The 115,343-nt window shown below is 43.2% G+C and carries 101 protein-coding genes, 1 tRNA gene and 1 pseudogene (2 of these 103 cut by a window edge); 59 read left to right on the top strand and 44 right to left on the bottom strand.

Annotation, left to right across the window (positions count from 1 at the left end; all coding sequences use genetic code 11):
• From recB to CYL31_RS14820, 5 genes are all read left to right on the top strand, one after another.
• A protein-coding gene (gene recB, locus CYL31_RS14840) for an exodeoxyribonuclease V subunit beta (RefSeq protein ID WP_212915965.1) crosses the window boundary here: on the top strand, positions 1 to 1,459 show its 3' end. Its footprint begins 2,255 nt before the window's first position; 1,459 of the gene's 3,714 nt are visible here — the last part of the coding sequence; the start codon falls outside the window, past its left edge; its stop codon occupies positions 1,457 to 1,459.
• A complete protein-coding gene (recD, locus tag CYL31_RS14835) occupies positions 1,446 to 3,380 on the top strand; it encodes an exodeoxyribonuclease V subunit alpha (RefSeq protein ID WP_212915964.1) in 1,935 nt (644 codons plus the stop codon). The genes recB and recD overlap by 14 nt, the downstream gene beginning before the upstream one ends.
• 177 nt (positions 3,381 to 3,557) lie before the next feature.
• Complete coding sequence (locus tag CYL31_RS14830) at positions 3,558 to 4,565, top strand: tryptophan--tRNA ligase (protein WP_212915963.1); 1,008 nt, start codon at positions 3,558 to 3,560, stop codon at positions 4,563 to 4,565.
• 11 nt (positions 4,566 to 4,576) lie between these two features.
• Positions 4,577 to 5,446: a Tim44 domain-containing protein gene (locus CYL31_RS14825; protein WP_212915962.1), complete on the top strand. Its 870-nt coding sequence runs from the start codon at positions 4,577 to 4,579 to the stop codon at positions 5,444 to 5,446.
• A 105-nt stretch (positions 5,447 to 5,551) separates the two neighbouring features.
• Positions 5,552 to 6,061: a chemotaxis protein CheW gene (locus tag CYL31_RS14820; RefSeq protein ID WP_249411601.1), complete on the top strand. Its 510-nt coding sequence runs from the start codon at positions 5,552 to 5,554 to the stop codon at positions 6,059 to 6,061.
• Between the two features lie 98 nt (positions 6,062 to 6,159).
• On the opposite strand, the gene CYL31_RS14815 is transcribed toward CYL31_RS14820, so the two are convergent.
• Complete coding sequence (locus tag CYL31_RS14815) at positions 6,160 to 7,458, bottom strand: inosine/guanosine kinase (RefSeq protein ID WP_212915961.1); 1,299 nt, start codon at positions 7,456 to 7,458, stop codon at positions 6,160 to 6,162.
• A gap of 87 nt (positions 7,459 to 7,545) precedes the next feature.
• Between CYL31_RS14815 and CYL31_RS14810 the strand changes: the two genes are divergently transcribed.
• The gene (locus tag CYL31_RS14810) at positions 7,546 to 8,307 is read left to right on the top strand and encodes a HesA/MoeB/ThiF family protein (RefSeq protein WP_212918919.1); all 762 of its coding nucleotides are present in this window, start codon (positions 7,546 to 7,548) and stop codon (positions 8,305 to 8,307) included.
• A gap of 154 nt (positions 8,308 to 8,461) precedes the next feature.
• Positions 8,462 to 9,427, top strand: coding sequence for a thioredoxin-disulfide reductase (trxB, locus tag CYL31_RS14805; protein WP_212915960.1), 966 nt, complete (start codon positions 8,462 to 8,464; stop codon positions 9,425 to 9,427).
• A gap of 75 nt (positions 9,428 to 9,502) precedes the next feature.
• On the opposite strand, the gene ppa is transcribed toward trxB, so the two are convergent.
• Positions 9,503 to 10,033: an inorganic diphosphatase gene (ppa, locus tag CYL31_RS14800; protein ID WP_072841202.1), complete on the bottom strand. Its 531-nt coding sequence runs from the start codon at positions 10,031 to 10,033 to the stop codon at positions 9,503 to 9,505.
• A gap of 208 nt (positions 10,034 to 10,241) precedes the next feature.
• On the opposite strand from ppa, the gene ihfB reads away from it, so the two are divergent.
• The 5 genes from ihfB to CYL31_RS14775 all read left to right on the top strand — a co-directional run bounded on the left by ihfB (position 10,242) and on the right by CYL31_RS14775 (position 13,361).
• Positions 10,242 to 10,550 (top strand): integration host factor subunit beta, encoded by a 309-nt coding sequence (ihfB, locus tag CYL31_RS14795; RefSeq protein ID WP_212915959.1) that lies wholly within the window; start codon positions 10,242 to 10,244, stop codon positions 10,548 to 10,550.
• A gap of 74 nt (positions 10,551 to 10,624) precedes the next feature.
• Entirely contained in the window at positions 10,625 to 10,948 is a 324-nt protein-coding gene (locus CYL31_RS14790; protein WP_212915958.1) for a LapA family protein, read from the top strand.
• Positions 10,949 to 10,953: 5 nt separating this feature from the next.
• Positions 10,954 to 12,132, top strand: a complete 1,179-nt coding sequence (gene lapB / locus CYL31_RS14785; RefSeq protein ID WP_212915957.1) for a lipopolysaccharide assembly protein LapB — start codon at positions 10,954 to 10,956, stop codon at positions 12,130 to 12,132.
• Positions 12,133 to 12,190: 58 nt separating this feature from the next.
• Positions 12,191 to 12,898 carry an orotidine-5'-phosphate decarboxylase gene (pyrF, locus tag CYL31_RS14780; protein ID WP_212915956.1) on the top strand — a complete coding sequence of 236 codons (708 nt, stop codon included), beginning with the start codon at positions 12,191 to 12,193 and terminating at the stop codon, positions 12,896 to 12,898.
• Positions 12,899 to 13,046: 148 nt separating this feature from the next.
• Positions 13,047 to 13,361: a ComEA family DNA-binding protein gene (locus CYL31_RS14775; protein ID WP_212915955.1), complete on the top strand. Its 315-nt coding sequence runs from the start codon at positions 13,047 to 13,049 to the stop codon at positions 13,359 to 13,361.
• Between the two features lie 45 nt (positions 13,362 to 13,406).
• On the opposite strand, the gene CYL31_RS14770 is transcribed toward CYL31_RS14775, so the two are convergent.
• Positions 13,407 to 15,131, bottom strand: a complete 1,725-nt coding sequence (locus CYL31_RS14770) for a SulP family inorganic anion transporter (RefSeq protein ID WP_212915954.1) — start codon at positions 15,129 to 15,131, stop codon at positions 13,407 to 13,409.
• A gap of 266 nt (positions 15,132 to 15,397) precedes the next feature.
• On the opposite strand from CYL31_RS14770, the gene uvrB reads away from it, so the two are divergent.
• The 3 genes from uvrB to CYL31_RS14755 all read left to right on the top strand — a co-directional run bounded on the left by uvrB (position 15,398) and on the right by CYL31_RS14755 (position 17,808).
• Complete coding sequence (gene uvrB / locus CYL31_RS14765) at positions 15,398 to 17,425, top strand: excinuclease ABC subunit UvrB (RefSeq protein ID WP_212915953.1); 2,028 nt, start codon at positions 15,398 to 15,400, stop codon at positions 17,423 to 17,425.
• 35 nt (positions 17,426 to 17,460) lie between these two features.
• Positions 17,461 to 17,649 (top strand): hypothetical protein, encoded by a 189-nt coding sequence (locus tag CYL31_RS14760; protein ID WP_048814087.1) that lies wholly within the window; start codon positions 17,461 to 17,463, stop codon positions 17,647 to 17,649.
• Between the two features lie 82 nt (positions 17,650 to 17,731).
• Positions 17,732 to 17,808 (top strand) — tRNA-Val (locus CYL31_RS14755).
• A 337-nt stretch (positions 17,809 to 18,145) separates the two neighbouring features.
• On the opposite strand, the pseudogene CYL31_RS14750 reads toward CYL31_RS14755, so the two are convergent.
• The 4 genes and pseudogenes from CYL31_RS14750 to CYL31_RS14735 form a co-directional block, all read right to left on the bottom strand.
• Positions 18,146 to 18,578, bottom strand: a pseudogene (locus tag CYL31_RS14750) (transposase); the annotation flags it as partial.
• Positions 18,560 to 18,718: a hypothetical protein gene (locus CYL31_RS14745; RefSeq protein WP_212915952.1), complete on the bottom strand. Its 159-nt coding sequence runs from the start codon at positions 18,716 to 18,718 to the stop codon at positions 18,560 to 18,562. The gene CYL31_RS14745 and the pseudogene CYL31_RS14750, both read right to left, overlap by 19 nt.
• A 15-nt stretch (positions 18,719 to 18,733) precedes the next feature.
• The gene (locus CYL31_RS14740) at positions 18,734 to 19,324 is read right to left on the bottom strand and encodes a GNAT family N-acetyltransferase (RefSeq protein ID WP_212915951.1); all 591 of its coding nucleotides are present in this window, start codon (positions 19,322 to 19,324) and stop codon (positions 18,734 to 18,736) included.
• Between the two features lie 35 nt (positions 19,325 to 19,359).
• Complete coding sequence (locus tag CYL31_RS14735) at positions 19,360 to 19,767, bottom strand: ketosteroid isomerase-related protein (protein WP_212915950.1); 408 nt, start codon at positions 19,765 to 19,767, stop codon at positions 19,360 to 19,362.
• A gap of 235 nt (positions 19,768 to 20,002) precedes the next feature.
• Between CYL31_RS14735 and CYL31_RS14730 the strand changes: the two genes are divergently transcribed.
• The 4 genes from CYL31_RS14730 to CYL31_RS14715 all read left to right on the top strand — a co-directional run bounded on the left by CYL31_RS14730 (position 20,003) and on the right by CYL31_RS14715 (position 26,120).
• Positions 20,003 to 20,914, top strand: a complete 912-nt coding sequence (locus CYL31_RS14730; protein ID WP_212915949.1) for a pirin family protein — start codon at positions 20,003 to 20,005, stop codon at positions 20,912 to 20,914.
• 314 nt (positions 20,915 to 21,228) lie between these two features.
• Positions 21,229 to 21,831: a TetR/AcrR family transcriptional regulator gene (locus CYL31_RS14725; protein WP_212915948.1), complete on the top strand. Its 603-nt coding sequence runs from the start codon at positions 21,229 to 21,231 to the stop codon at positions 21,829 to 21,831.
• Between the two features lie 88 nt (positions 21,832 to 21,919).
• On the top strand, positions 21,920 to 23,056 hold the full coding sequence (locus CYL31_RS14720) for an efflux RND transporter periplasmic adaptor subunit (RefSeq protein ID WP_212915947.1): 1,137 nt from the start codon (positions 21,920 to 21,922) through the stop codon (positions 23,054 to 23,056).
• Complete coding sequence (locus CYL31_RS14715; protein WP_212915946.1) at positions 23,049 to 26,120, top strand: efflux RND transporter permease subunit; 3,072 nt, start codon at positions 23,049 to 23,051, stop codon at positions 26,118 to 26,120. Before CYL31_RS14720 ends, CYL31_RS14715 begins: the two co-directional genes overlap by 8 nt.
• A gap of 222 nt (positions 26,121 to 26,342) precedes the next feature.
• On the opposite strand, the gene CYL31_RS14710 is transcribed toward CYL31_RS14715, so the two are convergent.
• Entirely contained in the window at positions 26,343 to 26,924 is a 582-nt protein-coding gene (locus tag CYL31_RS14710) for a TetR/AcrR family transcriptional regulator (protein WP_212915945.1), read from the bottom strand.
• A 240-nt stretch (positions 26,925 to 27,164) separates the two neighbouring features.
• Here CYL31_RS14710 and CYL31_RS14705 point away from each other — a divergent pair, with 240 nt between their 5' ends.
• Complete coding sequence (locus CYL31_RS14705) at positions 27,165 to 27,413, top strand: SDR family NAD(P)-dependent oxidoreductase (protein WP_212915944.1); 249 nt, start codon at positions 27,165 to 27,167, stop codon at positions 27,411 to 27,413.
• A 378-nt stretch (positions 27,414 to 27,791) separates the two neighbouring features.
• On the opposite strand, the gene CYL31_RS14700 is transcribed toward CYL31_RS14705, so the two are convergent.
• The gene (locus CYL31_RS14700) at positions 27,792 to 29,705 is read right to left on the bottom strand and encodes an FAD-binding monooxygenase (protein WP_212915943.1); all 1,914 of its coding nucleotides are present in this window, start codon (positions 29,703 to 29,705) and stop codon (positions 27,792 to 27,794) included.
• A 137-nt stretch (positions 29,706 to 29,842) separates the two neighbouring features.
• Between CYL31_RS14700 and CYL31_RS14695 the strand changes: the two genes are divergently transcribed.
• Positions 29,843 to 30,766 (top strand): LysR family transcriptional regulator, encoded by a 924-nt coding sequence (locus tag CYL31_RS14695; protein ID WP_212915942.1) that lies wholly within the window; start codon positions 29,843 to 29,845, stop codon positions 30,764 to 30,766.
• A 5-nt stretch (positions 30,767 to 30,771) separates the two neighbouring features.
• Here CYL31_RS14695 and CYL31_RS14690 read toward each other — a convergent pair whose 3' ends face one another.
• Positions 30,772 to 31,542 (bottom strand): M90 family metallopeptidase, encoded by a 771-nt coding sequence (locus tag CYL31_RS14690; protein ID WP_212915941.1) that lies wholly within the window; start codon positions 31,540 to 31,542, stop codon positions 30,772 to 30,774.
• A gap of 285 nt (positions 31,543 to 31,827) precedes the next feature.
• On the opposite strand from CYL31_RS14690, the gene CYL31_RS14685 reads away from it, so the two are divergent.
• Together CYL31_RS14685 and mdoH are read left to right on the top strand one after the other, a co-directional pair.
• Positions 31,828 to 33,432, top strand: a complete 1,605-nt coding sequence (locus CYL31_RS14685; protein ID WP_249411600.1) for a glucan biosynthesis protein G — start codon at positions 31,828 to 31,830, stop codon at positions 33,430 to 33,432.
• A gap of 2 nt (positions 33,433 to 33,434) precedes the next feature.
• Positions 33,435 to 35,585: a glucans biosynthesis glucosyltransferase MdoH gene (mdoH, locus tag CYL31_RS14680; protein WP_212915940.1), complete on the top strand. Its 2,151-nt coding sequence runs from the start codon at positions 33,435 to 33,437 to the stop codon at positions 35,583 to 35,585.
• Positions 35,586 to 35,744: 159 nt separating this feature from the next.
• Here mdoH and CYL31_RS14675 read toward each other — a convergent pair whose 3' ends face one another.
• On the bottom strand, positions 35,745 to 36,182 hold the full coding sequence (locus CYL31_RS14675) for a VF530 family protein (protein ID WP_212915939.1): 438 nt from the start codon (positions 36,180 to 36,182) through the stop codon (positions 35,745 to 35,747).
• Between the two features lie 147 nt (positions 36,183 to 36,329).
• Between CYL31_RS14675 and CYL31_RS14670 the strand changes: the two genes are divergently transcribed.
• Complete coding sequence (locus CYL31_RS14670; RefSeq protein ID WP_212915938.1) at positions 36,330 to 37,850, top strand: NAD(P)H-hydrate dehydratase; 1,521 nt, start codon at positions 36,330 to 36,332, stop codon at positions 37,848 to 37,850.
• A 104-nt stretch (positions 37,851 to 37,954) separates the two neighbouring features.
• Here CYL31_RS14670 and fdhA read toward each other — a convergent pair whose 3' ends face one another.
• Complete coding sequence (fdhA, locus tag CYL31_RS14665; RefSeq protein ID WP_212915937.1) at positions 37,955 to 39,148, bottom strand: formaldehyde dehydrogenase, glutathione-independent; 1,194 nt, start codon at positions 39,146 to 39,148, stop codon at positions 37,955 to 37,957.
• Positions 39,149 to 39,321: 173 nt separating this feature from the next.
• Complete coding sequence (locus CYL31_RS14660) at positions 39,322 to 40,203, bottom strand: LysR family transcriptional regulator (RefSeq protein WP_212915936.1); 882 nt, start codon at positions 40,201 to 40,203, stop codon at positions 39,322 to 39,324.
• A gap of 128 nt (positions 40,204 to 40,331) precedes the next feature.
• Here CYL31_RS14660 and CYL31_RS14655 point away from each other — a divergent pair, with 128 nt between their 5' ends.
• The 5 genes from CYL31_RS14655 to CYL31_RS14635 all read left to right on the top strand — a co-directional run bounded on the left by CYL31_RS14655 (position 40,332) and on the right by CYL31_RS14635 (position 45,777).
• Positions 40,332 to 41,036 carry a CoA transferase subunit A gene (locus CYL31_RS14655; RefSeq protein ID WP_212915935.1) on the top strand — a complete coding sequence of 235 codons (705 nt, stop codon included), beginning with the start codon at positions 40,332 to 40,334 and terminating at the stop codon, positions 41,034 to 41,036.
• A 27-nt stretch (positions 41,037 to 41,063) separates the two neighbouring features.
• Complete coding sequence (locus tag CYL31_RS14650) at positions 41,064 to 41,723, top strand: CoA transferase subunit B (RefSeq protein WP_212915934.1); 660 nt, start codon at positions 41,064 to 41,066, stop codon at positions 41,721 to 41,723.
• A gap of 69 nt (positions 41,724 to 41,792) precedes the next feature.
• Positions 41,793 to 42,968, top strand: a complete 1,176-nt coding sequence (locus tag CYL31_RS14645; RefSeq protein ID WP_212915933.1) for an acetyl-CoA C-acetyltransferase — start codon at positions 41,793 to 41,795, stop codon at positions 42,966 to 42,968.
• A gap of 134 nt (positions 42,969 to 43,102) precedes the next feature.
• Positions 43,103 to 44,476 carry a short-chain fatty acid transporter gene (locus tag CYL31_RS14640; protein WP_212915932.1) on the top strand — a complete coding sequence of 458 codons (1,374 nt, stop codon included), beginning with the start codon at positions 43,103 to 43,105 and terminating at the stop codon, positions 44,474 to 44,476.
• Positions 44,477 to 44,748: 272 nt separating this feature from the next.
• Entirely contained in the window at positions 44,749 to 45,777 is a 1,029-nt protein-coding gene (locus tag CYL31_RS14635) for a lipid A deacylase LpxR family protein (RefSeq protein WP_212915931.1), read from the top strand.
• Between the two features lie 85 nt (positions 45,778 to 45,862).
• Here CYL31_RS14635 and CYL31_RS14630 read toward each other — a convergent pair whose 3' ends face one another.
• The gene (locus tag CYL31_RS14630; protein ID WP_212915930.1) at positions 45,863 to 46,486 is read right to left on the bottom strand and encodes a DsbA family protein; all 624 of its coding nucleotides are present in this window, start codon (positions 46,484 to 46,486) and stop codon (positions 45,863 to 45,865) included.
• Positions 46,480 to 47,346, bottom strand: a complete 867-nt coding sequence (locus CYL31_RS14625) for an MBL fold metallo-hydrolase (RefSeq protein WP_212915929.1) — start codon at positions 47,344 to 47,346, stop codon at positions 46,480 to 46,482. The genes CYL31_RS14630 and CYL31_RS14625 overlap by 7 nt, the downstream gene beginning before the upstream one ends.
• A 122-nt stretch (positions 47,347 to 47,468) precedes the next feature.
• Here CYL31_RS14625 and CYL31_RS14620 point away from each other — a divergent pair, with 122 nt between their 5' ends.
• Entirely contained in the window at positions 47,469 to 48,368 is a 900-nt protein-coding gene (locus CYL31_RS14620) for a LysR family transcriptional regulator (RefSeq protein ID WP_212915928.1), read from the top strand.
• 266 nt (positions 48,369 to 48,634) lie between these two features.
• Here CYL31_RS14620 and CYL31_RS14615 read toward each other — a convergent pair whose 3' ends face one another.
• From CYL31_RS14615 to CYL31_RS14600, 4 genes are all read right to left on the bottom strand, one after another.
• On the bottom strand, positions 48,635 to 48,991 hold the full coding sequence (locus tag CYL31_RS14615) for a HepT-like ribonuclease domain-containing protein (protein WP_212915927.1): 357 nt from the start codon (positions 48,989 to 48,991) through the stop codon (positions 48,635 to 48,637).
• Complete coding sequence (locus CYL31_RS14610) at positions 48,984 to 49,274, bottom strand: nucleotidyltransferase family protein (protein WP_212915926.1); 291 nt, start codon at positions 49,272 to 49,274, stop codon at positions 48,984 to 48,986. The genes CYL31_RS14615 and CYL31_RS14610 overlap by 8 nt, the downstream gene beginning before the upstream one ends.
• A gap of 32 nt (positions 49,275 to 49,306) precedes the next feature.
• Positions 49,307 to 50,188 (bottom strand): inositol monophosphatase family protein, encoded by an 882-nt coding sequence (locus tag CYL31_RS14605; protein WP_212915925.1) that lies wholly within the window; start codon positions 50,186 to 50,188, stop codon positions 49,307 to 49,309.
• Positions 50,189 to 50,363: 175 nt separating this feature from the next.
• Positions 50,364 to 51,149 carry an SDR family oxidoreductase gene (locus tag CYL31_RS14600; protein ID WP_212915924.1) on the bottom strand — a complete coding sequence of 262 codons (786 nt, stop codon included), beginning with the start codon at positions 51,147 to 51,149 and terminating at the stop codon, positions 50,364 to 50,366.
• A 222-nt stretch (positions 51,150 to 51,371) separates the two neighbouring features.
• On the opposite strand from CYL31_RS14600, the gene CYL31_RS14595 reads away from it, so the two are divergent.
• The 7 genes from CYL31_RS14595 to CYL31_RS14565 all read left to right on the top strand — a co-directional run bounded on the left by CYL31_RS14595 (position 51,372) and on the right by CYL31_RS14565 (position 59,092).
• Complete coding sequence (locus CYL31_RS14595) at positions 51,372 to 52,322, top strand: ABC transporter permease (RefSeq protein WP_212915923.1); 951 nt, start codon at positions 51,372 to 51,374, stop codon at positions 52,320 to 52,322.
• A gap of 142 nt (positions 52,323 to 52,464) precedes the next feature.
• Positions 52,465 to 53,394 carry a substrate-binding domain-containing protein gene (locus tag CYL31_RS14590; RefSeq protein ID WP_212915922.1) on the top strand — a complete coding sequence of 310 codons (930 nt, stop codon included), beginning with the start codon at positions 52,465 to 52,467 and terminating at the stop codon, positions 53,392 to 53,394.
• Positions 53,395 to 53,420: 26 nt separating this feature from the next.
• Positions 53,421 to 54,917 (top strand): sugar ABC transporter ATP-binding protein, encoded by a 1,497-nt coding sequence (locus tag CYL31_RS14585; protein ID WP_212915921.1) that lies wholly within the window; start codon positions 53,421 to 53,423, stop codon positions 54,915 to 54,917.
• 49 nt (positions 54,918 to 54,966) lie between these two features.
• Positions 54,967 to 55,758, top strand: a complete 792-nt coding sequence (locus CYL31_RS14580; protein ID WP_212915920.1) for an SDR family oxidoreductase — start codon at positions 54,967 to 54,969, stop codon at positions 55,756 to 55,758.
• Between the two features lie 83 nt (positions 55,759 to 55,841).
• Positions 55,842 to 56,672, top strand: coding sequence for a transketolase (locus CYL31_RS14575; protein ID WP_212915919.1), 831 nt, complete (start codon positions 55,842 to 55,844; stop codon positions 56,670 to 56,672).
• Positions 56,665 to 57,621 carry a transketolase family protein gene (locus CYL31_RS14570; protein WP_212915918.1) on the top strand — a complete coding sequence of 319 codons (957 nt, stop codon included), beginning with the start codon at positions 56,665 to 56,667 and terminating at the stop codon, positions 57,619 to 57,621. The genes CYL31_RS14575 and CYL31_RS14570 overlap by 8 nt, the downstream gene beginning before the upstream one ends.
• Positions 57,614 to 59,092: an FGGY family carbohydrate kinase gene (locus CYL31_RS14565; protein WP_212915917.1), complete on the top strand. Its 1,479-nt coding sequence runs from the start codon at positions 57,614 to 57,616 to the stop codon at positions 59,090 to 59,092. The genes CYL31_RS14570 and CYL31_RS14565 overlap by 8 nt, the downstream gene beginning before the upstream one ends.
• Here CYL31_RS14565 and CYL31_RS14560 read toward each other — a convergent pair.
• Both CYL31_RS14560 and CYL31_RS14555 read right to left on the bottom strand, forming a co-directional pair.
• Positions 59,089 to 60,039 carry a sugar-binding transcriptional regulator gene (locus tag CYL31_RS14560; RefSeq protein ID WP_212915916.1) on the bottom strand — a complete coding sequence of 317 codons (951 nt, stop codon included), beginning with the start codon at positions 60,037 to 60,039 and terminating at the stop codon, positions 59,089 to 59,091. The two genes, CYL31_RS14565 and CYL31_RS14560, sit on opposite strands and share 4 nt — an antisense overlap.
• 141 nt (positions 60,040 to 60,180) lie before the next feature.
• Entirely contained in the window at positions 60,181 to 61,170 is a 990-nt protein-coding gene (locus tag CYL31_RS14555) for a 2-hydroxyacid dehydrogenase (protein WP_212915915.1), read from the bottom strand.
• A 293-nt stretch (positions 61,171 to 61,463) separates the two neighbouring features.
• Between CYL31_RS14555 and CYL31_RS14550 the strand changes: the two genes are divergently transcribed.
• A complete protein-coding gene (locus CYL31_RS14550; protein ID WP_212915914.1) occupies positions 61,464 to 65,741 on the top strand; it encodes a CHASE domain-containing protein in 4,278 nt (1,425 codons plus the stop codon).
• Positions 65,742 to 65,864: 123 nt separating this feature from the next.
• Here the strand turns inward: CYL31_RS14550 and CYL31_RS14545 are convergent, their stop codons facing one another.
• The 5 genes from CYL31_RS14545 to CYL31_RS14525 form a co-directional block, all read right to left on the bottom strand.
• On the bottom strand, positions 65,865 to 66,320 hold the full coding sequence (locus CYL31_RS14545; RefSeq protein WP_212915913.1) for a MarR family winged helix-turn-helix transcriptional regulator: 456 nt from the start codon (positions 66,318 to 66,320) through the stop codon (positions 65,865 to 65,867).
• A gap of 141 nt (positions 66,321 to 66,461) precedes the next feature.
• Entirely contained in the window at positions 66,462 to 67,781 is a 1,320-nt protein-coding gene (locus CYL31_RS14540; protein WP_212915912.1) for a TRAP transporter large permease, read from the bottom strand.
• A complete protein-coding gene (locus tag CYL31_RS14535; RefSeq protein WP_212915911.1) occupies positions 67,774 to 68,277 on the bottom strand; it encodes a TRAP transporter small permease in 504 nt (167 codons plus the stop codon). Before CYL31_RS14535 ends, CYL31_RS14540 begins: the two co-directional genes overlap by 8 nt.
• A 27-nt stretch (positions 68,278 to 68,304) precedes the next feature.
• Positions 68,305 to 69,342, bottom strand: coding sequence for a TRAP transporter substrate-binding protein (locus CYL31_RS14530; RefSeq protein ID WP_212915910.1), 1,038 nt, complete (start codon positions 69,340 to 69,342; stop codon positions 68,305 to 68,307).
• A gap of 321 nt (positions 69,343 to 69,663) precedes the next feature.
• A complete protein-coding gene (locus CYL31_RS14525; protein WP_212915909.1) occupies positions 69,664 to 70,698 on the bottom strand; it encodes a TRAP transporter substrate-binding protein in 1,035 nt (344 codons plus the stop codon).
• Positions 70,699 to 71,021: 323 nt separating this feature from the next.
• Here CYL31_RS14525 and CYL31_RS14520 point away from each other — a divergent pair, with 323 nt between their 5' ends.
• The 9 genes from CYL31_RS14520 to CYL31_RS14480 all read left to right on the top strand — a co-directional run bounded on the left by CYL31_RS14520 (position 71,022) and on the right by CYL31_RS14480 (position 81,478).
• On the top strand, positions 71,022 to 72,590 hold the full coding sequence (locus tag CYL31_RS14520; RefSeq protein WP_212915908.1) for an acyl CoA:acetate/3-ketoacid CoA transferase: 1,569 nt from the start codon (positions 71,022 to 71,024) through the stop codon (positions 72,588 to 72,590).
• 28 nt (positions 72,591 to 72,618) lie between these two features.
• On the top strand, positions 72,619 to 73,827 hold the full coding sequence (locus CYL31_RS14515; protein ID WP_212915907.1) for a thiolase family protein: 1,209 nt from the start codon (positions 72,619 to 72,621) through the stop codon (positions 73,825 to 73,827).
• Between the two features lie 20 nt (positions 73,828 to 73,847).
• On the top strand, positions 73,848 to 74,606 hold the full coding sequence (locus CYL31_RS14510) for a crotonase/enoyl-CoA hydratase family protein (protein WP_212915906.1): 759 nt from the start codon (positions 73,848 to 73,850) through the stop codon (positions 74,604 to 74,606).
• Positions 74,607 to 74,802: 196 nt separating this feature from the next.
• Positions 74,803 to 75,570 (top strand): 3-hydroxyacyl-CoA dehydrogenase, encoded by a 768-nt coding sequence (locus CYL31_RS14505; RefSeq protein ID WP_212915905.1) that lies wholly within the window; start codon positions 74,803 to 74,805, stop codon positions 75,568 to 75,570.
• A 13-nt stretch (positions 75,571 to 75,583) separates the two neighbouring features.
• Positions 75,584 to 77,347 (top strand): acyl-CoA dehydrogenase family protein, encoded by a 1,764-nt coding sequence (locus tag CYL31_RS14500; RefSeq protein ID WP_212915904.1) that lies wholly within the window; start codon positions 75,584 to 75,586, stop codon positions 77,345 to 77,347.
• Positions 77,348 to 77,482: 135 nt separating this feature from the next.
• Positions 77,483 to 79,348, top strand: coding sequence for a feruloyl-CoA synthase (locus CYL31_RS14495; protein ID WP_212915903.1), 1,866 nt, complete (start codon positions 77,483 to 77,485; stop codon positions 79,346 to 79,348).
• A gap of 11 nt (positions 79,349 to 79,359) precedes the next feature.
• A complete protein-coding gene (locus tag CYL31_RS14490; RefSeq protein ID WP_212915902.1) occupies positions 79,360 to 79,776 on the top strand; it encodes an acyl-CoA thioesterase in 417 nt (138 codons plus the stop codon).
• Between the two features lie 20 nt (positions 79,777 to 79,796).
• Positions 79,797 to 80,546: an electron transfer flavoprotein subunit beta/FixA family protein gene (locus CYL31_RS14485; protein ID WP_212915901.1), complete on the top strand. Its 750-nt coding sequence runs from the start codon at positions 79,797 to 79,799 to the stop codon at positions 80,544 to 80,546.
• Positions 80,546 to 81,478 (top strand): electron transfer flavoprotein subunit alpha/FixB family protein, encoded by a 933-nt coding sequence (locus CYL31_RS14480; protein WP_212915900.1) that lies wholly within the window; start codon positions 80,546 to 80,548, stop codon positions 81,476 to 81,478. Before CYL31_RS14485 ends, CYL31_RS14480 begins: the two co-directional genes overlap by 1 nt.
• A gap of 93 nt (positions 81,479 to 81,571) precedes the next feature.
• Here the strand turns inward: CYL31_RS14480 and CYL31_RS20850 are convergent, their stop codons facing one another.
• The gene (locus CYL31_RS20850) at positions 81,572 to 81,697 is read right to left on the bottom strand and encodes a hypothetical protein (RefSeq protein WP_283248036.1); all 126 of its coding nucleotides are present in this window, start codon (positions 81,695 to 81,697) and stop codon (positions 81,572 to 81,574) included.
• 301 nt (positions 81,698 to 81,998) lie between these two features.
• Here CYL31_RS20850 and CYL31_RS14475 point away from each other — a divergent pair, with 301 nt between their 5' ends.
• Positions 81,999 to 83,453, top strand: a complete 1,455-nt coding sequence (locus tag CYL31_RS14475; protein ID WP_212915899.1) for a TrkH family potassium uptake protein — start codon at positions 81,999 to 82,001, stop codon at positions 83,451 to 83,453.
• Positions 83,454 to 83,544: 91 nt separating this feature from the next.
• On the opposite strand, the gene CYL31_RS14470 is transcribed toward CYL31_RS14475, so the two are convergent.
• Both CYL31_RS14470 and fdhD read right to left on the bottom strand, forming a co-directional pair.
• The gene (locus CYL31_RS14470) at positions 83,545 to 85,872 is read right to left on the bottom strand and encodes an FdhF/YdeP family oxidoreductase (protein ID WP_212915898.1); all 2,328 of its coding nucleotides are present in this window, start codon (positions 85,870 to 85,872) and stop codon (positions 83,545 to 83,547) included.
• The gene (fdhD, locus tag CYL31_RS14465) at positions 85,865 to 86,743 is read right to left on the bottom strand and encodes a formate dehydrogenase accessory sulfurtransferase FdhD (RefSeq protein WP_212915897.1); all 879 of its coding nucleotides are present in this window, start codon (positions 86,741 to 86,743) and stop codon (positions 85,865 to 85,867) included. Before fdhD ends, CYL31_RS14470 begins: the two co-directional genes overlap by 8 nt.
• A gap of 423 nt (positions 86,744 to 87,166) precedes the next feature.
• On the opposite strand from fdhD, the gene CYL31_RS14460 reads away from it, so the two are divergent.
• Positions 87,167 to 88,615 carry a peptidoglycan DD-metalloendopeptidase family protein gene (locus tag CYL31_RS14460; protein WP_212915896.1) on the top strand — a complete coding sequence of 483 codons (1,449 nt, stop codon included), beginning with the start codon at positions 87,167 to 87,169 and terminating at the stop codon, positions 88,613 to 88,615.
• 115 nt (positions 88,616 to 88,730) lie between these two features.
• On the opposite strand, the gene CYL31_RS14455 is transcribed toward CYL31_RS14460, so the two are convergent.
• A complete protein-coding gene (locus tag CYL31_RS14455) occupies positions 88,731 to 90,854 on the bottom strand; it encodes a TRAP transporter permease (protein ID WP_212915895.1) in 2,124 nt (707 codons plus the stop codon).
• Between the two features lie 96 nt (positions 90,855 to 90,950).
• Positions 90,951 to 91,979, bottom strand: a complete 1,029-nt coding sequence (locus CYL31_RS14450; protein WP_212915894.1) for a TAXI family TRAP transporter solute-binding subunit — start codon at positions 91,977 to 91,979, stop codon at positions 90,951 to 90,953.
• Positions 91,980 to 92,261: 282 nt separating this feature from the next.
• Here CYL31_RS14450 and CYL31_RS14445 point away from each other — a divergent pair, with 282 nt between their 5' ends.
• The 4 genes from CYL31_RS14445 (at position 92,262) to CYL31_RS14430 (ending at position 96,477) form a co-directional block, all read left to right on the top strand.
• The gene (locus CYL31_RS14445) at positions 92,262 to 92,882 is read left to right on the top strand and encodes an HAD family hydrolase (protein WP_212915893.1); all 621 of its coding nucleotides are present in this window, start codon (positions 92,262 to 92,264) and stop codon (positions 92,880 to 92,882) included.
• An 87-nt stretch (positions 92,883 to 92,969) separates the two neighbouring features.
• Positions 92,970 to 93,722 carry a class I SAM-dependent methyltransferase gene (locus CYL31_RS14440; RefSeq protein ID WP_212915892.1) on the top strand — a complete coding sequence of 251 codons (753 nt, stop codon included), beginning with the start codon at positions 92,970 to 92,972 and terminating at the stop codon, positions 93,720 to 93,722.
• A 120-nt stretch (positions 93,723 to 93,842) separates the two neighbouring features.
• Positions 93,843 to 95,801, top strand: coding sequence for an acetate--CoA ligase (gene acs / locus CYL31_RS14435; protein WP_212915891.1), 1,959 nt, complete (start codon positions 93,843 to 93,845; stop codon positions 95,799 to 95,801).
• Between the two features lie 28 nt (positions 95,802 to 95,829).
• Positions 95,830 to 96,477: a LuxR C-terminal-related transcriptional regulator gene (locus tag CYL31_RS14430; protein WP_212915890.1), complete on the top strand. Its 648-nt coding sequence runs from the start codon at positions 95,830 to 95,832 to the stop codon at positions 96,475 to 96,477.
• Positions 96,478 to 96,479: 2 nt separating this feature from the next.
• Here CYL31_RS14430 and yidD read toward each other — a convergent pair whose 3' ends face one another.
• Positions 96,480 to 96,749: a membrane protein insertion efficiency factor YidD gene (gene yidD, locus CYL31_RS14425; protein WP_212915889.1), complete on the bottom strand. Its 270-nt coding sequence runs from the start codon at positions 96,747 to 96,749 to the stop codon at positions 96,480 to 96,482.
• A gap of 113 nt (positions 96,750 to 96,862) precedes the next feature.
• Between yidD and CYL31_RS14420 the strand changes: the two genes are divergently transcribed.
• Genes CYL31_RS14420 through CYL31_RS14410 form a run of 3 tightly spaced genes read left to right on the top strand, consistent with a single transcriptional unit; the run spans position 96,863 to position 100,706 of the window.
• Positions 96,863 to 97,729 carry a prephenate dehydratase gene (locus tag CYL31_RS14420; RefSeq protein ID WP_212915888.1) on the top strand — a complete coding sequence of 289 codons (867 nt, stop codon included), beginning with the start codon at positions 96,863 to 96,865 and terminating at the stop codon, positions 97,727 to 97,729.
• Positions 97,730 to 97,731: 2 nt separating this feature from the next.
• Positions 97,732 to 99,786 (top strand): TonB-dependent receptor plug domain-containing protein, encoded by a 2,055-nt coding sequence (locus CYL31_RS14415; protein WP_212915887.1) that lies wholly within the window; start codon positions 97,732 to 97,734, stop codon positions 99,784 to 99,786.
• Between the two features lie 17 nt (positions 99,787 to 99,803).
• Positions 99,804 to 100,706 carry a hypothetical protein gene (locus tag CYL31_RS14410; protein WP_249411599.1) on the top strand — a complete coding sequence of 301 codons (903 nt, stop codon included), beginning with the start codon at positions 99,804 to 99,806 and terminating at the stop codon, positions 100,704 to 100,706.
• A 3-nt stretch (positions 100,707 to 100,709) separates the two neighbouring features.
• Here CYL31_RS14410 and CYL31_RS14405 read toward each other — a convergent pair whose 3' ends face one another.
• Positions 100,710 to 101,471, bottom strand: a complete 762-nt coding sequence (locus tag CYL31_RS14405) for an alpha/beta fold hydrolase (RefSeq protein WP_212915886.1) — start codon at positions 101,469 to 101,471, stop codon at positions 100,710 to 100,712.
• A gap of 113 nt (positions 101,472 to 101,584) precedes the next feature.
• On the opposite strand from CYL31_RS14405, the gene CYL31_RS14400 reads away from it, so the two are divergent.
• Positions 101,585 to 102,190: a CDP-alcohol phosphatidyltransferase family protein gene (locus CYL31_RS14400; protein WP_212915885.1), complete on the top strand. Its 606-nt coding sequence runs from the start codon at positions 101,585 to 101,587 to the stop codon at positions 102,188 to 102,190.
• A 25-nt stretch (positions 102,191 to 102,215) separates the two neighbouring features.
• Here the strand turns inward: CYL31_RS14400 and yfaE are convergent, their stop codons facing one another.
• The 4 genes from yfaE to CYL31_RS14380 all read right to left on the bottom strand — a co-directional run bounded on the left by yfaE (position 102,216) and on the right by CYL31_RS14380 (position 107,083).
• Complete coding sequence (gene yfaE, locus CYL31_RS14395; protein ID WP_249411598.1) at positions 102,216 to 102,512, bottom strand: class I ribonucleotide reductase maintenance protein YfaE; 297 nt, start codon at positions 102,510 to 102,512, stop codon at positions 102,216 to 102,218.
• Positions 102,496 to 103,629 carry a class Ia ribonucleoside-diphosphate reductase subunit beta gene (nrdB, locus tag CYL31_RS14390; RefSeq protein WP_212915884.1) on the bottom strand — a complete coding sequence of 378 codons (1,134 nt, stop codon included), beginning with the start codon at positions 103,627 to 103,629 and terminating at the stop codon, positions 102,496 to 102,498. Before nrdB ends, yfaE begins: the two co-directional genes overlap by 17 nt.
• Positions 103,630 to 103,794: 165 nt before the next feature.
• A complete protein-coding gene (gene nrdA / locus CYL31_RS14385; RefSeq protein WP_212915883.1) occupies positions 103,795 to 106,059 on the bottom strand; it encodes a class 1a ribonucleoside-diphosphate reductase subunit alpha in 2,265 nt (754 codons plus the stop codon).
• A 298-nt stretch (positions 106,060 to 106,357) separates the two neighbouring features.
• Entirely contained in the window at positions 106,358 to 107,083 is a 726-nt protein-coding gene (locus CYL31_RS14380; RefSeq protein WP_212915882.1) for a heparan-alpha-glucosaminide N-acetyltransferase, read from the bottom strand.
• Between the two features lie 25 nt (positions 107,084 to 107,108).
• Here CYL31_RS14380 and CYL31_RS14375 point away from each other — a divergent pair, with 25 nt between their 5' ends.
• Positions 107,109 to 107,666 carry an alpha-ketoglutarate-dependent dioxygenase AlkB family protein gene (locus tag CYL31_RS14375; RefSeq protein ID WP_212915881.1) on the top strand — a complete coding sequence of 186 codons (558 nt, stop codon included), beginning with the start codon at positions 107,109 to 107,111 and terminating at the stop codon, positions 107,664 to 107,666.
• 47 nt (positions 107,667 to 107,713) lie between these two features.
• Here the strand turns inward: CYL31_RS14375 and pdxH are convergent, their stop codons facing one another.
• Genes pdxH through CYL31_RS14355 form a run of 4 tightly spaced genes read right to left on the bottom strand, consistent with a single transcriptional unit; the run spans position 107,714 to position 111,680 of the window.
• The gene (gene pdxH, locus CYL31_RS14370) at positions 107,714 to 108,355 is read right to left on the bottom strand and encodes a pyridoxamine 5'-phosphate oxidase (protein WP_212915880.1); all 642 of its coding nucleotides are present in this window, start codon (positions 108,353 to 108,355) and stop codon (positions 107,714 to 107,716) included.
• A 2-nt stretch (positions 108,356 to 108,357) separates the two neighbouring features.
• Positions 108,358 to 108,990, bottom strand: coding sequence for a 2-polyprenyl-3-methyl-6-methoxy-1,4-benzoquinone monooxygenase (gene coq7, locus CYL31_RS14365; protein WP_212915879.1), 633 nt, complete (start codon positions 108,988 to 108,990; stop codon positions 108,358 to 108,360).
• 14 nt (positions 108,991 to 109,004) lie between these two features.
• Positions 109,005 to 109,346 carry a histidine triad nucleotide-binding protein gene (locus CYL31_RS14360; RefSeq protein WP_212915878.1) on the bottom strand — a complete coding sequence of 114 codons (342 nt, stop codon included), beginning with the start codon at positions 109,344 to 109,346 and terminating at the stop codon, positions 109,005 to 109,007.
• A 39-nt stretch (positions 109,347 to 109,385) separates the two neighbouring features.
• Complete coding sequence (locus CYL31_RS14355) at positions 109,386 to 111,680, bottom strand: sensor histidine kinase (protein WP_212915877.1); 2,295 nt, start codon at positions 111,678 to 111,680, stop codon at positions 109,386 to 109,388.
• Between the two features lie 58 nt (positions 111,681 to 111,738).
• Between CYL31_RS14355 and CYL31_RS14350 the strand changes: the two genes are divergently transcribed.
• Positions 111,739 to 111,996, top strand: coding sequence for a hypothetical protein (locus tag CYL31_RS14350; RefSeq protein WP_212915876.1), 258 nt, complete (start codon positions 111,739 to 111,741; stop codon positions 111,994 to 111,996).
• 79 nt (positions 111,997 to 112,075) lie between these two features.
• Here the strand turns inward: CYL31_RS14350 and purD are convergent, their stop codons facing one another.
• From purD to fis, 3 genes are all read right to left on the bottom strand, one after another.
• Positions 112,076 to 113,362, bottom strand: coding sequence for a phosphoribosylamine--glycine ligase (purD, locus tag CYL31_RS14345; protein WP_212915875.1), 1,287 nt, complete (start codon positions 113,360 to 113,362; stop codon positions 112,076 to 112,078).
• A gap of 82 nt (positions 113,363 to 113,444) precedes the next feature.
• The gene (purH, locus tag CYL31_RS14340; RefSeq protein ID WP_212918916.1) at positions 113,445 to 115,022 is read right to left on the bottom strand and encodes a bifunctional phosphoribosylaminoimidazolecarboxamide formyltransferase/IMP cyclohydrolase; all 1,578 of its coding nucleotides are present in this window, start codon (positions 115,020 to 115,022) and stop codon (positions 113,445 to 113,447) included.
• 87 nt (positions 115,023 to 115,109) lie between these two features.
• Positions 115,110 to 115,343: the 3' portion of a DNA-binding transcriptional regulator Fis gene (gene fis / locus CYL31_RS14335; RefSeq protein ID WP_012070668.1), read on the bottom strand. Its footprint extends 45 nt past the window's final position; only the last 234 of its 279 coding nucleotides appear in the window; its start codon lies off the right edge, out of view; the stop codon is at positions 115,110 to 115,112.

Genomic DNA, 115,343 nt, shown 5'->3' with positions numbered 1-115,343 from the left:
AACCGATGCGGAATTGGTGCGGATTGTCACCATTCACAAAAGTAAGGGCTTGGAATACCCAATTGTCTATTTGCCCTTTGCCTTTACTCCATACAGAGATCAAGACAAATCGGCTTTATATCACGATGCGCAACAGCAGTTGTGGATCGCCATTGATCCTGATGAAGAGCAAACCGAGCTTCATAAAGAGGAATTGTACGCCGCAGAAATTCGCTTGGCTTATGTGGCGTTAACTCGCTCAAAAGAGGCGTGTTTTATTGGCACCATGGATGTAGGTAAAAGTGCCAATAAAACCCGTGGTGCTGTGTCAGATGTCCATCTTAGTGGGGTTGGCGCTTTGATTGGCGAAGGTGAGCCGCTGGAAGCTGGTGACTTGTATCCGAGTATCGAGCGCCTTTGCGAGCGCTATCAAGCAGGTCAAATGCAGCTGTTGGAATTGCCTGATGAGCCGCCGCGTTTACCTAGATTTAAAATGGCACAGGCAGAGTTGACAGATCCTAGTGTGCGACATTTTTCTGGTCGTATAGAGCGAGACTGGTGGGTGGGAAGTTATTCCTCGCTGGTGGTAGAAGACAAGGAGCATCACGATGAAAGCGTGCCTGGCTTAGATGAAGCGACACGCTTGCTGGACCCATTGGCGGAAGAAATCGATCTAAAAGACAGTCAAGAAGCGCCAGAGCAAAATCGCTTCACTTTCCCCAAAGGCGCCAAGCCTGGGACATTCTTGCATGACACCTTAGAAGGCAAAGCGCTACATGATGTGTCTGCTCATCCGAGCTTTAAGGATTTATTAAAAACCAGTCACCATAAATTAATGGCTGACTTTTACGAGCGCCAGGGCTTTGGTGAATGGCAAAGTGTATTGAGTGAATGGCTGCCAGATATCGTCAATACTGAGCTAATGACTGGAATGAGTTTAGGAAGTTTGGCGCCATCGGCTTGTCGCAAAGAGATGGAGTTTTTTATCCCTGTGACTGGCATGAACGCCTTGCAGCTGGATCGGATTTCTCGCGAGCATGATGAGGTGTCACGTGTTGCGCCCATGATTCAAGATCGTCCATTGAAAGGCATGCTAAAAGGTTTTATCGATTTGCTGTTCGAATATCAAGGCCGTTATTACGTGTTGGATTATAAGTCGAACTATTTAGGCGATGATTTTGCTGATTACGAACCTGAGAAATTGGTTCATGCCATTGCCGAGCACAGATATGATCTGCAATATCAACTTTATACCTTGGCTTTGCACCGTTTATTAAAGCAACGCTTGCCAAATTATGATTATGACAGGCATGTGGGTGGCGTGGTGTATTTGTTTCTTCGCGGTATGCAGCCAGAACAGCAAACAGGCGTATTCAAAAGCCGATTAAGCCTTGAACATCTAACCGCCCTAGACAAGCTGTTTAGCGGCGAAAGTGATAAGCCAAAAAATGACGGGGCGGTGCAATATGGACTTTTCTAATCAGTTAGGTTTGCTCGACTCTCTTGATGAAAAAGCGTGCGAAGAAAATCCATCTGCTACGACGTCCTTTAGTTTGTCTGCTTGGCAAGCTAAAGGGGTTTTACGAGCGATTGATCGTCAGTGGATTGAGCAGCTGGCGCAACATGCCAAAGAAGCCAATTCAGAGGTAAATAAGAGCGCTGTGCATATCGCCGGAGCTTTATGCAGCGCGTACCTTGGGGCTGGCCATATTTGTATCGATCTAGCGAATATTTGGCAAAGACCACCAGAAGGCATTGGTCTAGAAGAATTAAGAGCGGCATTGGAAAAGAGCGGTGTGAAGAGCGTGTCAGCTTGGTGCCAAGTCTTGCTGGCAAGTTGTCTGGTTTCGTCGGCAGACAGTGAGGTTGAACGCCCTATGGTGTTGGCTGGCTCACGTTTGTATTTGTATCGCTATTATCAATATGAACAACAGGTGCTGAATTATCTTAAAGGCCAATTTTCTGTGTCGCCTTTTGATGTCGATGCCGGTTTGTTAGCACAACTTTTTCCTAACCAATCCGATACGGTGGATTGGCAAAAAGTCGCCGTAGCCAACGCGGCGAGCTTGCCTTTTTCAGTGATCAGCGGCGGTCCAGGAACGGGAAAAACAACAACAGTAACTAGGTTATTGGCTTTGCTGGTGGCTCAGTCAATGGCGGAAGGCAAAGTACTGCGTATTGAACTTGCTGCGCCAACAGGAAAGGCGGCGGCGCGGCTGACGGAATCCATCTCAAAAGCCAAAGCGGCTTTGCCATTAAGTGACGACGTTAAGCTAGCCATTCCAGAGCAAGCCAGTACCTTGCATCGTTTACTGGGTAGTGAATTTGGACGCAGCCGTTTTAAGCATAACAAAGACAACCCTTTGCATTTGGATGTGTTGCTGGTGGACGAAGTGTCCATGGTGGATTTGCCAATGATGGCGAAGTTGATTGATGCCATGCCACCTCATGCTCGACTTATTTTATTAGGAGATAAAGATCAACTTGCCTCGGTTGAAGCGGGCAGTGTGCTCGGTGATTTATCTTACGGCATTGAAGAGGTTTACTTTCAACCTGAATGGGCAGAGCGACTGAGTAATCTTACTGGGGAAAATCTAGCCCCGTTTGGTAATCCATCGGCACCGCCAATTAGTCGAGCGCTTACTTTGCTGCGCACCAGTTATCGCTTTGATGCAAATAGTGGCATCGGACACTTAGCAAAAGCGATGAACGCTGGTGACAGCTCCGCCGTGTTGCGTTGCCTTGAGTCTAATTACGGTGATGTAGAGTGGCGAGCACCAGAAGAAGGGCAAACCAAAGCCGATATCGCGACATTGGCTAAAGGCTATGATGATTATTGGGAAGCGGTGCGTCAGAATCTAGATATTGCCAAGTTGTACGAAGTGTTTTCACGTTATCAGATTTTGACGGCGGTGCGTCAAGGTGAGTTTGGTGTCGAGAAGGTGAATGCTCAGCTGGAACAGTATTTTTATCAGCGAGGACGAGTAAAAGATCCCCATGTTTGGTATCCGGGAAAAGCGGTGATGCTGACGAGAAACGATGCGGCATTAGGCTTGTTTAACGGTGATATTGGCCTTTGTATGCCAGATGAGTTTCAGCGTCTTCGGGTATGGTTTATGCAACCTGATGGCTCTTTTACTGGCTTGCTGCCGAGTCGTTTGAGTGAGTTTGAAGTGGTCTTTGCGATGACGGTACATAAATCCCAAGGCTCTGAATTCGATCAGGTTGCCTTGTTATTGCCTATGACACCTTCGCCAGTATTAACCAAAGAGTTGCTTTATACAGGTATTACTCGGGCGAAAAAGTCATTTAGCTTATGGGGATCTAGCGGATTGATTCGGGCAGCGAGCAGCACGCGTATTCAGCGTTATTCTGGCCTTATTGGAGAGCTTTGGCATTGATATTGAAATATTTGGCTCCATTATTCCTAAAATGTTTAAAAAGCGAATAAAAGCGTAGGCTAAATAATCTTGTTGCGCGATTCTTGATGTGATTTTTTTATGTTAGGGTAAGCGGCATTTCAACACTGCAAAAATTTAAAATTTCGACATTATGTAAAGTAGGAAAGAGTAGCAACAATGGCAAAAGAAATTGTTTTAACCGGTGTTACCACCACAGGCACTCCACACCTAGGCAACTATGTGGGAGCAATTCGTCCTGCGATCGAAGCGAGCCGTCAAGAAAATACGGAATCTTACTTCTTTCTTGCGGACTATCATGCGTTGATCAAATGTCAGGATCCAGAACGCGTGAAACAGTCCCGTTTAGAAATCGCGGCGACCTGGCTAGCGTGTGGCTTAGATACTGATAAAGCAACTTTCTACCGTCAGTCTGATATTCCTGAAATTGCCGAATTGAATTGGTTACTGACTTGTGTAACTGCAAAAGGTTTGATGAACCGCGCCCATGCTTATAAAGGCGCTGTCGATGAAAATCTTGCGAACGGCCAAGACCCAGATTTTGGTATTACCATGGGCTTGTTTTGCTACCCAGTGTTAATGGCGGCGGATATTTTGGCGTTTAACGCGCATAAAGTGCCTGTTGGTCGTGATCAAATACAGCATATCGAAATGGCGCGAGACATTGCTGGTCGTTTTAATCATTTATTTGGTGAGCATTTTGTATTACCTGAAGCGGTTGTTGGCGAAGAAGGCTCGATTCTTAAAGGCTTAGATGGCCGTAAAATGAGTAAGAGTTACAACAATACGATTCCATTATTTGATACTGAGAAAAAGCTGCAAAAAGGTATTAATAAGATCAAAACAAACTTGCTAGAACCAGGTGAAGCGAAAGACCCAGATGATTCTACCGTGTTTGATATTTATAAAGCGTTCGCAACTCCAGAACAAACTGCCCAAATGCGTCAGAATTTTGCAGAGGGCATTGCATGGGGCGAAGCGAAGAAGGAACTTTTTGCTTTGGTTAATGGTCAACTATCTGAACCACGTGAAAAATACCTTGAGTTAATTGCTAATCCAACTCATGTAGAAGAAGTTTTACAGGCTGGGGCGGAAAAGGCACGAGCTCGTGCACGTGGAATGATTTCAGACTTACGCAATGCCGTTGGTTTGGTCAATTTTAAATAAAGGAGAGTTTTGTGAAAACAACAGTATTTGCCATGTTAATGGCGTTTGTTTTGGCAATCGGCGCTGGCGGTTATAGTGCGGATGTTCAGGCTAAAAAGTTTGGTGGCGGTAAAAGTTTTGGCAAAAGCTTTTCTGTTTCTAAACCGAAAAGCACTGCAGCTAATACAAGCAACACGACGAACGCTGCAGCTGGCGCTAAAAAGCCTGGATTTTTAGGCGGCTTAGGCGGTGGTTTGTTAGGTGGCTTGTTGGCTGGTGGTCTTTTTGCTGCCTTGTTAGGAAGTGGTGCTTTTGATGGCATTTCTTTCGGAGATATCTTGCTTTTTGCTGTGATTGGTTTCTTGATTTACAAGTTCTTTATCGCACCAAAACGCCGTGCTGCTCAGGCTCAAGCCAGTGGTGCCGGTGCGAATGGTATGTTCCGCGAAATGCCGAATTCAACTCGCGATAATGTTCAGCCTTCTCCAATGTCTGGTATGAGTGGCTTTGGTGCACAACCAGAGATCAAGCTTCCACCAGGATTTAATGAGCAGGCGTTTGTTGCTGAAGCAAAAAATCATTACATCACGCTGCAAAAAGCATGGGATGACAATAATTTTGATGAGATTCTAGATTATGTTAGTCCTGAGCTTTACAACATGTTGGTTGCAGAACGCGCGACTTATGGCGATGACAAGCCTCGTACCGAAGTTATCTCTTTGATGGCCGAGCTGGTTCGTGGTGAATATATTGGTTCAATCGCTTCTATCTCTTTGCAGTTTTCTGGCTGGATCAAAGAAGGTGATCAGACTTCCGATACCAATGAAATTTGGCATTTGGAAAAGAATATGTCTGATGCAAATGGAAATTGGACAATAGTTGGGATACAACAAGACAACTAATTGTTACTTAACTTTGCTCGTAGGCTCATCACAGTTTGTTTACACTAGACAAAGCTTGTGATGAGTTCTACATTACTCTTATTAAACTGAATATGGATGTGAGCCATGTCTGAATTAGCGCCTATTAAAGAAAATGGGAAAGCCTTAGCGGAATCGAAAAAAGGCGAGTTGTTACAGTATCTAACCTTTAAGCTGATTGACGAGACCTATGGTATTAACGTCATGCAGATTAAAGAAGTGCTACGTTATAGTGAAATCGCCCCGGTTCCAGGAGCGCCTTCTTATGTATTAGGCATTGTTAATTTACGTGGTAATGTCGTGACGGTAGTGGATACTCGAGTACGTTTTAGTTTGCCAGAGTGCACTATTACCGATGATACTCGAATTATTATTATCGAGCATGACGGCGAGCAAGTTGGTTTGCTTGTTGATGCAGTCCAAGAAGTATTCTATTTATACCAAGGTGAAATTGAGCAAAGTCCTAGCGTTGGTAACGATGAAGCATTGAAGTTCATTCAAGGTGTTTATCAGAAAGAAGAAGAGTTGGTTATTTTGCTTGAGCTTAACCGTATGTTTGAACGCAATGATGCACTTGGTATCGAAGCGATGAACTAAGCCAGTCGATTCTTTTCAGAACAAACATAAAAACCATGCCGTTGAGCATGGTTTTTTTATGTCTAAATATTGTGGTTTCTCGGGGAGGATCTTGAAGCTTATTTTTCCCAATAAGCTTCTTCAAGGCTGTCTTCTCTTTCTGGTAATCCTCTGGATAAGCGAGGCGCGTTTTGAGCAAGGATTTCATAACTCACGCGGTTAGAATATTTACAGATTTGAGCGAAAGAAGAATAGGCTAGAAATGGTGCCAAGTGCTTGCTGGAATTTGGAATCGCTTCTTTATGAAAATGATTCGCGGAAATATCATGCAGCAATGCTGATAGTGCGCCATCGCCAGCACCATTGGTATTGCGAATCTTTTCTGGCCCACCCATGTATGGGTCTATATGAGAAAATACTTTAACTGGCTGTTTGCAGGCTTCGCGCAACATCGGGCGGCTAAACTCCCAGCGATTGAAGTCGGCCAAGCTGCCTGATTTAATAGGGTTGGTGGTTTCGCGTTTTAGATCATCTTCCGTGTGACCGCATAAATACATGCCATCTGGGCCTGCTGTCAGCAATACAATATCGACATGGTCTAGGATGGCACTTGCAGCTTGCAATGGATCTGAGAAGCCAGTTAACGCTTCCGCTTCTAGTTCATTCATCGCCAGTACATTGACGTGTTTTTTAATGATTTCCAGCAATTCGTCTCTGTTTTCTTCTACTAGATGCTTGGTGCCTAATGTCAAAACAGTGGGGACTTGGTGATTGTGCGCATACTCTAAGGCTTTTAACATGGCAGGTTTAATGGGTTTGCCTTGATGGCGCAAGGGGTAGGCACATGTGACCAATGCTGCGCTGCCAGCGATGATGTCTTCAGGAATGTGGTCAACGTCTAACTCGTCCATGTCACCGGGAGCGATGGCGAATGTTCGTTCACCATCTGGTGTGATTAGGGTGATGCCGCGGCCAATATCACCAGGTACGCCTTGCAAGTGATTCATGTCGACTTTGCTGCTGGTATGGCAGATATAATGGTAAGCTGGTGACCCTAGCGTGATGTTGGCTGACATAACACCAAGTAGCACGGATTTATCATCGGCTAGCACAGAATAGTTGTGTATGGTATTGCCAATAGTGCCACCGGCAAAATGATCTGAAATGCTATTTTGTGCAGTTAATTCGCTGTAAATAGCGGAGGCTGTATCAGCATCGACAAGATTTGATAAGCCTTTTTGGATATTGAAGGTCTCTAAAAATTGATCAGACACATTGGCGACCACGTCGACAATGGTTTCATCCAAACCAACAATGTAAGTGTCTTTATCGGGACGAACTTCCGATGTCGGCAAAACGGGCTTGGGTTGGGAAACAGGAAAATAATGTTTAAGTTTGCGTTGACCGGGAAACTTCATATTGGTGCTCGTGGGTAAGAGAGTTAAGCGAGTTTAGCAAAGAATTGACCAGTCGGGCAGGATGATCAGCAAGAAAGTAAGGTGAAAATGAACGAATCAGAGTTAGATCGTTATAGTCGACAGTTATTATTGCCCAATTTTGATATTCAAGGGCAACTTAATCTTTTCCAAGTGAAGGTATTGGTTATTGGCTTGGGTGGATTGGGAAACATTGCTGCCACCTATTTGGCAACTTCCGGAGTGGGGCATCTGACGTTGGCGGATGGCGATCAATTAGAAAGCAGTAATTTACCTCGCCAAGTGCTTTATGATGAAAGTCAGATTGGTGTAAACAAGGTTGATGCAGCGGCGAAGCAAATTGCTCTCAAAAATCCAGCTATCAAAGTGGAGGTTATCGCGCAAAAATTATTGAGTGACTCTTTATTAAAAGCAGTTGAACAAGCAGATGTGGTGTTAGATTGCACGGATAACTTTACCGCTCGACAAGCCATTAATCGTGCTTGTCTATTATTGAAAAAACCATTAGTTAGTGCCGCTGCGATTCGTTGGGAAGGGCAGTTGGTAAGCTTTTTATATGATAAACAATCGACGCCTTGTTATGAGTGTTTGTATCCGTCTTTGTCGGACCAACAACTTAGTTGCAATGAAAGTGGCATCATAGCGCCAGTGGTTGGCTTGTTAGGCGTCTATCAGGCGCTCGAAGCTTTGAAGCTAGCAAGTGGCTGCGGAAAGGTTAAACATGGTGTCTTAAGGTTGTTTGATGGCTTTGAGGGGAGCTGGCGCGAGATGCGTTTAACGCAAGATCCCGAGTGCTCGGCTTGTGCACATGAAACAGGTATGATGGTTTAAACCAGATTGACGCTTGAAAACTCATAGATAGCCCCTATTTTAGTAATTAATATTTTTCTCTAAGAATTTCAGCAGATTTTCGTTAGAATTCACCACAGACTTTTTAGCCGGCCTTTTTTGTGTCAGGCAAGCATACATTTACAGGAGCAATAACATGAGCGATGTTAAACACGCTAAATTAATGATTTTAGGTTCTGGCCCTGCGGGTTATACCGCGGCTGTTTATGCGGCTCGTGCGAACCTTAATCCTGTGATGATTACAGGTATGCAAATGGGTGGTCAGCTGACCACAACTACTGAAGTTGATAACTGGCCGGGTGATGACCAAGGCGTACAAGGCCCAGAATTGATGGAGCGTATGCGTAAGCACGCCGAACGCTTTGAAACAGAAATTATTTTTGACCACGTTAACAAAGTCGATTTGAAAAACCGTCCATTCCGTTTGGAAGGCGACAGTGGTGTTTATACTTGTGATGCTTTGATAATTTCAACTGGTGCAAGTGCTCAGTATCTTGGTATGGAAAGTGAGACAAAGTATATGGGCCAAGGCGTGTCTGCTTGCGCAACATGTGATGGTTTCTTCTACCGTAACCAAGATGTTGCTGTAATCGGTGGTGGTAATACGGCTGTTGAAGAAGCGCTTTACCTTGCTAATATTGCTAAAACCGTTACCGTTATTCACCGTCGTGATAAATTCCGCTCTGAAAAAATTCTATCTGATAAATTGATGGAAAAAGCGAAAAACGGCAATGTGAAAATCGAATGGCACTCTGAACTAGATGAAGTGCTAGGTGATAGCGCTGGGGTAACTGGTGTTCGTATTAAAAACAGCCAAACTGGCGAGAAAAAAGAATTAGCCGTTGCAGGTTTGTTTGTTGCCATTGGTCACAAGCCAAATACTGATATCTTCCAAGGTCAGCTTGAAATGAAAGATGGCTATTTGAAAGTGCAATCTGGTACGCAAGGTAACGCGACTCAAACGAGCATTGAAGGTGTTTTTGCTGCGGGTGATGTGTCTGATCATATTTATCGCCAAGCAATCACATCCGCAGGTACAGGCTGTATGGCGGCGTTGGATGCAGAGCGTTATTTGGATGGTCTTGCCGGTGCAGATCTTTAATTATTAATATAAATAAAAAAAACCGATCCTAGGATCGGTTTTTTTTATGTCTTAAAGTAATTCGTTTAAAACGAATTACTGAGCGTTGTAAGCTTCGATGCCTTCAACGATGGCTTTTTTCGCTTCTTCTGCGTTTGCCCAACCTTCTACTTTTACCCACTTGCCTTTTTCAAGGGTTTTGTAGTTTTCGAAGAAGTGTTCGATTTGATCGCGTAGCAATTGTGGAATATCGTTCACGTCTTGGATATGACCGTATTCTTTGCTTAGTTTTTCGTGAGGAACGGCTACTAATTTAGCGTCCATACCCGCTTCGTCAGACATGTTCAATACGCCAACTGGACGGCAGCGGATGACAGAGCCAGGTACAACTGGGTAAGGTGTGATAACCAATACGTCAACTGGGTCACCGTCGTCAGCCAAAGTGTTGTTTACATAACCGTAGTTTGCTGGGTAAAACATAGGAGCTGTCATGAAGCGGTCAACAACAAGCGCATCCATGTCTTTATCAACTTCGTATTTTACTGGATTAGCTTGTGCTGGAATTTCGATGATAACGTTGATGTCATTTGGTGCATCTTTACCGGCAGGGATCTTGCTATAGCTCATTATTATTTCTTCCAATGTGTTAAATATGGCCGATATTATAAAAGCTAGAGTGCTTCTATGCTAGTTGTGGAACGCATCCATTCGTAATATTCTCTATTGCAGTAGAATAAAATGAGTAAAAACAGCTCTAAAACGCGTTAACTTATTGCTTTCTTTCTGAATTTAGCTAGTCTTACACTGTGATCAAATTATAGTCGCGAGGACAGTAATGACAAAATCTGAGCTGATAGAGCTGCTAATCGATCAGCAATCCCATTTACCGGTGAAAGATGTAGAGCAAGCAATCAAAGCAATGCTTGAACATATGTCTGATTCTTTGGCAAATGGTGAGCGCATAGAGATACGAGGCTTTGGTAGTTTTTCTCTGCATTATCGAGCACCTAGAATAGGACGAAACCCTAAAACTGGGGAGTCTGTTGAGTTGAGTGCGAAATATGTACCTCATTTTAAACCAGGTAAAGAGTTGAGAGAGTTAGTCAACTTACCTGAAGACGATGAGATAAACGAACTTAACTAATTTACGTCTTATGCCTCGAAATCTTTGAGCTATCACGGCATAATAACGCCATTCTATTTTTGGTAGGTTGTTTTATGCTTAAATGGCTGAAAAGAGTTACTTACACTGTACTCATTGTTTTTTTTCTCGCCGTGGGTGTGTTTTTTGCCATCCGTAATCCACAACTTATTCCTCTTGATCTTGTTTTTTGGCAAGGTCCCGAACTGAGTGTTGCTCTCTACATTATTTTATCTTTTACCGTAGGGGCTTGTGTGGCTCTTTTGGTAAGCTCTGTTGCGTATTTGCGCAGTGAACGCCAGATCAGGGTGTTGACTCGTAAATATGAAAAAGCACGAGATGAAGTGGATGCCTTGCGTAAAGCTTCTATTGCTAAAGAGCTTTCTGTTGGGAAGGAGTAATTGAGTTGACCGAAATTGGGTTGTTTTTGGTTCTTTTTGTCGCGCTCTTTGTTGGCTGGGCAATGGGGCGTAAAAATCCGACCAAGAAAAATAAACAGGCTAAGAAGAATATTCCGACGGATTATTTTCGTGGTCTGAATCATTTGCTTAACGATCAACATTCCGAGGCCATTGATGCCTTTGTTGATTCCTTAGAAGTCAATTCCGATACTTTCGATATTCATCTCACATTGGGTAATTTGTTTCGCAAAAAAGGCGAAATACAAAAAGCCATTAACATCCATCAAAACTTACTTGCTCGCCCTGAAATTTCGCAGCGTGAAATGCGTATGGTGCAATTAGAATTGGCCAGTGACTTTATGTCGGCAGGTTTGTTAGATAGAGCAGGGCGCTTGTTATTAAACATGGCATCCACTTCACGAAAAAGTGAATTTCAGCCAAAAATACTCGCTTTGCTTGTGGATCTTTATGAGTTTGAACAAAGCTGGGACAAAGCGATTCAAATTGGCTCTGAATTAATTAAAGAAGCACCGAGTAAAAAAGAGATTAAGCGTTTAGCGCATTTTCATTGTGAAATGGCGCAAGAGCTACAAAAGAAAGAGCAATGGAAGCAAGCCTTTCAACATTATAAAAATGCCTTAGATGTTGACTCTAGCTGTGTTCGAGCCAGTATTGGTGCTGCGGACGTATTAAATAGCCAGGGGCGTTATCGTGATGCGATCAAAGAACTAAAGCACGCTGCAGAACAAGACCCAGAATTCATTTCGATCATTATCCCTAAGCTAAAAGAATGTTACCAAAAAATATGGGGCAGTGGCGGGTACATTAAGTTTTTACAAGAACAGAATCAGAAAAAGCCTTCTACGGCGTTGATTATGGCACTTGTTCAGCATTACATGGAAACCGATAAAGATTACGCCGAAATGTTTTTGGTCGAGCAGCTTAGGCAGCACCCAACGATTAAAGGCTTCAAAGAGCTAATTAGTTTGCAGCTAGCGGATTCTCAAGGGTATAACCAGCAACATTTGGTGGTTCTATTTGAGCTTATTGATCAGCTGGTTCAAGCAAAGCACAAATATCAATGCCGCCAGTGTGGCTTTCCAGGCCATCAATTGCATTGGCAATGTCCAAGTTGTAAAAATTGGGGTGTGGTGAAACCGATTCATGGTTTGGAAGGCGAATAAAGCCACTGAGCATTCTGACATTTATAAACGATAGAAACTGAAAGAAAGAGGACACTGAATGAGCTGCCAATCCCCTATAGTGGTTGCCCTAGATTACCCAACCATGGCGCAATCTATTGAGATGGCGAAACGACTTGACCCTAAGCATTGTCGAGTGAAAGTCGGCAAAGAGCTATTTACAACAGCTGGTCCTGTGATTTTGGATGAACTGCATAATTTAGGTTTTGAGATTTTTCTTGATCTTAAATTCCATGATATTCCAAATACGGTCGCTAATGCGGTCAGTGTGGCTGCAAAAGCGGGTGTTTGGATGGTAAACGTGCATGCTACGGGCGGCCGTCGAATGATGGAAGCCTCTGCCAATGCGTTGCAGCAACTGACTGATAATAAAACATTGCTTATCGCTGTGACGGTACTGACTAGTATGGATCAAGCTGATCTTTTGGAAATTGGTATAGACTCAACGCCTGAGCAACATGTTAAACGTCTTGCGGCGTTGGCTAAATCTTCTGGAATGGATGGTGTCGTTTGTTCTGCTCAAGAATCCAGTATGCTGTCAGCTGATTTAGGGAAAGACTTTGTTCTAGTCACGCCGGGTATTCGTCCTACAGGTTCTGATCAAGGTGATCAGAAGCGAATTATGACGCCAGTCGAAGCAATGGCTGCAGGCAGTCATTACCTTGTAATGGGGCGTCCTATCACGCAGGCGAGTGATCCTATTGCTGTACTTACGCAGGTAAATGCTGATTTGGGCGTGATGATATAAAATGCTCATTTTGAGTCTTGAAGTCTGATTAAAAAGCTTTTACTCTAAAACCACTTATTTGCTTCAGCATTTGTTGATGCACTAAGTGGTTTTTTATTGGCATGATGCCATCTTTTATTTTTAAAAAGAATTTTAAAAGGATTTTTCTATGATGAATTTCAATCGTATTTTTCGTGCTTGTGTTTCTCGCTTACTTCTTATTGTTTCTCTGGCTTTTATGCCTTTCTCGCTTATCGCTGCAACGCCTTTGGATATAAATACCGCAACGGCTGCCCAGTTTTCCGCTGTGATGTCTGGTGTCGGTGAAAAAAAAGCCGAAGCGATCATTGCTTATCGAGAAGCGAATGGTCGTTTTGATTCCATTGATCAGTTATCGCAAGTTAAAGGTATTGGTGATGCGCTTTTAGCCCGCAACAGGGATTTACTTCAAGTCTCACCAACGGACGAAAGTTCAGAAAATTAGCTTAAATAAAATGCTTGATAAAGTTGTGCTGTTAAAACAAGCGGATTACACGTCCGCTTGTTTTGATGTTAAGGCTTTCATGGCTTGATGTTGGGTTAAAAAGACTTGCCCGCTCAGGTTTTCTATTAGGCTCGACCCCGTTAGTTTATCCATTACTGGGCCTTTGATTTCAGAAAAATGCAGCATGACCCCAGCGGATTTCAATCTATCATCAATGGTTTCTAAACTGTCTAATGCACTGGCATCTATCATGTTGACTGCATTGCACATGAGAATAAGATGTTTGATGTTTTTATGATTAGAGACCAGAGTTAATACATAATCCTCCAGCACTCTAGCGTTGGCAAAGAAGAGGTTTTCATCAATTCGAATGGTGACTATTTCTGGGTCGGTTTCGACTTCAAAACGCTTCACATTGCGAAAGTGTTCAGTTCCTGGAAGACGACCCACTACAGCAATATGGGGATGGCTTGTATGCCAAAGAAAGAACAATAGTGACAAGGAAACCCCAACGATTATGCCAGTCTCCATGCCAATAAATAGCACGACAAAGAAGGTGGCTAACGAGCCGATAGCTTCTTGTTTAGAGAAACGATACAGCCTTAAGAAGTCTTTAAAATCGATAAGCTGCAAAATAGAGATGGTAATGCTGCTTGCTAGTACCGATGTTGGAAGGTAATAAAAAAGCGGCGTGAAAAACAGCAAGGTTACCAGCATCAGTAGTCCGGTTAAAATCCCCGTCATTGGTGTTTTGGCGCCAGCACTGACATTGACCACCGACCTTGAAAAACCACCTGTTACTGGAAACGACCCACTGAATGCTGCGCCTAAGTTTGCCAATCCTAAACCGACAAGTTCTTGGTTTGGATTAATATCTTGTTTGCGTTTTGCGGCAAAAGATTGAGCAACAGAAACTGATCCAACAAAACCCACAATGCTGATTAGAAAAGCACCTGATAGCAAATCTATCATGGCATCTAAAGTGAATTTTCCGAAGGGTATAGTGGGTAAGTTATTGCTTATATCGCCAACGATTTTGATACCGAGTGAGTCTAGAGAAAACACAGCTACGCAGCTCGTGGTTGCAACGACAACGATGACAGGGCCTGCTTTGCCCAACATGCTAGCGATATTTTCCGTTAATCCAAGTTTACTTAGAGCAGGTGTTAAATAGCGTTTCAGTAGGATTAAAAGAACGATTGAAATTGTACTCAGAATAACCGTTGGTAAATTGATGTCACCGATATGCTGCAGCATACTTCGTGTTAGCTCGATAAGGTTATTGCCATGGGCTTGGACACCAATTAAATGTTTGAATTGCCCAACAGCAATTAAGATCGCAGAAGCACTTATGAAGCCAGAAATAACCGGATGACTTAGTAAGTTAGACAAAAAGCCCATTTTTAACAGGCTCATCAAAAGCAAAAACACACCGGATAGAAACGCCAACATCATGGCTATAGCGGCATAGTTTTCACTTCCTGGCAGTGCGAATGGCATAGCAATGGTCGCAGTCATCATTGAGGTGATAGCGACAGGGCCAACAGCAAGTGTGCGGCTAGTACCAAAAAGGGAGTATAAAATAGCAGGAACGATACCTGCGTAAAGACCAACCACGGCGGGTAATCCCGCAAGTAAAGCGTAGCCCATGCTTTGTGGGATCAATAAAATGGTAGCTATAAAACTTGCCAGCGCATCGGTTTGCATGTCTTCACGCGAATAGCCTTTGAGCCAAGCCATTGCAGGAAAGTATTTTTCCAATTTAGTCATTTAACTCACTTAAGTAATATTTTTAATAGAGGTTTGGTGATTATGACGCATTAAAACGTATACATGCTTTCTATGGATATTTTATTATAACCTTATTTCTTTATGTTATATGTGGTGGTGGAATTGGTAAAGCTGAATCTGGATAGTTTTCTTCTTTGAGGCAAATATTGCTGTGATCAAATTGTTACGAGTGATTGAAATACCAGACGGCCCTAGCAAAATTTGCTAATCTATTGAGTCGATTGTAAAGCTAAGGGAAAATATCCGTGTCGCAAGAGTTCCAGGTTGTTTCATCCTATTCACCCGCAGGCGATCAGCCTAAAGCCATTGAAAAACTTGTTCGTGGTGTCGAAGCGGGCTTGGCTCACCAAACATTACTTGGGGTAACAGGCTCAGGTAAAACATACACCATTGCCAATGTCATTTCACAAGTGAAGCGCCCAACTATCGTCATGGCGCACAACAAGACCTTGGCGGCACAGCTTTACGGCGAATTCAAAGAATTCTTCCCCAATAACGCCGTCGAATATTTTGTTTCTTACTACGATTATTACCAGCCGGAAGCGTATGTGGCTGCATCTGATACCTTTATTGAGAAAGACGCGTCAGTTAACGAACACATAGAGCAAATGCGACTGTCGGCGACTAAAGCCTTGTTAGAGCGGGAAGACGTTATTATCGTGGCGACTGTTTCGGCAATTTATGGCTTGGGTGACCCACAATCTTATTTAAAAATGATGCTGCATCTTGATCGTGGTGATCGCATTGATCAGCGTGATGTGTTGCGCCGTTTAGCCGAGCTGCAATACAGCCGCAACGACTTAGTATTAGAGCGCGGTAATTTCCGTGTTCGTGGCGATGTTATTGAAGTTTTTCCTGCTGACTCGGAAGACACGGCAATTCGTATCGAACTATTTGATGACGAAGTCGAAACCTTATCGATGATTGACCCATTAACTAACAAAACCATTCGCAAAGTTCCTCGCGTTACAATTTATCCGAAAACTCACTATGTAACACCAAAAGAAACCGTACAAGCGGCGATTGAACGCATTAAAGTGGAATTGGATCAGCGTCTTGAGCAACTTAAATCGCTTAACAAATTGGTGGAAATGCAACGCCTTGATCAGCGTACGCGATATGATTTAGAAATGATGCAGGAGCTGGGCTACTGCAACGGTATAGAAAACTACTCGCGTTACTTGTCTGGTCGTGAAGAGGGCTCACCACCGCCCACTTTATTCGATTACCTGCCAGCCAATGCTTTGCTCGTTATCGACGAATCTCATGTTACCGTGTCACAAATTGGTGCTATGTACAAAGGTGACAGGTCACGTAAAGAGAACCTAGTTGAATATGGCTTCCGTTTGCCTTCCGCTCTTGATAACCGCCCTATGCGATTTGAAGAGTGGGAACAGATTAAACCGCAAACTATTTTTGTCTCAGCTACACCAGGTAAATACGAAGAAGAACATCAAGATTGGGTGGTTGAGCAAATTGTCCGCCCTACAGGCTTGATAGACCCTATTCTGGAAGTTCGACCTGTTGCAACTCAGGTAGATGATTTGTTGTCTGAAATTAATCTTCGAACACCGATTGGCGAGCGTGTTTTGGTGACTACTTTAACCAAACGCATGGCAGAAGATTTAAGCGACTACCTGAGCGATCATGGTGTTCGAGTACGTTATTTGCATTCTGACATCGACACGGTAGAGCGAGTTGAGATCATTCGAGATTTACGTCTTGGCGAGTTTGATGTGTTAGTTGGTATTAACTTGCTGCGAGAAGGCTTGGATATTCCAGAAGTGAGCCTTGTGGCGATACTTGATGCCGATAAAGAAGGCTTCTTACGCTCGGAAAAATCGCTCATTCAAACCATCGGTCGTGCTGCTCGTAACGTTAATGGTAAAGCGATTTTGTACGCTGATCGTATTACAGGATCCATGGAGAGGGCGATCAGCGAAACGGATCGTCGCCGTGAAAAACAAAAAGCGTACAATGAAGAGCATGGCATCACGCCAGTCGGCATTACCAAATCCGTTGAAGACATCATGGAAGGGGCTTATAACCCAGGTGCGGGCAAACGTGGTAACAAAACTAAGAAAGTCGCTGAGACCGCAAAAGACTACCAGGTTGAAAGCATGGAAGACGTGGCTCAAGTGCGTAAAGCCATGATCCAACTGCAAAAAGAAATGATGCTAGCCTCAGAAGAGCTTAAATTCGAACTAGCGGCGGGTTATCGAGACCAAATTCGCCAGCTACAGAAAAAGTTAAAAGACGTTGGCGAATCATAATAACTCTTGGATTCAAAGTAAGAAAGGAGCCTTGAATGGCCATCACACTAAGGAACTACAACATAGTCCGCGTTATCGACAACGGTGTTATCGTCAACTGCACTGTGATCGAAATGTGTTACGACTACGCACTTGTACGATTTAAAGATAAAAAATACAAGGTACCTTACGGCTTAATTGACGAAGTGATCGGTCATGAACTGCTCGTTCCTGTCAGTGAATAATAGTTTTAAAACAAAGGCTTCAAAAAATATCAACGAGGGCTTGTCAAAAGCAAACCTCTGCGTATAATAGCCAACACTTTTTAGGACTATAGCTCAGTTGGTTAGAGCGCTACCTTGACATGGTAGAGGTCAGCAGTTCGAATCTGCTTAGTCCTACCAAATTACGAAGCCTCGACAGTTAGTGATCATTCAAAGCGTCGGGGCTTTTTTGTATCTGATTTTGGCCCATTCTTGGCCCATTTGTGTCCCGCTCTACTTAATGTTGGTAGAAATGGTGACCTTTACCCTATTTTTTCTAATGGTGTGATTAGTGAGAAACTGTAGTAATCTTTACAGTCATTAAGCAGTTGTTTTTATTAGGGATGTATTTGTGGCGGAAAAAGTACTTTTTTCATTCGAGCGAAAAAGCACGAGATGTCACTCATTCTAGTGTTTTTTTTATGCTTTTCGTCACTAAATGAGCTAATATGGCCTTATCTAGTGGGTTTTTAACGGACTACCTCCTTGCCGCTCGTATCATCTGATCGATCCTAAACACATTGGCTAAAGTAAATAGCATCGCCAGTTTGTTGTTATTCTTCTTAAGCCTCGATAGATCACTTTCCTAAAACCAAACTGACGCTTTATGATCCGGAATAGGTGCTCTACTTTTGCTCGAATGCTGGCTTTAATATATTCCGTTCGGATCGGTAGCTTGTTTATTCTCGGGTGCAGCTTGAGAAGACGTACTTTGCTTGGCATTTCCGCAATGAGCAAATCGGCTTTGATGTCTTTAAGTTTTGCTCGTTTTGGCGCGCCTCGATAACCTGAATCCGCTGATATAAAAGTCTCTTCACCATGAAGCAGATTTTCTGTCTCTGTGATGTCATGTACGTTAACTTTAAGCTGTGCGTGAGGCCAGTTCTAGCGTTTACGCCAATATGAGGCCGCTATATCCAGGGAATACCAGTAGCTTAGCCTCTTGTTGGGCGGCATTGGCGACCCAGCTTTCTAGTTTGTCGACAAATTCTTCCCATTGGGTGAAAAAGCCAATGTCATATTGTGCCGTCGCCAGTTTAAATACGCTCATATTCTGCCATCTTTCTCATACCAAGGGCTTCATCCAAAAGGTCATGGGTTTAAGGGATTCTTCTTGTTCGGCAATTTCTTTCCAACTGAAATGAGTCGCGAGCTCTGGGCGCTTTTCATAACCACGGTTACGCCAGAATTGATCCAGTGGTTGGTAATTGGCTGGACGAGCTGGGTGATCGTCTGGACGTTGTACGCCACAGAAGCAGGCGTATTTTATGCCTTCAAGGTTTTTAGCATGCTCTTCGCGATGATCGAAGAAGGCCACACCGGCACCTTGGCCGCGATACTCAGGTAAGAGAACCGATTCACCGCAATAGAAAATGTCATCAAGGTTGTAACCGGCTTTGATAAAGGGTTGTGTTACTTCGTCGGTTTCATAGCGTAGTGGCAAACCGGTTGAAGCCCCAACAATTTTATCGCCATCAAAAGCCAAGACGATCACACTGTTTGGCGCTTCAATGTAGGTTTTAAGGTAGCGCGCTTCGTACTGAGTGTCGCCATCATAAAGATAAGGAAAGTCACGAAAGACGCGCATACGCAGCTGGGCCAGTTCATCAATGTATTGATTTAAGGCGAAGCCAGATAAACGTTGGAATGTCAGCATAATCTACTCGTTTTGTATCGCGTCAGTAAGCTGGCTTAAGCCGATACTTGGGCGATCCAATCTTCTAGGTTGTAGTAGTTGGTGACGCGTGCGACTTTACCATCGCGAATGTCGAAGAAGGCGCCAGCTGGCAGTTGGTAGGTTTGGTCATTGGCTTCTGGTAAGCCTTCGTCGGTGGCGATGTATTCGCCTAACACAGTGAACTCAACCGCTGCACGATCGCCAGCAGGATTGGACATGATAACGATGTCGACAATGGTTTCTTTGTAGTTTGTGTTCATGCGCTCCATGAAGGCTGCAAAGGTATCTTTGCCTATTTCACGGTCGCCTTGGTTGATATCGTGAATGACATCGTCAGTTAGCAAAGACAAAAAGGTGTCCATGTCTTGAGCATTGAAAGCATTGTAATAGGTTTGCAGTAGTTCAACAGTTGTCTGGCTCATGGCAAAGGTTCCTAAACAAAAAAACAAAGGCTGAATGTTAATTATTTACGGAGCGTCAAGAAAGGTTTTTTTATTGGGTTGGCAAAAACAAGCAATTGCCTGTCGTCTGTGTAGGTTATTGCTAGTATGGAGCTGCTGAATCTTTAATTTTCTGATTAAAGGTTATGTTGAGGTGATAAAACTGATGGCTTAGAGTAATGTCTTATTGGAAAAATGACTGGAGCAGGTGGGCAGTATGAGCATAGATGTAGCGAATCTTGAATTAGAATGCGATACAGATAAAGGATGCGAGGCGATTGATATTATTATCAAGCCTCGGGGAAAAGACCTTGGTGAGTTCACTGTGCGGCGGACGTTGCCAACAGCGCAACGTAAAACCGTTGGTCCGTGGATTTTCTTTGATCATATGGGGCCAGCTAATTTTTCTGCGGGTTCTGGTATCAATGTTCGTCCACATCCACACATCAATTTGGCCACTGTGACCTACCTATTTGAAGGTGAAATTTTACACAGAGATTCAATTGGTAGTTATGCCACAATCACGCCAGGTGATATTAATCTCATGGTGGCTGGCAAAGGCATTACTCACTCGGAACGAGAGCGCCCTGAGGTGAAGAATGTTCCTCATACATTGCATGGTTTGCAGCTATGGCTGGCTTTACCCGAGAAAGATGAAGAAATCGAGCCAGCTTTTTATCATTATCCTTCGGCCAGTATTCCTGCCGTATCGGTCGATAATGTTTCTCTTAGAGTCCTAATGGGCACGGCTTATGGCGTAACCTCACCCGTAAAGACCTATGCCGAAACCTTGTATGTTGAAGCTCACATGCAAGACGGGCAACGTTTAACCTTACCGAATGCTGAAGAGCGCGCTATTTATGTAGCGAAAGGCAGCCTGAAAATTAAAGATACGCTAATACCTGAATTTGCCATGGTTATCCTATCAGCTGCTGATGATGTAGTTATTGACGCTACAGCGGATTCGAGAATCGCTTTAATTGGTGGGGAAAAAATTGGTAAGCGCTTTATTGAATGGAATTTTATCTCCAGTCGTAAAGAGCGTGTTGAGCAGGCAAAACGAGACTGGCAAGCTGGGGCGTTTCCAAAAGTCATTGGTGATGAAGATGAGTTTATCCCGTTGCCTTAGTGTGGGTTACGCCTGATCATTTTATGAGGAATGTTATGACGACTCATTTTGAAAAAGTTGTATAGCATTGGTTTTTAGTCCCTTTCCTGAATCATAAAAGGGCTCTGTTTGGTGATTTACATTGAAATGATAATGACTTAAATAAGATGTTTTGTTGCTGTAACTCGAAAGATAATTTATCTTCCGCTACCATCATGCTTCATTTGATAGCATTATTTGGAAATTAAGATAAGGCAATCTTACCCTTATTTGTATTTCTACATGGTGTTTTGATGCTATTTATTTTTGCTTAAGAGAACGTTTGGTGAAAAACTATGGATCACATACCTCAGCCTAAAGTGTCTGCTGAAAACAGTGTTAAAGACCAGATTATTCTTGCCGCTGACCAGCATTTTCGACTTTATGGCTATGAAAAAACCAGTGTGTCAGACATTGCAAAGAGCATTGGCATATCTAAAGCTTATGTCTATAAATTTTTCAAATCGAAACAAGCCATTGCCGAAGTTATTTGTAGCAGTTGCTTGCGCAACATTGAAATTGAAGTTGAAAAGGTTGTTGCTTTAAATTTGAGTGCAACAGAAACACTTGAAGGCGCATTAGCTGCTATTGCAAGATCAAGCCTTCGCCTCTTTTTCCAGGAACAAAAGCTTTATGATATCGCGGCCTTTGCAGCGGCTGAGAATTGGCAGTCTGCGATTGATTATAAGGCGAATATGTTGGCTTTTATAACTTCTATTATTAACACAGGTATAGAGTCAGGAGAGTTTAGTAAACAGGTAGAAATAGAAGACAGTACCGAAGTGATTTTTCTTATTTTACGACCTTACTACGATCCGCAGTTACTTCAATACAATATGGATAAAGCTGAAAGTGATGTGTCTCAGATATCTAAGGTTATTCTTAAATTCTTAAGCTAATCTAAAAAATACCTTCATAGTGACCGTTGACTAAGTTGGTCACCAGTATAATAATGGCTTCTTCATCTATTCGAAGAGGCTATTATGTATGTTCTCGTTTCCACGTAGGCTTGCCCCGTTTACTGTAGTGCTTGCCACTTCCCTTATGTTGACTGCCTGTAATGAAGAATCTGTACCGGATCCGAGATTGCAGGCACCCTTAGTCCGTGTTACCTATCCTCAAAAAGTAGAACAAGAGACGCGTACTTTTACCGGTATCGTTGCGGCACGAGTGCAGAGTGATGCTGGTTTTCGAGTACAAGGCAAGGTCTTGGAGCGATTCGTTAGCGCAGGCCAAACTGTGGTGAAAGGTCAGCCTCTCATGCGAGTGGATCCTATTGATTTAACTCTGCAAGCAAAAGCTCAAAAAGAAGCCGTTGCAGCTGCAAAAGCACGAGCACAACAGGCTCAGAGTGATGAAAAACGCTACCGAGAAATACTTAAGAAAGGATTGATTTCAGCGTCTGTTTACGCAAGCTATAAAGCTGCTTCAGATGTCGCTAAGGCAGAATTAAGCGCAGCTCAGTCACAAGCAGATGTCGCTTTTAACGCTTCTAAATACAGTACGCTCATAGCAGACTCAGATGGCGTGGTAATGGACACTTTTGCTGAACCAGGTCAAGTTGTCGCTCCAGGGCAAGCGGTGGTTCGTATAGCACATGCAGGTCAAAGAGAAGCGATAATCTACCTTCCTGAAACGTTAAGACCAGAATTAGGGTCAACAGGTAGAGCAACTCTTTATAACCCAAATGGTGAGCAAGCATTTGTTTCTGCGACATTACGACAGCTTTCTGATGTGGCCGATAGTATTACTCGAACATTTGAAGCACGTTATGTGTTGAGTGGTGCGTTAGCTAATGCACCACTTGGTGTCACTGTGAAAGTTGAATTGCCTAATACTCGCCAGCCTAATGACACTAGCTTTAATTTACCGATTGGAGCCCTGTACGATAATGGTAAAGACACAGGCATTTGGGTTATTGAAAATACTCAGCAATCTCCTCAAGTTGCATGGCGATCTGTTGATGTGCAACGTATTAGTGCTGAGACGGTAAATATATCCGCTAATATTAAATCTACAGATCAGGTTGTTGCTCTTGGGGCTCACCTTTTAAGTGACAATGAGACGGTAAGAATTAGTAATGGGCAACTGTCTTCAGTAAAGGATGGTAACGTTAATGAGTAAGTTTAACCTTTCAGCTTTAGCGGTACGAGAGCAGTCCGTTACTTTCTTTTTGATTCTTCTAATCTCCATTGCTGGGGTGATTGCTTTTCTAGGTCTTGGTCGCGCTGAAGATCCTCCTTTTACCGTCAAAACAATGACCATTGTGAGTATGTGGCCAGGCGCTACCGCTCAGGAAATGGAGGAGCAGGTTGCTGATAAAATAGAAAAACGCATGCAAGAGCTGCGTTGGTATGATTATACCAGTACTTTTACTCGTCCAGGTCTTGCTTTTACCACTGTTCAGTTGAAGGATAGTACGCCGCCCGCAGATGTTCAGGAGCAGTTTTATCAGGCTCGTAAAAAAGTAGGTGATGAAACCAGTAATTTGCCATCAGGTGTTATTGGGCCCTTTGTGAATGATGAATATGCAGATGTTACCTTTGCTCTTTATGCCTTGAAAGCACAAGGAGAGCCGCATCGTAAATTAGTCCGTGATGCGGAAGAGTTACGTCAGCGTTTGTTGCATATCGAGGGTGTCAAAAAGGTAAACATCATTGGAGAGCAGGCAGAACGAATTTTTGTGTCGTTCTCACATGATAGGTTGGCGACTTTAGGGGTTTCTGCACAAGATATTTTTTCTTCTCTTAATAATCAAAACTTGTTAACGCCAGCTGGTTCTATTGATACCAAAGGGCCGCAAGTTTTTATTAGATTAGATGGAGCGCTCGATACTCTAGATAAGATCCGAAATACCCCAATAGTCGCCCAAGGTCGAACACTCAAATTATCTGATGTTGCGAGTGTTACTCGAGGTTATGAAGACCCCGCGACTTTCTTCGTTCGTAACAATGGCGAGCCCTCGCTTTTACTTGGCATTATAATGCGAGACGGATGGAATGGATTGGATCTAGGGGAAGCGCTTCAGGAAGAAGTGAAAGCGATTAATGGTGAGTTGCCTCTTGGTATGACGCTGTCAAATGTGACAGATCAATCGGTAAATATTAGCGCTTCGATTGATGAGTTTATGATCAAGTTTTTCGTCGCTCTGTTGGTCGTGATGCTAGTTTGTTTTGTTAGTATGGGCTGGCGAGTCGGTATTGTGGTTGCCGCTGCTGTACCTCTTACATTGGCGTTTGTGTTTGTCGTCATGGCGGCAACGGATAAAAACTTTGATCGAATTACGCTTGGCTCCCTCATATTGGCCCTTGGTTTGCTGGTGGATGATGCCATAATTGCCATCGAAATGATGGTGGTAAAAATGGAAGAGGGCTATAGTCGTGCACAGGCTTCTGCTTATGCATGGAGTCACACTGCAGCGCCTATGCTATCGGGAACATTAGTTACGGCCGTTGGCTTTATGCCAAATGGATTTGCCCGTTCAACAGCTGGTGAATACACCAGTAATATGTTTTGGATCGTGGGTATTTCTCTTATTGTATCTTGGCTTGTTGCTGTGATTTTTACGCCTTATCTAGGTGTAAAGTTATTGCCTAATATCGCTAAAGTTGAAGGTGGTCATGCGGCTATCTATGATACGAAAAACTATAATCGATTCCGCCAAGTTCTAACCTCTGTAATCAGTAAAAAGTGGTTGGTAGCTGTTGTCGTTGTTCTACTTTTTGGTACGGCGGTAGCTGGTATGGGGGTAGTGAAAAAACAATTCTTCCCAACATCTGATCGTCCTGAAGTCTTGGTTGAAGTTCAGATGCCTTATGGTTCTTCAATTAAGCAGACCAGTGGATCTACGAAACTAGTTGAAGAGTGGTTGCTTAAACAACCAGAAGCAAAAGTCGTAACATCATATATTGGTCAAGGCGCACCGCGTTTTTACTTGGCTATGTCTCCTGAATTGCCAGATCCTTCCTTTGCTAAGATTGTTGTATTGACTAGCAATCAGGATGAGCGAGAAGCCTTGAAAAATAGGTTACGAGAAGTGGTTGCGAATGGTTTGGCTCCTGAGGCTAGAGTTAGGGTATCGCAATTGGTTTTCGGGCCATATTCTCCTTTCCCTGTAGCTTTCCGAGTTAGTGGTCCAGATATAGATGTGTTGCGTTCTATTTCTTCTCAGGTAAAAGATGTCATGAATGACAGTCCAATGATGCGAACAGTTAATACGGACTGGGGAACGAGAATTCCGACCATGCATTTCAAGCTTGAGCAAGATCGATTGCAGGCACTAGGATTAACAACGAGTAGTGTGTCTCAACAATTACAATTCCTATTGTCGGGTATTCCGATCACCGAAATACGAGAAGATATTCGTACTGTACAAGTGATGGCTCGTGCCGCCGGTGATATTCGCTTAGATCCTAGCAAGATTCAGGATTTTACTCTGATTAATGCATCCGGTAGTCCAATTCCGTTATCGCAAGTGGGCTCTGTTGAGATACGTGAGGAAGAACCTATCCAACGAAGACGTGATCGTGTTCCAACCATGACTGTACAAGGTGATATACAGGATGACCTTCAACCACCAGATGTATCATCGCATATTTACAAGCAGCTAGAGCCAATTATAGCTACGTTGCCATCAGGTTATAAAATAGTGATGGCGGGAAATATTGAAGAATCAGGGAAAGCAACTAAAGCGCTACTTCCTTTATTCCCAATAATGATTGCACTTACTTTGTTGATTATCATGTTTCAAGTCCGCTCGATTCCATCAATGATCATGGTGTTTGCAACCAGCCCACTTGGATTGATTGGTGTTGTGCCTACTTTGTTGGCCTTCCAACAGCCATTTGGTATCAATGCTTTGGTTGGTCTTATCGCACTGTCCGGTATATTGATGCGAAATACATTAATATTGATTGGTCAAATTGAGCAAAACTTGGAAGATGGGCTGGATAGTTTTAATGCCGTTATTGAGGCGACGGTACAGAGGGCTAGGCCCGTATTATTAACCGCTTTGGCGGCAATTCTAGCCTTTATTCCATTAACTCACTCAGTCTTTTGGGGGACGTTAGCTTATACCCTGATAGGTGGAACATTGGCTGGAACGGTTTTGACTTTGGTCTTCCTTCCTGCCATGTATGCGATTTGGTTTAAGGTAAAACCTGTTAAGTCAGTGGCGCATGTAGAGTAATCTACCTTCCTTAACGCCCATTACCGTCTTGTCATTTCTTCTATATTTGAAGTGTCGGCAAGAAGGTAATGGGCGTTTTTTATTCATATGAAGAATTATTTTCTATAACTATTAACTCGCTGTGCTATCAACCTGCATGGCGATTTTTTTAGGTTGTAGGCCTTATTAATTTAATATGATGTATATCATTTTTTAGTGAAAAATAAAGCATTTATGCATGCTTTATTTGTTTTCAAGTAAGCTTTTTAGTGATGCTTTTACGATAGCATCAGCTAATTTTGGGTCATCCACGGCTCTGGCGATAGTGAGTGTTCCAATCATGGTTGCCACTATCGATAATGCTCGCTCATGGGCTTCTGGTTTTCCCCAATCGTCAGTTTGACGTGCTACTAGGTCAACCATTTCTTTTACGCGCTGTGTTATTACATGGCGAATATCATCTGATTGGCGGCTTGTTTCTGAGCCAAGTGCGCCAATAACGCAACCTGTCTCACAGGAATTAATGTGAGAGGATGACAAATAGGTTTCTAAAAGTTTGGTTAGCGATTCTTGCGGTGGTACCGATGAAACGCTATCCGCTAAAACAGCGAGAACATCCGTCCCTGCTTTGCTAGCAGCCTCTACTAGCATGGCTTCTCTTGAAGGAAAATGCGCATAGAACCCGCCATGGGTCAGACCTGCTTCTTTCATTATGTCTGCAACACTGACGCCGTCGTATCCATTTCGCCGTATCGCTTTTGAAGCCGCTAAGACGATGCGTTCGTGTGTGGCTTCTTTCTTATGATTTGGCTTAGTTTTCTTCATAGTTTCCCCTAGTTTTATGTCGATTATCATAATTGATAAATGTTTAAAACGCCACATCATGTCTAACCTTGAGTCGTGACACGGATTGGTTATTTTAATTTATTCAGTAATCTCAATTGGTTAGAGTCTTTTAACGGATTATTGATAAAAAGCTTCGTTTTTTGCGATAGACAATGTTGGAGTTATAAAATATGATAATCGTAATATTTTTTAACTAAAACTAAGATAAAGGTGTTAAACATGAATATTGAAAATGCGGTTGTTTTGATTACTGGCTCAAACAGAGGGCTTGGTCTTGTATTTGCTCAAGAGGCCCTGAAGCGTGGTGCAAAAAAAGTCTATGCGGCAGCGCGAAACCCAGAAACGGTGACTCTTGAGGGGGTTGTTCCTGTAAAGCTGGATGTAAACAGTCCAGAAGATATTGCTAGAGTTGTGAAAGAGTGTGGTGATGTGACTTTGCTCATTAACAACGCATGTCTCTTTAGTTGAGCCCTCTTTCACTAGAACAAATCTTGATATAAGTGCACCTAGCACCGCCGATAAAATTTCAGCTTACGAACACGAGCTAAACCTTTCTTCGGCAGCAGTTGCAAAAAACGTAAAAAATGCTCCAGAACCTGATGGCGTCGCAAGCACAGTCATTGAAGCGGCTCTTGGTAAATGGAAAATGCGTCATACACCCGCAGGTGAAGCGTCTTTATTAAGAAAATTACGTCGCTTTATGCCGGCAGGCCCTGTTGATAAAAGTTTGCGCAAGGCATTTGGGTTAGGTTGATTCATTCGTTTAAATACTTTGATGTTTTTTTCATCTAGTTCATAAAGACAGGCAAAGGTCTCTTCGTCTGTCTTTGTTTCAAATGTTGATCGTTAAGTGCTTGGAATGAGCACGCTGTCAAAAAAGCGGATGATGCTTTTGTGATCATCGAGCGGCAGAACGTCTGCCACATATTGATCCGGCCGAACGATGATTATGCAGCCGTTTTTCTTGTCTATTCCTCGTTTGTCATAGAACGAGTTCTCTTCACAAAGAGCGCTGTAGACTTTTTCATAATCCTTTAACCCGTGGCAGCCTTTTGATGGCTGTAAAAGCGAATGAATATCGGCTACTTCTATTTCCCGATGAGGTACTTGGAAGACAGCTTGCACATTGATTATGGCATCGATATCTGCATCTTTTGGTGTAAAACGCTGGATAGGAGATGACGGGTTGTTTTGTAAAAACTCGCACAGGGCTTTAACTTTGCAAGTATCGCTCATAAAGCTTTGCTCTCCTGCAAAGGCGAGAATGTGCCAACGACCATCGGCTTTCATACTGTGACCAAGATGTACCGGTTTTGCATCAGCGTGGTGAGTTACTTTGGCAGAATGAAAACGCATACCAATGGTTTGTCCTGTTGCTAAACCTTGATGTTGTCCAGACGATACCAAGTCTGACTGCGGATAGTGAATGGCGGTACCAGCGGTGAAGCGACCAAATTGAACAAAGTATTGCTGAAAAGCGATTGGATCAACACCATCCGGATTGGTTGCAGATTTAGGTTTGGCGCTAAACATTTTCGAAAACTCGCGATCGAAATCGATTAATTGCTGAGCCACAGTTTGTCTTTCGAAAGAATAAGACTGCAGTAATTCTGAATTTGCTCTTCCTGTTAGTACATGGGCAAGTTTCCAGCCTAAATTCCATGTGTCATTAACCGAAGTATTCAGTCCTTGTCCCGCTTTTGGGCTGTGAGTGTGGCAAGCGTCACCAGCTAAAAATACATGAGGTAATCGACCATCTTCGGCGTCATCAAATGCGGTAGTAAGCCGTTGGCCGATTTCATACACGCTCCACCAAGCGATTTCTTTCACCTCGATGGTGTACGGATGCATGATGCGGTTTGCTGCAGCAATAAGGTAATCGGTTGTGATTGATTGCTTGCTGAGTCGTTCATTGTGTTTTAGTTTGTCCAGCTCTATATACAAGCGCACCATGTAACCGCCTTCGCGTGGAATGATCAGCATGTTGCCTTCATTACTGGAATGAATCGCTGATTTTAGGCGAATATCAGGAAAGTCGGTTACTGCCAATACATCCATAACGCCCCATCCTTGATTGATAGAGTCGCCGACCAATTCACGGCCAATGGATTTACGTACTGTGCTCCGAGCACCGTCACACCCAACCACGTATTTGGCTTTAACCGTCTCGATCACGCCAAGATGTTGAGAGTCTAAACGTTCAAACGTCAGTGTCACCGGGTAATCTGTGACTGTTGGATCGACTTCAAGATTGAGTAGTTGGCGGGAGTAATGGGGAACGACTTTCCCTGGCCCGTGGCGCATCACATCAAGAAAGGCGTCATGCACTCTGGCTTGGTTGATGATGACATGAGGCATTTCAGATAAGTCATCTTCCACGTCTTGAATTTTGCTACTGCGTGCAATTTGCTCTGGTTGTTCAGTATTAGGTTTCCAAAAAGCGGTTTCGTTTACCCAGTAGGCTTCTTGCTTAATTTGATCTGCGAAGTCATAGGCTTCAAACATTTCCATGGTACGACAAGCAATACCATCTGCTTGACCTACTAATAAACGATCGTCTTTTTGTTCGACAATACAGGTAGAAATAGAGGCAAATTTCGACAATTGAGCGGCGATATTGAGCCCTGCAGGACCACAACCCACAATCATTACATCGACTTCTGATGGTAGTGGATGTTTTAAAGGCGGAGCGATGACTCGATCTGCAGGATCGGTAATTTTAGGATCGCCTGGGTGAAAGCCTTGTTGATAAAATTGCATGGATTGTCCTCTTATTATTGTCTGTGGCTGGCTATTAGAAATTAAAATATTTGCTGTCTGGAATAGAAATGACTTTAATGTATTCAAGGTATAAGTAAAAATAGATTTTTATCTCAAGACTAATAGAAAACGCATAGATGAACCCTAACTTATTGAAGCAATTAGCCATTGTTGTGAAACAGGGCTCTCTTAGTCGAGCTTGCGAACAGCTGTATATAACTCAGCCAACATTGACACGTAGTATTCAGCAGTTGGAAATGAGAGTCGGTGCACCAGTGCTTATTCGAACGCGTTATGGCGTACAGCCTACCGAAATAGGTGCAAGATTAGCGCAAATTGGCGAAAGGATTTTGGCTGAAACAGAACAAGGCGAAGAGGTCATTCGACAGTTTCATAGCGGCTATCATAATGAATTTGTGATTGGTATTGATCCGCTTTGGGAATTTGCCACGGTAGAGCAAATGACCGCCTATTTTATGCAAGAAAAGCGTTATGTCTTTCACTTTAGGACGGGCTCCGCGGCCGCGCAGATTGAGTTATTACAAAAGGGTGAACTCGACTTTTTATTGGCGCCTGCGCACCTTACAGTTAAGCAGGGGGCGCTCGATAGACAGTTGTTGTTTCGAGATCGCTCCGGTGTTTTTGTTGGGAAAAAATCGGCTCTTAGAGGAGGGGATACCGTTATTTCTCAAGAGATTTTGGAGAAGCAACACTGGATAGCGGCAGGAGCAAATGCCGGCTTTCTTGATCGGCCTAGTGAGATTATCGGGCTCAAAGCTGCCAGCATGGCGTTTACGGGAAGTATTCGCTCTGTTTTACACCTTTTAAATACGTCCGAGGTATTGGTTCGTCTACCTGCTCGTTTAGCCTTAATGACTGGGGTGGTTGAAATTGATCAATTGATCAAGGTGCCAGGACCAAAAGGGCCAAGGCGAGACATCGCGCTTTGGTCAAGAGTGGATAATTTGGAGCGCCCTGAGTGCATGAAAGTTCATGAATTAATTCGTGGTTTTATGCAAACACTGGACGACACTGTATCGACATTTGAATTGGACCTGTGACCTAGTTAGGGCGCCGGTTGCTGACGATAAAATTGGCACAGTAGTCGGTAAACATCAGGCATCTCTTTTTTCATCATTTTAGGATCTTCAAAAAAAGTTTCGCTGCATACCGCGAAGAACTCGGCAGGATTAGTTAAAGCATATTCATCGAGCGGCAGGTGTTTATGATGCTGCCAATCCATTCGTAGGTGTTGGAATGATTCTGTGAATATGTCGTGCCATTCGCCAGGCTTCATGTCAGGGTGCATAGGCGGAGCGCCATTTGCGCCATCACGAAGCATATCTAATTTGTGTGCGAATTCATGAATGACTACATTACTGGCTTTGCCATGACGTGCATGAGCGCCCGTTTCAAGAATGGATTCCCACGATAGAATCAAGGGCCCTTTCTGCCATGCTTCGCCGCTTAGCCCTCGACCTTCAGCGTGTACGACACCATCTTCACTTTGATAAGGATGGTTGGTGATAAAGTCACCTTCGTACAAAATGATGGTTTTACAGTGGTCGTACCAATCTAAACCGAGGTGCAAAATAGGCACACACGCCATAGTGGCAAGTTTTAGGCACATGGCCTCGGTGAATTGAAAGTCGGCACCAGAAGTGACGCCTTTACGAGCAAGAAAATGAAAACTCATATTTCGAAGTTTATCGCGTTCGATGCCTTGGTAACGGCTCATAACGGGCCAATCAGCGATGGCGGATTCCCATTGCTCTACTGTAAATCCCATTGCTTTGATTTGTCTTTTTTCTAGCCAATCGTTAAGCTTTTTGAACATGGTATTTATCTCGGTTAAAGCAATAAATTCTTTCTATATTTTGTGTGATTTTAGTCGTGCAACAATATCATGTCTTCAATTATGATATGTACTAGAGAGTCATTTTAGCGACGATGGTGAGTGTGAAGTGTCCTTAAGCACAATCTCTCCTTAATTCTTATGAATTCCTCCGACTTTGTAGGCTTAATCTCTTACGAATTTACTTATATTATAAGTGTCAAATATATGACGTCATCCTTATTTCGGGGATTGGTTAAGTCCAATTAAGCAACGAGAGAGCTTCTTTTGAAATTATTTACTTCTTTATCTAACATGCGCGCCAATTCATTTTGGCTGATCAAGCATTCCTTAATAACATCCTTGTTAATTAATCTAGTAGGGCATGTGCAGGCAGAGGAATCCGATGTAAAAGTAGATTCTGTTCCAGTGACCGAAAACGTTCAACTAGAGCAGGAGTCAAAAGGGTATGCTTTTTCTAATCAAACTGTGATTGAGATGGCGAAAGAGTTAGCTAAATCCCCAATGAAGCCAGCTGAAAAAGCACCGCAAGCTTTGACCGATATGGATTACCCTACTTATCGACAAATTAACTTCCAGCAAAACCAAGCCGTTTGGGGAAAATCTCTAACAAAATTTTCAGTTCAGTTATTTGCTCCTGGTTTTATATTTAAAGATTTAGTGTCCATTGACGTTGTTGAAAATGGTCGTGCTTTTCCCTTGAATGTATCGTCGGATTCTTTTTCCACTCCGAACCCTGAGATTAGTAAATTGATATCTCAGGTTGGTAAGTACGCTGGATTACGCTTGCACTATCCTCTTAATAAAGCAGATATGAATGATGAGTTTGCAGTCTTTCAGGGCGCTAGTTACTTTCGTGCAATTTCAAAAGGTCAGTCTTATGGATTATCAGCGCGTGGCCTTGCGGTAGATGTGGCGCAGCCAAAGGGTGAAGAATTCCCTATGTTCAAACAGTTCTGGATTGAACGTCCATCATCAAGCCAAGATGCTATTGTTGTTCATGCCTTGTTAGACAGTAAAAGTGTGACAGGCGCGTACCGTTTTGGTATCTACCCAGGAAAACCAACCCGTATCGATGTAAAAGCGACATTGTTTCCAAGAATGGATTTGAAGAATGTCGGTATAGCACCTCTGACGTCGATGTTTATGTATGACGATATGCTCGATGTTTCTGATGTTCCTGATTACCGCACTGCTGTTCACGACTCTGATGGCTTACAGATTTTAACCGGTAAAGACGAAATGATCTGGCGACCTTTGAACAACCCTAAATCTCTACAAGTCAGTGCTTTTAGTGATGCTTCACCAAAAGGCTTTGGTTTGATTCAGCGTCATCGTAATTTTGAAGACTATCAAGATCTTGAGGCTAGTTACCATACTCGCCCCTCTGCTTGGATTAAACCAATGAATGATTGGGGAGCAGGGCACATAGAGCTAGTTGAGATTCCTTCAAATTCTGAAACAAATGATAATATTGTTGCGTATTGGCAGCCAAAAGAGGGTTTTAAGAAAGGTGAATCTTATACTTATCAATATTTGATGACTTGGTCTAACGATACACCGGTTTCTCTGGATTTGCCTCGTGTTGTTCGTAGTGCCAAAGGAGTGAAGCTATTCAAAACAAACCCAGAGGTGGTAATTGATTTCAATAAAATGCCAGATGTTAATATTGATGATTTGACCATTGATGCCAGCATAAGCAGAGGAAAAATACTCGAAAAGATAGCAGTGAAAAACCCTCATAATAATGGTGTGCGTGTTTACGTTTCTTTTGACCCGCAAGATGTGGATTTGGCTGAGCTAAGAGTTCAGCTTAAACAGGGAGAAACTGCAGTGGCTCCTACTTGGTTGTATCGTTGGACGAAGGAATAATTATGTTAAAGGATAGCGCTACAAAACTAGCATTGCCGCAAGCTGCGCCTTTGGATATGCCGCGTCATACTGTTGATGAAGAGTCTCAAGCTCGTAAGAAACGGCTGCAAAGTTTTGCTTTTACAACACTTTTTGCTCGCTTGTTTGTTTTGGTGGCTACTGCAGGATTGTCTTGGTACGGTGCCACTGAAATGTACAGTGTGCTAAATACCAATGCGATTGCTGGTCTACAGTGGGCTTTCTTGGTTTTATTTTGTATTAACTTTACATGGATTTCCTTTGCGTTCTCCCAAGCTACGTTAGGTTTTATTTTTAAGTTGTGGCCATTTGCGTTCGCTCGTAAAGAGCAAGATGTTGAAGGTGTCACTGCTATTTTATTGCCTGTTTATAATGAAGACCCTTTGCGTATTCGTGCCAATATTCAAGCCATGCATGAAGACTTGATGAAACAGGCTCCGGGTAAATTCGCATTCTTCATTCTAAGTGATACCAATAGAGCAGATGCGTGGATGGCTGAGGAACAGGCGTTTCGTCCTTTGCTAAATGACGACGCGGCAGCTTGCCCTATTTATTACCGTCGTCGTTACAATAATGCCGAACGTAAGGCGGGTAATATTGCTGAATGGGTGACTGGCTATGGTGCAGATTATGAATGCATGATTGTATTAGATGCCGACAGCCTTATGGGGGCAGATTGCTTGATTTCACTGACTCGTCGTATGGCGGCAGAACCAGGTTTGGGCTTGATTCAAACTTTGCCAACGATTATTCGTGCCAACACTTTATATAGTCGCATTCAGCAGTTCGCTAACCATTGTTTTGGCCCTATTTATGCGTCTGGCTTGGCGGCGTGGCACGGTTATTCTTCTAACTTCTGGGGACATAATGCCATTATTCGTACCAAAGCCTTTGCTGATGCTTGTGGTTTACCCGTATTAGAAGGTAAAGCACCTTTCGGTGGGCATGTGATGAGCCATGACTTTATGGAGGCAGCTTTATTACGCCGTGCGGGTTGGGGCGTACGTTTTGATACTGATTTGACCGCCTCTTATGAAGAAGCACCGCCATCACTAGTAGATGTCATTGTTCGAGATCGTCGTTGGTGTCAAGGTAACTTGCAGCACAAGGCGTTTGTCTTTGCCAAAGGGTTCCATTTCGCTACGCGTTTGCATTTAGTGTCAGGCATTATGTCTTATCTAAGTGCTGTTTTCTGGTTGATGTTGATTGTGGTTGGTTTTGCTTTGGCGGTTCAGGCGTACTTTGTTCGTCCAGAATATTTCGCCAATCCATCTTTATTTCCAACGTGGCCGGTATTTGATTTCGAAAAAGCACGTTCTTTGTTCATCTTATCCATGGCGTTGGTGTTAGCGCCAAAAGTCTATGGTTGGATGTCGGCTATGTTGAATTTTCGACGCTGCATGCAATTTGGCGGACCGATCTTACTGACATTGAGCACCTTAGTAGAGACAGTGCTGTCAGCTTTGTATGCGCCGATTCTGATGTTGTCTCAATTCCAAGTTGTTTATGATGTCTTTAAAGGCCGCGACAGTGGTTGGAAGCCTCAGTCTCGTGATGACGGCGCAACTTCGTGGAAAGTCGCTGCTCGCGCGCACTGTAGCCATACTTTATTGGGGTTAGGGTTGGCGAGTGGGGCGTTATTCTTAAGTATCGAATTGTTCTATTGGTCTTTGCCAATTAGTTTTGGCCTGATTTTGTCTATTCCATTATCGTGGATTAGCGGCGGTGCAAAGCGTGGCAATGTGATTCATTATTTAGGCCTTATGCGCGCACCAGAAGAAAAGCGTCCACATGCCATTATTAATATGCAAAGCCATTACGACGCAGCGCAAAGTGATTTGAATTTTGATTACGCTTCGTCTTCTCTGAAGCGTTTATCATCTGATGCAGCGTTATTCTATTGGCATCTTGCTCAAATGCCAGAAGACGAGCCTAATAAAGAGTTTTCTCGTGCTTGGATTTGTGCCGAATGGCAAATTATCAACAGCGAGAATATTCAAAGTCTGTTAGATCATCTAAATGAAAAAGAATGCCTAGCCATTTTGCAGCATCGAGAGCTTATGGCGGCAATGGAGAAATACTTGCCTGAAAATGAACGTGCGAGTAAGCAGGCTGAAGCGATGGTATTAGCTTAGTTTTAGTATGCGGCACAGCGAGAAACAAAAGTATGCTTTTCGTTGTGCTTAAGTTGATCAAGTCATAAAACTGATGTTATGAAAAATTGCAAAAAAGGGAATTCACTTAACGGGAATTCCCTTTTTCTTTTAGCTGTCTTATTTATTCTGGGGGCAGGTTTAGTATCTGGAGTTTCCTCCCCGTTCACCATAAGGCTTGCTGTTACGGAAGTGCTTTGTCTTACCATGTTCAGCGGCTTTCAGCGCCTGCTTCTCGCGAACGCGTTCTGCGTCTTCCATACTTAGCTCTGCTGGCTTACGAGGTGTTTGGCCTTCTGGGATAATGCGTTTTCGTGGTGGGAGTTCGAATTGCTCAGAGGACACTCGTGGTAGGTTTTTAAACTTATAAAGGTAGAAGATTTCCACTTTCTCCCGTGCCCAGTCAGTTTTCTTGAGAAACTTCATACTGGATTCAATACTGGGGTTTGTCTTGAAGCAGTTGATATTTAGGTAGGCATAAAGAATCTCAAAACCATAGTGATCAACTATCTGGGTGAGAAGTTCTTGTAATCCCAGACCGTGTAGAGGATTGTTTGTGTAGTTGATCTCATCGTTCATAAAAGTGTCCGGTAATAAGTCGAAATATTGAAAAGCGCTCTGAATGGGTCATCATACCTGCGATGCATTGAAAGTAAACGAGATCTGATCACATAGCTGTTAATATTAGTTGGTATTATGAGTTTAGTTATTAAGAGGTAGAAAGTAATGGTGCACATTAAGCAACCTCAATTACTTCTCACAGCAAGCGAGATGGGTATGGCGGATAAAGCCGCTGTGGTGGCAGGAGTTCCTGCTATGGATTTGATGGCCGCAGCTGGAAAGGCTGTCGCCGATGCTGTACTTAATCGTTGGTCTAAATGTTCTGTACTAGTGCTTTGTGGGCCTGGGAATAATGGCGGTGATGGTTTTGTTGTCGCTCAGTTACTACGATCCGTTGGCTGGCCCGTGCGGTTGGCTTTTATGGGTTCTGTTGAAAAATTCTCGCCTGAAGCCAAGCATTTTTATCAGGCTTGGCAAGGTGAAGTTGAAGAGTATTCGATTGATCTACTAGAGCAAACCGATTTGGTTATCGACGCTATGTTTGGTGCGGGTTTGATTCGCCCTTTAGAAGGCAAGGCTCGCGACATGGTTGATGCCATGATTGAGCGTGAGATACCAATTTGTGCGGTGGATGTTCCTAGTGGCGTTGATGGCACTACAGGCGCTGCGTTTGGCAAGGTTGCTGCTGCAGAGTTAACCGTGACTTTCTTTCGTAAAAAGCCGGGGCATTTATTGTTTCCCGGTCGAGGCTTGTGTGGTGAGATTGTCGTTGCTGATATTGGTATTCCTGTCACTGTGCTGGGTGAGTTAAAGCTGCAAACTTGGGAAAATAGCCCTGAGCTTTGGTATCGAAATTATCCTTGGCCACGATTAGATGGACACAAGTTTCATCGCGGACATGCGTTGGTGTTTGGCGGTGAAAATATTACGGGGGCGAGCCGTTTAACCGCTCGTGGTGCTATGCGAATGGGCGCGGGTTTGGTCACCTTAGCTGTGCCGATAAAAGCATGGGCTGTGTATGCCACTGCGATGACTAGTGTGATGGTGGCTAAGTTAGAGCAGAGCCAAGAAGCGGAAGATTTTGAAGAATTGTTATTAGATCCGCGTCATAATGCTATTGCAGTGGGGCCGGGTGCTGGTTTGGCTGGCTTTGAAAGCATTCGTACGCGAAAAATTGTTATGACGGCACTTGCTACCAATCGTGCAACAGTATTGGATGCCGACGCACTTAGTGCCTTCGCCAATGATCCGCAAGTGCTTTTTGACGCCATTACTGGTCCTTGTGTAATGACGCCTCATGAAGGGGAATTTGCTCGGTTATTTCTTGATGTTAATAAAAGCCACTCTGACGACAAGCTAACGCGTGCTCGACTTGCTGCCAAACAAAGTGGCGCTGTCGTGGTATTAAAAGGCGCTGATACAGTGATTGCCTCTCATGATGGTCGAGCGATTATTAATTCAAACGCTCCTGCAGATTTGGCAACCGGTGGATCAGGAGATGTATTGGCAGGCTTTATCGTTGGATTGCTTGCTCAAGGTGTTGAGCCTTTTTATGCCGCAGCGGCTGCGGTTTGGCTGCATGGTGAAGTCGGCAATGAGGTTGGAGCAGGGCTTATTGCCGAAGATTTACCAGACCATCTTCCGAAAGTGCTGGCGGCTTTTAAGAGGCAATACTTCAGCGCTTAAACATGATTTTTTAGATAAAGCAAAAAGGCCTTGTTTGCTCTCGTTATTTAAACGTTTGCGGGACAAGGCCTTTTTTAATCTAGCGTTCTAGATTGGTAGCTGAATTAGCTTACCATTTTATGAGGGTCGATAACGAATTTCTTCGCTGCGCCGCCATCGAAATCTGCATAACCTTGTGGTGCTTGGTCAAGTGAAATCATTTGTACGTTAACTGCTTTTGCAATGTCGATTTTATCAAACAAGATGGCTTGCATTAGAGCTCGATGGTATTTCATTACTGGACATTGACCAGTATGGAGTGAATGAGATTTCGCCCAACCTAGACCAAAGCGCATGCTTAGGCTGCCTTGTTTTGCTGCTTCATCAGTAGCACCTGGATCTTCTGTTACGTACAGACCTGGAATACCAATTTGTCCACCAGCGCGTGTCATTTGCATTGCAGAGTTCAATACGACAGCAGGGGATTCTTGGTGGTGGTTACAACCACAGGCATGAGCTTCGAAACCCACACAATCGACAAAAGCATCGACTTCGCGGTCACCAAGAATCGCTTCGATTTTATCTTGAATATCGCCTTCTTGAGTAAGATCGATAGTTTCACAGCCGAAAGAACGTGCTTGGTTAAGACGGTCTTCCACCATGTCACCGACAATGACACAGGCTGCACCAAGTAGGTGAGCAGATGCTGCAGCGGCTAAACCAACAGGGCCAGCGCCAGCTATGTAAACCGTAGAGCCTGGACCCACGCCAGCCGTGACACAGCCATGGAAGCCAGTTGGGAAAATATCAGACAGCAGCGTGAGGCTTTGGATTTTCTCACGAGCTTGGTCTGCATCGGGGAATTTAAGCAAGTTGAAATCGGCGTAAGGCACCATGACATAGTCAGCTTGACCGCCAACCCAGCCACCCATGTCCACGTAACCATAAGCCGCACCGGGGCGAGCAGGGTTCACGTTTAAACAAATGCCAGTTTTGCCTTCTTTACAATTACGGCAGCGACCGCAGGCAATGTTAAAAGGTACGGAAACTAAGTCGCCAACCTTGATGAACTCTACGTCGCGGCCACATTCGATGACTTCGCCGGTGATTTCATGACCGAGTACTAAGCCTTTTGGTGCGGTTGTTCGGCCACGTACCATGTGTTGATCACTGCCACAGATATTAGTGGTAACGACTTTTAGAATAACGCCATGATCACAACGGCGTTTGCCAATCGCGAGTTCAGGGAAGGGGATGGCTTCGACTTTGACAGTGCCATTACCTTGATAAATAACACCTCGGTTTGCGTAATTATGCATATAGACATCCTTTTTTGCAGTTGTTTTTGTTGTGTGCACGACTGGTTATTTTGTCACCAGTGAAAAAAAGAATAATCCTTTATGCGACATAAAAGCATGCTGAAAACGACTTAAATGCAATGGATTCTCATTGTTCCTTATTTTGTCCCTTATTTTGTCCTCTATTACGATTATTAAGCATACGTATTAATCAACACATCCAGCATGGCGGCAGCAGCGATGGAGAGATTAGATCTGGGTTGGCAAATCACGCCGACGCGTCGACGAATTTCGGGTTCTATTACTGGTCGGCAGATTGCGCCTTGTTCCATGGCTTGTTGTCGGCATAACGCAGGGACAACAGCGACGCCCATGCCCTCGCTAACCATGCGTCCCACGGTGGCAAGTTGGTGCGCATCAAAGGCGACGTTGAGTTCGATTCCAGCTTCTTGAAGTGTATTTTCTATCATAGTACGCACGCTGGAAGGGCGCTGTAAGGTGATGAAGTCGTATTTTAACAGGGCTTGCCAAGCAATCGTTTCTTGGGTTTCCAGTGGGTGATCTTTGGGTAAGATGGCGATGAATCTGTCTTCATAAAGGGGATGGAAAGACAAATCCACAAGGTTACTTGGTTCGAAAGAAATCCCCAGTTCTACTTGGTTATTACGGACCATTTCGACTACTACATCGGATAACACATCATCAATGGCGACCTGAATGCTCGGGTAGGATGCATGGTAATTACGAATCGCTTTTGGCAGCAATGACGCTGCAAACGACGGCATGGAAGCAATGGTTATTTTCCCCAATTGCAATGCAAAGCGTTGCTTCATTTCGTCTTCGGCGTTTTCCCATTGCGCTAACAATCGTCTGGCTAGTGGCACTAGGGCTTCGCCTTCTGGTGTTAAGGCTATATGGCGTGTTGTGCGAGTTAGTAACTTCCCTCCTAAATTATCTTCTAAACTTTTAATCGATAGGCTTAAAGCTGGCTGTGATAAATGCAGCTGAGTGGCGGCGCTGGCAAAGCTCATTGACTCGGCAACAGCGAGAAAAGCTTTCACTTGTTTGACGTTCATTTAAAAATACTTCTTTGTGATTATTGTTTTGAAAAACTTATTAATAAATAGAAAAAACAAATTTAATTAATTTATGTCCTTAGGTCAAACTGGCTGGAAGCTAAAAATAACAAATTAGGAGAAGAACTATGGCCGGTTTTGACAAAGTCGTCGCTTCTTATGAAGAGGCCATGATCGGGTTAGAAGATGATATGACGCTACTGGCTGGCGGTTTTGGCCTGTGTGGTATCCCTGAAAACCTGATTGCTGAAATCAAACGCAAAGGCACAAAAGGTTTAACTGTTGTGTCGAATAACTGCGGTGTGGATGGTTTTGGCTTGGGGATTCTGCTGGAAGACAAGCAAGTGCGCAAAATGGTGTCGTCTTATGTTGGCGAAAATGCCTTGTTCGAAAAGCAATTATTGAATGGTGAATTAGAAGTAGAACTCACCCCACAAGGCACGCTAGCGGAAAAAATGCGCGCTGGTGGCGCGGGTATTCCCGCTTTTTACACCGCTACTGGCGTGGGTACGCCTGTCGCGGAAGGCAAGGAAACCAAAGAATTTAATGGCCGTGAATACCTGTTGGAAGAAGCCATCGTTGGTGACTTCGCCATCGTTAAAGGCTGGAAAGCTGACAGATACGGAAATGTCATTTATCGCCACACCGCACAGAACTTCAATCCTTTGGCCGCAACCGCTGGCAAAATCACCGTAGTAGAAGTCGAAGAGATCGTTGAAGTCGGCGAGCTTGACCCCGCACAAATTCATACCCCAGGCATTTATGTGGATCGAGTGGTGCTCGGTACATTTGAAAAGCGCATCGAAAAAAGAACCGTTAAGGCAGCAGAATAAAATAATAGAATAAAAAAGAGGTTTCTTATGTCACTTACTAGAGAGCAAATGGCCCAACGTGTTGCCCAAGAATTACAAGACGGTTTTTACGTCAATCTTGGTATTGGTATTCCTACCTTGGTTGCCAATTATGTACCGAAAAATATGGATGTCATGCTGCAATCGGAAAATGGCTTGCTTGGTATGGGCGAGTTTCCTACCGAAGAAACCATTGATGCAGATCTGATTAACGCCGGTAAACAAACGGTTACCACTGTGAAAGGCGCGTCGATTTTTTCATCCGCTGAATCCTTCGCCATGATCCGTGGTGGTCATGTGGATTTGACCGTGTTGGGTGCTTTTGAAGTGGATGTAAATGGCAATATTGCTTCGTGGATGATTCCCAATAAGTTAATCAAGGGCATGGGCGGCGCGATGGATTTGGTCGCTGGCGCAGAGAATATTATCGTCACCATGACTCATGCTTCCAAAGACGGTGAATCAAAGCTGCTGTCTAATTGTTCTTTACCACTAACTGGCAAAGGTTGTATCAAAAAAGTCCTGACGGATTTAGCTTGGTTAGAAATTGAAGACGGCGCTTTTGTGTTAAAAGAAAGAGCGCCGGGGGTTTCAGTTGAAGAAATTATTGCAAAAACTCAAGGTAAACTCATTGTGCCCGATCATGTACCTGAAATGGCATTTTTATAGCAATAAACAATAGTAATAAAGAATAAATAATAGCAATGAACAATTAATAAAAACTATAGGAGCTGTCTTATGAAAGCCGTTATCGTTGCTGCTGCAAGAACACCTATCGGTGCTTTTAATGGCACTTTATCTTCGTTGAGTGCGGTGCAATTAGGTACTCAACTATTGTCAGGCATGTTAGCCAAACAACCCATTTTAAAAGATCACATTGAAGAAGTGATTTTAGGTCAAGTACTGACTGCCGGCTGCGGTCAAAACCCAGCTCGCCAAACAGCTATTCATGCAGGATTGCCAAAGCAGGTTTCTGCTATGACGATTAATAAAGTCTGTGGCTCTGGTTTAAAAGCTGTGCAACTCGCTGCGCAAGCTGTGTTGAACGGTGATGCCAGCATGGTGGTCGCTGGCGGACAGGAAAGCATGAGTCAAGCCGCTCATGTATTACCCAATAGCCGATCAGGCAAAAAAATGGGCAATTGGGAGCTGCTGGATTCCATGGTGACAGATGGTTTATGGGATGCGTTTAACGATTATCACATGGGCCAAACGGCCGAAAATATTGCTAACCGCTGGGATATTAGTCGCCAAGAGCAAGACGTATTTGCGGCAAACTCTCAACAAAAAGCTGTACGAGCGCAAGCGGCAGGGCATTTTGTTGAAGAGATCCTGCCCATTTCGGTTCCTCAGCGCAAAGGCGAGCCCGTTATTGTTGATACGGATGAGCAGATCCGGCCCGATACTACAACTGACTCTCTTGCCAAATTACGTCCCGCATTTGTCAAAGACGGTACTGTTACTGCTGGTAATGCATCGTCTTTGAACGATGGTGCTGCCATGGTGATAGTGACATCGGATGTTGAAGCCAAACGTTTGGGCTTGCCGATTTTAGCCGTCATTGAAGCGGCAAGCGGCGCGGGTGTTGATCCTGAAATCATGGGAACGGGTCCTATTGCCGCGACTCAAAAAGTACTCAAAAGAGCCAATTGGCAAGTGTCTGATTTGGATCTAATTGAAGCCAATGAAGCCTTTGCTGTGCAGTCACTTTGTGTCAATAAAGAACTTGGTTTGGATGCTAGTAAGGTAAACGTGAACGGCGGCGCATTGGCTCTTGGCCATCCTATTGGTGCTTCTGGTTGTCGAGTTCTGGTGACATTACTCCATGAAATGCAGCGTCAGGGTCTTAAAAAAGGTTTGGCCACTTTGTGTATTGGCGGCGGAATGGGCGTTGCTATGTTGGTTTCTCGTTAAAAGATTTTGCTAAAAAATATGTCATTAATAAGCGTAACAAAGTGATACAGCAGAAAGAGGGCCCTTAGTTAGTTTCTCTTTTTTGCTTTCGCTTTTCTCGTCCAATAAAAAATATAAAAAACAGGATAAAACTGATGAATACTCTCGAACAAAAACAAACAGGTTTACAAAAAGTAAGCCAATTCTTCGTTACCTTGTTACAGCGTTACCTTCCTGATCCTTTTATTTTCGCCATAGTCTTAACATTTGCTGTATTTTTATTGGTGATGCCGAGTACCGGACAAGGGCCAATGCAAGTGGTGAATGCGTGGGCTGGCGGCTTCTGGAATTTACTTAGTTTTTCGATGCAAATGGCAATGGTCGTAGTAACAGGGCATGCCATGGCAAGTGCGCCAGCATTTAAACGTAAACTGGCTATGTTGGCAGGCGTGGCAACGACGCCAGGCCAAGCCATTATTTTAGTCACGGTAATCAGTGCGATGGCGTGTTGGGTTAACTGGGGCTTCGGCTTAGTGGTGGGTGCTATTTTTGCCAAAGAAATTGCCACTCGTGTAAAAGGCGTTGATTATCGTTTATTGATTGCTTCTGCTTACAGTGGCTTTTTGTTCTGGCATGGTGGATTGTCGGGTTCTATCCCCTTGTCTATTGCGGGTGGTGCGAATATAGAAAAGGTTACAAATGGTGCTGTGATGGGGCCTATTCCAACCTCTGAGACAATTTTCTCAACGATGAATTTAACGATTCTGGCGGTGATGTTTATTACGATTCCATTATTGAATCGTTTGATGCATCCAGCACCGCAAGATACGGTTACAATTGACTCTGAATTATTAAAAGAGCAAGTCGTTGAGACCCCAAATAAAGCAGATATGAGTCCGGCAGAGCGTCTTGAAAACAGCCGTGTTTTGTCATTGCTTTTAGGCGCGATGGGCTTTGCTTATATTATTTATTACTTTGTAAATAATGGTTTTGCTCTGAACTTAAACGTCGTGAACTTTACCTTCTTGTTTTCAGCTGTTTTGCTTCATGGAACACCAAAAAGTTTGTTGAACTCTGTTTCTCAAGGAGCGCGTAACTGCTCTGGTATTCTGCTGCAATTCCCATTCTACGCAGGGATTATGGGGATGATGACAGCAACGGGAGATTCTGGTGCGTCGTTGGCTGGGGTGATTTCTCAGGCATTTGTTTCTATTTCTAATGAAACTACTTTCCCTTTATTCACCTTTTTGAGTGCTGGTATCGTTAACTTCTTTGTTCCTTCCGGCGGTGGCCAGTGGGCGGTGCAAGCGCCAATCATGATGCCTGCGGGTGCTGCGCTAGGCGTGGATGCTGCGAAAACGGCCATGGCTATTGCTTGGGGCGATGCATGGACAAACATGATTCAACCATTCTGGGCGTTACCTGCATTAGCTATTGCAGGGCTTGGCGCAAAAGATGTAATGGGTTATTGCTTGATGGCATTGATTGGATCAGGTGTGATTATTTCTCTTGGTTTTTTGATTTTTTAAGAGACCTCACTATTAGATGAGTTTGCCAATTTTTTATTTGGTATGAAGAAAAGCCACTGTCTAACACTGTTAGACAGTGGCTTTTATATTTTTACATAGCCTATTTTTTGATGATTTGTAAAAGTGCACAAAAATATCGTATTTATAGGGATTTCCTCACCAACAGCCCTTAAATGATTAAATTGTTATAGATGTAATTTAGTGCAGTTTTTGTCTTAAAATCTCTTTATAATTAGCCCCTTTTATATTTACAAAGCAGGAGCAGGTAAAAAATGGGCAGGTATAGAGGTACGGATTTTAATAATCAAAAAGGGCTTATGAGACTACGGAAGTATTTACTAGGCTTTGGTTTGATTTGTGTATTTCCTGCTTATGCAGATGTTAACTGGATGTCTGCAACGTTAGATAACGACTTTTTTGTTAATGAAGATAATGGCTATACGAATGGCATTTATGTTTCGTATTTTGAAGTTAACGATACCTCTGAATCCGTTCAATCACCTGCCTTTTGGGTTAAACCATTATTGTGGAGCCTGCCGAATCGAGACCTTAGTACTTCCATTAATATCTACAGTGGCGGCCAAACATTAACAACGCCATATGATATTGAAGAGAAAGTTCCTGCTGAGGGGACCTTTCCTTATTCTGCATTATTGAGTTTTACGAATACCTATATTGCGATAGCTTCTGATTATGCAGATAGAGTCAGTACCACTTTGGGGGTTGTTGGGCCTATTGCTATGGGTGAGCAAACACAAAAAGCTGTTCATCGAGTTATTAGTGCTAGAAATCCAAAAGGCTGGGATACACAGTTAGAGAATGAGGTTGTGTTTCAGTTCTCTCGTGGACGGACTTGGCGAACTTGGATCGCCGATTCCGGTAAAGTAGACTTTTTAACAGGTGTAGATAGCAGTGTTGGTACGTTACGAAGCGATATTAGTACTGGTTTCATGCTGCGTTATGGGCGAAATCTTGAGGATTCGTATGCTACCGTTTTATTGGCAGACTCCAGAACCTCTAACCCGATTGCTGTTAATAAGGGCTGGTTTGTTTTTGCTGGGGTTGAGTTTGCTTATACGTTTAATCAAATATTTACCGATGGTAATACCTTCCGTAACAGCCGATCCATAGACTACGAGCATGGTAATAATATGTTTTCCTCTGGTTTAACCTACTCTTGGGGGGATATGGCTTTAGCCTTTGCCATTAATTCACCTTTTACTTTTAATGGTGATAAAGATGATCGAGAGATGGACAAGTTTACTCGTTACGGTACAGTGACATTTTCATGGCAGATTTAGCCACGCCTAAACAATAGTCCACATAAAAAGCCTTCTATTTATTAGATTAAATAGAAGGCTTTTTGCATTACTCATGTAACGATTTCTAACCCGCTAATGTAGTCAGGTAAGCAGCCCATTCAGTCGGTTTGCCATAGTAAGAGCTATGAGGTAAACGGATTAGCTTGCCATCTTTTTCTATGATCAGTGTTGGAAAACCACTTACTTGCCATTGACTCATCAATGTGTGGCTATTTTGAATGGCTTTATGCATTTCTGGCTCAGAAGCCGCCATTTTTTCATTCCACTCTGATTCGGGCAAACCGATTGATGCCGCCATTTTTTGCAGGGCTGCAAATTCATGTAAGTGTTCGCCTTTTAGGTAATGCGCTTGCTGAATCGTTGTTAGCATTTTATGAGCATCTACTCCCATATTTTGTCCAACTAGAAATGCTCTTGTGGTCGAGTAAGAATCCACCACATAGTCATCATTTCCTGCGACTCTAGCGCGATAGGCATCACCAAATTGTACATTTGTCATCTGAGTGATTTGTCTATCAGCTTGCATAATATGTTGTCTAAAAGACGCTTCAATCGCGCGTTTAGGAATCATGCCCCCAGGATGATAGATGATTTCGAAATTTGGAGTTTGGGCCAAAATATCAATCAAAGGAGAGGCTGCATAGCACCAACCACACATTGGATCGAAGAAGTAATGAACTTTTACCATTTCATTTCACCTTTATGGACTTTTGCTGCGATGTTTAGGTTTAAAGCACCTTGAGCGTTAGGGTATTTCGTTGTCATTGTCTTAATTAATTCAGCACTGTCTTTGCTGTCTTTCTTCGCTTTTTGGAACGTTGTGATGTAGTTAAGAGAGAAGGTAATGTTATCTGCAGTCAACTCGGTACCTTGAGTCATGTGACCAGGAACAACCGTTGTTGGTTTCAGCGCAAGCATTTCTTGCAACTGTGCTTTCCAAGCAGCTTGAGTCTCATCAGACTGCGCATCCGCCATCCATAGATGCATATTACCGAATACCGCTACGTTACCCAAAATGGCTTTGTTTACAGGAATCCAAAGGTAAGGACGACTTGCCAAAACACCTTCAGTACCACGAATCTCAATAGTCTGACCATCAACAGTCAAAGTAGACTGAGTGTAAGCCTTAGGAACGATAGGATTAACTGGTGCGTTTGCACCCATTTGAGGTCCCCAAAAAGCCAATTTACCAGCCAGTTTTTGTTCAATTGCAGCTTTTACCGCAGGAGTCGTAATGATATCGGCTTTAGGGAAAATAGTGTGTAGAGTCTCGGCACCGAAGTAATAATCAGGGTCCGCTTGGCTAATAAAAATAGTTTTTAGCTCTTTATTGGAATCCAATACTTTTGCAGCAATGCGAAGAGCATCGGCTTTAGTAAAACCAGCATCAACGACCATGGCTTCGGTTTCGCCATAAACCAAAGTAGAGGTAACACCAAAGCTGCCAGGCGCTGCATTATATATATCTAGAGTTAACGGTTTAGTGTCTGCAGCAAAAGCAGAATGAGCGATAAGTGCAGAAGCCGCCAATATAATCAGTTTTTTCATCTTTCTCTCCAAAGAGTGATTGTTTAATTCATGTGGCCATAATAGAGAATTGACGTGCTCGGAAAAATACACAAAAATGAGCATGATTGTTTCTTATATCGTGCAAGTGGGTGAGTAGAATTATGGACAGAGTGATAGCCGCTAAAGTTTTTATCGATGTTGCCCAATCGCGGAGCTTTTCTCGCACCGCAGATCGTTTGAATATGTCACGACCAATGGTGACGCGGTATATAGAAGCGATGGAGGATTGGTTAAAGATTCGTTTGTTGCATCGCACAACACGAAAAATATCACTGACTAGTGCTGGTGAAGCCTGCTTAAAAGACGTCGAGCTTTGGTTGGAGCAAGCCGATAATATTATCTCCTTGGTGAATACCAGCGAGGAGTTGTCAGGTTTGATGCGAATCACCTCCAGCATGTCATTTGGATTTTCTCAACTGATGCCTGCCATTCAAGACTTCATGGATCAACATCCTAAAGTTCATATCGATATTGATTTAGAAGACAGCACCGCAGATTTAACCGAAAAAAGCATCGACCTTGCCATACGAATTGCCTCGAACCCAGATCCTTCTTTAATAGGTAAACCCATTGCTGTTTGTGAATCCGTATTGGTGGCGTCTCCGGCTTATCTTGAAAAAGTGCAACAAACGATAGGCAACATTACCCATCCACAAGACCTAATACACCATCAATGCTTGGGCTACAAAAATTTAGAACGTCATATTTGGCATCTATCCCAGCATGACCAATTTGAATCTGTTTCTTTGGATTGTCGTTTAAGCATCAATGAAGCAACGGCGCTTTTGCATGCTACATTGAATGGAATGGGTGTTTGTCTTCAGCCTACTTATTTAGCCAATCGCTACATTAACGACGGCAGCCTTTGCCATGTCCTGCCGGAATGGAAACCCAAAGACCTGATTATCTACGCGCTTTATTCGTCTCGAAAGCATTTATCACCCAATGTTCGCGCTTTAATCGATCATCTAGACAGCTACTTTGCTAAGCATCCTTGGTAATAATCTACCCAATAACCACGAAAGGATTCCGCAATTTGAATTTTTGAAGGGATTAGGAAGGGGGAAAATTGGTAAAAGCAGCTTAGAACGAGTCATTACCTGACTAAGTACGTGTTTCGTAAATACCCCCCCCTGATTCTCGAATCTGTTTTAACAAGGCTTGGTTGGTGAGGTTGTTTTCATCAACTAAGTCGATCATGTATGGGCTGTTTAAATCGTCTAATTCAATACGAAGAGTGGGGATGATGTCTGCTAGTGAGCGCTGTTTATCGAATTGTGTTCGCAGATATAATGCGAAGACCTGATAACAGAGCAGGGATTTCATCGACAATAATGCTCCAGAGAATATCATCCTCTACGCCTAAATAGCCGTGAATCAGACGGTTGCGTGTTGCCACTATCATTCTCCAAGGGATGTCACTGTTTTCAGAGCGAATAGTGTCAGGTATGTGCGTAGCAGCTTCGCCTATTAATTCAATATTTCTAAGCGTTGCATCGTACGTGAGGTGATGGCTGATAAAACTGGCTTGATCCATACCTTCTGTATAGGAAAGTACTTTCTCGGCAAAGCCGATCATATCGTTAATATAGAGTCGCCACTCTCTTTGTCCTGCTTCAAACATTGACTTTATCTCGCTCTACATAAGCTCGAAGTTCTGGTCTTAATGCTTTATCCGTCACTAAATCAACGGGGCAACCAAGCAAGTCTTCTAAATAAAATTGAACGCCAAAATAGCGTTTTGCCGTGGCGCGGCCATCAAAGGTGACTAACACATCAATATCGCTCTGTGGCGATGCAGTGTTGCGTGCAGTAGAACCAAACAAGGCTAGGTCGATAACGCCATAGCGCCTTGCTAATTCTTTTTTACTCTCTGCTAGTATTTGTAAAGCATGATGCTTATCCATACTTAACACCCATGTTGTTGTGTTGAAAGTAATTATAGCGTGAATTTAGTATTCAGCGACAAAAACCATTCCGCTAGCGCTTGCCATTGTTGTTCTGATTGAGCGGCGAGCATTTCGCCATCGAGCATGGTTGGGCTGTATTCTTGGCCGTCGAGTGTTCGGCAGATGCCGCCCGCTTCGGTGTGGACGAGTACGCCTGCGGCGTGATCCCAAGGAAGCATTTTGTAGGTCAAACTGAAGTTGAAGTGACCTAGGGCGATTTGTCGATACGCTGGGCAAGAGGGCAAGTTGTTGATGCGGACGAAGCGGCTTGCTTTGAGGGCGAAGTCTTGTTTTTTCTGACCTGTGTAAGAGTTTACCGACATGATGCCGAAAAGTTTGTCGAGGTTAAGCTCTGCGTCTGGGTGTATTTGCAAGGCCAACGGAGCTTGGGCGGGCGTTTGATGTTTGCCTTTTTCACTCATGGCGGTACGTTGGAAAAATGCACCTTCGCCTAGGTTGGCGTAAATCCAGTCGTCGTTTACTGGGTCGTACAGCAAGCCAAAACGTGTGACGCCTTTTACCACTACTGCGAGTATCAGGCCGAACTCGGGAGAACCATGAGCGTAGTTCCATGTGCCGTCGATAGGGTCGATGATGACGCAGGTGTCTGCTGTGGCTATTTTGTCTGTAGTGGATGGGTCTTCAGCGACGGCTTCCTCACCAACAATTTCCCAATCTGGAAAAGCGGCTTGAATTTCATCGGTAATGAATGCCTCGCTGGCTTTGTCGGCTAGGGTGACTAGGTCCGTTAAGCTGCTCTTGGTTTCTACATCTGCGGCGCTTAACTGGCGAAAGCTTGGCATGACGATCTCTTGGCCTGCTCTACGGACGATGCTGATCAGTCTTTCTTGAGTTGGTTTATCGAGGTTCATACGCCGCCATTCCTTTTATCTGACTTAGATGAGATGGGATTATACCTGATGAGTACGAGAATTAATGGTTACTTGGTTTAGTTTTGAATCGTTTTAATATATAAAAAAAGATCTATTGAATAATCATTAGATCTTTTTTATATAGTTATTGGCTGCTTTATATGTTGAGTGCTGGTTAAGACATGATAAGTCCGCCATCGACATTAATTGCTTGTCCTGTAATGTAAGCGGCGTCAGGACCCGCTAGGAAAGCTATTAGCCCTGCCACTTCCTTTACAGTGCCTGCACGTTTCATCGGGATGTTTTCTACCCAAGAGTCCATTAGTTCACCCGGTTTAAAATCACCCATTAGTTGGCCCCATACACGGTCATTGTAGTCCCACATATCGGTATGTATGATGCCAGGGCAGATAGAATTCACCGTAATGTTATCTGTTGCCACTTCTTTGGCTAAGCTTTGGGTTAGTCCGATGACGCCAAATTTGCTAGCAGCGTAATGAGGTGTATAGATAAAACCATCTCTTGCTTGACCTGAAGCTGTGTTGATTAGACGACCACCGTTACCTGCTTTTTTCATGTAGCTGATGGCTTCTTTACAGCAAAAAAACATGCCTTTGGTATTTACATCTAGAGTCATATCCCAGTCTTTTTCAGTGACATCTTCTAGCTTTGAAATACGAATGACTCCTGCATTTTGAATGGAAATGTCTATAGATCCCATTAATTCAAATGCTTGTTTATAAAAAGCTTTAATAGAGTTTACCGAGCTTACGTCGCATTCGAGAAAGCTGATAATTTGTTGCGGATAATCGATTTTTAGTTTTTCTACTGTTTGAGCGTAATCTTTGTCTATTGTGCCGACAACAACGTTGAATCCGTCGTGTAAAAAACGCTCAGTAATACCTAAACCTATTCCTTTGTTACCACCACATACGACAACATTTTTATATTTATTAGTCATAAAGCCACCTGCTACTACTAGTATTTTTTGTGTTTTGAATAAAAATCCACATTAGAATATTTAATCATTCCAGGTCAATAAGAAGTTGTTTTGTTGGTTCTGTTTTTTTTAATTGCTTGACAGCTTATCCGATGAATGACTAGTATGTATTGAATAATTAAACATACATGAATAAATATTCAATACAAATATAAAAACAAATAATTTATTGGAGTGATAGCTATGCTGCGTAGCCGAGTTGGTGCATCTTTCTTATTCGGTGGTTCTACAGGCCCATTAATTGGTCTGTTGCTACTCTGTTTTTTCCTCTCTTTTACGACTGAGTCGTTCTTTTCGTTACGAAATTTTGTCAACATTCTCGATCAAATAACGGTTCTAGGTATTCTTGCCGTTGGAATGACTTTTGTGATTTTAATTGGCGGGATTGATCTTTCTGTTGGTTCCATACTTGCCTTGTGCGGCATGATTATGGGCTATTTTGCTAAAGAGTTAGGTTGGTCGATGGAAGCAGCTATCGCGGTTGGCTTACTTGCTTCTGCTTTGGCTGGTCTTGTGTCTGGGTCGTTAATTGCTTTTTTCCGCGTTCCTGCGTTTATCGCTACCTTGGCGATGATGTCTGCTGCCCGAGGATTAGCCAATATGGTTAGTGATGGGCATCAAATTATTAGTTTTCCGGCTTGGTTTAATTTGATGGCAGTTATCCGTTACGGCGGTATTTTGACTATTACGGTTGGCATTATGCTCGCTGTGTTTGTTATTTGTTGGGCCTATCTTAAATTCACTTCGGGCGGACGTAGCCTATACGCTATTGGTGGTAACGCAGAAGTTGCCCGTCTTGCAGGTATTAAAGTGAAGCTACATACGGTCGGTGTTTATGTCTTTGCTGCGGTATTGTCTGGTGTGGCTGGAGTATTACTTGGCGCTAGGCTTGATTCTGTACAGCCTCAAGCAGGTGTTTCATATGAACTTGATGCTATCGCTGCTGTGGTTATTGGTGGCACTAGTTTGTCGGGCGGCACAGGCAGTTTAGTTGGCACCATTATTGGGGTTTTGATTATTGGTGTTCTGCGTAATGGGCTGAATCTTTTAGGCGTTTCTCCTTTCATGCAACAAGTGGTGATTGGTCTTGTTATTGCGTTAGCTGTCTCTATCGAGGCATTGAAAAAGAAATAAAAATGGATGCGTTGGTAATCAAATGAATGGATGTTAGATCGAAGTGTAAATCATCCGATGCTTTTATTGGATGATCTTAGAAGCCGCGGACAAGTGTTAAGCGGTATTTAATAAAAATAATAATCTAGGAGGGGAACCCCTTATGAAAACTAAAAAATTGTTATTAGCGTGCGCTGTTTCCGCTTCTCTTGTGTCCGCAGGTGCTGGCGCAGCAGAAGTCAAAAAAATAGGTTTGGCTGTGCCTAACCTGTCTGCTAATTACTTTATCCAGATTAAAGAATCTGTTGAAGAATATGCTGCGAAAAAGGGTATTAAGGTTATTACGGTTAATGCCAATGACGACAGCTCTACGCAGGTAAGCCAAGTTCAAGATTTGATGACTCAAAATATTGATGCTTTTTTGTATATTCCAGCTGGTGCTGCGGCGGCAACTGTTCCGCCTCGTTTAGCTCGTGCTGCTGGGATTCCAGTGGTGAATTTAGATCGTAATGCTGAAACTGAGCCTGGTGATACCTTTATCGCGGGTGAGGGGGTTAAATCTGCTTATGAGGTTTGTAATCACATTATTGGACTTGCAAATGGCAAGGGCGAAATGATTATGATCCATGGCCAAAAGGGGGTAACTCCAGAAGTTAACCGTACCAAAGGCTGTGAGCAAGCAATCGCTGAAAACCCAGGAGTAAAATTAGTCGCTAACCAATGGAGTGAGCGTTGGTCACAAGATGAAGGTTTTTCTATTACTCAAAATCTACTTCAGGCTTATCCAAAAGTTAATTTGATTTTTGGTCAAGCTGATGGTTTAGCAATGGGGGCCGCTAAGGCTGTGGCTGCTTCGGGTACAAAACAAAGAGTGTTTGTTGGCGGTTATGATGGTGATACTGGTGCATTGCTTGCTATCCAAAAAGGCGTGTTTGATGTAACTGCAACACAGAGTACACGTGCTATGGGGCGTTTAGCTGTAGATTCGGCAATCAAGCTTGCTGCTGGTGGCTCGGTACCAAAAGAGCAAATTATTGATGCAGTCTTAACGACGTCTGCAAACGTTGATGCATTTATTGTTGATCATCCGTAATCGTTAATTCTGGAGCTAACAAAATCATGACGACTGAACGAAAACCTATACTCACTCTGCGTCAAATTCGGAAAAGCTTTGGCCCGACAGAAGTGTTACACGGTATAGATCTTGAGGTTTACCCTGGAGAAGTCGTGGCGTTGTTGGGTGAAAACGGCGCTGGTAAGTCGACAACTTCCAATATCATTGCTGGTGGTTTTCACCAAAGCTCTGGGGAAATGACATGGATGGGTGAAACTTATTCGCCCAATAGTCCGCGAGAAGCAATCAATTCAGGCCTTGTACTTATCCATCAGGAGCTGCGACTACTGGAGCATCTATCTATTGCTGAAAATGTTTTTATCGGTCGTTGGCCGAGCAAAGGCGGTTTTGTTAGCCGTAGAGAGATGGAGCAGCGAGCACAAGCTCAGATAGAAAGACTTGGTCTGAACATTTCGGCATCCACTTTGGTGCGCGGTCTTTCAACCGCCAACCAGCAACTGATAGAAATAGCCAAAGCTCTTGCTCTTAACGCCAAGCTATTAATATTAGATGAGCCGACAGCAGCCCTTGGTGGAGCTGAGACTGAACTTTTGTTTAAACAAATTGAACGGTTAAAAGCTGATGGTGTTGGGATTATTTATATTTCTCATCGCTTGGAAGAGATACGTAAAGTGGCTGACCGTCTGGTGGTTATGCGTGATGGAAATACAGTAGAAAACTTTGATACTGGCGATGTTCCGATTCGAACCATTGTTGAAAGCATGGTAGGACGAGACCTCAACCAGATGTTTCCCGCCATTCCGGTACCGAAAGACGAGATATGTATAGAAGTTAAAAATTTGTCGTCACCAAATGGTACGTTTCACGATATTAATTTCTCGGTCAAAAAAGGCGAAATATTTGGTATTGCTGGTCTTATTGGTGCTGGTAGAACTGAAATGGTTCGTGCGATAACAGGCGCAGACCCAATAGCAGCGGGTCAAGTATTTTTGCATGGTAAGGACATTACGCCTAAGACCCCAACGAGTTCTATTGAGAATGGCGTGGTATTGGTGCCAGAGGATCGAAAGCTACAAGGGTTGGTACTCGATCACTCCATAGAAGACAACATCGCCTATGCGAATTTATCCACGATTTCCAAATTCGGCTTTATTCGTCCTGGTAGTATCAAAAAATACGCAGCAGCGGGTATAGCTCGTTTTGGTGTAAAGGGCAGCGGTGGGCAAAACGCAGGTGAAATGTCTGGTGGTAATCAGCAAAAAGTGATTCTGGCTAAATGGCTGGCAAAAGATCCTAAAGTAGTTGTCCTTGATGAACCCACCCGAGGCATTGATGTTGGTGCTCGATCCTCTATCTACGAAATCATCGTTGAATTAGCTAATAAAGGCATTGCTGTCATTGTGGTTAGTTCGGATCTTGAAGAAGTGTTGGGTATTTCCAATCGCATTATGGTCATGGCTGAAGGGAAAATGACGGGAATTTTGGACCGTGATAAGGCGAATAATGTCTCGGTAATGGAGTTAGCGACAGCCTTCGGATAGGTAGGGTTTGTCTATGATTGTAAATTTTAAATATCTTCAATAGGTAAATATGATGCTTGATTTCAATATAAATGCAGCCAAACTTTTTGATTTATCTGGACGAGTGGCTATGGTCACTGGAGCTGGAAGTGGAATAGGGCAATGCATTGCTCAGGCTTTGGCTAGTGCTGGTGCTAAGGTTACTTGTTTTGATTTGCGCGATGACGGCGGTTTAGCTGACACTGTGCAAAGCATTAAAAGCATGGGTGGTGACGCGATTTCTTATACTGGCGACGTGTGTGATTTTGAATCTTTACGATCGGCTGTTCAGTTGACAGAAGACACTTATGGCCGTCTTGATATTGCTGTGAATGCTGCTGGGATTGCTAATGCCAATCCTGCGTTAGATATGCAACCAGACCAATGGCAGCGAGTGATTGATATTAATCTGACTGGTATTTGGCATTCTTGTAAAGCTCAAGCTGAATTAATGGAAAAAAGCGGTGGAGGCTCAATTGTCAATATCGCTTCCATGTCTGGCGTGATTGTGAACCGTGGCTTGGAGCAGGCTCATTACAACACATCTAAAGCCGGCGTAATCCATCTAACAAAAAGCCTAGCAATGGAATGGGTCGATAAAAACATACGTGTTAACTCTATTAGTCCTGGTTACACCGCAACACCAATGAACACTCGACCAGAAATGATTCATCAAACTAAAGAATTTGAACGTCAAACGCCAATGGGAAGAATGGCAAGAGTTGATGAAATGGCAGGGCCTGCGATTTTCTTGTCTTCTGATGCGGCGTCATTTTGTACAGGTGTAGATTTATTGGTTGATGGTGGATTTGTCTGCTGGTAAATCAGCAGACTTTTTTTGACCAAGCAGAATAAATATTCAGGTGGGAAATTTAATTCATGCCACCTTATTTAACAGGAGGATATATGAATCCTTTTAAACTAGAAGTTGAGGAGCTTGAACGTAAAGCACGTTCAGTCCGAAGAAAGATCATTAAACTAAATGCGAACAGCCCAGCGGGCGGGCACACAGGGGCAGATTTGTCTCAGGTGGAAATTGTTACCGCTTTGTATTTTCGTATATTGAATTGTGCGCCAGATCGTTTAACTGATGATACTCGTGACATCTATATTCAGTCTAAAGGTCATGCTGTTGGTGGTTATTACTGCTGTCTTGCTGAGGCGGGTTATTTTCCTGAAGCATGGCTGCCAACGTATCAACATAATGACTCTCATTTGCCAGGTCATCCTGTTCGTCAGAAAACGCCAGGAGTGGAATTAAACACAGGTGCTTTGGGGCATGGTCTTCCTGTTGCAGTAGGGTTGGCTTTGGCTGCGAAACGTGATGCTAGCCCAAGAAAAGTGTATGTATTAACGGGAGATGGTGAATTAGCGGAGGGCAGTAACTGGGAAGCGGCTTTGGTGGCGGCTCACTATAAACTTGATAACCTTATTGTGATCAATGATAAGAATAACTTGCAGCTAGCAGGATCCACTGAATCGATTATGAAAACTGACCCGCTAGATAAAAAGTGGCAGGCGTTTGGTTTTAATGTCACTCAATGTGATGGCAATAATGTGGCCTCGGTTGTTGAGACTCTAGAAGGGCTTAAAGCAGAAGGTAAACCTAATGTGGTGATTGCCAATACGATAAAAGGTGCAGGGGTTTCTTTTATTGCCGGGCGTCCAGAATGGCATCATAGAGTGCCTAAAGGTGATGAAGTGGAACTTGCATTAAAGGAGTTAAGTGATGTCTAACAGTGAACATTTTGCCAATATTATGGTGCAGTGCTTTATCGATGCCGTTCAAAATGGTGTCGATCTCGTTCCTGTCGTTGCGGATTCAACTTCTACTGCAAAGATTAAACCTTTTGTAGATGCTTTTCCTGATCGCCTTGTTAATGTTGGGATTGCCGAGCAAGTATTAGTCGGTACCGCGGCAGGCTTGGCGCTGGCGGGAAAAGTTGCTGTAACTTGTAATGCCGCGCCTTTTTTAATTTCTCGTGCAAATGAACAGGTAAAAGTGGATGTTTGCTATAACAATACCAATGTAAAATTGTTTGGATTGAATTCAGGTGCTAGTTACGGACCTTTGGCGAGCACTCATCATTCAATAGATGACATTAGTGTGATGAGAGGATTTGGTAATATTAGAATTTTTGCACCTAGTTGCCCACGAGAATGTAAGCAAATCATTGATTATGTGATAGCAGAGGAAGGCCCCGCTTACATTCGTATGGATGGTAAAGCATTGCCTGAATTGCATGATGAAAATTATCAGTTTGTTGCTGGTGAACCGTCTTTGCTGCGCTCGGGAAAACAAGTCGTTATTTGTGCTTTGGGGTCTGTGGTTCACGAAGCCGTAGCCGCATCAGATATACTGAAAGAACAAGGAATTGACGTATCTGTGGTCAATGTGTCATCCATTCGTCCTCTTAATAAACAGGCTTTGGCTAAGATGCTTGGCGAGACGAAGCATATTATCAGTGTGGAAGAACATAATATTAACGGCGGACTGGGTAGCGTGGTTGCTGAAATTATGGCGGAGCAGGGCATTGTTGCTAAGTTAGTGCGTCTTGGTGTAGAAGATGGTGGTTATGCCGCCGCAGGAGACCGCCCTTATACTCGTAAAATGCTATCTATTGATAGTATGGGGATTGTTGCTGTGTGCAAACAGCTGTTGCAAAGCGAGACATTGAATGCGTAAGGTGATTTTAGCCATAGATGAAGGAACGACAAATGTTAAGTCGTTACTTTTGGATCCGCTCGGAAAAGTCATTGGTAAAGGTTCTGTCCCTTTGTCGATTAGTCATCCCTCAGTTGGGTTGGTTGAGCAGGATCCTCTTGAAATCATCGAAAAGATGAAAGAGTCTATTGCACTAGCAGTAGGCTCGATTGCTGAAAGTGTTCAAATTGAAGCGATTGCAATCAGTAATCAGCGGGAATCTGTTCTACTTTGGGAAAGAAGTACCGGCAGACCTTTGACTCCGGTTATCAGCTGGCAGTGCCGGCGTTCAGAGTCTCTTTGTGAGACCTTACGTCAAGATGATGTATTTAGTCGTTATGTACAACAATCGACAGGGTTAACCCTTGATCCGATGTTTCCCGCTACGAAAGTTTCCATGGCTCTGCAACAAATTCCTGACGGTCATATTCGAGCGGAAAAAGGAGATATTTGTATCGGCACTATTAATACTTGGATGGTTTGGAATTTGACCAATAACGTATTTGTGACCGATGCCTCTAATGCCTCTCGAACACAGCTTTATAATATTGGTAAGCAAGTTTGGGATGATACTATTTTAGAGCGATTAAGGATTCCTAATGCAGCCTTGCCTCCTGTTGTGGCTTCTTCTCATATCGTTGGTTTGACTCGTAAGTTTGGTGTGCTTCAACAAGGTATTCCTGTGGCATCTCAAATAGGCGACTCTCATGCTGCTTTATTTGGTCATGGCGGTTATAAAACGGGGGTTGTTAAAGCAACCTATGGGACAGGCAGTTCAGTGATGGCCGCGATGCCGAAACTACCGGATATTCGCGATGAGATCAGTACCACTATAGCATGGGACGATTCGATATTATTTTATGGTTTAGAGGGCAATATTACTCATACTGGCTCAGCGATAGATTGGACTAGACGCATGCTAGGCGTTGAAAATATGGACGCTATGTGTCAATTGGCTGCTCAGGCGGATATCGATCATTCTGTATTTTTTGTACCGGCCTTGTCTGGACTTGGTGCACCTTACTGGGATTTAGATGCGACTGGTATTTTTTGTGGGCTGAAAAGCGCAACGGAGCGGGCGGATCTTGCTCGAGCGGCTTTTGAGTCGGTACTCTTTCAGGTAGCAGATGTGTTTTATGTCATTGCCGAAGAATTACCAGAAGCAATAGAGTGTCTTTGCGTCGATGGTGGTCCAACATTGAATGATTGGTTGATGCAGGCCCAGGCAGATTTACTTGGCGTTCCTATTCGTAGAGGAGGTGTTGCTGAGGTCTCCGCGGTTGGTGCTGGTTATCTTGCTGGGCTTGCAATTGGCTGGTGGAATAATAAGGAAGCGCTCTCAGCATTTGAAAGTGATGGAACGCTATTTACTCCCAGACAAGGTAAATATGATTACTGGCAAAACCGCTACCATGGATGGGCATTGGCTGTTAAGAAATGTCGCTTAGGTTAACGTTTCAAAATTGCTTCAGCAGTGATTCTATCAGTGATTAGCACATCAATGTAGTTTCCAGATAAAGCGCCTTTTATGGCTTCTACTTTATCTAGGCCGCCCGCTAGAGCAACGACGAGTTCACATGATTCAAGTTGTTCTAGCGACATACCTATTACAGGGTCATCTTCAAGCTTAATAACCGGCTTACCTTCTTTATCGTAGTAATGTAGACAAATGTCGCCTACGGCACCTTTGCTAGCCAGTTCTTTTAATATCTTTGTATCGTAGTAGTTGCCAGAATTTCGTAGTAGGTTCGATGGTTCAAGCATGCCGATGCCGACAATGGCAAGGTTTACTTTATTAAACATTTCCACTACTTCTGATACTTCGTCTGTGCTGAGCAGTTTATTTTTGTCTTCTAGAGAATGCTCAATACTTTGTGCTGGCAGCATAAAGGCATCACAGGACAGAATATCCGCCATGTTTTGCGTTAGTATGGTTGCCTGAATATTTCCATTGTGTCCGACACCACCTAACACTTGAATAACGCCTTTTGCTTTTGCTTTGGTTGAGTGTAAGTGGTCGACCATGGAGCGAATGGTATCACTCCAAGAAGAGATACCAATTAGATCACCGTCTCGTAATGAAGTATCTAAATAATGGGCGGCTGAAGAGCCTATCACACGTTTGATCTGTGTATCACTGGGGTTATCTTCAATGTCGACGACAATTACGTTAGAGACGTTGAAACGCTGTTGAATTTGGGATTCTAAACCAATAAAAACAGAAGGCGGCTGAATAACACTGATTTTTACTATGCCTTCTTTGAGACATCGAGTAATCGCTCTAGACACTTGAGATTGTGATAGTCGTAGTGTTTTTGCAATGTCTGCTTGTTTTAAACCATCTTGGTAATAGAGTGTAGCTATTTTTAATAGTAGTCTTTTTTCATCAGCTTTTGACATTATCTCTTGGTCTCTCAACGGTCTTTTATTCTTGAGAACAATAATAAAGGTCGTACCATCAAAATACTATCTTTTCGCCTGTTTAGCGGCTGATAACAGCCACTATCACTACATAAGCGAATCAGGTCACACAATACTATTTTACGCCAGTTGCCTTGCACCGCTACTGTCACTTTGGTGGTGTAGTAAGTTGTCGATTGTGGTTTCTGCGATGTGGTTAAGGGCTTCTATGGTGAAGTAGCCTTGATGACCAGTCACGACGACGTTAGGGAAGGTGAGCATAAGCTGAAAAACACTGTCTTGAATAATGTGTGATGACATGTCTTCAAAGAAGATTTTGTTTTCTTGTTCGTATACATCTAAACCTAGATAACCGATTTTTCCGCTGTAAAGTGCGTCGATTGCTTCTTGGGCATGGACGAGTGCGCCACGGCTGGTGTTGATGATCATCACGCCGTCTTTCATTTTTGCTAGGCTGTCTTTGTTGATTAGGTGATGGGTTGAAGGGTTCAAGGGACAATGTAGGCTGATGATGTCACTTTTTTGGTAGATTTCATCGAGCGAAATGTATTGGCAGCCTTGATCGATAAGTTCTTGTGACGGATATAAGTCATAACACAAAACATGGCAGCCGAAGCCTTTCATAATGCGACAAAACGCTGCGCCAATTCGTCCTGTACCAATGCAGCCGACGGTTTTTCCTTCTAAGTTAAAGCCCATTAACCCTTCTAACGCAAAGTTGCCTTCTTTGACCCTGTGATAAGCACGATGTGTTTTTCGGTTTAATGTCATGATGAGTGCGACAGCATGTTCGGCGACAGAGGTTGGGCTGTAATCTGGAACGTGAAATACCTTGATTCCTTCTTTTTTGGCTGCATCCAGGTCGACGTTATTGAATCCTGCGCAGCGCAAGGCGATGGTTTTGACGCCTTGTTGCTTTAAACACTGAATGACTTCGGCATTAACATCGTCGTTGACAAAACAAGAGACGGCCTCGAAACCTTTTACTAAGCTGATGGTTTCCATACTTAGACGGCTTTCAAAGTAGCTCATGGATAAGTCTGTTACGTCGGCGAATGTAGATAGAGTTCTTTTGTCGTAAGGCTTGCAGGAGAAAACAGCGACTTTCATAAAACGTGATCCTGTCGTTTTGTTAGAAAATAGTATGTTAGTTATAGCTTAAAAAAGGCTGCTGATGTGTTTTTTATGGTCAATGTGTTGATTTAAGACAATGAGTTTATGTCAAAAGAAGAAAAAGTTTGTCTTATGTGAGGTGCGTAAAAAATTGTAATCTCGGTTAGTTTTTATCGCACATTATTAAGTTATAAGTTATTAATTCATCTACACTTAAGAATAAATTTTGCCACCCTAATTACGCCTTTTTAGGTGTTCATGCAGAATAAGATCTTTGCCAGGAGGCAAACGTGAATTGGATATCATCTGAAAATATACATAACCGTTGGGTGATGCTTACTTTACTGGTGGGGGTATTGATCACGTGCTTTGTTACTTATAACGTTCAGCACTCAAACGAAGAAAGAATTAAGCAGGCTGCTTACGATACATCGGTTAATTTAAAGCAGGAAGTTGCTTCAAGAATAGAGCTTTACCAGTATGGACTTCGCGGTGCGCGCGGTGCTGTACTTACGGCTGGTGAAAATACGATAACACGCGATATTTTTGAACAATATAGCCGATCGAGAGACGTTGATAATGAATTCGCGGGCGCTCGCGGTTTTGGTTTTATTCGCCGAGTCCCACAATCAGATGTAGATGTTTTCACCTCAAAGGCTCGTCAAGATGGTTGGCCGGACTTTTCCATTAAAATGCTTAACCCCAATTTCAATGAGCATTATGTTATTCAATACATCGAACCCGTAGAACGCAATCGTCAGGCTGTTGGGTTGGATATTGCTTCTGAGAAAAATCGTCGAGAAGCTGCGGCATCTTCTTTATACACAGGAGAGGTTCGCTTGACTGGGCCCATTACCTTAGTGCAAGCAACCGGAAAGCCTCAACAGTCTTTTTTAATTCTTATGCCTATTTATCGTGGCGGCGGCACACCTGAAACTCAGGCTGAACGAATCGAAAAGGGCTTTGGTTGGAGTTATGCGCCTTTATTAATGGAAGAGGTGTTGGCGGGATTAAATTATGACCCAACTAAATTCCATTATGAGATTTTTGATATTACGGACTTAGATGATCAAATTCTTTTCTACAATAGCGGTGAAATAAAAAATGATGATTATGAGCAAGTTCAAACAGCGCTAGTTTATGGTCGTCAATGGCAAAGTAAATTGCATGTTTCTCCAGCGTTTATTGCTGACTTGCATCTTCCTGATCCATTTGTTTTTTTAGTGGTTGGCTTGTTAATTAGTTTATTGAGTACGGGTTTAGTTGTAGTGGTTCGAGTGAACATGGTCCGTCAGCGTGAAGTGATGGCCCATCAGTCAAGAATCACGGCGTTAGTAGAAAGCTCTGCAGACGGCATTATTAGTAAAAGCCTAGATGGCGTTATTATTAGCTGGAATAAAGGGGCTGAGTCAATTTTCGGTTACACAAAGGAGGAGGTTATTGGGCAAAAAGTGCTTGATCTACTAGTCCCAAACTCGCTTCAAGATGAAGATAGAGCGATCTTTACGAGTGTCAAAGGCAAAAAAGAATCCATATCTATAGAGACTCGAAGAAAGACTAAAGCAGGCACAGAAGTCCCTGTCTCTTTGACCTTTTCGCCTATTTTTAATGACGATTATGGCATTATAGGTGTTTCTCAAAGTGTGCGTGACATTTCCGAACGGAAAAAAGCGGAAGCTAAAATTCGAGAGTTAAATGCGAATTTAGAGAATCAAGTTAAGGAGCGAACCGCCGAGCTAGTTGAGCTTAATTTGCTCTTAAATGATGTCCTTAATGCCTCTTCAGAAGTTTCAATTATTGCCACTGATACGAATGGCATTATTTCACTGTTTAATAATGGCGCTGAGAGAATGTTGGGGTATTCAGCTGAGGAAGTCGTCGGCCAGATAACACCAGTGAGGTTTCATGTCGAGTCTGAAATTGAGCTGCAACGAGCTGAGATATTTAAAACCACAGGAACGCATCTAGCTAACGATTTAGATGTCTTTATTTTTCGGGCTTTGCGTGACAACTATGATAGACAAGAATGGACTTATGTTAATAAGCATGGCATAGCTCACCCTGTCTCCTTGGTGGTTACGCCAATGAAAAATAGTGATCAAGAGGTGATTGGTTTTCTTGGTATAGCGATGGATATTTCTGAGCAAAAGAAAAGCCAACGTGAGCTTATTTATACCAGAGACCAATTGTTATTAGCCGCAGAGGTCGCTGAGCTTGGGATTTGGACTTGGGATATAGAAGATGACACTCTTGAGTGGAGTGATTCAATGTTCGAAATATACCATCTTCCTAAGTCTCAAAAACAAGAAGGCATTAAATACATAGACTGGTATAGCCGAGTTCATCCTGATGATAGGGCGATGGCTGAAGCCGCGTTGAAAGGGGCTATTGAAGGAATTATTGAATACAATTTAGTATTCCGAATCGTTTTACCGGATGAGAGTGTTCGTTTTATTTTTGCCAGAGCATCTTTACAAAAAAATGCTGAAGGCAAAATGACCAAAATAACAGGCATTAACCGTGATATTACTCAAGAGCGTGAGCTAGAAGATTGGCTTCGAAAAGCAAAAGACGAAGCCGATGCTGCTAGTGCAGCAAAGTCGAGCTTTCTAGCAAATATGAGTCATGAAATTCGTACACCGATGAACGCAATTCTTGGCATGCTGCATTTGGCAAAACGCACAGACCTGACACCGCAACAAAGTGATTACATTTCAAAAGCACAGATATCCGCTAAATCTTTATTGCGTTTAATTAATGATGTTTTAGATTTTTCTAAAGTCGATGCTGGAAAGCTAGAATTAGAGAGAGCGCCGTTTGAAGTCGAAGAGTTATTATGTGAACTCTCTACTGTTCTATCTGGAAGCTCCTTAGGAAAAGACGTAGAGCTGATTTTTGATATTGATAAAGACATTCCCGCTTATCTTATCGGCGACAAATTACGTCTGCTGCAAATATTGATTAATCTAGTTAGCAACGCTGTAAAATTCACCTTAGAAGGTAGTGTTGTTTTGGAAATCAGGCAGCAACTTGTTGACTCAGGAATATCTCGTTTAACTATTTCTGTAAAAGACACCGGTATTGGCATTGCTCAGGACCAGATAGACTCTATTTTTGACGTATTTTCTCAAGCAGAGTCCTCTACGGCGCGACGCTTCGGTGGCTCAGGTTTGGGATTAGTGATTTGTCGTCGCTTTGTGGAGCTAATGGGCGGCTCCTTACATGTCGATAGCGTATTGGGTAAAGGTAGCCGTTTTTACTTTACGGCGGATTTTCCTGTTGCAGATATCCAGATTGAAAAGCTACCTAATCAAACATCGGCAAAATCGCTGCGTATTTTAATTGTCGATACGAATGTGGCTACTCAAGTTATTTTTGCTCGCATGGCATTTAGTCTTGGCTGGATGAGTGAAAAAACAGAGTCACTGGAACACGCTATCCAATTAGTTCAAGAGGCTGCTATACAAAACAATGCCTACGATGTTGTCTTATTAGATACAAAAACATCCGATTTCAGCGGACAAAAAAGTATTGAGAGTATAAATGCGGTTACTTCTTCACCTGAAAATCAGCCGAAAATAATTTTGTTGGCCAGCATGATGAGCAATCAATTAGACAATGAGCTTGAGTCTGTCTCTGGCTATTTATTGAAGCCTGTTACTTTGAGCAAATTATCTGAAGCTGTTTATCAATCTCTCTCTGACGTGAAAATACCATTATTGATAGACAACAATAATGGTCATGAAGAAGGGCGTTTAGTTGGCGTGTCCTTGTTATTAGTAGAAGATAATGCTTTTAACCGACAGGTAGCGACAGAATTATTGATCGCCGAAGGGGCTAACGTCACAGTGGCCGAAAGCGGTTTAGAAGGTGTTGCTATGGTATTGAATCGAGAAGAAGAAAAGTTCGACTTGGTTCTGATGGACATGCAAATGCCCGACGTGGATGGCTTAGAAGCAACCAAGCAAATTCGTAAGGACGCGAGATTTACTTCACTTCCTATTATTGCCATGACAGCGAATGTTTCGGAAGCCGATCGTCAGGCTTGTTTTAATGCTGGTATGAATGATCATATTGGGAAGCCTTTAGACATAGATCAAATGGTTGCCAGCATTCTTAAATATACCCATAAGAGTGATTTGCTAGCGTCAGATCAGAAAGATGAGAGTTCTTCATCACAGAGTGTTGAATTGGCTGCAGAGCTCAGTGAATACGAATCCATAACGTCTATCTTGAGTCGATTTGGCGGCAGTGCAGATCTGTATAAGAGTGTTGTTGAAGGTTTTGCTCTGGAAGCAAATGATTTATTAGAAAAAATAAAAGAGGGTGCCAATGAGAAGGACAGTGTTAAAACACGGGAGAATCTTCACACCCTAAAAGGCGCAGCTCTGACAATGGGATTATTGAAATTTTCTAATCACTTATTTGCTTTTGAAAATGTATTAAAAACATCCGAAGATAGTACAGAGATTGAAGCGTGTTTAATTTCTATTAATACGGACGAACTGCTTATCGAGTTAGAAGAGGGGCTTGCTATCATCTTTGAGCAAATACAGCGACATATTTGATAGGTGTTAGAACATGAGTGTTAGAACATAGGTGTTTGCCAATCGATTTTAAGAGGCTGATCATTAGATGATTGGCCTCTTTTTTGTCATTGACTACTTAGATTTTGATTATTTAGACTTCAATTATTTAGATAAGGTGTCTAGCGTTTTTAATAGCCAATCTAATTCATTTTCGTCTTCTAAGCGTGCTGCCATGATTTGTTCATGTTCCATGACACGCTCGCTTATAGTGAGGAAAAATTTCTCGCCCTTTTTGGTCATAAATAAAGCATAAGAACGGCGATCATTGATGGCTGGACGGCGTTCAATAATGTCCATCTGTTCCAATTTGTCGACTGCGGCAACCATGGCTGATCTGTCATTACCAAGAGCTTGAGCGACGGCTGTTTGAGTTAAACCTGGATTACGTTCCACTATAGCAATAATTGCAAATAGACCTGGGCTGATACCGAGGTCAGAACAGACTTCAGAAAACTTGCTGAAAAAGTTCATTTGAGCGCGACGTAAGCGATAACCAAGTAGGCTATTAAGAATTCCAAAATCTACTGATTGGTCTGTTTTTTTTGTATCGTCAGCCATTAGAGTCTCATTTTTAATCGAATAGACGAGCATTGTAATATAAAAATGCTAATTTGGTGTAATGCTAAACTATTTTGATTTGTCTATAACTTAAAATAACCTAAAAGAGCTGGCTTGAATACCAGCTCTTTTGGTGTTTTATTAGCCAATTAGATGGACTAATCCGAGAGTAATACTCGGGAAGAGTATTAACAAGGCAACCCTGACAAAGTCAGAAATTAAGAAGGGGATAACGCCTTTAAAGCATTCTTTGAGCTTTAAAGAATCATCAAACGATTTAATAATGAATACGTTCATACCTACGGGGGGAGTAATTAACCCCACTTCAACAACGATCAAAGCTAATATGCCAAACCAAATACCCAAGTCTGCTTGTGGTATGCCGAAGTCCATTGCCATAATCATGGGGAAGTAGATCGGAATCGTCAGCAGAATCATCGCTAAGCTATCCAAGAAACAACCCATAACCAGATAGGTTAATAGCATGACAACTAAGATGGTATAAGGCGAAAGTCCAGAGTTTTGAATAAGCTCAACGCCTAAGTCTGGTAATCTTGAAAGTGCGATAAAGACACTAAAAAGATCCGCACCTAATACGATGAAAAAGATCATTGCAGAAGATACTGCGGTTTTCATCAAGCAGACTAGCAAACCATCAAGGCGCATTTTTCCGTGAGTGAATGCTAGGATTGCTGTCAAAATAACACCAACAGATGCAGCCTCTGTAGGCGTGAAAATCCCTAAATAGATACCGCCCAATACAATGAGAAAAATCCCTGTAATGTGCCAAACGTCTTTAGTTGATTTTATCTTTTGCGCAAAGGTGGTTTTTTCACCGCGTGGACCTGCTTCAGGGTATAAACGCACATAAATAGCAATCGCGAGAATATAACCACCTGCCGCTAAGAAGCCTGGAACAAAGGCCGCAATAAACATTTTAGAAATGTTTTGCTCGGTTAGTACCGCGAAGATGATTAGCACCATAGAAGGGGGAATCAAAATCCCTAATGTTCCGCCAGCGGCCAGAGCACCCGCAGCAAGACTACCAGAGTAATTGAGGCGCTTCATTTCAGGTAAGGCAACTTTACCCATGGTGGATGCCGTTGCCAGTGATGACCCGCAAATAGCGCCAAACGCCGCACAGCCAGCAATAGCAGCCATGGCAATACCGCCACGTTGGCGGCCGATCCATGTATTGCAGGTTCTAAACAGTTCAGCGGTAATGCCAGATCGGGTAGCGAGTTCACCCATTAATAAGAAGAGCGGCACAACCGATAAATCATAACTTGAAAATTTAGAAACAGGAGTTGTACCTAAATATTCTAATAAAGCGGGAAAACCACCAATCATCGAGTAACCAACCGCGCCACACACCAACATAGATAGCGCAATTGGAATGCGGATACTCATTAAAACTAAGAGTACCGCCATCATTAAAAATGCCAGTTCGATATTACTCATGATTACCTCCACGAAGCGTGGCGAGCAAGCGATATAGACCGCATAAGCCGCACAGTGTCATTGCAACGACACCAACAATAAAAGTCCACCAAGTGGGGAGTTCAAGCAGCATACTTTGTTCTAAATATTCTTTTGCTTCCATGCCACTTAGACTCATACGATAAGCAAAAGTAAAAGCAACAACCGTAAAGACGATGTCGCTAATAATTTCTAAAGTAAGCAAGGTGCTGGGTTTGCAGCCAGCAGTAAACAAATCAACAATGACGTGGCCTTTGCGTATATAGCAAGCAGGGAGAAAAAGAAATATGGCCATGCCTAAGCCCATTTCCGTGATTTCATAATCCCCTTCAATTGATTGACCTATCGTGGTTCGGCCGATAATGCTAGCGACGGTGACCGCCGCTACCACCAACATGATAAACCCACCTGTCAGTGCAAATATGTCCGAGAGGCGCCCTAGGAAAGAGCGCTGTAAGTCGGTAGTAAAACGTATCATGTTAAATCATCCTACGTGCGGTATGGCTTAAAATTTTTCGTATTTCTTGATAAGGTCTTTGGCTTCATCTAGTAGACGTTGTCCGTCATAACCATCATCATTCATTTCTTTTAGCCATTGCTCAGTGACAGGCGCAAGCTTAGCTTTCCAGCGATCGAATTCAGCGCCTTCAATAGAACTGAAAGTATTGCCGCGTTTTATAGCATCACCGCGAGCGCCCACTTCATAAGCATCGAAGGCATCCCCGATGAAGCCTGCTAGTGGAACACCAGAGTTGTTATCGATTACTTTTTTGAGATCCGCTGGAAGTTTTGCGTAAGCATCTTTGTTCATCGCGAAAATGAAGAATTGAGTGTAAAGACCACGATCCCCTTTGAACTCAGTATGATGTGGTGCTAATTCGTCAATTTTTAATGGTTTGACCACTTCGAAAGGTAGTGCTGCTACGTCAATAACACCTTTAGATAGGGCGCTTGGCATACTGGGTACCGGCATAAAGATAGTATTAGCACCGAGTAAACCGAATGCGTCAGCCATCATTTTGTTCGGCGCACGAACTTTGAGGCCGTTAACATCTTCAAGTGATTTAATGTCTTTATCTCGGGAATGAAGTGAGCCAGGAAAGTGAGTATGCATAGCAAGTAGGTGTACATCTTTTAGTTCATCTTGCATTTCTTTTTCAGCATATTCTTGTAATGCCATACTTGTGATACGAGCGCTTAGGGGCATAAAAGGTAATTCAAACACCGTGGCTTTTGGGAAGCGCCCCGGAGTATAGCCGCCGACCGTCCAAGTAATATCAACCACACCTTTACGAGTTTGATCGAAAAGTTGTGGTGGCTTACCACCTAGTTGCATCGCAGGATAAATATCAATTTTAATACGGCCATTGGATTCGGCTTCTACTTTCTCAGCCCAAGGCTGTAGAAAATTAGTGTGTGCATTAGACACAGGTGGAAGCATGTGATGGAGCTTGAAGGTGTATTCAGGTTCTGCAGCGATGGCATTGATGGATAGAATCGAGCCAGCGAGTAACGCCAAGCTTTGTAGTTTGAACTTTTTCATTTTTATCACCTTTATTTTTTTTATGTAGTGTTTTTATTTTATTAAATGACTTTATTTTAGAGAGTGAGTCCGATACGTCGATCATCGCTACACACAGAATCTCTTTGGTATTCACTCCTGACGGCCACTAAGAACTATCTCCTTTGTGACATAAATTGTTGTGCTTTTCAACAATCGAGTTTATAGAATTTTTAACCAAGGTATTCAAAAAAGTCATACGAAAAAATACTGTAAACTAAAATAGTTACGAATTTTAAAGTGTGCTTTTTGTTCTACTAAGCATGAGCGCAATTTAAATACCTAACGAAAGTACATTGCACTTTAAAGATCTTTATACTTTTCGATTAATGCTTTGGTTTTATCTAATAGACGTTGGCCATCGTAGCCATCTTTATTCATGTCTTTAACCCACTTATCCGCGATTGGAGCCATGGACTTTTCCCAGCGCTGATGTTCTGCACCTTCAATGTAATCAAAGGTATTGCCACGATCTACTGCAAATTTACGAGCAAATAATTCGTAGCTATCGAAAAGCTCACCAATGTGGCCAGCTAATGTAATACCTGAGTTATTGTCGATGACCTTTTGTAAGTCAGCGGGCATGCTTTCATATACTTTTTTATTCATCGAAAAAATAAAGGTATTTGTATATAAGCCGGTGCCTTTGAACTCAGTATGGTGGCCAACAAGTTCATGGATTTTCATTGGTAGAACCACTTCATATGGTAAGACTGCGACGTCTATAACACCTTTGGACAGTGAGCTTGGCATTTCTGTTACTGGTAAAAATACGGTATTAGCACCCACTAAATTGAAGGCTTCTGACATTGCTTTATTTGGCGCGCGAACTTTTAACCCCTGTAAGTCTTCAAGTGTTTTAATTCTTTTGTCGCGAGAGTGAAGAGAGCCGGGAGTATGGGTATGAACCGCCAATAAATGAACATCTTTTAGTTCATCTTGCATTTCTGTTTCAGCGTATTCTTGTAACGCCATACTGGTGATTTTTGCAGTATTCGGAATAAATGGTAATTCAAAAGACGTCATTTTAGGAAAACGACCAGGAGTGTAACCAGCAACAGTCCAAGAGATATCGACAATACCTTTGCGCGTTTGGTCAAAAAGCTGCGCGGGTTTACCGCCTAATTGCATAGCCGGATAAATATCAATATGAATACGGCCATTGGATTCTTTTTCTACTTTTTTTGCCCACGGCTCTAGAAAATTGCTATGAGCATTTGAGGCAGGTGGAAGCATGTGGTGTAGCTTGAGATTAAACTCAGGCTCTGCCGCTAAAGAAGTGATAGATAACATTGAGCTAGCAATTATCGCTAAGCCTGTTAGTTGGATTTTTTTCATTTTATTCACCTTTATTTTATTTTTATTAGAAGATCTCTAAAAGTGCTTTTTTATTTATAAAGAGGCATAAAGTTACTAAGAGCCTTTTCTGCCATGTCGAGTCAAGGTTTCTATGACTGCCATCGTTTTGTCACGACCCAAATCATAGTTTGTTTTTCACATACATTGTTGATTCTTTCAACATTTTGCCCATTGGATTTTTACTCATGGTATTCAAAAAAAGTAATGCCGATAAAAAATGTTTGTAAAAAAAATAGTTGTAATGTACAACATAATGAATCCCACCCAACTAAACAACTATAAAAGCGATGTGAGGGTACAAAATGAGCAAGGTTATTTCCCTAGCGCAAGCCGCTGATTTGATTCCTGATGGTGCCAATGTGGCTTGGTCCACCGTCGGTATGTCTTATTTTGCTGAGGCTGTTGCAAAAGCGGTTGAACAGCGTTTTAAAGAAACAGATCATCCGCAGCAATTAACTCTTATCCATGACTGTGGTTGTGGTGATGGTAAAGACGCTGGTATGTCGCATATGGCGCATCCTAATTTGGTGAAACGCTTGATCTCTGGTCACACAGGGCAAGCGCCCAAGATGGCGCAAATGATCACAGACAATGCGATTGAAGCCTATCTATTGCCACAAGGCGTGTTGACCACAATGTGGCGTCAAATTGCTGGTAATAAACCGGGTGTGATTACCAAAATTGGCATGGGAACCTATGTTGATCCTTTGATTAGTGGCGGTAAAGTAACGTCTTTAACCACGGAAGATTTGGTTAAACGCATCGAAATTGAAGATGAAGAATGGCTGCTTTATAAAAAATTCCCATTAGATGTCGTGGTTATTCGTGCGACAACCGCAGATGAAGACGGCAACTTATCGGTAGAAGAAGAAGCCATGCTAGCGGAAATTTTGCCAATGGCGCAAGCGGCTAAAAACAGCGGCGGCATTGTGATTGCACAAGTGAAATATATTGCTGAGCGCCACTCTATCCATCCAAAAGAAGTTAAAGTGCCTGGCGTATTGGTGGACTACATCACAGTCGCGCCTGCCGAAGATCACAAACAAACCATCACAACGACTTACAATCCGGGCTTAGCGGGTAATTCTCGTGTGCCACTAAATGCTTTACCTCCTATGGCATTCAGCGACCGCAAAGTCATTGCCCGTCGTGCAGCTATGGAGCTGAAAGCTAACGTCATGGTGAACCTTGGCATCGGTATGCCAGACGGTGTCGCCGCAATTGCCGCAGAAGAAAAAGTCTCCCATTTGTTTACTCTAACAACCGAGCTCGGCACTTACGGCGGTATTCCCGCGTCTGGTGGGGATTTTGGGGCTGCGTGGAATGCGGATGCGATTATTGAGCATGAAGCTCAGTTCGATTTTTATGACGGCGGCGGTTTGGATATTGCTTTCTTAGGGCTGGCTCAAGCGGATAAAAATGGCAATTTAAACGTCAGTAAGTTTGGCCCAAAAGTAGTTGGGCCTGGTGGTTTTATCAATATTTCCCAGAGTGCCAAGAAAGTGGTGTTCTGCGGTACCTTAGTGAACGGCGCGAAGCTTGGCTTTGAAAACGGCCAAATGAAAGTGTTGGAAGAAGGTAAGGTGCAGAAATTTGTCGAAGCCGTTGACCACATTACCTTTAGTGGTGCTGTTGCGAGAGGAAATCATCAGCCAGTCGTGTTTGTTACTGAGCGTTGTGTGTTGGAGCTACGTCAAGAAGGCATGGTGTTAACGGAAATTGCGCCCGGATTGGATTTGGAAAAAGACGTACTCAGTGCAATGGCTTTCCGCCCAATTATTGCTGATGACCTTAAAACCATGCCAGCAGCCATCTTTGCTGAGCAGTGGGGTGGTTTGGGCGACATCATGGCAGCGGCTAACCAAGAGTAAAAATAACAAGAATAAGCGAGGAAACCTTATGTCTATCAAGAATGTAGAAATTCCCTACGGCGCTTACTGGAGTACGCCGTTTACCAAATGGCAGGGCTCTTTGCAGCATTTGCATTCAATGAAGTTTGCAGCTCATGTTGCAAAGTCCGAATTGGCGAAACGTAATATCGATCCAAAGGTGTTCGATTCAGGCGTATTGGGCATGACGGTTAATCAGTATCAATCTTTTAACGGCGCACCTTGGCCTTTGTATGAAATTGGTGCGGTAAACACAGCAGGTCATGCGGTCAATCAGGTCTGTGCGACCAGTGCCCGTGGTTTGTTTGCAGCTGCATCAGAAATTGTCTGTGGCATGGCGAATATATCTCTCTTGATGACGGCAGATCGCTGTTCAAATGGCCCGCATATTTATTACCCAAATGCGAAAGGTCCAGCTGGAGCATCTGAAGACCAAGTAACTTATAACATGATGAACGATTGTGTTGGCGGCCATTCGATGATGCAAACGGGTGAAAACGTTGCCAAACGTTTTGATATTACTCGTGAAGAATTGGATTTAGTAACTTATAGACGTTATGAACAATATCAAGATGCTTTGAAAGACGATCAAGCTTTTCAAAAGCGTTATATGACGCTGCCTTTGTCTGTGCCAACGGCTAACTTCAAAAAAGAAGACACTGTAATTACTGGCGATGAAGGGGTTTTTCCAACGACGTTGGAAGGCCTTCAAAAACTTAAACCTGTTCAAGAAGGTGGCGTGATTACCTTTGGTAACCAAACTCATCCTGCTGATGGTAATGCCTCTGCGATTCTTTGTCGTTCTGAAGAAGTTGCTTCACTCACTTCTCGCCCTAAAATTAAAGTCGAAGTGCTAGGTTTTGGCCAAGCCCGAGATGACCTTGCTTACATGCCAGCTGCACCAATAGAAGCAGCGAAACGCGCCTTAGCGGTGGCGGGTATTGATATCAAACAAGTCTCCGCTATTAAAACGCACAACCCATTTGCGGTGAATGATGTGGCTTTGGCGAAAGCCATGGGCATCGATGTGATGACAATGAACAACTACGGCTGCTCGTTGATTTGGGGGCACCCTCAAGGACCAACCGGTATGCGCGCCATTATTGAGCTGATTGAAGAGCTGGTCATAAAAGGCGGCGGTTATGGTTTGTTTACAGGCTGCGCGGCAGGTGATACCGGTATGGCGGTGGTTATCAAGGTTTCAGATCGCTCATTATAAAATTTTAAAGGTAATCCAAGATGACATATCAATTTATTAATTATTCCGTAGAAAATGGCGTGGCGCATTTGCAGCTTAATCGCCCAGAAAAGAAAAATGCCATCAATGACAGCTTATGTCTTGAGATTGAGCATGTATTTTTGAATTTAACCGATGATGTCAATGTCATTGTGTTTTCAGGAAATGGCCCTGAGTTTTGCTCTGGTCTGGATTTGCAAGAGCATAAAGCCCGTGAGCCGTTTGAAGTGGTGAAGCATTCTAATATGTGGCATCGCGTGTTTGGCCATATTAGTGATTCTGGCATTCCGGTTGTGGCCGCTATGCATGGCGCGGTGATTGGCGGTGGTTTGGAATTGGCGATTTGTGCCCATGTTCGCGTCAGTGAAGAAAATACCTTTTACCGTCTGCCTGAGGGCAAGCATGGCATTTTCGTTGGCGGTGGTGCATCAGTAAATGTATCGAATGTGATTGGTGCCAGCCGCATGACAGAAATGATGCTGACAGGACGTGATGTAAGAGCCGAAGAAGGTTTGCGTATTGGCTTGGCGCATTATGTTGTTGGCAATGGTGAAGCCTTGGCAAAAGCCTTTGAAATCGCAGAAGGCATTGGCAAAAATTCGAAATACTCCAACTGGGCCATGACCACAGGTCTAAGCCGTATTAGCAATATGTCGGCACAAGATGGTCTGTACACTGAATCATTGATTTGTGGCATTACGCAAACCAGCGATGAAGTAAAAGCGCGTATTGATGCGTTTTTGAATCGTAAAAAAAGCTAAGAAGTTTTGCCTTTGGTAATGCATACCATGAGCCTTGGTATTCAGTTCTTAAAATAAAAAGTACTTGCGCCTGTTTCGCAAGCTCAACGCGTCAGCGTGAATCAAATACCAAGGTTCTTTTTATCAAAGAACAAGGAAAAGACTGAGTAAATCTGCCCTTTGTCATAAAAATAACAGCAAGATCAGGAGTATTTAGATGCAAATTCAAGACAAACATTTTGTGGTGACAGGTTCAGCTTCGGGCATTGGTGAAGCAGTGGCGCGTCGCCTTCATAGCTTGGGGGCGAAAGTCACTTTAGCGGATGTAAATGAAGAAGGTTTAGCGCGTGTGAAAGCCTCTTTAGGTGAGCGCGTACAAGGTTGCGTGACCGACATCGTTGATGAGAATTCGGTACAAAGTGCGATTGATCAAGCCGTTGAAGCCTTTGGTCCTATTAGTGGTTTAGTGAACTGCGCAGGTATTCCAGGCGCAGAGCGTATTGTCGGTCGTGAAGGGCCACACCGCTTGGCATCATTTCAGCGCGCGGTTTCGGTTAACTTAATTGGCACCTTTAACATGATTCGTTTGGTTGCAGACAAAATGCAGCACAACGAGCAAGAAGCCAATTTAGAACGTGGCGTAATTATTAATACAGCGTCTGTGGCGGCGTTTGATGGTCAAATTGGACAAGCGGGTTATGCCGCTTCTAAAGGTGGTGTGTGCGCCATGACTTTGCCAATTGCTCGTGAATTAGCTCGCTTTGGTATTCGAGTGATGACCATTGCTCCGGGGTTATTTAAAACGCCAATGATGGATGTTTTGCCGGAAGAAGTGCAAAAATCTTTGGGTGAATCTGTGCCATTTCCACCACGTCTTGGTGAGCCTGATGAATACGCGTCTTTGGCACAACACATCATCGAAAACGGCATGTTGAATGGCGAAGTGATTCGTCTTGACGGTGCGATTCGTATGGCCGCGAAGTAATTCGGAGTTGATGATGAACTATCAAGCTCCTTACAAAGATATGCAGTTGCTGGTGGCACAAGCCTATCAACAGCAAGGTCTGGCTGGTGTTGAATCGTTAGACGGTTTTGACCCTGAATTGGCCAATGCGGTGATGGAAGAAGCGGCGAAATTTGCTGCTGGAGTACTCGCACCCCTGAACCAAGTTGGTGATGTGCAAGGTTGTCGCTTTCGAGACGGGAAAGTGATTACAGCTGATGGCTGGAAAGAGGCGTATCAGCAATTTGCCGAATCTGGCTGGATCGGTTTGGCATTGCCTGAGGAGTTTGGTGGTCAAGGTCTGCCAAAATACATTGCCCAGCCTGTAAACGAAATGTGGCTGTCAGCGAATTTGGCCTTTGTGATGTTTCAAGCTTTAGCACAAGGCGGTTCAGAGATTTTATTGAATTTTGCCAACGAATCTATTCAAAGCCGTTATTTACCAAAAATAGTTAGCGGCGAATGGACCGTGGCGATGGCGCTAACTGAGCCTAATGCAGGATCGGATTTAGGCGCACTGAATACTAAGGCGATTCAACAAGCTGACAGCACTTATAAAATCAAAGGTCAGAAGATTTTCATTACCTATGGTGATCATGATCTTACCGACAATATTGCCCATCTAGTGCTTGCCAGAACGCCAGATGCGCCCGCTGGAAGCCGCGGTATTTCGTTATTTATCGTACCTAAATATCGTGTTGCTGATGATGGCGTATTAGGTGAGTTTAACGATGTCCGCTGCACTGGCATTGAACACAAAATGGGACTTCATGGTAGCCCAACTTGTTCTATTAGTTACGGCGATCAAGATGATTGTGTGGGGGAATTAGTTGGCGAATTGAATCAAGGCTTAATGGCCATGTTTGTTTTGATGAACGAAGCCCGTTTAAGTTGTGGTTTGCAAGGTGTTGCTTTGGGCGAACTTGGTTATCAGCGTGCATTGGAGTATGCCCAAGAGCGAACTCAAGGTACGAATAGTCAAGGCGAAAAAGTGGCCATTGTTGAACATGCCGATGTGAAACGTATGTTGTTAGAAATGCGTTCGGAAACCTTTGCATTACGTGCTTTGGGTTATCAGATTGCTGCGCAAATTGATGCGACCGAAGCGGCAGACAATCATGAAGGAACGAATCAATCAAAAAAAGCTCGAGTCGCTTTGCTTACGCCGATTTTTAAAGCCTTTGCGACTGAGCGTGCCAATGTGATGGCAGGCCAAGTGATTCAGGTGTTTGGCGGTATGGGCTTCGTAGAAGAAACCGGTGTTGCTCAAATTATGCGCGATGCTCGTGTCACCACCATATATGAAGGCACAACGGGCATTCAAGCCCGAGATTTGATGTTTAGAAAAATACGTGGTGACCAAGGTAAAGCATTAACTGAGTTATTAGCAGAAATAACTCAGTTGGCTCAGCCTTTTGGGGCTGACGATGTGTTTGCCTCTATGGCGACAGAAGCGCGGCTGGTGGTTACTAAAGTGACGTCATTACTGGATTCACACTTGCTGAATCTGAATGTCGATCATAACGGTTTACTGGCTGTGTCTGTGCCTTTCTTGGAGGCTATGGGCATTCTATGTTGCACATGGCAGATATTTAATGTGCTGGCTTATCAGCAAGCACAAGATAACACCGACGAGGCTTATATGGAGAATATTAGAGCCTTGACAGCATTCTATGGTGCTTATCGTTTGCCTTCTGCGATGGCGGCTTTGAAGGTCGTTGAAAATGCTGGTTTGGGTATCAGCGAATATGAATTTTGAAGCAGGCCGTTTAGGTCTGAAGTCGAGAAAACAATAACAATTCGGCAGTGGTGAATAAGCCACTTCCCTAGAACTCTAGCCATAAAAATAATCAAAATGTCCTCTAAGGGCAAAAGATGAGAGTGGGAGCAAAAAATGAACGGTGAATTTCATCCTATTAAGGTCGTAGCGCATCCTATCCACATTGAAAATCGTGAAGGCGGGGTGCAAATCATCAACAGCCAAAAGGCGTTAGACGACTATGCACGCTGCTGGACGGACCAGCTTGAATATTGGGCCGACAAGGTACCTGATCAATTGTTTGTCGCTGAACGTGACGCACAAGGTGAATGGCAGAAAGTCACCTATGCGCAAGCGGTCAGCCGAGTGCGTAAGATCGCCTCTTGGCTGTTGACTCAGCCTGTTTCAGTTGATCGCCCAATTGTCTTTCTCTGCGGCAACAGTTTGGAGCATTTAATGCTGGCGTTAGCGGGCATGTATGTTGGCATTGCCCATTCTCCGCTATCTCCCGCGTATTCTCTTATTGCGACAGACTATACAAAACTGCAGGGGATTTTTGATATTTTGACCCCCGGCATGATAGTGGTTGATGAATTGGCGCCTTATGAATCAGCTATTAAAGCTGTGTGCCACGATGATCAAGTCCCCGTGATGGTGTTGAAAGGGAATACCTTTGAAAACGCAGTAGCGTCAAAGATTGCTAATCCCGTTATCTCTTTTCAGTCTGCTTGGGATTACCCAGAATCTGCAGCGGTTGATGTTAAGAACGCTCAGGTCACTGGTGATACCATTGCGAAGATTTTGTTTACATCGGGTACCACAGGGATGCCAAAAGGGGTGATTAATACTCAGCGTATGATTTGCGCTAATCAGGTGATGATTCATCAGGTTATGCAGTTTTTGAAAGACCAGCCGCCTATTATGGTGGACTGGCTTCCTTGGAACCATACCTTTGGTGGTAATCATAATATAGGAATTGCCTTGTACAACGGCGGTAGTTTGTATCTTGATGATGGTAAACCGACAGAAAAACTGTTCGCTAAGACATTACAGAATTTAGCTGAGATTTCTCCAACTGTGTATTTCAACGTGCCAAAAGGCTTTGAACTGCTGGTTAAAAACTTAAAGGCAGATACCGAATTAGCCGAGAAGTTTTTTTCGCGATTGCAGTTTACTTTCTTTGCAGCTGCAGGCTTAGCTCAGCATATTTGGGATGATTTGGATGCGCTGGCGATTCAGTATACTGGCAAGAAAATCCCTATGGTCACAGGGCTAGGTTGTACCGAAACAGCGCCGTCAGCGACTTTCGCTTCTGTTGAAGAATCAACCTCTGGTGTTATTGGTGTTCCTGCGCCTGGTGTGTCTATCAAGCTTGTTCCAAACGAAGGTAAGTTGGAAGCGCGTGTGAAAGCTGAAACTGTGATGCCGGGTTACTGGCGTCAACCTGAGTTGACCGCAAAAGCCTTTGATGAGGAGGGCTATTATTGCTTAGGTGATGCTATTGCTTATCTGGATGAAAATGCGCCACAGCGTGGTTTTCGTTTTGACGGGCGTGTATCGGAAGACTTTAAACTCGATAGCGGCACTTGGGTGAGCGCTGGGACATTGCGTGCCAAGTTCATCAGTGCCTTTGCGCCATTTGTACAAGATGTTGTCTTGTGTGGTACGAACCGTGGCTACATCAGTGCATTGATCTTTCCTGATTGGGCTCATTGTCAGGCGATTCTTCCTCATGATTTGGTGGAGACGAACGAGCAAATCATTGCCCATTCCGCCGTTCGAGATGCTTTTAAGCAAAAATTGGTCGAGTTCGCGAGAAACAGTACTGGTAGCTCGACGGTCGTTCAACGAATTTTGTTACAAGCGATTCCGCCTAGTATTGATGCAAATGAAATTACTGATAAAGGTTCGTTGAATCAGCGTGCGGTGCAAGCTCATCGAGAAGACCAAATTGAGCTTTTGTATCAAGAGCCTCTTTCTGATTTGGTTATCAGTTTATAAGGAAGAGCATCATGTTTACCAATGAGCGCCAAATACAAATTGAGTGGGGGGACTGCGACCCCGCCGATATTGTTTTTTACCCGCGTTATTTTGCCTATTTTGATGCATCGACAGGGGCCTTGTTTGCGGCCATGGGTTATACGCTAAGACATATACGAGATGAACTACAGGCTGTTGGTTTTCCAATGGTAGATACTCGTTCGCAGTTTTTTAAACCTTCTAAGTTTGGCGATAAGGTGATTATCAAGAGTGAAATTACTGACGTTGGTCGTGCCAGCTTTGGGATTCGCCATCAGCTTTTTAATGGTGGTGACTTAGCTGTTGAGTGCACGGAAAAACGTGTCTGGGCCTGTCATAATGCAGAAGGTGTTCTTAAAGCCAAGCCAATCCCTGATGACATCAGAGCCAAAATGTTGAGTCACGGTTAAGAAAAAAGGTCAGTGAAAGAATGAAAATTTTAGTGGGTGTTAAACGAGTCATTGATTACAACGTCAAGGTTCGTGTTAAAGCAGATAATAGCAATGTGGATTTAACCAATGTCAAAATGGCAATGAATCCATTTTGCGAAATCGCTGTTGAAGAAGCGGTTCGCCTGAAAGAAGCTGGCGTGGCATCTGAAGTGATCGTAATGAGTGTCGGTACGACGCAAAGCCAAGAGCAACTTCGTAATGCCTTGGCGTTAGGCGCTGACCGTGCCGTTCTTGTTGAGAGCGAAGGAGAAGTAGAGCCTTTGAACGTTGCCAAGGCGTTTGCTGCTGTGGTTGAAAAAGAGCAGCCTGGGTTGGTTATTCTTGGTAAGCAGTCGATTGATTCTGATAACAATCAAATGGGACAGATGTTAGCTGCCTTGACTAAACGCCCACAGGGGACTTTTGCCTCTAAGTTAGTTATCGACGGTAATAAAGCGCTTGTTACTCGTGAAATCGATGGCGGGCTACGTACTGTTGCCCTGACATTACCTGCGATTGTCACGACGGATCTACGTCTTAATGAGCCTCGCTATGCCAAATTACCCGATATTATGAAGGCTAAACGTAAACCACTCGATACTTTATCCTTGGCAGACTTGAGCGTAACGCCAAAGGCTCATTACCGATTAGATAAAGTGGAAGCGCCTTCAACTCGTAGTGCGGGCATTAAAGTGGCGTCGGTGGATGAATTGATCAGTAAATTGAAAGATGAAGCGAAGGTGATCTAATGACGACTTTGTTAATTGCAGAACATAATTCCAGTACGCTTTCGTCTGCTACTTTATGCGCCTTGACGGCCGCTCAAGCCATTGGCAATGACATCCATGTGCTGGTGGTAGGTAAAAATGTTGAGTCCGTTGCCGATGAGGCGGCGAGTCTTTCTGGTGTTGCTAAGGTGCTCTGTGCCAATGCGGATGTTTATGAATATGCCTTGGCTGAGCCAATGGGGGATTTGGTCGTGCATTTAGCGGCAAACTATTCGCACATTATTGCGCCGTCCAATTCAGCGTCAAAAGACTTCATGCCAAGAGTGGCCGCTTTATTAGATGTTGGCCAAGTGTCTGATATTTGTGCTGTATTAAGTGCAGATCAATTTAAACGCCCGATCTATGCTGGCAATGCTATTGCAACGGTAACGGCTTTGGATGCTAAAAAAGTCATTACAGTACGGGCGTCTTCTTTTGATAAAAACGCTCAACAGAATGATCAGAAGTGTCCTGTTGAAACGGTCGATTTTGTGGCTGAGAGTGTTTTGTCTAGTTGGCAATCTGACGACATTACTGAGTCAGAAAGACCAGATCTTTCCAGTGCGAGCCGCATTGTGTCAGGTGGTCGTGGAGTCGGCAGTGGCGAGAACTTTGCCTTGGTTGAGGCGTTAGCCGATAAACTAGGCGCAGCGGTTGGTGCATCTCGTGCGGCAGTGGATGCGGGTTTTGTCTCGAATGATTTGCAAGTTGGTCAAACAGGTAAAATTGTGGCGCCGGATTTGTACATGGCATTTGGTATTTCTGGCGCTATTCAGCATTTGGCGGGTATGAAAGATTCCAAAGTCATTGTGGCAGTAAACAAAGATGAGGACGCGCCTATTTTCCAAGTAGCAGACTATGGCTTGGTAGGCGATCTTTTTACGATTATTCCTGAGATGGTGGGCAAACTCTAGAGGAGTATTGCCGAAAGTGAATATGACGGTCTAACATCGCTAGACCGTCAATAATAAATTTGGTGACTTTAACCGAGTCTTGGCTCGGTTTTTTTATTTACTTGAGTTAGTTTGAGAGCAAAGTTCAATGACACGTTTGCCGCTGATAAGCAAAAAGCAGCAAACCGTAGTTGCTAGCGCAGCAAGATGAAAGAAATCAACAAGTAACATGTTTTCCATAAAAATTTCCTTTTGTCTGTTGTTGCTCGAGATCTTTGTTCGTTGCATAGTGCAAGGTCTCGATTCATTGTTATTTTGTTTAATAAAAGCACAGGATGCGCAATTCGTCCATACTGTTTACAAAAATGTGTTTTTAAGCGTATTTTTTTGCGGTAATGAAAAGTTTTGAATTTGGCTGTATTGACTTATAGTGTGCGTCAGGATTCATTGCTTGCCTCTATCCTGTAGCTCTAGTGAACTATTTCCTCTATTTAAAGATTATTTATACCGTGCAGATTGTTTATAGGAGTCGTGACGACTCATGATTCGCCCATTATTGATTATGCGCTTGCTGACGATGCCGTGTTTATGGATGAGTGTGGTGCAGTTTGTATTCGGTGAGTTGTCCTTTATGTTCTTTAAGGACGATGTTGGGCGTGCTTTTGCGACGCCAGCCTTGATTACTTTTACCGTTTCTCTGATTATTTTACTGGGTTTTAAAAAACACCCTTTACCTTCAGTGAATACTCGTGAAGCTATGCTATTTGCTACCTTAACTTGGTTGGCTGTCGGTGTGTTGGGAGCCATTCCTATCATATCGATTACACATGTTTCCTTTACTGATGGTGTGTTTGAATCCATTAGCGCATTAACAACTACAGGTGCAACCGTGTTGTCTGGTTTAGATGATATGGCGCCGACTTTTTTGATGTATCGTCAGTTTTTGCAATGGATGGGTGGTCTTGGGGTGGTGATCTTTGTGGTGGCGATTCTTCCAATGCTCAACATCGGTGGCATGCGCTTGTTAAAGGCGGAAACACCTGGGCCGATTAAAGACGATAAGCTTTCTCCTCGCATGTCTAGTACGACCCATTATTTATGGATGGTGTATCTTGCTATTACGGGGTTGTGCGCATTGAGTTATTACTTTGCTGGCATGTCAGCGTTTGATGCTATTGGCCACAGTTTTACTACAGTATCGACTGGCGGATTTTCAACTCATGATGCCAGCATGGGCTATTTTAAAAGCCCGTTAATCTTGTGGATTTGTAATATTTTTATGGTGCTGGGCGCGGTCAATTTTGCTCTGCATTATCGTATTTATATTGCTCGCAGCATTAAGTTGTACTGGAAAGACGAAGAGACGCGTGGCTTTCTGAAGATCATTACGTTTGTGGCGTTGTTACTGGCTTTGTTTCTTTTCCAGACAGGTTCAGAGGACGGGCTTTGGGTTTCTATCACACAGTCTTTTTTTCATGTGATTTCATTTATTACCAGCACGGGATTTGCAGCAACGGACTTTGGTGCTTGGCCTGCTGTGACTTCGATCGTATTGATTTTTGTTGGTTATATTGGCGGTTGTGCGGGATCGACAGCGGGCGGTAATAAGGTCATTCGAAATATTATTTCGTTGAAGTCAATCTCTTTGGAATTAAAACGCTTAGTGCATCCAAATGGTGTCTTTGCGATGAAATTTCAGGGACGAACCATCAGTGCGGATGTACGTCATTCTGTGATGGGTTTTATGTGTCTTGCTGCTATGGTCACGGTTTTATTTACTGTATTGCTGATGATGACGGGTATGAGTTTTATGGCATCTTTGAGCGCGACGGCAGCTTGCTTGAATGTGCTTGGGCCGGGATTTGCTGAGCTGGGTAGTAACTTTTCTCCGCTAAGCGACACAGGTACTTGGTTGATGAGTTTTGCTATGATCTTGGGGCGTTTAGAATACTTTACTGTATTGGTGCTTTTCTTCCCAGTCATGTGGCGTCATTGATTAGTATTTGATCGTTTTGATAGATAGTAAGAGCAAAAAGGGCAAATATCTCAGCGATATTTGCCCTTTTTGGGTCTTGCCTAACGATAAACTAAAGCGTTGCTACAGCAATGCCGTTGCTTTCTTCTTCATATGCTTCTAGTTCTATCGCAATACTTTTTGAAGTTGGTGTATTGCTGAATTCCCCATGGCTGTCTAGCGGTACTAATGGGTTAGTCTCTGGGTAGTAAGCGGCAATGTTGCCTGCTGGAATACTATAAGGAACTAACTTGAAACCGCTAACTTTTCGCTCCACACCATCATCCCAAATTGAACGTAGTGTGACGCTTTGTCCTTCTTCAAAGCCGAGACGTTGTATATCCGCAGGGTTGATAAACACCACCTTACGTTCGCCTTTAATGCCACGGTATCGGTCGTTCATACCATAAATTGTGGTGTTGTATTGGTCATGCGAACGCAGGGTTTGCATGATGAGCGTTTTGTCTGACAGTAAATCTTGCGCACGCTTCGGCAGAATAGATTCAGGCAATACATGAGTATGGCAAATGGCTTTGCCGGCTGGTGTTTTCCAGTTTCTTTCGCGCGCGCTGTTGCCTAGGTAGAAGCCACCATCTTGTAAAATACGCTGGTTGAAGTCATTGAAGCCGGGGACAACGGCAGCAATGTGCTCACGAATTAGATCGTAATCGCTGACCACTTCGTTCCAATCAATAGGGAAGTTGCCTAGTGTCGCAGCGGCGATTCCTGCGACGATGGCTGGTTCAGACTTTTGCTCCTTGCTTAACGGTTCTAATACGCCACCAGAAGCATGAATCATGCTGAAAGAATCTTCTACCGTGACTTTTTGCTGACCTTTCGCTTGGTGGTCTATGTCGGTACGACCAAGACAAGGCAATATAATCGCCTCAGTGCCTGTAATAAGGTGAGAGCGGTTTAGTTTAGTACTGATCTGTACCGTGAGCTGACATTGTTTTAATGCCAGCTCTGTGGCTTGTGTATCTGGAGTCGCAGCGGCGAAGTTACCACCTAGAGCAATAAAGACGCCGACTTTGCCATCACGCATGGCTCGAATTGTGTCAACAACGGCCAAACCATGCTCTTGTGGTGGCGTGAAATTAAAGCGTTTTTCCAAGGCATCAAGGAAAGCCTGAGAAGGGCGTTCATTAATGCCCATGGTTCTATCGCCTTGCACATTACTGTGGCCGCGAACAGGACAAACCCCTGCGCCTGGTTTGCCCAAGTTGCCACGAAGCGCCATTAAGTTGACCATCTCATGAATGGTAGCAACCGAATGATGATGCTGAGTGATGCCCATTGCCCAGGTTAGAATAACGCTTTCCGCTTTGGCATAGACGTTGGCGGCGTGAGTGATGTCTTCTTTGCTTAGACCTGACTGAGTGACGATGTCTTGCCAAGATGTTTGTTTAACTTGTTCAAGGTAGGCATCTAAACCTTGAGTGTGTTCTTTGATGAAGTCATGATCAAAAACAGCTTTGCCTTGTTGTTGCGCTGCTTCTTCTAAATCGATAAGCACTTTGACCATGCCACGAACCACAGCCATATCTCCGCCGATTTTAGGGCAGAAGTAACCAGTATTAGTTGGCTTGGAGCCATTGGTGAGCATTTCAATTGGGCTTTGTGGGTTTTGGAAGCGTTCCAAACCACGCTCGTGTAGCGTATTGAAACTTAATAATTGTGCGCCTCGTTGTACCACTTCTTTTAGTGTTTCCAACATGCGAGGATGGTTTGTTCCTGGGTTTTGACCAAAAACAAAGACGGCATCAGCGTGTTCAAAATCGTCAATTTCAACCGTACCTTTGCCAATACCAATACTGCTAGTTAGGGCATAACCACTGGCTTCGTGGCACATGTTTGAGCAATCTGGAAAGTTGTTAGTGCCGTAAGCACGAGCAAAAAGCTGATACAAGAACGCAGCTTCATTACTTGCTCGTCCAGACGTATAAAAGGCGACATTATCTGGATTGGTTTGTTGTTTTAATGTATCGCCGATTTGCTTATAAGCCTGTTCCCAAGAAATGGCTTCGTAGTGGTCAGTTTCTCGGTTATAGCGCATGGGCTCAGTGAGGCGGCCTTGATATTCAAGGAAATAGTCGCTTTGAGTATTTAGCCAAGTCACACTGTGTTCTGCCATGAAAGCAGCGTCGACTTTTCGAGACGTGGCTTCCCAGTTAACCGCTTTCGCTCCGTTTTCGCAGAAACGGATTTTAGCTGGATCGTGTTTTTCACCCCAAGCGCAACCCGGGCAATCAAAGCCATGGGGCTGATTGGTTTTTAATAAGGTGTGAATATTGCGTACTGCGTTTTCACTTTTTAGCCAATGTTTTGTGGTGCTCTGCAATGCACCCCAGCCACCAGCAGGTCCTTTATATGGCGTGTAAAAGTCAGTTTTTTTACTCATCGTTTGTTCCTTTTTGCTGGGCTGAAGACGCGAATAGTCGTGGCGCGTCTTGCTTGGGTAAATGAATTAATGCTAATCCGTAATGCTGAGCTAGCTTGACGGCAAGTGTGCTTGGAGACGCTAAGTGGATCAGCCTAGAAAGTCCGACTCGTACAGCTTTCTGAACCAGTTCTGTGCTGCATCGACTCGACATCAAAACGCTGTAATTATGTAAGTTTATATCCTGTTGTAGCGCATAGCCAATTACCTTATCTAGGGCATTGTGTCGGCCTATGTCTTCCATACAAAAAATGGGTTCACCTTCGGGAGATATCAGTAAGGCAGCATGAACCGCTCCCGTTTTGTTGCCCAATATTTGGTATTCGGATAATTGTGATCTTAATGCGATTAAACTAGCTTCGTCTATTGCTTGGCTAGGCTGAAGCTTGGACAGTGTTGGAATAGCTTGAGTTAAGGATTCTACTCCGCATAAACCGCAGCCAGTCGCACCAAGGTGTGTTTGTCTTCTTTGTTTGAATTGAGAAAATCGACGTGGACTTAGCTCTAAATTGATCGCAACACTGTCTATGTCTGGTTGTGTTTTTGTGAGCTGAACCGTAATGTCTCGGATATCATTTATATGTTCAATAATGCCTTCGCTGCGAGCAAAACCAATCACAAAAGCTTCTAAATGCACTGGTGTTACCATCATGATGGCGTAAGAAATGTCATTGATACTGATGGCAAGCGGCATTTCTTCGACAAGTTCGGCCGATTCTAATGATTCCTGTTTGAGTCGAGTATCTGGCTGCATGATATCTTTTTGTAAGACATCACAGCGGCCAAATATTTGACGTCTGTGACTGGTAAAAGAAATAGGTGAATGCTGCATGATAGTTGGATCAGTTAATAAATAAGATGTGCTTATAGTACGGAGAGAGGCTAAAAGCGTCCAATGATTTTGCGCTAAGAAAGAGCATGAAAACGACATGAACTTTGAATAGATAGTGTTTGTTTAAAAAAGACGCAAGTAGGAGTGCCCCTTTCAGGGACTAAGTATTTATTTAGACCCTGAAATGCCGTATTCTACCTCGAAAAATTAAGCATCAAAAATCCTTTCCGTATTGGTTGTGTAAAACAATAGGTTAAAAGGGTATGGACTGTGATTATTTGCAGTTCAACAGTGGCAAGGAAAAAGCACATGCTACAAAGTGTGGTTCTGTTTTTGTCATAGATCGAGAACTTGTTCAACCTTGATGTTGGCATTTAGTTAAGTTCTCAGTGGACCACTTTTTGTTTTAATGAGTTTTTATTTATGCAGTTTATTAAACGCCTCTCGAACTGGGCTTTCTCTGGCCCGCGAGCTTGGTTATCCATTATCTTTGTTGTTTTTATCGTTTTGTTGTTTGTCTATAAGTCTCTTGTATCGCCAACAAATAATCTTAAAGAATATGTGTTACCTAGTACTGCTAAGAATGGTGCAGCGAAGAGCGGCACCGCTAACATTGCGGATCAGAAAAACGCGGAAAACCCTTCCGATAGCCTGAATACGGATGAAGATAATAACTACGACTCGCTGGTTACGACTAATCCTCTGCAAAACGTGGAGAAAGTCACTGCCGCTATTCCTCCTATTGAATACGTTATTAAGTCTGGAGATACCTTAGAGCGCATTTTTGCTCGTTTAGGTTTGTCCCGTGAATCCTTGTATGCGGTATTGGAAGCAGATCAAGAGTTCCTTGTGCTTGAGCCTTTGCAGCCCAATGATAAGTTTACTTTTAAATTGGATGAAAATGGCGACCTTGTGAAGATGACTCGCCGCATAGATATTAGTAAAAGTGTTTCTTATGTTCAGCATGATGGTGGAGGATTTAGTTATGAAGAAAATATTAAGCCCATCACTTACAAGCAAGAAGCCGTACACAGCAAGATAAAGGGCAACTTTTATCTATCAGCCAAAAAAGCTGGATTATCAGATACAAATATTTTAATTATTAACGATGTGCTAAAAGGCCGAGTGAATTTCCGTAAAGACCTTAGAGCAGGCGATGACTTTAATATTATTGTCAAAAAAGGCAGTATCGGTGATGTGAAGGTAGGTGAAGATCAACTAGAAGCGCTTGAAATAACAGTAAGAGGCCAGAAATACAGTGCTTTTTTACATTCAGACGGGCGCTTTTATGATCGTGATGGCAATAGCTTAACGCCTTCTTTGTTGCGCTGGCCGACTCGCAAGCAGTATCGAATTAGTTCACCTTTTAATGCCAATCGGTTACATCCTATTACGGGACGTCCAGCACCGCATAATGGTGTTGATTTAGCTACTCCTTCAGGAACAGAAGTTCTGGCGACAGGAGATGGTATTGTTACTCGTGTTGCCTCGCATAAATATGCAGGCAAATACGTTGTCATTGATTACACCGGTCCTTACAGTTCACGCTTTTTGCACTTGAGCAAAATATTGGTGAAAAAAGGCCAAAAGGTTAAACGTGGCCAAGTGATTGCTTTGTCAGGTAATACTGGCCGCACAACGGGTGCCCATTTGCATTATGAATTGCATATACGAGGTCGCCCAGTTAATCCTATGACGGCGGAAATTCCTACCACTCAATCCATTCCTAAGGGTGAGAAAAAAGAATACGCCAGTAATGTTAAACGCTGGGTAGGAATGATGGAAAGCGCTCAGGCTGCAGACTCAGCTAAAAATACAGGGGTTGAATCAGATTCAGAACCAGCGTCTGAATTGGATGCGGCTGTAAATTAACAGTTGTTTTTAGACTGACATATAAAATATAAAAAGGGCGCTTCTTCCAATGAAGAGACGCCCTTTTTTGTGTTTTTTTGCTTAGTAGTCTTTGTAGCTAAAGACCAAAGATTGATTACATGCTTTTCTTATAGGATTTGTTGCCCATAATGAACAGCGCTAAGAAAATCACTAGGCCAATACAATTAATCCAAAGCGGTAGATGTGGCCATAGCATCATCACAGAAGCGACTAACGCAATGAAGCGGGAAGCTATTGATAACTTATCTTCTAAGTAACCTTCCATCGCTCCAACTAACGCGTACATACCAAAGATGGCAAAGAAAGACAGACGTAATAATGTTTCCGAATCACCGCCAATTAACGGAGTGTAGGCCATTAATAGCGGAACGATATACAAACCTTTCGCCAGTTTCCACGCTGTTAAACCCGTTAGCATCGGCGGTGTTTTTGCAATGGCTGCCGCAGCGAAAGCGGTTAAGCATACTGGTGGAGTCACATTACTGTCTTGTGAAAGCCAAAAGATGATCATATGCGCTGTGACTAAAATCATTGCAACACTCTGAGCGCCTAGGGCTTGATCCATTAACATGCTTTTGAAGTCGTTAGGAACTTGTGCCAATAATGCTTGAGCCTGTTCCATTGGCATGCCTTGCGCTAAAGAAGCGATAGCTGAAGGGTCAACCAACATAAAAACAGCGCTTGCTGCTTCAGGTAAGCTGCCAGATGCCATCATGTCCAAGAGTTGGCTTTCTGCAATGAGATTGAATAGAGCGGGAGCCGATAGTGTTCCTAATACGATGTAAGACGCTGTTACTGGTAAGCCCATACCCAAAATTAAAGAGGCAATGGCGACTAAAACAATAGTAAAGAACAGGCTACCACCAGCCCAATTGGTAATTAACAATGAGAAGGTGTTGCCAACGCCAGTGGTACTAATGACGTTAACCACTAAACCTATACCAACCAACAGAACTGCGGTGGTAGACATGTTCTTCGCGCCTTGAGCCATAGCATCTAGAATTGCTGCTGGTCCCATCCTGTGTTTGCTAGATAAAAACGATGCGGCAATAACGGCCAAAATACTGATGCCCGCAGCGTATGTTGGTGTAAATCCTTGCACCAACAGCGTGACTAAAACACCAAGTGGCACAACATGATGCCAACCATCTTTGAGAACTTGTGAAATATTGACTGCATCATCGCTTTCTGTTGCGATAACCTTACTGCGTTTTGCTTCGACACGTACGAAGAAACCAACAGATAGGAAATACAACAAGGCAGGAATGGCCGCAACGCTGATGATGGTGACATACGATACTTGTGTATAGGACGCCATAATGAAAGCGCCGGCACCCATAACAGGCGGCATTAATTGCCCACCTGTAGACGCTGCAGCTTCTACACCAGCGGCAAAACGTGCAGGAAATCCCGCTCTGCGCATAAGAGGAATGGTGATAACACCCGTTGATACTGTGTTAGCAACGGAAGAGCCAGAAACCGAGCCCATTAGGCCTGAACCTAATACGGCTACAAAACCGGGCCCACCTATCATTTTGCTAGCAAGTGAGCGGGATAGATCAATAATAAAGTCACCCGCACCAGACTTAACTAAAAAGGCACCAAATAAAATAAACATGAAGACAAAGCTCCATGAGATTCTAGAGATAGAGCCGAACATACCATCGGTGCTAAAGAAACTGCGGTACAACAAGGTTTCAACACTCAGTCCTGGAAAGTTAAACATCCCACCGAGCCAGCTTCCCCAAAGTACAACGTAGGTTAGTGCAACGATAATGAGAAAGGGAATAAACCAACCACTGGTACGGCGAATCAGTTCAAGAGATAGTAAAACAGCGACGCTGGATACTATCCAATCCGAGGTATTGAAGGTTACACCTCTGGCGTAAAGAGCATCCTCAAAAAAAACGATGTACAGCACCATGCTAATTAGGGCGAGCACAATAGCGCTATCAAAAAACAGAGCAACTTTACTGTCTCGCCATTTAGGATTGGCTGGAATGAGTAAAGCACACAAAATACCGAAGCCTGCAAAATGAAACGCAGATACCCAGAGTTCTGGCAGAGTAGCTATGGTATTGATGTAAATGTGGGCAACAGCCAAGAAAATTGAAAGGGCAAACACAAAACGGTTTAGCCAAGGGCCAGAGCGGTGTTTGGTTTCAAAATCTTCAAGATTGATGTCTTGAGGCGCGGTTGGTTGCGATGAAGCAGTCATAGACAGGCTACCTTTATGTGTACAAAAAACGAATTGTGCAAAGACGCAAAGAGGGCGCCGTACTGATGTACGGCGCTAGAACACGAATGAATAATGTTATTTTGCGATCAGACGATCAGGTATGTTGATACCACGTTCACGGTAGTAACGAGCTGCACCTGGATGCAGTGGAACAGGAAGACCTGCAATGGCTTTTTCAATAGACATCACGGATGTTGCTTTATGGATAGCGCTTAAATAGGCCAAGTTTTCATAAAGTGACTTAGTTAGTTGATAAACATCTTCTTCTGATAAATCAGCACGTGTTGCAAGGAAGTTCGGCTGAGCGACTGTGTTGATGTCTTTGGTTTGACCTGGGTAAGTATTCGCTGGAATGACGTAACGGGTCCACAACTCATAGTTGCCGTTTGCTTCTTTGATTTGCTCGTCAGTGAAGTCTAATACTTTGACCTTGTCGCCCATAGAAGCATAAAGTCTAGTGACTGCGCTAACAGGAACGCCCGCTGGCGTATTCATGCCGTCAATGTTGCCATTCTGCATAGCGTCGGCACTTGCTCCATAGCCCATGTAAGCAAGAGCGAATTTATCTGGATCAATATTTAGGCCTTTAAGTTGCTGGCGACCTGAGCCTTCTGTTCCTGAGTTTTTTGTGCCGATTGAGAATTTATGGTTTGTTCCTTCAAGGCTTTTTAAATCCGACATTGTGCCTGTTTTAGTTAGATCTGTTTTTAGCACAAAATGCTCAACGTTTTGCCAAAGCATAGAAACGGAGCGCAATTCAGTTTGTTTGCCTGAGCTTTCAAATGGGCCTTCACCGTCCCAAGCCCATGCGCCGTAAAGTCCTTGTAGAATCGCGAATTGTGCTTGGTCTTCACGAAGCAGTTTGATGTTTTCGCCAGAACCCGCTGAGCTGATTGCTGAAACGGATAGGCCAAATTTAGGCTCTAGTTTTACTTTACTTAAGGTAGCAATAGCAACGCCAACAGGGTAATAGGTGCCTCCTGTTGATGCTGTTGCTAGGATGTAATTGCGATTATCTGCGGCAGATGCGCTTGATGCTGATAAAGCGATAGCAGCAGCTGTTGCGCTAGTAAGGATAGTTTTAGTAACAAAGCCCAATTTCATATTATTTTTCTCCTATTTATGGGGTTGGTTACATAATCTAAAGCGATTATCATGCCAAATATATAACTTATTGATATATATTGTTTTTATTTTAAGATTGGTGTTTTCTTACTTTTTTTATACACATATGCGCTATTTATTGCTTATGGTTGACGTTTCGCTATCGGCAATAAATTGCTCATCATGTAAGTGAGTAAAAACCAAGACTAACATGCTATTTTGTAGCATATCGTTTTATAGTATGAGCAAAATGTTGCCGATGGACTCGAGGTGAGAAAAATAATGACACAAGATCATAATATTCGTGTTGTATTGTTTGATTTGGGAAATGTCTTAGTGGATTTAGGCGATATTTCTGAAATGCATGCTATGTTGAATACGCAAGGTGAGGAATCTGAAGTTTGGTTGCAGTGGTTAAAATCACCGACAGTCGCTGCGTTTGACTCAGGTAAAATTACTTTTGATCAGTTTGCCGATCGCTTACTAAAAGAGGTTGGTAGTAATATAGATAAAGAAGCATTTAAAATGTCTTTTAAGGCGTGGCCAAGAGGTTTGTTTGCTGGTGCGCTTGAGTTAGTTGAGTCAGTGAAGCCTGAATATCATCGTGCTATCTTATCTAATACGAATGCCGCTCATTGGCCAAGGTTAATGGATGAAATGGCCTTGGCTGGTAAATTTCACAGTTATTACGCGTCACATTTAGTGGGGCACGTAAAACCAGATGAAGCGATTTATCATCATGTGATTCGTAATTTACAGGTTGCACCCGAGCAAATTCTGTTTATTGATGATAATCAGATCAATATTGATACGGCTAATGCGCTGGGTATGAAAGCATTTCGGGTTAAAGGAATAAAAGAAGCACGTCTTGTGCTTCATCAACATGGGGTGTTGTCCAGCTAGATTATTGGCTGATAACAGCAATAGAATTGCTTGAAGCCTTAAATTAAGCTGTTGAGGTATAAAATGCTATTTGGTCTAGGGGGCTCTATGCGTACTTTTGATGGGCAATCTTCTACTAGTTATTCACGGACTCGGCCTATGTATCCGGCTGAGCTTTATTATTGGCTATCCCAGCAAGTGCCTTCATCAAGTGTCGTGTGGGATTGTGCCTGTGGTACGGGGCAGGCTTCTGTTGACCTTGCTGCGTATTTTGATCGTGTAGAAGCGTCTGATATTAGTGAGTCTCAAGTGACCGCAGCGACGCCTCATCGCAAAGTAAACTATCAAGTTTTTCCTGCCGAAAAGACGCTTTACCCTGATCATTATTTTGATGTGGTGTGTGTAGCTCATGCGCTGCATTGGTTTAACCTAGAGGCTTTCTGGGCTGAACTTAAACGCGTATTAAAGCCGGGTGGAATGTTTGTTTGCTGGGGTTACAATTGGTTGCAAGTAGGGGAGGCTGAAGACAAGGCGATTGCTGAGTCAGTACTACCGCATCTGGAAACCTATTGGCCAGCAGAAAGTCGTTTATTATGGAATCAATATCGCGATATTAAATTTCCGTTTGAATTAATTGACGTTCCAGCATTTGAGCTGAGCTGTCATTGGTCGGTCACGCAAACGCTGGATTTCATTCGAACTTGGTCGGCGTCTCAATTGCGTATACAAGAATGTGGCGATGATTTTCTATTAGATGCATCACCTATTATCCGTGACGCATGGTCTGAGCCTGCGAAGAAACAAGAAATACATCTACCATTTTTTGTAAAAGCAGGGCGTTTTGCTGAGGCGAATAATTAGATGCTTAAATGAATAGTCTCAATAAGGCTTCCCAATAAGACTAAAGTGGAATAGATCGGGACGTCTAGCGGGTTATAGTAGTTCAGCATCCGAATAACAAATTTAACAATGGAGCGGGTTATGAAGTCATTATATAGCGCAACCTCAAATGAGGCGGCAAAAAATGCCAATGTCAGTCAAGCAGAATTTGAAAAACGCTATCAAGAATCGATTGAAAACCCAGACGAATTTTGGGGTAAAGAAGGGAAGCGTTTAGATTGGTTTAAACCTTATACCAAGGTTAAAAACACCTCGTTCAAACGCGGTGAAGTCAACATTAAATGGTTTGAAGACGGTGAGCTGAATGTGGCTTATAACTGTATAGATCGTCACCTAGCCAGCTCAGCGGATAAAGTCGCTTATTATTGTGAAGGCGACAAAGAAAACGACGAGAAAGTCGCGATTACCTATCAAACATTGCATGATGAAGTCGGGCGTTTAGCCAATCTATTAAAACGTCAAGGCGTCCAAAAGGGCGACCGCGTTGCCATCTACATGCCGATGATTCCACAAGCTGTTTACGCTATGTTGGCCTGTGCTCGCATTGGTGCGATTCACTCTGTTATTTTTGGTGGCTTTTCTGCCCATGCTATCGCTGACCGTTTAAACGATTGTGAAGTGAAGCTTGTTATTACCGCAGACGAAGGTCGTCGTGCAGGCAACACTATTCCCCTTAAACACAATGTTGATATGGCGCTGAATAACAATGCTTGCCCATCGGTTGAAAGCGTTGTTGTTTATCGTTACACCAAAAAAGATGTGCCTTGGTTTGATGGGCGTGATTTGGATTGGGCGGTTGAAGTAGAGAATGAAAGTACTGAATGTCCAGCAGAACGAATGAATGCAGAAGACCCGCTTTTTATTCTTTATACTTCTGGTTCAACCGGTAAGCCAAAAGGTGTGGTGCACACAACAGGCGGATATTTAGTATACGCTTCGTTAACTCATGAATTGGTATTTGATCTCAAACCAGATGATATTTATTGGTGTGCGGCTGATGTAGGTTGGATTACTGGCCATAGCTATATGGTTTATGGGCCACTTGCTAATGGTGCGACGAGCATTTTATTTGAAGGTGTACCAACGTATCCGGATTCTGGTCGTATTGGCCGAGTTGTAGACAAATTTGGCGTGACTCTTTTGTACACTGCGCCAACGGCAATTCGTGCTTTGATGGCAAAAGGTGATGAAGCGACTCGTTCAAGTAAGCGTGATTCTCTACGAGTATTGGGGAGTGTTGGTGAGCCAATCAATCCAGAAGCTTGGTCTTGGTATTACAACGAAATTGGTAATGCTTCTTGTCCGATTGTTGATACATGGTGGCAAACAGAGACTGGTGGCATGATGATGACGCCGCGTATTGTTCAAGGTGATATCAAACCGGGTTCATGTACTGGTCCTTTATATGGTGTGCAGCCAGCTTTGGTTGATGCACAAGGTGTTTTGCAAGAAGAGCAGGGTGTTTTAGTAGAGGGCGGTTTGGTTATTACGGATTCTTGGCCTGGTCAGGCGCGAACAGTGTATGGTGATCATGAACGTTTCGAACAAACTTATTTTAGTACTTTCGAAGGCATGTATTTCACTGGTGACGGTGCTTCGCGAGATGCGGATGGTCATTATTGGATCACTGGACGTATGGATGATGTATTGAATGTATCGGGACATCGCCTAGGAACTGCTGAAATTGAAAGTGCACTGGTTGCTCACCCTTCTGTCGCTGAAGCGGCTATCGTGGGCTACCCTCATGATATTAAAGGGCAAGGCATTTATGTTTATGTTAGTGCCATTGCTGGTGTGATTCCAGATGAAGAGTTGACTAAGTCATTGAAGCAGTTTGTTCGACAAGAAATTGGGCCTATTGCTACACCAGATCTTATTCAGTGGGCCAGCAAAGGCTTACCGAAAACGCGATCAGGTAAAATCATGCGTCGTATTTTAAGAAAGATCGCCGCAAACGAACATGATCAATTAGGTGATACAAGTACATTAGCTGATCCAAGTGTGGTTGATGATTTAATCGAAAACCGTTTAAATGTGTAAAGGTTTACATATTTAAAAAGGATACACAGTGATTTCACTTGTTATCGCGGATGATCATCCCTTGTTCCGTAGTGCGCTATGTGGTGCATTACGGGCAGAGATTGAGGGTATTGTCATAGTCGAATCCCATGATTTGGATTCGACTTTGCAATGTTTAGAAAATGTAAGTGATCTGGATTTGCTGCTGTTGGATTTAAATATGCCCGGTAGTGGCGAATTGTATGGATTGATCCGAATTCGTAAGGACTTTCCTGATGTGCCTGTGGCAGTTATTTCCGGCAGTGAAGACAGTGTGATGGTTGCCAAGGTAATTGATGCTGGCGCTTTGGGCTTTATTCCTAAAACGAGTGAGCCTGCAACTTATGCCAAGGCGATTCATGCTATTTTGGCTGGAGACATTTGGCTACCTGAAGATCTTAGGCAAGCTGTTGCCAACCAACCTAAGCCTGATTTATCAATGCAGCATAAAGTGACAGAGCTGACACCTCAGCAATACAAGGTTCTTTGTTATTTGCATGAAGGTCTGCTAAATAAGCAAATAGCTTATGAGTTGTCTATTTCTGAAGCCACTGTGAAAGCGCATATAACGGCGATTTTTCGTAAGCTAGAAATTAATAACAGAACGCAAGCGGTATTGGTGGCAAGTGATTTGAAGTTACAGATGACCACAACGTAACATTACTTCTTTTCTTTTTTAATCTGATCTTTTTCTATTTTTTCGTTTTTACAGTGGCATGAGTCTGGAACTGGGTCCATGCCACCTTCGTGCCATGGATGACATTTAGACAACCTTTTTAAACCTAGATACACACCTTTAACAATCCCAAATCGCTCAATTGCTTGGATCATATAGTGAGAGCAGCTAGGATAAAAGCGACAGTTATTCCCTAGTAATGGACTAATTAAAAGTTGGTAGCCTTTTACCATTAATACGAACATTTTTTTCATGGGTGACTTTGTCTAGTAAGTAATAGGGTGAATATTTTGTTATGTCATTTTTGTGTAAATAGTAACGTCTATTTGTTACTGTAGCGGAAATATATCACAGAATTGATTCTACTATGCCAGATCAACATCTTACTCTTGATGCAATGCAGATTGTTGCTTATCAAGGCGAGCCCGGAGCCTACTCGCATCTTGCTTGCAAACACACCTTTCCTGATTGGACCAGCATTCACTGTGCGACCTTTGTTGATGCGTTACAAATGGTGGAGCGAGGTGATGCTTATTACGCCATGATTCCTGTTGAAAATTCAACGGCAGGGCGGGTTGAAGAAATTTATCGGGAACTAAAACGCACACAGTTGTATGTAGTGAAAGAGCATTTCGAACCAGTGAATCATTGTCTGATTGCCCGTCACTCGATGGCATTGGATCAAATTACACGAATTGGTAGTCACCCTCAGGCATTGGCGCAATGTGATGCCAATATCAAGGCGTTAGGGGCGAAAAGCCAAGCTATGTATGATACCGCTGGGGCCGCCAAGCATATTGCTGAATTTGATGAGCCTGGGTTGGCAGTGATCTCATCTGAATTGGCCGCAGAGCTTTATGGTCTAAATGTCCTGAAAACTTTTTTTAATGACACTGTAGGCAATACCACTCGCTTTTTGGTGTTTGCTCGTCAGCAAAAAATGCCAGTCTATGAAGACGATAAAACTTATATCACTTCTTTTATGTTTCGCGTACGAAATATCCCAGCAGCACTTTATAAAGCAATGGGTGGTTTTGCGACTCAGGGTATTAACATGCTGAAGTTAGAAAGTTATATGGTGAATGGTAATTTCACCGCGACTCAGTTTTATGTGGATGTTGAAGCACATTTTCAATCTTCCTCTATGCAGGCTGCACTTGAAGAATTGCGTTTTTTTTCAGAAGAGGTGCGCATATTAGGAACCTATTTGGCAGATGGGTATAGGTTGAAATAACAATGATGACTCGTTGGTTGTGTGTTGGTCTGTACCTGTCTTTTAGTATGAATGCATGGGCAGAAATGGAAGCTACTTTTTCGTCTTCTAATGATGGTCTTTCTGGTGATGGGTTTGTTAGTGGCAGCTTTTCAGATTTAGGTTCATACGATGGTTTTTTTGACCATATTCCTGTGGTGGTAACTCCGTCTAAAATGCCTCAACCTAGGGTGGATGTGTCGTCTACTTTGTCTGTATTAGACGGCGAATTTATTCGACGTATCAATATGCAGTATGTGGAAGACCTTTTGCAGTTTGTCCCCGGATTTTCAGTTGCACCCTATAAGTCATCCAGTCAAAAAGAAGCCTCTTATCACGGTACTCAGTTAGATCAATATCGTCGAATTCAGGTGTTGGTAAATGGTCGTTCTGTTTATAGTGTGGGGCTGGCACGTGTTGAATGGGCGACTTTACCACTAAGTATTGAAGATGTGGCTCGTGTGGAGATTAACCGCGGACCGAATGCTGCCAGTTATGGCATTAATTCTTATTTTGCCGTAGTGAATATTATCACTAGATCTCCGTTAGAAACTTTGGGGGATAGTATTACGGCTTATTCAGGCTCTCGTGGGGATTATCGTTTATATGGTCAGCATAGTGGGTTAAATGATGATTGGAGTTATCGGGCATCGGCTTCTACCAATAATGTGAGTGGCTTTGATAAGGATGCTGATGGTGATAAGCGTCATGATGGTCATCGTTCGACGATGGGGAATGTCTTTATCCAAAAGGAAACCTCAAACAGTTTTTTTGATTTAGACATTGGCGCGAGTAGTTTAAAAGATAAAGTAGAGCCGATGGAATATAGTCTAGGCTCTAATTTGGGCGGGGTGGATACTAATAAGCCTATGCGCTTGGTCGATCGTGAGCACATTAAGGCAAGTTATAGTAAGCAGGTTTCCTCTACCCATGAGCTGAAAATTCAGTATTACTATGATCAATCTGACTTAGACGAATACCACGAAGCACGGTTAAGTCGAGTTTTTTATAACTCTGCTTTTGGTGCAAGTGGAGGTTCAGATGATGTCGATGTTTCTTATTTAATAGACTTGTTAGAGACGAGACATGATATTGAGCTACAAAGCACGTGGGAAGCGTCTAAAAAACTGCGTTTAATTTCTGCGATAGGTTATCGTTGGGATGAAGCCGAATCCGAGAGTTTCTTGTCTGGTAAAGCGAGCGATGAGGTGTTTCGTCTTTCTTCGAATATGGAATATCTAGCGGGCGACCGTTGGGTGGTGAATGCCGGCGCCATGTTTGAACGTAGTCAAATGGGGGGGAAGTTTTTATCGCCTAAATTTGGTGTGACTTATAAATTATCTGAGCAAGAGTCTATTCGATTTAATACGTCAAAAGCGGTACGAACACCTGATTTGTCAGATCAATATTTCAAATGGCATTATGTACTGTCTAGCGGAGAAGAATCGTTTACGGCTTATGCAGACAAGGGGGAGGAAGAAGAAAAAATTACCTCCTATGAAGTAGGTTACTATCATTATTGGCCAAGTGAGGGGTTGTCACTGGATGTGAAGCTTTATCATGACGAAGTCCAAGATATGGTGCTAAGCCAGAAAAAATTTACCGCTTATCAAGCTGATGCTCCGGTAGAGGAGGGCGTGGTTGAGGATGTGAACATCAATGGCGTTGAGCTTGAACTTGATTGGCGCTTTCGGTCTGGCGCTATTACTCGTTTCACCTATGCTTATCAAGATACTCAAACAGACAATGCCAGCCTTAAAGAAGCCACAACGCCTGTAATGGTGTCTTTCTTCGGTAGTTTGCCGTTGACAGACCGCTGGACAGTGCAAAGCTATTATTGGTATGGGAAAGAGTTTGGTGGAAATGATTATGAACTTCTCAATGCTTGGTTCTCTTATCGATTGTCTTTGGGAGGCTACTCAAAAGCAACTATGGGTGTTGGAGCAGAAACGCGTTTGGATGATAACGCACTTGTCTCTAAGCACAATAATATGACGGAAGATACGTTTGCTTATGTTTTCACAAACATCACTTTCTAATGTGGATTAATAGAAAAGTGAAAAGGATTTTTACTATTGTTTTTATGTTGCTGGCATCTGTAAATGTGTCAGCAGCTATTTATGTTGTCCATGATATTGAAGAAAGTTCAGTACGTTCTCTGACATTCCAACTTTCCAAATTACTGCCTACGAAGACTCAATTGATTCCAGTGCGCCGTACTTTATTTTTACAAAACGTTTCTGTTATGAAAAGTGATGATGTACTGGTTACCGTAGGAGCAGAAAGTTTTCGTCAGGTTTGCTCGGCGGTATCGGAAGGGGCTGTTATGGCCGTTTTTATCGGTAAAGAGGAATATCTCAGGGTTCGTCCAAAATGCTCTGTTCCAAATAGTGCGGTGTTTTCTGGTGCGCCTTTGGCTAAGCGTTTGGCTTTGCTAGAGGCTGTTTGGTTTGATCGAAAGCCTTTGGCTGTGCTCTACAGCGATAATCTTTTAGTTGATGAGCAAGAGATGATAAATCAAGCTACACAGTATGGTTTTGAGTTTCAATTCATAAAAACAGAAATTGATCGTTTGTCTGTATTGAAGTCGGTTAATTTCGTCTTAGAAGATTCAATGGTGATTTTTTCATTGGTCGATACTGAACTATATAAAAATGGTATAGCGCAGGACATGCTGAAATTACTGTTTCATAAACAGAGAGTGATGATTGGGCCTTCTTTTGCTTTTGTACGCGCTGGCTCGTTGTTTGCTATCTATTCTGATACTGAGGCGAAGTTAGATATATTGGCTGACCGTATTGGTTTGTGGCAAACAAAAGGGGTACTGCTGGATGCTGCGTACCCCGATAAGCTGAGAGTGAGTTTTAATCCATATCTGATTAAATCACACGGTGTTGTATTGCCGTCTCCTTCTTACCTGAAAGACAAGTATGGTCTTTGTTCGGAAACATCCTGTTAGAGATTACTGCAAAAAACGCTTCACAAGACTTGTGAAAGGTAATGGTTTTTCTGCATGTAGCCAGTGTCCTGCACCCGATATAACCTTAAAGTTAGCGTTTGGAAAGAGTGTTGCAATCGCTTCTTGATGCTCTGCTACGATATAGTCTGAGTTTTTGCCTTTGATAAATAGCGTTGGAATATCTACCTTCGCCTCCATCTCTGGTTTTTTCAGAATAGTAGCGTAGCTATCGGCTATGTTGTTCACAGCAAGTTCTAGTTTGAAGCCCTGTTCGCTTCTAACTAGGTTTTTTAATAAGAACTGTCTGACCGCCAAGTTCGATTCGTATTGGGTTAATAATGCATCGGCTTCTTTTCTTGAGGAAGGCTGAGATTCATCAATTACCTTTAACCCTTCTAAGATACGAGTATGGCTAGGCTGATAATCGACAGGAGCGATGTCGACCACGATGAGCTTTTCAATTTGTCCTGTTGTTGCCATTGCCGCCATTTGCATGGCGACTTTCCCACCCATAGAATGGCCGAGTAGGTAGAAAGAGTCGATTTTATTAAGCGCTGTCCAGTCTAGTACGGCTCTTGCCATTTTAGGATAGCTGGTGTCTGGCATACTGTCGGATTTACCGTGATTGGGAAGATCGATACAGTGCACAGTAAAGTGTTCCGATAAGGACTGTGCAATTGAATGCCAGTTGTCAGCATTGCCAAATAAACCGTGTATGACAATAAGATTTGGGCCTGATGAACCATATTTTTTTGCGTGTATCATAGAAACCTTATTATTCTGCTGAGTAAACGGATGGTGTTAGCGAACACCAATATGTTTACATTGTATCAAGTCTTGGAAAGTCCCGTCCCTATAGAATTAAGGTAGTTGTTTGAATGTTAGATACATTTTTTATTAAAAGCCTGAAGCATCCTTTACGCTTAACAGCGTTGGTAATTGATAAGCTAGGTGTAAAAGCGAATTGGATTACCTTGTTGGGCTTTATTATCGGCATGATGGTGCTGCCAGCTTTATATTTTGGTAACACCTCTTTGGCTTTGATATTTGTGGTTATTAATAGAGTGATGGATGGCTTAGATGGTGCGGTGGCAAGAGTGCAAGGGCCAACGGATTTAGGCGGATATTTAGATATCACTTTGGATTTTATTTTTTATTCAGCGGTGATTTTTGGTTTTGCTTTGATGAATCCAGTAGACAATGCGTTAGCGGCGAGCTTTTTGATTTTTTCCTTTATGGGCACTAGTAGTAGTTTTTTGGCGTTTGCCATTATGGCAGAGAAGCGAAAAATAGAACGTTTAGAGTATGGTCGTAAATCTCTGTATTTTTTAGGCGGGTTAGCAGAAGGTACAGAAACCATTGTGTTTCTGATATTGATTTGTTTGTTCCCTAGTTACTTTGCCATCATGGCGTATGCTTTTGGGGTGATCTGTTGGATAACGACAGCAACCCGAATTTATGCAGGCTACCGTACGTTACATTAAAGCAGTGATAAGTCATTAAAAAAGATCAGTCGAAAAAAGCGATTTCGATGTCGCTTTTGACAATCGCGCAGCAAGCTAATAAATAACCGCTTTGTACCCATGCTAGAGGCTCAAATGGGTAAATGACATTTCCCCATAAGAGCTTGATTGAGCAAGAAGAGCAATACCCTTCACGACACTGATATTCAACGTGAATACCAGCTCGCTCAAGTTGTACTAGTAAAGGTTCATCCTCGGTAACGAGAATTTGCTTTTTCCCTAAAAGTACTCGATGCACTTGATCTTTTTTTTCAGGTACTTTTGGATTAGAGGTCGAAGTCATCGAAGTCTGAATCATCTAAGCTGTTGTCAGTTTGACCCACTAGGTAAGAGCTGATTTCTGCCTCTTGTGGGGCAACTTGAACATTGTCACTTACCAACCAAGCGTTAATCCAAGGAATTGGGTTGTGCTTAGTGGCAAAGCACGTATCAAGTCCAACAGCTTGCATACGCACGTTAGTAATGTATTCAACATACTGGCCTAGAATTTGCGCATTAAGGCCGATCATTGAGCCGTCTTTGAATAGGTATGTTGCCCATTCTTTTTCTTGCTCTGCCGCTTCAATGAATATTTGGCGAACTTCGTCTTGGCATTCTGCTGCGATGATTGCCATTTCTGGGTCATCTTTACCGGAAGCCATTAGGTTCAACATGTGTTGTGTACCAGTTAAGTGCAAAGCTTCATCGCGGGCGATCAGTTTGATGATTTTAGCGTTGCCTTCCATTAGCGTTCGCTCAGCAAAGGCGAAGCTACAAGCAAAACTCACATAGAAACGGATCGCTTCTAATACGTTGACAGACGCAATCGTTAGGTAAAGTGCCTTTTTTAGCTTAGGCATAGAAATTTCAATTGGCCCTTTGCCTGGAACCTCAAAGGTTCCCATCCCCATAGTGTTATACAAATTGACCATTTCGATTAGACGGTCATAGTAAATAGAAACACTATCAGCACGCTTGGTGATTTCTTCGTTGGTAACAATGTCATCAAAGATCTTAGTTGGGTCGTTAACAATGTTACGAATGATGTGTGTGTAAGAGCGGCTGTGAATGGTTTCACTGAAAGACCAAGTCTCAATCCAGGTTTCTAATTCAGGTAGAGAAACGATTGGTAATAGAGCAACGTTTGGCGAACGACCTTGCACACTATCTAGTAATGTTTGGTATTTTAGATTGCTCAAGAAGATGTGTTGTTCGTGTTCTTCTAATCGTTGGAAGTCTTTGCGATCTGTAGATAGGTCGACTTCTTCAGGGCGCCAAAAGAAAGATAATTGCTTTTCGATTAGTTTTTCAAAAATTGGATGCTTTTGCTGATCATAGCGAGCAACGTTGACATTTTCACCAAAGAACATAGGTTCTTTTGTACTATCGAAGTGCTTACGGTTGAAAGTCGAGTAACTCATGTTTCAGGGTATTCCTCAAAAGCGTAAGGCATGTTCAGTAAGAAGATGCCTTAGTTATTAATAGATTTTAGTATTTCGTTAAAGCGGTAAACGTAGCAGAGCCTCATTGATATGAGGCTCTGCTTGTCAGATCATGCAATAGATCTTTGTACGATGGCTGACTTGTTAGATTTTGCAAGCACCGCCGGCGCAATCATCCATGTCTTCTTGCTTGTCATCGGCACCATCACGAGTGTTGTGATAGTACAGTGTTTTCACGCCAAGTTTATAAGCGGTAAGTAGATCTTTCAAAATCACCTTCATTGGTACTTTTTGAGACTCAAACTTCTGTGGATCATAGTTGGTATTGGCAGAGATTGCTTGGTCGACAAACTTCTGCATGATACCCACTAATTGTAGGTAGCCATCGTTTGATGGAATGGTCCACAACAACTCATAGCTGTCTTTTAGGCGCTCAAACTCTGGAACGACTTGCTTCAAAATACCGTCTTTACTTGCTTTAACAGATACGAAACCACGAGGTGGTTCAATTCCGTTAGTTGCGTTGCTGATCTGAGAAGAGGTTTCAGATGGCATCAATGCAGTTAGTGTCGAGTTACGTAGACCATGAGTAACGATTTCTGTACGCAAGGTTTCCCAATCGTAGAACAATTCGTTAGAAACGATGTTGTCGATTTCTTTTTTGTAAGAATCGATTGGCAAGATGCCTTTAGAGTAAGTCGTTTCATTGAAGGCTAAGCATGGACCAAATTCTTTTGCTAACTTGTTAGAAGCTTTCAATAGGAAGTATTGAATTGCTTCAAATGTTTTGTGAGTTAGTTCGTTTGCACTGCCGTCAGAGTATTTAACGCCATTCTTCGCTAAGTAATAAGCGTAGTTAATAACGCCCACACCTAATGTACGACGTAGTTCCGTTGCACGTTGTGCTGCTGGAATCGGGTAGTTTTGGTAATCCAACAAGCTGTCCAAAGCGCGAACGATAAGCTCTGCTAACTCTTCTAGTTCATCTAGATTTTCAAGCGCACCTAGGTTGAATGCAGACAAAGTACAAAGCGCAATTTCGCCTTCTTTATCATCAATGCTATTCAGTGGCTTAGTTGGAAGCGCGATTTCTAAACACAAGTTACTTTGTTTAACTGGCGCAACTTTTGGATCGAACGGGCTGTGGGTATTGCAGTGATCCACGTTTTGTAGATATATACGACCAGTACTTGCACGCTCAGAAGCAAATAGAGTGAATAGTTCCGTTGCTTTGATTGTTTGCTTACGGATAGAAGCATCTTGCTCATACATGGTGTATAGGCGATCGAATTCTTCTTGGTCTGCAAAGAACGCATCGTATAAGCCTGGTACGTCAGAGGGGCTAAACAAAGTGATATTGCCGCCTTTGATCAATCGTTGGTACATCAAACGGTTAAATTGTACGCCGTAATCCAAATGACGAACGCGGTTTTCTTCTACACCACGGTTGTTTTTCAGTACCAATAGGCTTTCGACTTCTAAGTGCCAAATTGGGTAGAAAACGGTAGCTGCGCCACCACGAACACCACCTTGAGAGCAGCTTTTTACCGCTGTTTGGAAGTGTTTGTAGAATGGAATGCAGCCTGTGTGGAAGGCTTCACCACCACGGATAGGGCTACCTAGAGCACGAATTGCACCGGCGTTTACACCAATACCAGCGCGCTGGCTAACGTATTTAACGATAGCACTTGATGTGGCGTTGATAGAATCTAAAGAATCACCGCATTCAATCAATACACAGCTACTGAACTGACGAGTAGGTGTGCGAATACCGGACATAATAGGTGTTGGTAATGAAATTTTGAATTTAGATACTGCGTCATAGAAACGGCGAATTAGGTTTAAACGTTCTTTTTTGTCGTATTCGGCAAATAAACAAGCAGCGACAAGTATGTAGATAAACTGAGGGCTTTCATATATTGCACCGGTTACTCGGTTTTGTACCAAGTACTTACCTTCAAGCTGTTTCACCGCGGCATAAGAAAAGTCCATATCACGAGAGTGGTCAATAAATGTATTTAGCTCGTTAAAGTCTTCTTCTGTGTACTTTTCTAGCAACTGTGCGTCATAACGCTTTTGTTCAACAAGATTTTTTACGTGTTTGTAAAGGTGTGGTGGCTCGAAATCACCAAAGGCTTTTTTACGTAGGTGAAAGATAGCTAAACGAGCTGCTAAGTATTGGTAATCTGGTGTGTTTTCAGAAATTAGATCGGCTGCAGACTTGATCAGTGTTTCATGGATGTCTGTAGTACGAATACCCTCAAAGAACTGAATTCGTGCTTTTAGTTCTACTTGGGAAACAGAAACATTGTCTAACCCTTCGGCAGCCCATGCGATGACTTTATGAATCTTTTCTAGGTTGATGTTTTCTGTCGTCCCGTTACGTTTAGTAACTGTGAGAGTGCTCATGCAATGACTTCCCATTAGTGCTATATAAAAAAGGAGTTTTACTCTATGTAGTGTGTGTTTTTTTGCTGACACACTATATGTAGTGTTTGGTTATTAATCTGTAGCGAACAATAGTGCTCATTCAGGTGAAAATCAAGGCTTGAAAAAAACTCTTAAATGATAATTGACCACTAGCTAAGTGGTCACTTACTTTAATTCCCTGAAAAAGCGTAAAGTTAGCAATTGGCAATACCATAAGGGCTATTTTTATCTATTTTTTGATGAAAAAAACTAATCTGATTGAACGCACGAAAAGTGATCAAGAAATGAAAGTAAGCACCATTTTGAACGCAGCAACCAGTGAAAATAATACGAGCTGATGGGTCAAGTAAATAGGCAAAGCATAACGCCCCATAAATGCCAAAATCTGGATGGCTAAGTTGTTTGGGGTTGGGCATTTATGCCAATTCAGATAGCCAAGAAGCGGGCCGATTAAAACAACACCAATCCATGGGAAAGGAAATACAATATCGAGTGTTCGGTCTGGAAGTGCTATATAACTTGTTATGGTCGCAAAAGCGTTTGGAAAGTGTAGCCAGTTTGTTGAATGATAGACAAGTATGATGGCTGCGCCAGCTAACGCTGATGTAATAGGCCACTTGGCAATGGGTCTTATGAGCAAAGAGGCTATAAAAATGAAATGTAAAATCCCAAAATAAATCCATTGATTAGGTATGGTCAGATAAGTAGCTAATGAAATAGCGGCAGCAGAAATAAATAGCTTGATGTCTCGTTTCCAAAAGGACGAGTTGTTAGGTTTACCTAATGTTATATATGTCGACCACCCAATGGCGGTGAGAAACAGTGTTAGGATTAAACTGCGAAAATAGACCCAGAAAGGGTCATAAATGGAATATTCCAAGAAACCAAAGTTTAGTAAATCCCAGCAAAAATGGAATATTATCATTAGTAGCACCGCAGACCCGCGGTATACGTCTAAAAATGCACTGCGTTTGGTCGTCTCAAAAACGGGAGAGGCTTGCATTGAAGTCCAAGGAAAATAATTTTTAATGGGAATTCAGCCATCATACCGATACTCATTTTCTAGCTCAAGCGCGCAGCAGCTTGTGTCGCAGCTTAAGTCGAATCTGTTGTGGGAAAGAGAACGTCTAACGATGTTTGGGCGTGACGTGCTGGTACCGAGACAGGTCGCATTTATTGCGGATGCCGGTGTTTGTTATCGCTATTCAGGCAAGGACCACCATGGTATTGGTTGGCCAGATTGGTTGTTGGCGATAAAAGAAGAGGCGGAGAGTCTTGCTAAGCAGTCATTCAATGCGGTGTTGTTGAATTGGTACCAAGATGGGGGGGAATATATGGGCTGGCATGCAGATGATGAAAAATCACTAGGGCCTGCGCCAGTCGTTGCTATGTTGAGCCTCGGAGCGAGTCGACCGTTTCTATTTCGCCTTAAAGCGAATCACCAAATTAAACACAGTGTGGAATTAGAAGACGCAAGCTGGTTGGTGATGTCTGCTTCAACGCAAGTATTGTGGCAGCATTCTCTACCAGTAAGAAAGCGGATCAAAGCGGAGCGAATAAGCTTAACCTTTCGTCTGCTGCTTTGACTCGCTTCAATGGTGCTACTTACCGCATTAAATGGCCTATTAAATGACTAGGGCGCTTTGCGTGTTATGAGCCAATCACTGTTATTTTGCGTGTAACAGATCCGGTCATGAAGTCGGCTTGGTCGTCCTTGCCAGAATTCAATAAAACTAGGTTTTAGCACATAGCCGCCCCAGTTCTCAGGGCAAGGTACGTCTTGATCATTAAACGCTTGTTCTTCTGCGTGAAAGGCTTTTTGCAATGCATCACGGCTGGCAATCACAGCACTTTGTTTTGATGTTCTTGCTGCAAGCTGGCTACCACGTGGACGAGTTGCAAAATAGGCCTCAGACGTTTCGCGGGAGACTTTTTCTATAGTGCCCTCTACGCGGACTTGGCGAGAAAGTGCAGGCCAAAAGAAGGTCATGCTGGCTTTGTTATTTTGCGCTAATTGCTGGCCTTTTTCACTGTCATAGTTAGTGAAAAAAGAAAAACCAGCGTCATTACGTTGCTTTAATAATACCACGCGAGAATGCGGCCAACCATCTAGGCCAACCGTGCTTAGCACCATGGCTGTTGGGTCATCTGGGCAAGTTTCGATGGCTTTTTCTAGCCAAGTATCAAATAAAGCAAGTGGATCTTGTCCAGCTTGTTCTTCCAAAAGGTCGTCGAATTGATAGTCACGACGAATAGAATGAAGATCTCTGTTCATGATTAAATCCGGTAAGTGGTTGTGGTCATGACTTTGGATACTTGGGTCATGATAGCCATAATAGGTTGCGGAAACTCGTACCCGCCTGCTTCTAGCGCCATTGCTTTATGTCTGGCTTCATCTATGTGCATTTGTGCCAAAACGGCTTTACTTTTTTCATCTTGTGTTGGCAGGGTTGCCATGTGTTTTTGAAGATGAATGCAAACCTGATCTTCTGTTGCAGCAACAAAGCCTAAACTTAACTTATCACTAATAAGGCCAGCCCCAGCGCCTATGACAAAAGATGCGCCGTAGAACAAAGGATTTAACATACTTGGTTTACTGCCTAGGTCATAAAGGCGTTGTTCACACCAGACTAGATGATCAATTTCTTCGTCCGCGGCATGCTCCATCTCTTTACGAACGGCAGCGAGCTTTGCCGTAGTGGCTTGTCCTGCGTAAAGCGCTTGAGCACAGACTTCACCTGTATGATTGATGCGCATAAGGCCAGACGAGTGCTTGCGTTCGTTCGGATCCAAGTCGGCTTCTTCCAGTTTTTCTGCAGGAGAAGGTCGAGTTGCTTTCGCTGCATTGGGGACAAGTGTTTGCAAAGCGCGATCAAACTGTAATACGGCTTTATCTAGAAAAGAGATCATAGTATTTCCTCTCATTAACCTGGAGGCCATGTCATTGCGCGGCCACCCAATACATGCATATGAATGTGGTAAACAGTTTGTCCACCCATTTCGTTGCAGTTCATCACAACACGATAGCCAGCGTCGCTAATGCCTTTCTGTTTTGCAATTTTTGCAGCGGTGGTTTGTAGTTTGCCAACCACAGGTGCATCTTCATCAGTAAGGTCATTCAACGTGCTAATGTGGCGTTTCGGGATCACTAGGAAATGGGTTGGTGCTTTAGGCATAATATCTTCAAAAGCGATAACATCATCGTCTTCAAATAAAACGTTTGCCGGAATGTCACCTTTTACTATCTTGCAAAATAAACAGTCCATTTCATCTCCTTTGTATTATTCAAGGTTGGTGGTTTTGCTTCAAGGTATTTTGCGCAAAGGGTTGATCCGTGACAAAGATGTGCTCTTTAGTCTGTCTCCCTTTTGTATAAGGCGCGATATTCTTTGTTCTAGGTGGTTGTCTAGTTCAGAGCTGGCTAGTAATTCATCAAAACCAAGCTTTTTTGCATAATCTAGCGACATTTTAACATTGTTGCTGATGAGTAAGCACTGATCTTCATTACGCATTAAAGGGAGTAGTCTTTGTTGCGTAATGTGCGGAATGTGGCCACCGTTATCGAAGACTAAAATAATAGAGCCTGACTCTCTATTGGCCGGCTGCTCCAAATAGTCTAATAGTCTTTCTAGAGCAGTGAAGTGCTCTATTTTATTGATGTGGCTTTGCAAGATGGTTAGCGCTTTTTGTAGGTCGTTGTCCTCTTGGCCGAATAATATGATATCAAAGTGGTGTTGCTGGCTAATATCGTTATTCAAAGGTCGTATGTGTGCACGTATGGGAAGTTGGATATTAATACTTCGCGTACGGCCATCTTCGGTTATTTGTATCTTGCCTTCTAAATGTTGGACGAGAAGTGTGATGTAGTGCATGCCAAGATCGAAATTGGTTGCAGAAGTGCGAACCTGTGTCGGTAGCGGAAAGCAGCTGAGTTCTAATAAAGTTACGCCATCTCGGTTTATTTCATGGCGGGTAACGTTGATCGTCAATGTTTGGTCGGTGAAATGCTTAAACTCTTGCACAAGGCTTTCGATAAGGTGCTGTAAAATAGACGCGTTCTGTAAAATCTCAACCTGATCTGTTTTGTAGGTGTTTAGTTCAATTAGTGTGTTGTCTTGGTCTAAGCGTTGGAAATTGTTATAAGCATTATCTATTAATTGATTAAGCGCTAGTGGATACGGCTGATCGGGCGATGTGTTTTCTTTAATGTCGCTGAGTAGATCAATTCGCTCAATTAGATTTTTAAGGTTGTTGTTGGCAGTTAGGCTGCTGGTTAAGAACAGTTTTGTATCGCTTGAAGTTGCTGCTTGCTCAAGATGAGAGAGCGTACCGCCAAGAATATTGATTTGACGACGAAGTCTGTTGGAGAGGTCTGATAAAAGATCGGTCACTTCGGTCGGAGCTTGTTTGCTGTTTTGTGCATGTCTTTGTAGTGGCTTTGTTTGCGCAATTATGCCAGTGAAATGAATCATGGACTCGATAATGATTGTTAAAGTAAGGCCCCATTCAAATAATACTGCGCTGGGAACGATACCATATACTGACATTAGCCAGATAAAGTAACCCAAAAAGAGGGTGAGTCTAGCGACTAAATAATACCCCGAAAAAGGGATGTTTTTCATAAAGGCAACAACAGCATGCACGGTCAAAATGATGAGTGTACTAATCACCAAAAATGAGAGCGCCATGATGCTTATTTGGTCTGGTGAGATGGTGAAAATGAAGGCAAATAGCGCATCAATAGAGCCAATAGAAATTAATAGCTTATCTAATTTTGGCAGATGGTCTTTGGTATCAAGGTAGAGACGGGAGAAAAACACAATGGCGCACAAGCAAGATAGCGCTGTTAGATTGTATATGCGCTCTTGGATGTTGATCAGGTTTGGAAACAGTTGTGAAACTTGATCGTGAAGTGTCAGGTGTAGAATGGCTATACCAATAAGCAAGACACAGTAGATTAAATACATAGGGCGTGATGTTTTGACAAAAAAGAAAACATTACAAACCAGTAAGGTTAACAATATACCAATGAGAACACCTGTGAGCGTTAGATCTTTTTGAGTATCTTGGCTCAGTTGGGAAAGGGTTTTAAGTTCGATTTGTGCGTTGATTGGCAGGTGAGACGATAGCTTAATGTACAAAGTGAAAACAGGCGGTGAGTTAGCTGGAATGGAAAAAATATAGTTTGGTGCTTTAATTTGCTTGTTATTGTAAGGTCGTGCGCCGCCGAATTCTGCTTGAACCTGATTTTCATATAAGTTAGGTAAATAGATATCTAAATATTGAATTCTAGGAGACTTTATTTCCAGTAAAACAGGACTGCTACTGGTGGTTCGTATTGCAACATCGGTACGAATCCAGATGTTGCCTTTTACTAGGCCAAACTGTAAGTAATCTCTATTAATAGGTCGAAATTGTTTTGCATACTCGTCAGATGAGATGTTATCAAATGAGAGGCTTTGGTCTTCATCGATAAAATATGAGCCGCTTTTGCCAATGTTAAATACACTATTTGTATCATCTATGATGGCGATAGTGTTTGAGCTCCAAGCATAGTTGGAGATACTGAGTAAAAGCAGTAAAATTAATCGATAAAACAAAACGCTAGCCTGACTGTATTGTATAAAGGCTATCATTATTAACTAGATAGGGGATCAAATGCTATATCCAATTTTAGTCGAGTATTATGTTTGGTTTAGCATACTGCTACTCGGTGTTACTTGGTTTGCACGACAAGCGAAACCCGCAACGCGAACGAATCTAATGTACGGCTATGGAATGATTGCAGCGTTAGGTTTTGTTCTCGGTTTGGATTGGGTTGCTGGTGTCATTTTCGGTTTATTGGTTTTGGAGTTGGGACGTCTGTTTAAAGCTTGGTTAGACAAAAAAGAGTCGCAGTTAAAAAGTAAGCACTAAATATTCTTCACTATGTAGACATGAAAAAGGCCTCAATTGAGGCCTTTTTCAGCTGATGGCTATTTTGCCAATAGCTGGGTTACTTTTGCTCACGAGCAATGGCGCGATGGCCAATGTCGGTGCGGAAGTAAACTTTATCCCAAGACAGAGTGTTAACAACTTCGTAAGCAGATGCTTGTGCTTGGGCAACCGTATCGCCAAGAGCAACAGCACAAAGTACACGACCGCCATTAGTAACAACTTGGCCATCTTTTAATGCAGTACCTGCTTGAAATACTTTCTGACCTTCAGGAAGTACGGTATCCAAGCCAGAGATAATGTCGCCTTTAGGGTAATCAGCAGGGTAGCCGCCAGCTGCAAGGACAACGCCTAGGCTTGCGCGAGGATCCCAATCCGCTTCAATGGTATCAAGCTTGCCATTGATGGCAGCCAAACACATTTGCGCCAAATCAGAGCGCAAGCGCATCATGATTGGTTGCGTCTCTGGGTCACCAAAGCGGCAGTTGTATTCTAGTGTTTTTGGTGTGCCATCTGGTGCGATCATCACGCCAGCATACAAGAATCCACGGTAGCGATTGCCTTCCGCGTTCATGCCTTTAACGGTTGGCATGATGACTTCGTTCATAATGCGATCATGGATTTCTGGTGTAACAACAGGTGCTGGAGAGTAAGCACCCATGCCACCCGTGTTCGGGCCCTTGTCACCATTATCACGTGCTTTGTGGTCTTGGCTTGTTGCCATTGGTAAAACGGTCTCGCCATCAACCATGCAGATGAAGCTAGCTTCTTCGCCGACCAAGAATTCTTCGATAACAACACGGCTACCCGCATCGCCAAAAGCATTGCCTTGAAGCATGTCTTCAACCGCTTCGATGGCTTCGGCTTCTGTTTGTGCCAAGATAACTCCTTTGCCGGCTGCTAAGCCATCGGCTTTAACAACAATCGGAGCGCCGTGCTGCTTGATGTAAGCAACTGCAGGTTCGATTTCAGTGAAGTTTCCGTAAGCTGCCGTTGGAATGTTGTGGCGAGCTAAGAAATCTTTAGTGAAAGCTTTCGATCCTTCCAGTTGTGCTGCTGCTGCTGTTGGGCCGAAGATAGCCAAGCCTTCTTTTTCAAATGCGTCTACCACACCAATAACCAATGGCGCTTCTGGGCCAACAATGGTTAGGCCGATGTTTTCTTTTTTCGCAAAAGCAACAAGATCGGCGATGTCTGTTACGCCAATGTTAACGTTTTCAACTTTGTTTTCGGTTGCTGAGCCGGCGTTACCTGGGGCAACAAAAACTTTTTCGACTTGGCTGGATTCTGCAGTCTTCCATGCAAGAGCATGTTCACGACCACCGTTACCAATAATAAGAACTTTCATTATCTAATCCTTTGTATTGCAAACCAGAGGCCGCAGCCTCTGGTGACGAACTAAGAAGTCTTGGCTTCTTAGAGACGGCTTATTAATGACGGAAATGGCGCATTCCAGTGAAGACCATTGCCATGCCTGCTTCATCAGCAGCGGCGATAACTTCTTCATCACGCATAGAGCCACCAGGCTGGATAACAGCCGTAATGCCAGCTTGTGCTGCAGCATCTATACCATCACGGAATGGGAAAAATGCATCAGACGCCATGACAGAGCCAATTACTTCTAGGTTCTCGTCAGCTGCTTTAATGCCAGCGATTTTAGCGCTGTAAACACGGCTCATTTGGCCTGCGCCTACACCAATAGTTTGTTCTGCTTTTGCATAAACAATCGCATTGGATTTAACGAATTTAGCGACTTTCCAAGCAAACAATAGATCTTTTAGTTCTTCTTCGCTAGGTTGGCGTTTAGAAACGATTTTAAGATCGTCTAAAGTAATAACACCGTCATCACGATCTTGGACCAATAAGCCACCGTTAACGCGTTTGTAGTCTAGTGCAGCTGGCTTGTCTTTTGACCATTGGCCGCATTCTAGCAAGCGAACATTTTGTTTCGCAGCAACGATGTCAGCCGCTTCTTTGCTAACACTTGGTGCAATGATGACTTCAACGAATTGACGATCAACAATTGCTTGAGCGGTTTGTGCATCTAGCTCTTGGTTGAAAGCAATGATGCCGCCAAATGCAGACGTTGGGTCTGTTTGGAAAGCAAGATCGTAGGCTTCAAATTGTGTTGCTGCAGTTGCAACGCCACAAGGGTTGGCATGTTTAACAATAACACAAGCAGGCTTATCGAAACTTTTGACGCACTCAAGAGCCGCATCAGTGTCTGCGATGTTGTTGTAAGACAAAGCCTTACCTTGGATTTGTTTAGCTGTGCTGATGGACGCTTCTTTAGGATTCGCTTCAACATAGAAAGCGGCTTTCTGGTGTGGATTCTCACCGTAGCGCATTTCTTCTTGTTTATGGAATTGTAGGTTGAAGGTACGTGCGAAGTCTTCGCTACCGCCTTCTACTTTTTTACCTAGGAAATTGGCAATAGCGCCATCATAGTGTGATGTGTGTTCAAAGGCTTTAACAGCAAGGTCAAAACGCTGCTCGTAAGTCAAACCACCGTCGGCTTTAAGAGAAGCCAAGATTGCTTCGTAGCTAGAAGGAGACACTACAATCGCTACGTCTTTATGGTTTTTCGCTGCAGAGCGAACCATGGTAGGGCCACCGATGTCGATGTTTTCAATCGCCATTGGTAAATCGCAATCAGGACGTTCAATAGTCGCTTCGAATGGATAAAGGTTAACAACAACCATGTCGATTTCTTCGATGCCGTGCTCTTTCATGATGGCGCCGTCGATGTCACGACGACCAAGAATGCCACCGTGCACTTTTGGGTGTAGTGTTTTAACGCGGCCATCCATCATTTCTGGGAAGCCGGTGTAATCAGAAACTTCAGTTGCTTTAACGTTGCTGTCCAATAAAAGACGGTAAGTACCACCAGTTGAAAGAATTTCAACGCCTTGAGCGGTCAGTTCACGTGCAAATTCGACAATGCCTGTTTTGTCGGAAACACTGATTAACGCTCGTTTGATTGGAGTTACTGTATTTTGATTTGCCATCATGGTTCTCGCAATTAATTTAACACTAAATAAACAAGGGGAAGGTAAGACGAAAAAAAGGGCGAATTCGCCCTTTTTTCTTTGTGCTTATAGCATGCCGTATTGCTTCAACTTCTTGCGAAGTGTTCCTCGGTTTAAACCAAGGATGGTGGATGCTTTTGTTTGGTTATCCTTTGTGTAGCTCATGACAGACTCTAGCAAAGGCGCCTCAACCTCGGCTAAGACTAACTGATATAAGTCTGTTATTGGCTGCCCATCAAGATGAGCGAAATAGTTTTGTAGGGCTTTTTCAACATTGTCACGTAGGGTTTGTGACTGCTC

The sequence above is a fragment of the Marinomonas sp. A3A genome, assembly GCF_018336955.1.
GTDB classification, from domain to species: Bacteria; Pseudomonadota; Gammaproteobacteria; order Pseudomonadales; family Marinomonadaceae; genus Marinomonas; species Marinomonas lutimaris.
Note: the sequence above shows the minus strand (reverse complement) of the source record. Positions and strands in the feature narration are given on the sequence as shown.

What these genes read in the sequence shown, in the direction of transcription:
- CYL31_RS14595 (WP_212915923.1), top strand. Translation starts at nt 51,372, where the DNA reads ATGCTGCGTAGCCGAGTTGGTGCATCTTTCTTATTCGGTGGTTCTACA.
- CYL31_RS14510 (WP_212915906.1), top strand. Translation starts at nt 73,848, where the DNA reads ATGACATATCAATTTATTAATTATTCCGTAGAAAATGGCGTGGCGCAT.
- CYL31_RS14675 (WP_212915939.1), bottom strand. Translation starts at nt 36,182, where the DNA reads ATGAACGATGAGATCAACTACACAAACAATCCTCTACACGGTCTGGGA.
- recD (WP_212915964.1), top strand. Translation starts at nt 1,446, where the DNA reads ATGGACTTTTCTAATCAGTTAGGTTTGCTCGACTCTCTTGATGAAAAA.
- CYL31_RS14650 (WP_212915934.1), top strand. Translation starts at nt 41,064, where the DNA reads ATGTCACTTACTAGAGAGCAAATGGCCCAACGTGTTGCCCAAGAATTA.
- CYL31_RS14500 (WP_212915904.1), top strand. Translation starts at nt 75,584, where the DNA reads ATGAACTATCAAGCTCCTTACAAAGATATGCAGTTGCTGGTGGCACAA.
- CYL31_RS14505 (WP_212915905.1), top strand. Translation starts at nt 74,803, where the DNA reads ATGCAAATTCAAGACAAACATTTTGTGGTGACAGGTTCAGCTTCGGGC.
- CYL31_RS14655 (WP_212915935.1), top strand. Translation starts at nt 40,332, where the DNA reads ATGGCCGGTTTTGACAAAGTCGTCGCTTCTTATGAAGAGGCCATGATC.
- CYL31_RS14705 (WP_212915944.1), top strand. Translation starts at nt 27,165, where the DNA reads ATGAATATTGAAAATGCGGTTGTTTTGATTACTGGCTCAAACAGAGGG.
- CYL31_RS14830 (WP_212915963.1), top strand. Translation starts at nt 3,558, where the DNA reads ATGGCAAAAGAAATTGTTTTAACCGGTGTTACCACCACAGGCACTCCA.
- nrdA (WP_212915883.1), bottom strand. Translation starts at nt 106,059, where the DNA reads ATGAGCACTCTCACAGTTACTAAACGTAACGGGACGACAGAAAACATC.
- CYL31_RS14585 (WP_212915921.1), top strand. Translation starts at nt 53,421, where the DNA reads ATGACGACTGAACGAAAACCTATACTCACTCTGCGTCAAATTCGGAAA.
- CYL31_RS14775 (WP_212915955.1), top strand. Translation starts at nt 13,047, where the DNA reads ATGATGAATTTCAATCGTATTTTTCGTGCTTGTGTTTCTCGCTTACTT.
- pyrF (WP_212915956.1), top strand. Translation starts at nt 12,191, where the DNA reads ATGAGCTGCCAATCCCCTATAGTGGTTGCCCTAGATTACCCAACCATG.
- CYL31_RS14820 (WP_249411601.1), top strand. Translation starts at nt 5,552, where the DNA reads ATGTCTGAATTAGCGCCTATTAAAGAAAATGGGAAAGCCTTAGCGGAA.
- CYL31_RS14555 (WP_212915915.1), bottom strand. Translation starts at nt 61,170, where the DNA reads ATGAAAGTCGCTGTTTTCTCCTGCAAGCCTTACGACAAAAGAACTCTA.
- CYL31_RS14640 (WP_212915932.1), top strand. Translation starts at nt 43,103, where the DNA reads ATGAATACTCTCGAACAAAAACAAACAGGTTTACAAAAAGTAAGCCAA.
- CYL31_RS14440 (WP_212915892.1), top strand. Translation starts at nt 92,970, where the DNA reads ATGCGTACTTTTGATGGGCAATCTTCTACTAGTTATTCACGGACTCGG.
- purH (WP_212918916.1), bottom strand. Translation starts at nt 115,022, where the DNA reads ATGGCAAATCAAAATACAGTAACTCCAATCAAACGAGCGTTAATCAGT.
- CYL31_RS14610 (WP_212915926.1), bottom strand. Translation starts at nt 49,274, where the DNA reads ATGGATAAGCATCATGCTTTACAAATACTAGCAGAGAGTAAAAAAGAA.
- CYL31_RS14600 (WP_212915924.1), bottom strand. Translation starts at nt 51,149, where the DNA reads ATGACTAATAAATATAAAAATGTTGTCGTATGTGGTGGTAACAAAGGA.
- coq7 (WP_212915879.1), bottom strand. Translation starts at nt 108,990, where the DNA reads ATGATCTCTTTTCTAGATAAAGCCGTATTACAGTTTGATCGCGCTTTG.
- CYL31_RS14520 (WP_212915908.1), top strand. Translation starts at nt 71,022, where the DNA reads ATGAGCAAGGTTATTTCCCTAGCGCAAGCCGCTGATTTGATTCCTGAT.
- CYL31_RS14545 (WP_212915913.1), bottom strand. Translation starts at nt 66,320, where the DNA reads ATGGCTGACGATACAAAAAAAACAGACCAATCAGTAGATTTTGGAATT.
- CYL31_RS14605 (WP_212915925.1), bottom strand. Translation starts at nt 50,188, where the DNA reads ATGAACCTCGATAAACCAACTCAAGAAAGACTGATCAGCATCGTCCGT.
- CYL31_RS14620 (WP_212915928.1), top strand. Translation starts at nt 47,469, where the DNA reads ATGGACAGAGTGATAGCCGCTAAAGTTTTTATCGATGTTGCCCAATCG.
- CYL31_RS14380 (WP_212915882.1), bottom strand. Translation starts at nt 107,083, where the DNA reads ATGCAAGCCTCTCCCGTTTTTGAGACGACCAAACGCAGTGCATTTTTA.
- CYL31_RS14450 (WP_212915894.1), bottom strand. Translation starts at nt 91,979, where the DNA reads ATGAAATTGGGCTTTGTTACTAAAACTATCCTTACTAGCGCAACAGCT.
- CYL31_RS14525 (WP_212915909.1), bottom strand. Translation starts at nt 70,698, where the DNA reads ATGAAAAAAATCCAACTAACAGGCTTAGCGATAATTGCTAGCTCAATG.
- CYL31_RS14790 (WP_212915958.1), top strand. Translation starts at nt 10,625, where the DNA reads ATGCTTAAATGGCTGAAAAGAGTTACTTACACTGTACTCATTGTTTTT.
- CYL31_RS14810 (WP_212918919.1), top strand. Translation starts at nt 7,546, where the DNA reads ATGAACGAATCAGAGTTAGATCGTTATAGTCGACAGTTATTATTGCCC.
- CYL31_RS14745 (WP_212915952.1), bottom strand. Translation starts at nt 18,718, where the DNA reads ATGAGCGTATTTAAACTGGCGACGGCACAATATGACATTGGCTTTTTC.
- CYL31_RS14615 (WP_212915927.1), bottom strand. Translation starts at nt 48,991, where the DNA reads ATGTTTGAAGCAGGACAAAGAGAGTGGCGACTCTATATTAACGATATG.
- CYL31_RS14415 (WP_212915887.1), top strand. Translation starts at nt 97,732, where the DNA reads ATGATGACTCGTTGGTTGTGTGTTGGTCTGTACCTGTCTTTTAGTATG.
- CYL31_RS14725 (WP_212915948.1), top strand. Translation starts at nt 21,229, where the DNA reads ATGGATCACATACCTCAGCCTAAAGTGTCTGCTGAAAACAGTGTTAAA.
- CYL31_RS14535 (WP_212915911.1), bottom strand. Translation starts at nt 68,277, where the DNA reads ATGATACGTTTTACTACCGACTTACAGCGCTCTTTCCTAGGGCGCCTC.
- CYL31_RS14540 (WP_212915912.1), bottom strand. Translation starts at nt 67,781, where the DNA reads ATGAGTAATATCGAACTGGCATTTTTAATGATGGCGGTACTCTTAGTT.
- CYL31_RS14570 (WP_212915918.1), top strand. Translation starts at nt 56,665, where the DNA reads ATGTCTAACAGTGAACATTTTGCCAATATTATGGTGCAGTGCTTTATC.
- nrdB (WP_212915884.1), bottom strand. Translation starts at nt 103,629, where the DNA reads ATGAGTTACTCGACTTTCAACCGTAAGCACTTCGATAGTACAAAAGAA.
- CYL31_RS14495 (WP_212915903.1), top strand. Translation starts at nt 77,483, where the DNA reads ATGAACGGTGAATTTCATCCTATTAAGGTCGTAGCGCATCCTATCCAC.
- CYL31_RS14375 (WP_212915881.1), top strand. Translation starts at nt 107,109, where the DNA reads ATGGGAATTCAGCCATCATACCGATACTCATTTTCTAGCTCAAGCGCG.
- CYL31_RS14770 (WP_212915954.1), bottom strand. Translation starts at nt 15,131, where the DNA reads ATGACTAAATTGGAAAAATACTTTCCTGCAATGGCTTGGCTCAAAGGC.
- ppa (WP_072841202.1), bottom strand. Translation starts at nt 10,033, where the DNA reads ATGAGCTATAGCAAGATCCCTGCCGGTAAAGATGCACCAAATGACATC.
- CYL31_RS14530 (WP_212915910.1), bottom strand. Translation starts at nt 69,342, where the DNA reads ATGAAAAAGTTCAAACTACAAAGCTTGGCGTTACTCGCTGGCTCGATT.
- CYL31_RS14470 (WP_212915898.1), bottom strand. Translation starts at nt 85,872, where the DNA reads ATGAGTAAAAAAACTGACTTTTACACGCCATATAAAGGACCTGCTGGT.
- CYL31_RS14630 (WP_212915930.1), bottom strand. Translation starts at nt 46,486, where the DNA reads ATGGTAAAAGTTCATTACTTCTTCGATCCAATGTGTGGTTGGTGCTAT.
- CYL31_RS14455 (WP_212915895.1), bottom strand. Translation starts at nt 90,854, where the DNA reads ATGACTGCTTCATCGCAACCAACCGCGCCTCAAGACATCAATCTTGAA.
- CYL31_RS14695 (WP_212915942.1), top strand. Translation starts at nt 29,843, where the DNA reads ATGAACCCTAACTTATTGAAGCAATTAGCCATTGTTGTGAAACAGGGC.
- fdhD (WP_212915897.1), bottom strand. Translation starts at nt 86,743, where the DNA reads ATGCAGCATTCACCTATTTCTTTTACCAGTCACAGACGTCAAATATTT.
- CYL31_RS14565 (WP_212915917.1), top strand. Translation starts at nt 57,614, where the DNA reads ATGCGTAAGGTGATTTTAGCCATAGATGAAGGAACGACAAATGTTAAG.
- CYL31_RS14350 (WP_212915876.1), top strand. Translation starts at nt 111,739, where the DNA reads ATGCTATATCCAATTTTAGTCGAGTATTATGTTTGGTTTAGCATACTG.
- CYL31_RS14590 (WP_212915922.1), top strand. Translation starts at nt 52,465, where the DNA reads ATGAAAACTAAAAAATTGTTATTAGCGTGCGCTGTTTCCGCTTCTCTT.
- purD (WP_212915875.1), bottom strand. Translation starts at nt 113,362, where the DNA reads ATGAAAGTTCTTATTATTGGTAACGGTGGTCGTGAACATGCTCTTGCA.
- CYL31_RS14400 (WP_212915885.1), top strand. Translation starts at nt 101,585, where the DNA reads ATGTTAGATACATTTTTTATTAAAAGCCTGAAGCATCCTTTACGCTTA.
- CYL31_RS14560 (WP_212915916.1), bottom strand. Translation starts at nt 60,039, where the DNA reads ATGTCAAAAGCTGATGAAAAAAGACTACTATTAAAAATAGCTACACTC.
- CYL31_RS14815 (WP_212915961.1), bottom strand. Translation starts at nt 7,458, where the DNA reads ATGAAGTTTCCCGGTCAACGCAAACTTAAACATTATTTTCCTGTTTCC.
- CYL31_RS14360 (WP_212915878.1), bottom strand. Translation starts at nt 109,346, where the DNA reads ATGGACTGTTTATTTTGCAAGATAGTAAAAGGTGACATTCCGGCAAAC.
- CYL31_RS14485 (WP_212915901.1), top strand. Translation starts at nt 79,797, where the DNA reads ATGAAAATTTTAGTGGGTGTTAAACGAGTCATTGATTACAACGTCAAG.
- CYL31_RS14710 (WP_212915945.1), bottom strand. Translation starts at nt 26,924, where the DNA reads ATGAAGAAAACTAAGCCAAATCATAAGAAAGAAGCCACACACGAACGC.
- mdoH (WP_212915940.1), top strand. Translation starts at nt 33,435, where the DNA reads ATGTTAAAGGATAGCGCTACAAAACTAGCATTGCCGCAAGCTGCGCCT.
- CYL31_RS14490 (WP_212915902.1), top strand. Translation starts at nt 79,360, where the DNA reads ATGTTTACCAATGAGCGCCAAATACAAATTGAGTGGGGGGACTGCGAC.
- CYL31_RS14405 (WP_212915886.1), bottom strand. Translation starts at nt 101,471, where the DNA reads ATGATACACGCAAAAAAATATGGTTCATCAGGCCCAAATCTTATTGTC.
- ihfB (WP_212915959.1), top strand. Translation starts at nt 10,242, where the DNA reads ATGACAAAATCTGAGCTGATAGAGCTGCTAATCGATCAGCAATCCCAT.
- CYL31_RS14635 (WP_212915931.1), top strand. Translation starts at nt 44,749, where the DNA reads ATGGGCAGGTATAGAGGTACGGATTTTAATAATCAAAAAGGGCTTATG.
- CYL31_RS14760 (WP_048814087.1), top strand. Translation starts at nt 17,461, where the DNA reads ATGGCCATCACACTAAGGAACTACAACATAGTCCGCGTTATCGACAAC.
- CYL31_RS14735 (WP_212915950.1), bottom strand. Translation starts at nt 19,767, where the DNA reads ATGAGCCAGACAACTGTTGAACTACTGCAAACCTATTACAATGCTTTC.
- CYL31_RS14445 (WP_212915893.1), top strand. Translation starts at nt 92,262, where the DNA reads ATGACACAAGATCATAATATTCGTGTTGTATTGTTTGATTTGGGAAAT.
- CYL31_RS14475 (WP_212915899.1), top strand. Translation starts at nt 81,999, where the DNA reads ATGATTCGCCCATTATTGATTATGCGCTTGCTGACGATGCCGTGTTTA.
- CYL31_RS14645 (WP_212915933.1), top strand. Translation starts at nt 41,793, where the DNA reads ATGAAAGCCGTTATCGTTGCTGCTGCAAGAACACCTATCGGTGCTTTT.
- CYL31_RS14720 (WP_212915947.1), top strand. Translation starts at nt 21,920, where the DNA reads ATGTTCTCGTTTCCACGTAGGCTTGCCCCGTTTACTGTAGTGCTTGCC.
- CYL31_RS14660 (WP_212915936.1), bottom strand. Translation starts at nt 40,203, where the DNA reads ATGAACGTCAAACAAGTGAAAGCTTTTCTCGCTGTTGCCGAGTCAATG.
- CYL31_RS14580 (WP_212915920.1), top strand. Translation starts at nt 54,967, where the DNA reads ATGATGCTTGATTTCAATATAAATGCAGCCAAACTTTTTGATTTATCT.
- CYL31_RS14575 (WP_212915919.1), top strand. Translation starts at nt 55,842, where the DNA reads ATGAATCCTTTTAAACTAGAAGTTGAGGAGCTTGAACGTAAAGCACGT.
- CYL31_RS14515 (WP_212915907.1), top strand. Translation starts at nt 72,619, where the DNA reads ATGTCTATCAAGAATGTAGAAATTCCCTACGGCGCTTACTGGAGTACG.
- CYL31_RS14460 (WP_212915896.1), top strand. Translation starts at nt 87,167, where the DNA reads ATGCAGTTTATTAAACGCCTCTCGAACTGGGCTTTCTCTGGCCCGCGA.
- CYL31_RS14420 (WP_212915888.1), top strand. Translation starts at nt 96,863, where the DNA reads ATGCCAGATCAACATCTTACTCTTGATGCAATGCAGATTGTTGCTTAT.
- CYL31_RS14740 (WP_212915951.1), bottom strand. Translation starts at nt 19,324, where the DNA reads ATGCTGACATTCCAACGTTTATCTGGCTTCGCCTTAAATCAATACATT.
- yidD (WP_212915889.1), bottom strand. Translation starts at nt 96,749, where the DNA reads ATGAAAAAAATGTTCGTATTAATGGTAAAAGGCTACCAACTTTTAATT.
- CYL31_RS20850 (WP_283248036.1), bottom strand. Translation starts at nt 81,697, where the DNA reads ATGGAAAACATGTTACTTGTTGATTTCTTTCATCTTGCTGCGCTAGCA.
- CYL31_RS14730 (WP_212915949.1), top strand. Translation starts at nt 20,003, where the DNA reads ATGAGCATAGATGTAGCGAATCTTGAATTAGAATGCGATACAGATAAA.
- CYL31_RS14690 (WP_212915941.1), bottom strand. Translation starts at nt 31,542, where the DNA reads ATGTTCAAAAAGCTTAACGATTGGCTAGAAAAAAGACAAATCAAAGCA.
- yfaE (WP_249411598.1), bottom strand. Translation starts at nt 102,512, where the DNA reads ATGACTTCGACCTCTAATCCAAAAGTACCTGAAAAAAAAGATCAAGTG.
- trxB (WP_212915960.1), top strand. Translation starts at nt 8,462, where the DNA reads ATGAGCGATGTTAAACACGCTAAATTAATGATTTTAGGTTCTGGCCCT.
- CYL31_RS14700 (WP_212915943.1), bottom strand. Translation starts at nt 29,705, where the DNA reads ATGCAATTTTATCAACAAGGCTTTCACCCAGGCGATCCTAAAATTACC.
- pdxH (WP_212915880.1), bottom strand. Translation starts at nt 108,355, where the DNA reads ATGAACAGAGATCTTCATTCTATTCGTCGTGACTATCAATTCGACGAC.
- CYL31_RS14670 (WP_212915938.1), top strand. Translation starts at nt 36,330, where the DNA reads ATGGTGCACATTAAGCAACCTCAATTACTTCTCACAGCAAGCGAGATG.
- CYL31_RS14625 (WP_212915929.1), bottom strand. Translation starts at nt 47,346, where the DNA reads ATGAAAAAACTGATTATATTGGCGGCTTCTGCACTTATCGCTCATTCT.
- CYL31_RS14715 (WP_212915946.1), top strand. Translation starts at nt 23,049, where the DNA reads ATGAGTAAGTTTAACCTTTCAGCTTTAGCGGTACGAGAGCAGTCCGTT.
- CYL31_RS14480 (WP_212915900.1), top strand. Translation starts at nt 80,546, where the DNA reads ATGACGACTTTGTTAATTGCAGAACATAATTCCAGTACGCTTTCGTCT.
- acs (WP_212915891.1), top strand. Translation starts at nt 93,843, where the DNA reads ATGAAGTCATTATATAGCGCAACCTCAAATGAGGCGGCAAAAAATGCC.
- fdhA (WP_212915937.1), bottom strand. Translation starts at nt 39,148, where the DNA reads ATGCATAATTACGCAAACCGAGGTGTTATTTATCAAGGTAATGGCACT.